The organism is Peribacillus phoenicis (assembly GCF_047238085.1).
Lineage (GTDB): Bacteria > Bacillota > Bacilli > Bacillales > DSM-1321 > Peribacillus.
In genome coordinates, this window is the sequence record NZ_JBDFMF010000001.1 from 876,673 (window position 1) to 992,015 (window position 115,343).

Consider the following 115,343-nt stretch of genomic DNA (forward strand, 5'->3'; position numbering starts at 1 on the left):
TGCTAATCGGCTGTAAAATTAATAATGGAAAGAGCCCACTCCTTTTGCCATGGAGTTGAATAGGATAGGGTAGCCGCTCAACAAAAAAGATTGAAGTGATTCTCAAGCTAAGAAAGGAATGGATTCCTTTTGGCGGATATAAGAGTGTGCATGAAGATACTATTACTTAAGAATGGAAAGGAGGAAGATCAATGTCTGGAGGAATAGGTGGAGGCTTTGCTCTAATTGTCGTTCTTTTCATCCTGTTAATTATCATTGGAGCTTCTTGGTTATAAACCCATAAACAAAAGGCGAAGCTGATTGCTTCGCCCTTTTTCTTTATGTGGATAATGCTCCGGGTATCACCAATGTATGTAACAAATGATGGCCATCATTTGTTGCTCATCTCTACGTATACAAAATTTCAATATAGGAGGATAATAACATAATAGTAATTAATACATTAATGGTCCTGAATACTTTAGGCTGCCGGTCTTCAGCAATTTCCTTTTGAATGCATAAAGAGTTTGTCATTCTATTAATATTATAAAGGATCAAAATAGCAAAAATAATAAACCAGAACGAGATCAAAACCTAAAATCCCTCCTTGCAAAACATCATGTATAAATACGATACCAAATTATAATGAAAAAAGATACCTAAAAATCTTATCGGGTATCTTTATGGATAAATAAGAAATCACTTTTGAATAAGTATATCGTATCCTTCGAGATGTTCCTCGATAAAAGAATGCCTTGGGGAACCAACCAGATTTTTTATATAAATAAAATCCGATACGCATAATCCGGTGTGCATGGATAATAAAATAGTGAAATAATGGATGTAATGCGGAAAACTAAGGGCACAACCAATCAATATGACAGACATAATGAAGAAAGGCAACACAAGGGTCAAGAGATAAAGATGCTTTCGAATCGGATCATGCACATTGACTCTGCATGTAAGCACAACGTTCCACTTCAAGGACCAAGAAGTTTTTACTTTTTTACATAATAATCGTAAAGGTAAATAGTGTAATAGTTTGTGAACAGGATATAATAAGAGCAATAGGCTAAAAAATACCATTGTTTGATCGCCATACAAAATAACATGGGTTGAAAAGACACTTAATAATGTATAGATCAGAACAAAAGACATCAATATAGTAAAAACTGAAAAAAAGAGCAGACGGCAATTCCCATATTGTTTTGCCACGTCAATTGTTTTCCACGAATTCATTTCGAAATCAGCCCTCCAAAGCTGTTGAATTTACTTACATACATTACGATGAATGGGTGGAAAAAGCAATGGAATTCTTGGATTAAATTTAAGATAAAATCACTTTAGTGTGTAAGTAGGGCTAAGGGCGATTAATGCCAGGTTTTGAACCAGGAATAAGAAGGATTACTGAGTGTGAAAAATCAAAAATTGGTTATAAGTCTTTTATGTTAAATTGAATGATCGATTGGGGATTAGTGATGTATGAAAAATATAAATGAAGAAATAGAAATTCTCCGTTTTCATCAACGGCTTTTATTAAACCTTATACGCAATCCGGAGGCCAAGTTGGACTATCTATTTGTGGAAAAAAATTTCACGAAGAAGGAAGCGGAAGAATTATTGGAAACATGTGATATCTTGAGCAAACGCTATGAAATAGAAAAAGCGGAAGGGTATATGAACTTTCGACCGCTTTTTAATCAATTTGAAAGAAAGGTTAATCCAAAAATAACCACAAAGGAATGCATTGATGCATGCCTCGCACAGGGGTTATATGTATCATTCATGAAGGAAATGGATAGAGTATGAGATTAAACTGGCTCAGTTTCTTTCTCTATCTTTTTTTTTGTGATTTTACCCTCCACATCAGTAAACTCCTGATCGATGTTATCGAAGGATCGTTCAAAGATTTGCATGAAGTCTTCACCGTAGATATTTCGGATGATGGCCATCATTTCAATCATATCCGGAAACTTGCCATAAAGCTCACGCAGTGGAAGTGCACCCGAGAAAGCAGAGTTCTTACTTGGGTCATATGTCTCCATTAAATCAAGTAGGATTTTTTCACCTTCAGCAGTGATCTCTATATAGGTATTCCTTTTGTCATTTTCTTTTTTTGAAAATGTTAAGTACCCGCGTTCCTCTAATTTTTTTGAAAAGTTAAATGCCGTAGAAACATGCATGACCCCAAATTTTGCAACATCTGAAATGGAAGAGCCATTAAGATGGTAGGCAATCCAAAGGATATGGTGCTCATTGATATTTAAATCATAGGGCTTGATCCATTGCTGCCAATCTTTTTCAATCGATTTCCATAATGCTTTGCTTAATTGTGCAATTCGTTGACTAAAAATCATTGCTTCTTTCATAGAATAATTTTTATTCTGCATATTATGGGCTCACCTACTTATAAGATTCTATATATTTATTATGACAATAAAATAAAAATTAATAAAGATAAATATTTGCAAAATTTTTAGAAAATTTTAGTTTTTTTAATGAATTCTCCATTCTTCTCCAATAAATCATGTAATTTATTGGGAAAAATGGAGAATCAAGCTTGTGTGACGATGCCAGCTATTAATTTTTAGAAGTAGGTGCGGCAGCTTCCAATTCCTTCAATGAATTTTCGATTTCCTGAACGTTCTTCAATAATTCATTCTTATTGGGTTCGATTTCCCGCTTCCAGTTCTCGATGACGACCTGAACATCCGAAATGAACGTTTTTACCGTTTCTTTGCTGATTTGTGAAGCTTCCATCGTGTCATCTTTAATATTCAGCATTTTTACCTTTAACTCATCAATTGTATTCTTAATTTCGTCGGTATTCGTTTTGATGCGGGTCCGTAGATCTTTACCTGAACTTGGTGTTGAAAGTAAGGTTGCCGCACCAGCTACTACTGTTCCGGTCAAAAAGCCAATTAGTAATGATTTTGCTTTCATTAGGATCACCTCATTTTATAATATGTTTTCGCTTTCCATGGTCTGAATCCCTGCTGCATCAATTGGAAATTATGATAAATAGGGAGAGAAATACTATTGATATCAAAATACCATAATTTTCATTCTTATGGAAGAGAATCGACCATTTTATCTTTATATCACAAAAATATTTTTTTAAACTTAGAGAGTAAATATATAATATTTAAAAATAACTTGAAGCTTTATTAATAATGCTACATATAAAGGGAAGAGCAGCATATAGATAATAAAAACAAGCTGTCGGAACATGGATGGCACTGGTGGGTTAATAATGAAAATCATTTTTTTATTAGGCCTGGTATGCCTGTGCGGAATGGGGTATTTTCTAAGGCAAGCAAAAACTCCTGGCATCTATCCGCCCAAGAGGGTGCTCCAGGCTAGAGCCTTCGCTATGGGTCTCCCTGGGGTTTTACTGCTTTTCATTTGGTTTATGTGGATATTGATTCATTGATCATTGGAGGATGATTGTGACTAGAATTCCAGATTCATAAGATTGGAAAAAAAGCACCGGACATTCCGGTGCTTTTTTAGGTATGATGATCCTGCTGCTTAAGCATTAATGGGTATATTTGATTTTCTTACGATGCCGTTCACAATTGGATAAATGATGACCATCGCAACTGTATTTAACAGTACGGCAGGAAGTACAACTGCGCCGAAAAGTGCAACGAAAGGCCCTGGAAGGGAAACGATATAATAAGCCGAACCAAGGAAGACAGCGCCGGAAATCATTGTTCCTACGGCAGTCAAGATACTAACGGTGACAACGGATGTTGAAAACTTCTTAAGACTGATGAATAAAAGGTAAAACAGAAAGGCTGTTGCCAATTTGTCTATGATATTTGGAATCTGTCCTCCAGGAAATGTAGTTGTCATGGCAGAGATGGCTCCAGCTGCCAGGGCGACAATGAATACATTCTTCTTCGCGGGAAACAGGGTAATCGCCAAAAACATCATCAACAGCATCATATCCGGTTTCATTCCAAGGAAGAATCCAGGTACGATAAAATGCAGGGCAGCCCCAATCCCGATTAATAGGGACAGTGACACAAGGGTTTTCGTTTTCATTTACTCATCTCTCCTATTCTCATCTCAACTAACATCTTTTCTTCAACAATGCACTATTGCCTGTTGCAAGAAGTTTAAAATAGTATATCATAAGACCTATTTTTTTAGAAGTTATATTTGTTTGAATTAAAGGGTTTGAGCTTCTTTCGCTTTATACGATTCCTGGAATTTCTTCATGAAATCAGCAAGGTCCTGGCAATGGGATAGAGGGACCGCATTATAGATGGAAGCTCTGCAGCCGCCAATGGAACGGTGACCGTTCAGTCCTACGAATCCGGCTTGCTTCACTTCTTTAAGGAATTGTACTTCAGCTTCTTCAGACGGAAGCGTGAACGTTACATTCATTAATGAACGGCTGTCCGGTAGGGCATGGCCTTTATAAAAACCATCACTGCCGTCGATGGCATCGTAAATGACTTTTGCTTTTTCTTCATTGATCTCAGCAATCTTTTCCACGCCGCCCTGTTCTTTTGCCCAATCCAACACAAGGGACAATAAGTAAATGGCCAATGTCGGAGGAGTGTTGTATAAAGATTTATTTTTTGAATGGATAGAATAGTTCATCATGGATGGGATTTTGTCATTATCCGTTATTAAATCTTTACGGATGATAACCACTGTGATTCCAGACGGACCTAGATTCTTTTGTGCACCTGCATAGATGATGCCGAATTTACTAATATCAATCTTTTTGCTGAGAATATCACTTGACATATCGGCTACTAAAGGAATGTTGCTTGTTTCCGGGAAATCCTTCCACTGTGTTCCGTAAATCGTATTATTGCTTGTGATATGAAGATATGCAGCATCATCATTCAATTTGATATCTTCAACTTTAGGGATGAACGTATATTTCTCATCTTTGGATGAAGCGACTACGGACGTTTCACCAACCTTTTTGGCTTCTTTTAATGCTTTTTCCGACCAAGAACCAGTGAGGACATAATCTGCCCTTTTTCCATCATTCAAAATGTTCATGGGAATCATGGAGAATTGCAGACTTGCTCCTCCTTGCAGCAGGAGAACTTCATAATTTTCAGGAATTTCCATAAGGTCTTTTAATGATTGGATGGCATGGTTATGAATTTTTTCGAATTCCGAACTTCTATGGCTTAATTCCATGACGGACATACCGGAATCCTCAATATTCAACCATTCGTTTTGGGCTCTTTGTAAAACTTCTAAGGGAAGGGCGGCTGGCCCAGCGTTAAAATTGCGTGCACGTTTCAATTTTTTTCCTCCTATGCGACTATGTGATAAAGTATTTGAGACTATTCATATATCCTACCAGAAAACTAAATTCAATAGGAGGAAAATTTAGAATTTTAAGTGACAATCCATTTTAATGATAGGCCAAAGTAAAAAAGGTCCTGCACTTTAAAGTGAGGACCAAATTAGGATCATTGTTTTTTCATGCAACAAGCGTGCTTAATCTCAATTCTTTTAAAAAGATATTAAGAAAGGAGAAAGAAACCAACATGTGCCAGCAGTTCATTTTAAATGCTGTGCAATGGAGTCAGCGATTTGTTTCAGGTCATCTGGTGTATAGTCGCTGGTATTCGTTTTCCAAACTGCCCCAAACCCGTCACCTTCTCCATGCCGTGGAATTAAATGCATGTGAAAATGGAAAACGGACTGTCCTGCAGCTTCCCCGTTATTATTTAAAAGGTTCAGGCCTACAGGTTGGAACTCCTGTTTCATGGCGCGAGCAATTTCCGGTACCACTTCAAAAAGATTCTTGGCAATCTCAGGTGTCAACTCATAAAGATTTTCCTTATGTACTTTAGGTATTACCAGCGTATGGCCTTTTGTTACTTGACTGATATCGAGAAAGGCCAATACATGTTCATTTTCGAAAACTTTGCTGCTTGGAATTTCCCCGTCGATTATTTTGCAAAAAATGCAATCACTCATTAAAAACGCTCCTTTAAAAGTTAATGTATTTGGTTAATCGTACCATAGCTTGAATCCTTGAGAAAAGGAAAAATCATAAAAACAGGATGCAACATTAAGTTGCACCCTGCCTGTCGAAAAAGGGGGTTTTGCTTCAAAATCGCATTAGCATAAATTCTCTGCGACAAACACCTCATCTACATTTTAGTAAAATACGGTCATTATCTGATTAGAGATTTTCCATTCAAAGCAACCATCTCCTATATCTTTAAAGTTTCATCAACTTTCAAAGCATAATTGATAATTATTGAATGATTTTTCTGCTTTTACGTGCAAGCGAACCATCTCCTTGCTCGAAACGATTTTTTTATGAAGCTTCTGGTTTAATTCAGTTATACGTCTTTAACTGACACCTCATTTACAATATGATGTGAATCATTTGTAATAAACTTATGGGTATTTCAGTGTAATACGTCTTTAACTGACACCTCATTTACAATATGATGTGAATCACACGTAATGACTAACCCCTTCTTCCTTAATTATGATGACCACCAAGGAGGGAAAATATAATTAGTTATTTATGGAAATTTAGTTCGGGGAACACTCGACTATATAAAAGCAGGAGAATTTGATAAAATGGAAATAAGAACCTCTATATAGAAAGGATCGTTTATATGTCCTTATTGGAAATAAAGCAATTAGTGGGCGGATACACGAAAACGCCCGTTTTAAAAGGAATAAGTTTTGACATTCAGCCAAATGAGCTAGTAGGGTTAATTGGGCTCAACGGGGCTGGGAAAAGTACGACAATTAAACATATCATCGGACTCATGGAGCCGAAAGGCGGAAGTGTCTCGATTCATGGTAAAACACTTGCCCAGGACCCGGATTCATATCGTAAACAATTCACTTATGTTCCAGAAACGCCAATCTTGTATGATGAGCTTACACTTGAGGAGCATTTAAAGCTTACGGCCATGGCACATGGTTTGGCGGAAGCCACATATAAAGAGAGGATGGACGTTCTGTTAAAGGAATTCCATATGGAGAAAAGGCTTAAATGGTTCCCGGCACATTTTTCAAAGGGAATGAAGCAAAAGGTCATGATCATGTGCGCCTTTTTAGTGCAGCCGTCTTTATATATCGTCGACGAACCATTCGTGGGTCTTGATCCATTAGGCATTCAGTCCCTGCTTGACTTGATGAGGAAGATGAAAGAGAGCGGTGCGGGAATTTTAATGTCTACACATATACTGGCGACAGCCGAGAGGTATTGTGATTCTTTCATCATATTGCATAATGGAGAGATTCGGGCAAAAGGCAATCTTGAGCAGCTTCGTGAACAATTTTCCATGCCAGGGGCAACCCTTGACGATTTATACATCCAATTGACGAAAGAAGAAATCGGTCATGAATAGTCAAAATCTCTGGAAGGAAAGATATTTAGGCTATATAAATGAAACGCAAAAATATCTTCGCTATATTTTTAATGGCCATCTTGTTTTTGTCATGGTATTGGTTCTTGGTGGTTTAGCTTATTATTACAGTGATTGGGTGAAGACGTTAAACAGTGATTTCCCTGCTGAATTGATCATGGCCTTAGTTTTATCGATCATTGTAACCAGAAGCCCGATAAATACTTTCTTGAAAGAACCCGATACGGTATTCCTGCTTCCGCTTGAAACGAAGTTGAGAAGCTATTTCAAGAATTCACTGATATTAAGTTGGGTCATGCAAGGCTTTATTCTTCTGGTTGTCCTGATTGCATCGATACCGATGTATTCGAAGGTTACGGGTGCAGGAGGTAAGGACCTTGGAATCATCCTGGTCGTTTTGCTTATTTTGAAGTTTTTGAATTTAACCATGCGCTGGCTGGTATTGAAATATCAGGATACATCAGTGAGCCATTGGGACTCTCTCATCCGCTTTTTACTTAATGGAGTGATTCTTTATTTCATCTGTTCAAGGGCAAATATACTGTTTGCACTTATAACCTTCTTATTGTTGTTAGGACTTTACATGTATTACCGGAGCGCAACTAAAGGTTTTGTGCTGAAGTGGGAACGGCTGGTGGAACTGGAAAACAAACGGATGAATTCTTTCTATCGAATAGCGAACATGTTTACTGATGTTCCTCATTTGAAAGGGAAGGTAGCGAGAAGGAAATGGATGGACTGGCTATTATCACTTATTCCGTATGGTGATAAATCAACTTATACCTATCTTTACGCCCGTACTCTTCTGCGATCCAATGATTATGTGGGCCTTTGTTTTCGTTTAACTATCATTGGATCCGTGATTTTAAGTGTATTCACTAACATATGGGCACATTTGATTGTAACGTTCATGTTCCTATTCATGACAGCCCTGCAACTGCTGCCGGTATGGAAGGCACATGAATGGAAAGTATGGGTCTCACTATATCCATTGCCAGCAAAAATGAGAGAATCTGCAGTCATAAAGCTAATTTCCTATTTCCTATTATTTGAGGACCTTGTCTTCAGTTTGGTCCTGCTAGTGAAAGGGGAATGGATGTCCGCTTTAGCCGCCTTGGCAATGGGGCTTGTTTTCATATTCGGTTTTAAAATTTATGCAGCAAAGAAAATAAAAAACTTTTAAGCAGAAGCTGATTTTCAAAAAATCAGCTTTTTCTTTATTAATGTTTCAGTTGATTTCAGAAATCCGCTCCCTTTCCGCCGACTGTCTGCCAAGCCGCATCAAAGCAAGCACCTGTGGGGTCTCGGCTAGCCAGTTATTCGGCAGGAGTCTCGCAAATTTCTTCAATCCAATAAGGATAACAGTAAAAAAACATCAAGGATAACCTAGTCTAAAACTTGGTTCGGAATAAACCAGCCTGCAGTTTTTATTTTAAAAAACGTTCCAGTTGATTGGAACGTAAGGTACGAGACTCCTGCGGGAAAAGCGTGGCCAAGGGAGACCCCACAGGGGCAAAGAGCGAGGAGGCTCCCGGACCGCCCGCGGAAAGCGAGTGCCTGGAGTGGAAAACAACGTTTCAGTTGATTTTATGAAAAATCAGCTTTTTCTTTTAAGAAATGAAAATAAAAAATAAAAGCCTCGTAGGGGGTATATACATATTTAACGGAGGTGTTAAATGATGGATGAATATGAACAAAAAGCATTTTCGGAACTAATATCATGGAAAAAGAAAGTAGCCAAAAAATCCGGCAGGCTTGAGTGGATGTCTAAAAAGGCGCAAATCAAATTGAATAGTTATATTCCAGACCGAGTGCACAAAATGATTACTGATAGTATTAAAGGGATGATTGAGGCCGTATTATCAGGTTCTAAATATATGTCTAAAGAAAAAAATGCAGTGCTACTATCCTTGCGGCAAAAAGAAGAGTGGGTTGCGGAAACCGTAACGGCATATCGGAAAACGGCCGTTATAGAAGGTGTGGGAACCGGGGCGGCAGGGCTTTTAATTGGATTGGCTGATTTCCCATTACTGCTTAGCATCAAGATGAAATTATTATTCGAACTATCCCGTATATACGGTTTCGATCCAAATAAATATGAGGAACGATTATTCATTCTCCATATCTTCCAGATGGCATTTTCAAGCGAGGAGAAGAAATTGGAAACATTACAGGTAATAGAGGAATGGGATTCAGGGAAATGGCCGGAAATAGACTGGCAAGAGTTTCAGCAGGAATATCGCGATCACATCGATGTCATCAAAATGTTCCAGCTCGTTCCAGGTATTGGGGCAGCTGTCGGTGGATATGCCAACCATCATTTGTTGGAACATCTTGGGGAAACGGCTGTCAATTGTTACCGAATCAGACTTCTTAAAGAGTAAGGGACGGGGATAGCCCGTCCCTTTACCATTACCGCAATAAAGATTCATTCACTATTTGGGATGATTGTTTCTTATTGTGATAGGTTACCGCTGCAGTGCCTAATATTTTGGCTGCAATGAGCATCGCATTTTCATCAATGTCAAACAAAGGATGATGATGCGGAAATGTATGTTCATTTTTTGGCCTGGCTCCCGTAAAGAAGAATGTACCTTTTACATTTTGTAAATAATAAGAAAAATCTTCACCTGTCATATCCGGGTCAATTTCCTCTGTAATCAAAACTTCCTTGACTGACTCAGTGCTTTCGATGAGGAATTTAGTTTCCTCAACATGTGGAATAACAGGTGGATAACCTTGAAAGTATTGATATTCATAGGTGCAGTCCGCAGCTAGGCAGGTTCCTTTAATAATCCGCTCCATTTCTTCGCTAATGAATGAACGGACATCTTCCTTGAATGTACGGACTGTCCCGATTATTTTAGCCTTATCTGCTATGACGTTAAAGGCATTATCTGCTACAAAGGAACCGACGGTAATGACTGCAGAATCTATTGGGTTTAGGCGGCGGCTCACTATTTGCTGCAGGGCCATGACGAGCTGAGAGCCGACTACGATTGCATCACGGGTTTTATGCGGCTGGGCTCCATGACCGCCCTGCCCTTGAATGGTGATTTCAAAACGGTCAGCAGCGGCCATAAGGGGTCCATAAGCGTATTGGACTGTTCCGGTTGGGGCCGTTGCCCATAAATGGGTGCCGAAAATTACATCCACTCCATCAAGGCAGCCAGCCTCAATCATCGGTTTGGCACCCCCTGGAGCATATTCTTCAGCATGCTGGTGGATAAATATATATTCACCTTCGAGCTCATCCTTCAGTTCATTCAGATTTTTTGCAAGGACAAGGAGTGTCGCTGTATGGCCATCGTGTCCACACGCATGCATTACCCCGGGTACGGAAGATTTATAGGGAACTTCTTTTTCATCTTGAATGGGTAAGGCGTCGAAATCGGCGCGCAATGCTACGGTTTTACCAGGCTTACTGCCTGTGACCTTGGCAATAACCCCATTACCGCCTACATTCGTCCGGTGTTCGATTCCAAGTTTTTCATAATATCCAGCGATGAAGGCCGCCGTTTGGGTTTCTCGAAAAGAAAGCTCGGGGTGTTGATGAAGATAACGCCGGATGGAAACCATTTCTTCATATGAACCATCTAGAAGATCGTGTAATTGCTGTATCATTTTGCACCTCCCAATGATTGGATTAATTGTAAATAGTATATCATATTCTGAATAATCCAAAGTGTATTAAATACCTCGAGGAGAGATATATAATGATTAAATATTTTTGGATTGCTTTGGTTTTGCTTTGCATGTTGCTATTCTTTTTTTTGATGCATGAAGTCCAAAGTGAGGAGGCTTTAGCGTTCGATACATATATTGCGGAACTTTTTTCTGTAGGTGAAAATACTTTTTCGTTCACTTTCTTCAAGACCATTACTTATCTTGGGAAATCCAAGTTCATTGGTTTTGGAAGCTTATTATGTGTTCTATATTTGTGGATAATAGAGAAGGATTATTGGACCATGGCCGTCTTCTCTATCGGAATTGCTGGGGGTGATGTGTTAAACGGGTGGATAAAAAATCATGTTAAAAGAGTTCGCCCTGAAAATCATTTGATGGAGACCGCTGGCTTCAGTTTTCCAAGTGGACACGCAATGGTGGGCCTTATTTTCTTCAGTATGGTTGCTTATTTAATCATGAAAGAAATTAAAGGAAACTCATTGAAATGGGCAGTGGGAGTCGGTTTCGTTTGTCTCATTCTGCTAATCGGTGTCAGCAGGATCGCTATGAAAGTTCATTTTCCAACTGATATCTTTGCAGGTTTTGCATTAGGAGCGGCATATAGTTTAACCTTGTTTAAATTGTATAAATTCCTGGGTCCTAGAGTACTTTGAAAAAAGGATTCAGATAAAATATATGTAAATATCCGTTGCATTTCCCCGGAAATAAAGAAGGAATTTGTCGGATTGTTATAGGGTTTTTATGATTTTTTAGCGTCCAAATAACGATTTGCATTACTATGAAGAGGCCCATCCTTAAGGGGATGGGCCTTTTATTGAACAAGAATGGATTATTCTTCGGAATCCTTCACCAATGTATATTGAGTGACATAAGCTTCACCGGAAAACATCTTCTGGCTGGAATTCGTAACGGGAGCTTTGGAGTCGCTGTTATGCGCCATCTTAAAGGAACCGGAATTCTTCCAGTTCAGGAAATCAGCTTGTTTCTCCCAAATCGTTAGAATTACATAAGTTTCAGAGTTGATTGGCCGCAGTACACGAAGTGCGACGAAACCTGGTTCATTTTCAATGAATCCGGCCCTGTTTTTAAAACGATGTTCGAATACCGGCCTTCCTTCTTCACTTACAGGGATATTGTTCATGACTACATACCCATGATCCTGAAGGTTTCCTTTCCCATCAACTACTTCATACTTACGTGGAGAGCTGAAGATCGTTTTATCTGTTGTTTCATGTAAAAGTACTGCAGTGTCAGGATTTTGCATAAGTAATATTTTTTCATTTGGGTGCTTATCTTTTTTGATTTTTAAAAAATCGTAAGTGCCTGATGTGATGAATACATTCATAAATTCCCCTCCAATTTCTATATAGTACCTGTATACCCATTTTACCCAATGAATAGTGCTTTTACCATTTCCAAACTAACCATTAGGCTTGTAAACCGGTAGGATACTTATAAAAACGTCGATTTTCTGACAAATATATAGGTTGGCTATACTTCTATTATAGAAAAAGCTATAGTTTAAGGAGATTCGATTTGAAATTCAACATCCTTCTGATATTCTATGTAGGTAATGAATAAAAATAGAAACGTGATTGCTTGAAAGGTGGATATTAATGTCTAAGGAAATTACGAATGATACATTCTTAAAAGCTGCGAGAGGAGAGAAAACGGATCATGTGCCTGTTTGGTATATGCGTCAGGCCGGCCGTTCACAGCCGGAATACCGTAAATTGAAAGAGAAGTACTCACTTTTTGAAATTACTCATCAGCCGGAATTATGTGCTTATGTAACTAGATTGCCAGTCGAGCAATATGATGTAGACGCTGCGATTTTATATAAAGATATAATGACACCGCTACCAGCCATTGGTGTCGATGTTGAGATTAAGTCCGGAATCGGTCCAGTCATATCCAATCCGATCCAATCGGTGTCAGATGTTGAAAAATTAGGTGAATTGAACCCAGAGAAAGACATCCCATATGTGTTGGACACAATTAAATTATTGACCACGGAGCAATTGTCCGTTCCTTTGATCGGTTTCTCCGGGGCACCGTTCACCATTGCTTCATACATGATTGAAGGCGGCCCCTCCAAAAACTACAATAAGACGAAAGCTTTCATGTATACAGAGCCAAAGGCCTGGTTTGCATTAATGGATAAGCTAGCGGATATGATCATCATCTATGTCAAGTCGCAAATCAAAGCCGGCGTCAAAGCCATCCAAATCTTTGATTCCTGGGTGGGTGCTTTGAATGTTGAAGATTACCGCGTATTCATCAAGCCGATCATGACTCGTATCTTTTCATCATTGCGTGAAGAAAATGTACCGCTAATCATGTTCGGGGTCGGCGCAAGTCACTTGGCACTTGAGTGGAATGATCTTCCTATTGATGTAGTAGGGCTCGATTGGAGACTGCCAATTACAGAAGCGAGACAAATGGGAATCCAGAAAACGGTACAAGGTAATCTTGATCCTGCCCTGCTATTATCATCATGGGATGTTATAGAAGAACGGACGAAAAGGATCCTGGATCAGGGCATGGAACAGGACGGCTACATCTTTAATCTTGGACATGGGGTTTTCCCTTCCGTAAACCCGGAAACACTGAAGAGACTGACCGCTTTCATTCATGAATATTCTTCAAAAATGAAATAAGTTGAGCGAACCATTTGCTAAAAATACTTAAATGGATGCACAATAAAAGAACGAAATCTTTAAAAGAGGTGTAACTTCATGGCAAGAAAAAAAATGGGCCTTTTAGTCATGGCTTATGGTACTCCGTACACTGAAGAGGATATTGAAAGATATTATACACATATTCGTCATGGGAGACGGCCAAGCGACGAATTGATTGCCGACCTAAAAGGCAGATATGAAGCGATTGGTGGATTATCCCCGCTTGCAAAAATAACCGCAGGGCAAGCCGAAGCGCTTGAAAAGAAATTGAATTCCGTTCAGGAGGAAGTTGAATTCAAGGCATATCTTGGATTGAAACATATTGAACCTTTTGTTGAAGACGCAGTGAAACAAATGCATGAAGATGGAATCAAAGAAGCGGTCAGTATAGTATTGGCACCGCATTTTTCAACATTCAGCGTGAAGTCTTATAATGGACGTGCCCAGGATGAAGCCGCTAAATTGGGGGACCTGACCATCACTTCCGTTGAAAGCTGGTATGATGAGCCCAAATTCATCCAATATTGGGTAGACCAAGTAAAAGAAGTAATCGGGAAAATGACCTCGGAAGAACGCGATAATTTCGCTTTGATTGTGTCGGCACATAGCCTCCCTGAAAAAATCCTGCAATCGGGAGATCCGTATCCAAATCAACTGAAAGAAACGGCAGACATGATTGCAAAAGGCGCAGGGGTCAGCAATTATGCAGTAGGCTGGCAAAGCGCTGGACAAACTCCTGAACCATGGTTGGGACCTGATGTACAGGATTTAACCAGAGATCTTCATCAAGCAAAAGGTTATAACGCTTTCATTTATATTCCTGTCGGCTTTGTTGCCGAGCACCTTGAAGTGCTTTATGATAACGATTATGAATGTAAGGTTGTGACGGAAGAGATTGGTGCAGGCTACTATAGGCCGGATATGCCCAATGTTAAACCTGAATTCATCGATGCTTTGGCCACAATCATTTTAAACAGATTACAGGAAAAGTGATCAGTCAATAGGAGAAAGTGGTTTAACCATGCTTGCAATGTGCTCTACATATTTTCATGTGAAGTTGAAAGATGTTGTAAACTGAGAAAAGCGATGCTTTCTTTTTACTTGACCTTGGTGATTTAAATGAATACTCGAAAAAGTGGCTGTCCAGTAATGAGGATGGCCATTGTTTCTATAAGAAAATGAAAATATAATTGAAAAGACTGAAAATTTTTGGTATGATATCGTTGAACATAATGACTGTTTTGTCCGTTTGGTCAGGATTGAGGTGGGAAATGTCTGTTGATCGTAAAAAATTAATTTTAGAAGCTGCGACCAAGTCGTTTTCACTTTTTGGATATAAGGCGACGACGATGGATCAAGTCGCTAAAATTGCCAATGTGGGAAAAGGGACCATTTATACCTTTTACAAAAATAAAGAAGAGCTGTTTAAAGAAATCGTTCAGCGGTTGATAGAGGAAATGAAATATGAGGCGGAACAATCTTTGGATGACCAACTCTCCTTTTTTGAAAACCTGCATCGAGCCGTTTATCGAATTCTGGAGTTCAGGCAGGAACATCAATTATCTTTGAAACTTCTTCAGGAAGAGCGCGAAATTGGTACGCCGGCCGTTCAGGATATGGTTAATGAAATGGAAGAAGCCATTGTATCCTACATTAAGGAAAAACTAAAAATAGCGATTGATAAGGGCTATATACAGCCTTGCGATCCAGAGATAACAGCTTTCCTGATGCTAAAGATGTACCTTGCCCTGATTTTTGATTGGGAAAGGAACCATGCCCCATTAGAGAAAGAGGAAATTGCTGAACTATTTAAAATATATTTATTTAAAGGATTATCCGTTACGTGATAATTCTATTTTTTTGCTCAAATGCAATGAATCCCAAATAAAAAGAAGAGATACCGTTCGGTACCTCTTCTTTTTATTTGGGGTTTTCAACTGCGAAACCGAACCATATATGAATTCATCCTGCTATTTGGGAAGCGGATGGTGAAACACAGGACAACTACTCTCCAGAAAGGCAATGATCACAGTGGTTTCCATAACATTCGTGCTGTTCTTCAATTTTTTTTCCGCATTCCGTGCATTGTTTCGGTGGCAGGTTTTTAAAGAACTCAATGCTACTTTGAATCATGAACATCATCTCCTGAATTTTTTTATTATTCGCTTTTCTATGGTTTTATTGTATTATAACAGTTTTATAATGTCAATGAATGTTTTATAACATAAGTAAAAAAGGTGAAATAAGGGCAAGAATAGTTTATATTAATGGGGAAGTCATTGAGAGAAAAAAAGGAGTGCCTAAGCATGAAAATCACCGTAATTGGCTGCTGGGGCGGTTATCCAGCTAAAAATGAGGCAAGTTCCGGTTATTTGCTTGAATACGAAGATTTTCGCATTCTGCTTGATTGTGGCAGCGGCGTTCTATCACAGCTGCAAAACCATATGAAGCCGGAGGATCTTGGTGCAGTTGTATTATCCCACTATCATCCAGATCATGTAGCGGATATTGGTGTCCTGCAGCACGCTGCGTTCATACAGCAGATATTGGGCAGCGAAAAAAGGACCATTCCTATATATGGTCATGATTTAGACGAAGTCGAATTTGGTAAGTTAACTTATAAAGACGTGACAAAGGGGATAGCCTTCTCTGCTGATCAATCCTTCACCATTGGACCGTGTAAATTTACGTTCATGAAAACAAAACATCCAGTCCCTTGTTTTGCAATGAGGATTGAAGCTGAAAATCATTCGATAGTTTACACAGGTGACAGTTCATATATGGATGAGCTTGCAGATTTCGCTAAAGACGCAAATGTTTTATTATGTGAAAGTAACTTTTACAGTGATATGGATGGTTCAAAGGCGGGGCATATGACGGCAAGGGAAGCGGGCATGCTGGCAGCAAAGGCTGACGTCCAGCTTTTGCTGTTAACTCACCTCCCGCATTATGGGAATCTTGATCAACTGAAAAAAGAAGCATCCGAGGTATTCAAAAGGGAAATAGCTGTAGCCAGAACCAATCTTGAATTCCAACTATAAATGAAACATCGGGGATATAAAGTCTACAAGGAGGAACAACTGTGCTTTTTATTGATAATAAGGGAATTACAGATCCAAGAATTAACCTGGCCATCGAAGAATATGCGCTTAAACATTTAAATATAGATGAAACCTATCTTCTATTTTACATTAATCGTCCTTCAATCATCATAGGAAGGAATCAAAATACGATTGAAGAAATCAATTCCGATTATGTAGATGGAAATGGCATTACAGTTGTTCGCCGCCTTTCCGGGGGTGGAGCGGTTTATCATGACCTAGGGAATCTCAATTTCAGTTTCATCACGAGAGATGATGGGGATAGTTTCCATAACTTCAAGAAATTCACCCAGCCTGTCGTGGAAACGCTCGAGAAACTAGGAATACATGCTGAATTGAGCGGTCGCAACGATATTCTGGCTGAAGGAAAGAAAATCTCGGGAAACGCGATGTTCTCAACGAAGGGCAGAATGTTCAGTCATGGGACATTGCTGTTTAAATCAGAAATGGATCACATTGTATCCGCTTTAAAAGTGAAAAAAGATAAAATCGAGTCCAAAGGGATTAAATCGATAAGAAGCCGTGTCGGTAATATTGCCGATTTCCTAAAAGAACCGATGTCTGTTGACGAATTCCGTTCATTCCTTCTGCAAAATATTTTCAAAGATAGCGGAAAGGTTACAGAGTATGTTTTAACCGAGACGGATTGGGAGAAAATTCACGAAATCTCGGAAGAGCGATATCAAAACTGGGAGTGGAATTACGGAAAATCACCTAAATTCAACTTGCAGAACTCACATAGATTCCCTGTGGGATCTGTTGATATCCGCCTTGAAGTAAACAGGGGAATCATAGAAAATTGTAAAATCTACGGCGATTTCTTCGGAGTCGGAGAGGTTGCGGATATTGAACAAAAGCTTACTGGAATACGCTATGAAAAGGAAGCAATCAGCAGGGTTCTAGATGAGATTGATGTTCGTCATTATTTTGGCAATGTAACGAAGGAAGAAATATTGGCTTTAATATATTAAGCTGAAAAGCCGTCCCGATTTAATAGGACGGCTTTTGTGCCTAATAATGACAGTAATTGCTTGAATATGGATAAAATTGTTGCTGTGATCGCATTCTTTTAATATAATAAAAATGTATTTAGTTCACCATAAAAATGAATGACTATTCATTCATGCTATTTGCAGGGGAGGGAGAAAGATGAATTTATCTGAACAGCTTCATCAAATGGCTTTAAAAAAGGCGGATAAGCCAGCATATTACTTTATGGATCAATCCACTTCATATGGGGAATTGGATAAAGCCGTTACGAAATTCGCAGACGAATTACATAGGCTTGGTGTTTCAAAAGGTGATAACATTGCGCTGTTATTAGGCAACTCTCCGCATTTCATCATTTCGTTGTATGGAGCTATGCGAGCAGGGGCGACCGTAATTCCCGTCAATCCAATTTACACACCTGACGAAATTGGTTATATCCTGAATAATGGCGATGTAAAGGTTGTTGTGGCATTAGATAAGCTTTTACCCTTACTAGAGAAAATGAACCCGATCCTCTCAAGCGTAGAACAATATGTGATTTGTGAAACGGAGCCTGATAATGGGGATATTAGCAAATTTAACATCTACCCAAAAATGAAATCGTTTACAAAAATGATCGAATCGGGGGATGACGGCTTTAAAGGTCCAGAACTGGATCCTGAAGATACGGCAATCATACTCTATACTTCGGGAACAACAGGGAAACCAAAGGGGGCCATGCTCACACATACCAATATCTACTCCAATGCACATGATATTGGTGAATATTTAAGAATCACGGAAAGTGACCGTGTCATTACGACATTGCCAATGTTCCATGTTTTCAGTTTAACGGTAGTTGTGAATGCCCCATTGATAAGCGGAGGTACGCTTTTAATTGTCCCGCAATTCAGTCCAAAGGAAATATTCAGGCAAATCAAAAAATATGATGCAACCGTTTTTGCTGGAGTGCCTACGATGTATAACTTTCTTTTCCAATATCCAGATGCGAAAGAAGATGCTTTAAAGTCGTTACGCATATGCATATCGGGCGGTTCCGCCATGCCAGTGTCCCTGCTTGAATCATTCGAGCGGAAATTTAATGTCAGGGTTTCAGAAGGATATGGCTTATCCGAAGCTTCTCCTGTTACTTGCTTCAATCCTTTGGATCGTCCAAGGAAGGCGGGATCCATCGGAACCTCCATCCTTAGGGTGGAAAACAAAGTGGTCAGTGAGCTTGGAGAAGAAGTGCCGATCAATGGGGTAGGAGAATTGATTGTCAGAGGTCCGAATGTAATGAAGGGGTATTATAAAATGCCTGAAGAATCAGCCGCTGTCTTGAAAGATGGCTGGTTATATACAGGCGATTTTGCCAGGATGGATGATGAAGGCTATTTTTTCATTGTAGATCGTAAAAAGGAGCTTATTATCGTCGGTGGCTATAATGTCTATCCACGTGAAGTGGAGGAGGTTCTGTATGCCCATCCTGAAGTAGTTGAGGCGGCAGCCATAGGCGTTCCCGATCCCAATCAGGGGGAAGTGGTTAAATGCTTTGTGGTAAAGAAAAACAATGCATTGACCGAGGAAGAACTGCTTTCCTATTGCATGGAACACTTGGCCAAATATAAGGTACCGGCAAAAATTGAGTTTTTGGATGAACTTCCAAAAAACGCGACAGGTAAAATTTTACGACGCTCCTTGAAAAACCATGTACTGCAAAACTGAATTTCATTGATCATAAGGGATCATTGCCTATAACCGGCAATGGTCTTTTTTTGTACAACCAAAGTGTATCAGGCTGCATAAAATATATCGGGGAATCTTAAAACCTTGATTCTTGTTTCGAAAAGAGTTATGATAGTCATTAAAAATTTCCACATAATTGTAAGGAGGGGTTAGATGAGAGATGTAAAGCTTTTGGATATTTTTGCACATCCCATTGCTCAAAAATACTTGAACCGTTCAGGTCTGGCACATGCGATTGCGGTAGCATACCATGCGTTTCACTTAGCAAACGAATATAATGTCGACCCTGATATTGCTGCTAAAGCCGGACTTTTGCATGATATGGGTCATTTCACCTGGTATCGCAATGGAAAATGGGATTATGATCTGTATAAACAAAATGATATTCACCCCATCAAAGGTGCAGAACGAGCACATAAACTGTTAATCCGCTTGGGAGAAAATCCGATAAAGGCAAAGACCATTTCCCTCGCCATTTTATTTCACACCGATTCGTTCTTACCTTCAAATGATATTATTCGTACACCGCTTCAGCAAGTCGTCAAATGGGCCGACGAAAAAGATGAAGAAGAAGGTGGAAAACACCATTATCGCAAAATTGATTTCCCCCGGGCAAAGGAGAGCATCATGAAACTTGATACGCTCATAGATGAGGAACAAAGAAAAAGGCTATCATCCTGAAGGCAAACGGGTTGATAGCCTTTTTACTGTCAGGAGGAACACATTTATTTAAAGTATTTTTACAGTTTAAATTTGTTATCAGGCGAATTAATGATGTAAAATACAGACCATTAGAACTATTCCGCGTCGGGAAATTATAAAAATATCGGATTAATAACAAATAATGAAAAAGAACAGGTGAAGTTATGAAGTCGATTAAGCTAATGATATATGGTGGTCAGGGAGGACTTGAGGGAATCATTGAAAAAGAAGCTGATATTAAGGTCATAGGGATCACTGGAAACGAAGTGGACCTTCTTGATTCTGATCATAGACCATCAGTCATGCCAGATGCCATTCTTATTGATGCCCGGTCATCAGGGAAGTATGGACAGGAAGTCATGCCAATTCTAAAAGAAAAACACCCATTTACTCCTTTCGTCATTTTTACTGCCTATTCAGAAGATCATTATCTTATCGAAGCGATATGCCATGGTGCAGCAGGTTATGTGTTACAGGGTGGGGGAATGAAACAAGTGCTGTCGGCAATCCGTCAATGTGCCAATGGTCAAATAGTCTATCCTGCCTCAATCAAATCAATATTAATGAAGAAGCTGCAGCAGGATGTTGAAAGATTACCAGTAACTTTGGATAAGGCAATCGAAAAATTAGGAGCCTTTTCCAAGCGTGAGTATGAACTGCTTATCCTGCTAACCCAAGGGGAAACGAATCAGCAAATTTCAAAAAAGCTTTTTCTATCCATCGGCACGGTAAAAAACTATATAAGCCGGATTTACAGAAAACTGAATGTTAATAATCGACCGGAGCTTATGGCGCTTTTGTATAGCTTTCAAAATAGCGGGATGAAGGGATAACTACTCATGCCCGTCCCCCCGTTAATCGCTTACACGGATTCTTTATCGGATTCACATTCCAAAGCAATTAGGTAGCGGCAGAGAGACAAAATCGTTTAACCCTCCCAACCCTCAAGCTTTTTAAAAATGCCTCTGCATATGCAACATTCCGCTTCCTCGTATGTCCATGATCCTTTCATCGGCGTAAAGGTGTGTTCTAAAAAAGAATAAAGAATCAAGAAAATGATGGAGATTGAAAGGAATAAATAATATAGAAGGGAAATGCGGTTCTAACCTGTCCATTTTGGATTAAACTATTAAGAGGGAGATTCGTTTAAGGAGGGGCATCATGGTCAGAAAATGGGCTGGCAGAGCGATTCTATTATATATCCTTTATGCAGCAGCGATGTATTGGTATATTTTTTATGGAGCTGATACCTCCATTCCCGAAGCTTTGCGTGGAACTGCAGCAGATCCTGCAACATTCCTGAATGCAAGGGAACTAAAGCTTAGCGAAGAATATTCAGGACTGCGGAATTTCATTTTTTTCGTATCCACGCCATATGAATGGCTGCTGTATTTCTTCATTTTACTATTTGGTTTATCAAAAGCATTTGAAAAGTCGTCAATGGCAGTCTCGAGGTGGAAAGCGATCAGAACGGGCATTTACTTATTCTGGCTTTCCGTTATTTCTTACCTGGCACTGTTTCCAATCAGTTTCATTGGATATCGGATGAGCAAAAGTTACCATATAAGTACACAAAGTTTCACCTCGTGGATGAAGGATGGAGTCATCGAATTCTGGGTGAATTTTGGGATGATGTTCATCATCGTTTCCGTTTTATATTGGTTAATGAAGAAAAGTGTGAAGAAGTGGTGGCTCTATGCCTGGATGTTGTCCATTCCATTTACCTTGTTCCTGATGTTTGTTCAGCCTGTAGTGATTGATCCGCTGTACAATGAATTCTATCCGCTCAAAAATAAAGAGCTGGAAACGGAAATATTGGCACTTGCCTCACAGGCTGAAATTCCAGCTGAACACGTGTATGAAGTAAATATGGCGGAAAAGACAAATGCCTTGAATGCATACGTGACCGGCATAGGTTCCAACTCAAGAATAGTTCTTTGGGATACGACCCTGAACAAACTGAAGGAAGATGAAATCCTTTTTATCATGGCACATGAAATGGCTCATTATGTGGAAAAGCACATTTATATAGGGATTGCCGGTTATTTAGGACTGACTTTAATCGGTTTGTGGCTGACATCGAAAATCATGAATTTTATCATTAGACGCTGGGGCCATCTGTTAAAGGTTCGTTCGGTTGACAGCATATCATCCCTTCCATTATTTCTCTTGATAACGTCTGTGCTGCTCTTTGCTTCGAGTCCGCTGTCCAATTATGTTTCCAGATATCAAGAAACAAGGGCTGACCGTTACGCCATTGAAATGACCGGGGATAAAGAATCAGCAATCACGACGTTCCAGGAACTCACGAGGTCGGGTTTGAGTCAGGTCAACCCGCCATTCCTGGTTAAATGGCTGCGGTATTCCCATCCGACCATGCTCGAACGGATTTCAACGGTTGAAAATGCAGATACAAAGGGTGATTGAAAGCCAGCTGAAAACCAGCTGGCTTTTTTTCTTCGGAAAGTAAGTTTGTAGTTGTTTTCAGAAAAAACTATTATTTTTAAAAATCTTAGGTTCTCTACTATAATAAATTAAATTCCCAGTTCGTTTTAAGGAGATCGGATATGTATAATGTACTTTTCATTACTATAGGCTCAGTGCTTGTGGCAGTGGCCTACAACTTATTTTTGATACCACATTTAATTTTAAGCAGCGGACTTAGTGGACTTGCGATCATGTTCGGAATCATCACCCCAGTCAACACAGGGATATTGAATTTTCTGATGAACCTGCCATTGCTGATTCTTGGATACCTGAAATTAGGGAGACGTTTTATCACATATACGATATTATCAGTTGTCGTGATTTCCGTCAGTTTATATCTCATTCCAGTTCACGGAATATCCACTGAACCGATTTTGTCTTCTTTATTTGGCGGAATCATATCGGGATTCGGCATAGGCATCATCTTTCGTGCTTCGGGGTCTTCGGGCGGCTTTGATATCATTGCCATGCTGTTGGCTAAGAAGAGCGACTTTCCACTTGGTACATTGCTTTCGGTGATGAATGGAGTTGTGGTGGTTATCTCAGGCTTCATCTTCGGTTGGGATGCCGCATTATATACGCTGATTTCCATTTATGCAGCAGGAAAGGTGATCGATACGATCCATTCCAATCACATTAAATTAACATTGATGATCGTGACCAAAAAGAGTGACGAAATGAAAACGAAGCTCCTGACCAACCTATATCGTGGTATTACAGTCATGGATGGTGAAGGTGCATATTCAGGAGAAAAGAGTAAAGTAATGATGACAGTCATTACACGTTATCAGTTAACCGATGTAAAAACGATGATAAAAGAAGTTGATCCGAATGCTTTTGTCAATATTACCGAAACATCCGAGGTCATGGGGATGTTTCATAAAGAGTGATGATAATCAGAAAAGCCTCCCAACATTATGGGAGGCTTTTTTGATCAATAGGCTGTTTATAAATCATGCATTTTAATTTCCAAACTGTTTTAGTAAAACGTTCATTTCAGAACTTAGTTTTAAGAATAAAGGTTTGTTTTTCTTATCCAAGGCTTCATCGATCTGTTTAGCAAGGATATTCTTTTTGGTAGTAAGGACGGCTTCCTGAATAATCATATCAATTAACATTTCCTGAACCACGGCATCGTTTTTCATTTCGCTCATTGATAAGGACTTCACTGACTCTGAATAAGATTTTTCATTTTTCAAAGTTACCACCCCTGACCCTTTTTATTATTATATGGATTTGAGTGGATAAAATCAACTGAAAATTTAAAAAATTTAAATATTAATGGAGAATGTGTCGTTTAGATGAAGAAAAAGCCACTATATAAAAGAATTTTTAATTTTTTGTGAACTTACTTTTTATGTTCAAGGGTTGTGCTATTATAGTCAGTAATTTAACATACATTTATTATCTCCATTCACTTTTCTTCGGCAATGGGGATTGGAAGGGTACAAGCAATTAAGGGTATAAGCTTTGGTAAAGTAAAAGCGGTGTTTAGCAATGAGGAAGAGGTGGATTAAAAATGAAGGAAAACAATCAGGGAATCATCGAGGAATATGAAATCACGCCACATACATTAATGGTTTCGCCAATCAATTACGGCAGTAAAATATATGCCCGTATCGTTGAAATGGAGGACGAGTTCATATCCCCGTTTAAACCTTTGGAAATAATAAAGAAAAGCTGTGAGTTCTTCGGGTCAAGTTATGAAGGACGCAAGCAAGGCACAAAACAGCTTATAAACATCACAAATAAAGCGCCTATTGCGATCGATCCGACCAGTTCGATTTTCTTCTTTCCCACTACTTCTCCGTTGCGTCCTCAATGCATCTGGTTATCACATGAGCATGTGGTATCCTATGACCGCCTGGATTCCAAACATACTACCATCACATTCAGGAATAGACAAACCATCGATATAGCAGTATCATGCAGTTCTTTCGAAAACCAGCTGCACCGGACTTCTTTTTTAAAAACGAAATTGATCCAGAGGATTGAGGAAACAAAGAGGAAATCATTCTATCTGTTCACCGAAGCAAATGGGGTCAAGGCTTCAGAGGTACTGTCAAAGTATATACCGCGTTAAACAGTCAAACCAAAGCAAGCCCTTCTTATTAAAGAAGGGCCCAGGAATTAATCTTCAAATAATTCATCCATTAGATCGTCAATTTCTTTTCTTAACTTCTCAGTGCCCTCTTTGGAAATGGTGATGGTATCACCATCGATAATCAGCATATCTCCTACTTTTGCTCCCTTTGGGAGAGCGCTTTTAGGAAAATCCTTCATGTCACCACCATCGATTTCAACGACAGCGATCTTTCCTTCGAAGCGGTCAATAATTCCTTGTACCATTTATTTCACCGTCTTTACAGTAATTTTCTGACCTGTAGAAGTAAAAATAATGTTACCTGATTTATCTGTGCGATAAGTTTTGGCCTTCACTGAATTCAACCGTTTTATAACAGTGGAAGTAGGATGCCCATAGCCATTTTTTCCTACACTGATTACAGCGTATTTCGGTTTTGTTTTGTTAATGAATGCTGAACTAGTTGATGTTTTTGCACCATGATGGCCGACTTTAAGTACATCCACACTTGGTACCAGTTTTTTAGCCAGCATATCTGTCTCTGATTTTTCTTCAGCATCACCTGTAAACAAGAATGTTTTTTTGTCGTGTTTAAGTAAAAGGACTGCACTCCAATTATTTAAGTCAGACTTGGCATATTCTTTAACAGGTGCAATGAATTTAAGGGAATTATCCTTAGCTTTAGTGTTGATTTCCACGCCAGTCTGAGCTTTTTTTATTGTAAGCTTCTTCTGCTTAACAGCAGTTAAAAAGTCTTTATATGCCTGGGTAGTATGAGAAACTTTAGGGGCATACACAGATTTTACATTAAGCGATTTAATCACATAAGCCAGACCGCCCACATGATCCGCATCTGGGTGAGTGGATACTAATGCATTAAGTGTTTTCACCTTTTGTTTTTTTAGGTAGGCTACAACTTCGTCGCCCTTTCCTTTACCGCCGCCATCAATTAAAACGTTTTCGTTACCGGTTTGAATAAGGATGGAATCTCCTTGTCCAACATTGATGAAATGTACCTTTACATTTGAGGCTGCCTCAGTTGTTTTAAGTCCAGTAAATAAAGACAAAACAAGAACAGCAACCAGTAGAATATTTATTTTTTTCATTTTTCCCCTCCAAATAATAATTTACCATGTGTAAATCGAAAAATGGGTATTTGGACATAATTTTCTTTGTGATAAAAAAATGAAGCGGGTGTCAGAATCGTGGTTAGGTAAAATGGTCCTGGGTATTTATGGGGAATTGTCGCTGGTGAAGAAGGGGAATGTACCTGAGTTTTCAATATGGAGAAGATGATATTCTACAGGCGGATGATGGAATGATTCTTTCATACGATCATTCATATCAATGTTTACTTTAGCAAAAGTCACAACCAAAAGCCCTTCTCATATGAGAAGGGCATCAGAATTAATCTTCAAATAACTCATCCATTAAATCTTAAGTTTCTTTTTTATGTTTCAGAGCCTTCTTTGAAAAACCATCGATATACAAACAGTTCCTCTTTTGCTTCCTTAGGATAGAGCATTTTTACAGTAATTTTCTAATTTGTAGAAGTTAGCTGCACACAGTTTAAGTGTAGGTATCATAAAGTTACTGGAATGTGTACAGTCTTCTTCTCTCAAATGGTTCAGAAATAGAGGGGGGGAGAATGCTGAATTCAAATCACTTCTAAAATGAAACTACCTATTAAAGTGATAAAAAAACATGCTCTCCCAATAAAAAGTGCCTTTTGGGGGACCTTTAATTGCTTCTCAAGGTAATATATATATCCAAAAATGAAAGACGTTCCTAATGTAAGAATAATGTAATCTACTTCAAAACCTAGAATTATATAGTTATATACCGGTATACTTCTAATATAACCAATAACGAATACTCCTAGTGCAATATATCCAAGTATAGAATTCATTATAAGGCTGCTCTTTTTCATAATTTCCCCCGTCTTTATTTGGACTGCACTTCACAGCACCCGTATATCATTATTTAAAGCGTATTGCCGTAAATCAATATAAGGGTACGAAGATTTATATGTATAATTTCTGTCTCTATGTAACCCTTATTATCTCTTTCAGCTAACTCTTCGGGAGGCCTGTACTTTCCGTCTTCTTTGTTATGTGTTTCTTCTGGATAAATCCCTTTAACAAAAGTTTTGAAAATGAAAATCGGTGCAATATACTGTGTTTAGACAAAATACTTTCTGCTATTCCAATTAGATCTAATAGATTGTACACCATATATTAGTGAAATGTTGCTATGATTGGATATAATTAAATATGTTTAGCAATTAATCAAGAAGCATTTACAGAGTGTAGTTCAATCAGAAAATCAAATTCACTCGATGGAATATCATTTGCTGATAAAGTTTTAAATAAAAAACATTATCAGCTTATTCTTAACCGAAACATTCCGTTACGATAATTCCTATATTGACTGATTAAGCGTAACTTTCTCATATAAGATATTGGATGATCTAAGGCTCCAAACATCCACATTCATGGACACAAACATTTACGGAGGTTGCCTGTACCCGCTAATTCCTTGAACGGTGGTTTTTTTCGAAAAAGTAATGACATAACAAGTCTTCTGTTTTGTTGCGAAGGCGGGGATTGAAATAATTATGATGTTCCTCGTATCCTTTATATAAAAAACAATACATCGTGAAGGATTCATCGCGTTTGATTTCACTAACCTTAATATTCTCCTTGCGCAAATAGCGCCGTACCTCGGCAAGTTCGTCTTGAACCACTTTTAAAATATGTTCGACTAGCTCCGAATAGGGCCTTTTTAATTTAAACGGACTAATTTCGATGACCTTGAGATCCCGGTTTAAGACTGTAATAACCATAGGGAGGTAGATGGCTTTTTCAATCATATTTCGGTCATCTTCTGGAATGCGGGTCATCATGACCGCCCCTTTCTAAAATAGCGCGTTTTTAATAATAGTATGTATATTCCGTAAAATAAGAACGTGTGTTCTATTTTTATCCTAATGTATTTTCAGTGTATTTGCAAGCAGTTTTGATAAATCAAGAAATATTCGTTAACAAGATTATGTTTTCCGGAGATAGGGAAAGTATGAAGATATATGGATAATAATTCTTGCAATTTCAGGGGAAAGTGATATATCTAAAATAAACAGTTTTTAATAAGTTTATGCTGCAATGATGGCAGCATGTCGAGGGAGATAATTATGGATTTGGATACTATACGTGAGTGGTTTACACTTGATCATATATCGGCACTTATTCAGCAATATCGCTCATTCGGTCCAATTCCTGGGATCTTGCTGCCGATGCTGGAAGCTTTTTTGCCTTTTTTGCCCTTAGTGGTGTTCGTGCTTGCTAATGCAACGGCTTTTGGTCTCTGGTGGGGATTTTTATTTTCTTGGATTGGTGCGGTAGCAGGGTCTTTTTTGATCTTTTGGATTATTAGAAGATATGGTCAAATGAGGTTTTTCCGATTTTTGCAAAAGCATAAACAGGTGCAGAGGCTGATGGTTTGGGTTGAGAGCCATGGATTCGGTCCTTTGTTCATATTACTCTGCTTCCCTTTTACACCTTCGGCTATCGTTAATATCGTGGCAGGACTTTCAAAAGTCAGTATGCTGCAATATGGACTTGCAGTAGTGGGTGGGAAAGCGGTGATGATTTTTACGATTAGCTTCGTAGGTTACGATTTAGTATCATTGATTCATAAACCTGTGCGAACGATCATTATCGGAATCGTCATCTTTATCCTATGGTATGTAGGTAAAAGACTGGAAGTCAGGTTAAATAAAAGCATGAAGAGAGAAGAAGGACAATAAATTAATATATAAATGCAGTAGGGGTTGAACTAGATGGAAAAAACAAACAAGAATTCTTTATCCGATTGGATAAAACCAGCGATGATAGCTTTTGTTATTTACATCTTAATCCGTACATTTCTCTTTTCAAGCTATGATGTTGAAGGGAAGTCGATGCAGCCGACCCTTGAAGATGGAAATAAACTTGTCGTGAATAAAATCAATTACCAGATTCATGATATCAACCGTTTTGACATTATTGTTTTTCATGCGAATTCACAAGAAGATTATGTTAAGCGAGTTATAGGGATTGCAGGTGACCGAATTCGTTATAAAGATGATTGGCTTTACGTAAATGGTGAGAAAGTGGATGAGCCTTATCTTGAGAAATTCAAGGAAGGTTTCCCAGAACAGGATTTTACGGGTGATTTTACATTAAAAGAATTGACGGACATGACCAAAGTTCCGGAGGGCAAGCTTTTTGTCATGGGTGATAACCGTCTTGAAAGTGCTGACAGCCGTCACTTTGGTTATATACCGGTTGAAAATGTTGTCGGTAAAGTGGATGTTCGATATTGGCCGGTCAATGATTTCAATTTTAAATTTACAGGTGAATGATTGTGGAAGCCCAAAAATTATGTGGGCTTTTTCTTTTGGGGGAAAAATGCGAACGTACGATTGGTGTTTTTTGAAGGGAAACGGTAAAATAATAGAAAGTAAATCTAATTGGAAACAGAAACCTAGTCATAGAGACGAAAGTATTTCTGGTATGATGGGTCTAGATATTATGTTGTAAGGGGGAAAAAGAGATGTCACTCCGTTTTTTACTGGGAAGATCGGGTGCAGGGAAAACTTCGAATATATTGGACGAAATCCGCTCCAAATTGGCAGAAGATCCCGAAGGAAATCCAATTATCTACCTCGTTCCTGATCAGATGACGTTTCTATCTGAATATAAACTAATTAAAACACCAGGCCTTGCCGGAATGATCCGGACACAGGTTTTCAGTTTTAGCAGGCTTGCATGGCGAGTCCTTCAGGAAACCGGGGGGATGAGCCGGCTGCATTTGGACAGTGTCGGCGTCAATATGTTGATACGGAAGATCATGGATGATAAAAAGGAAGAGTTAAAGATGTTTCGTCGATCTGCTGATAAGCAGGGGTTCATTGCACAGATGGAGCTAATGCTGGCTGAATTCAAGCAGTATTGCATCCAGCCTGATGACATTCAAAACTATTTGGCAGAAACCTCACAGGCCGGCAGCGGCATTCAGGATAAACTGCATGATCTTGAATTGGTCTATCAGGCTTTTGAGGATGAAATGGTCAACAAATATTTAGACTCCGAAGACTACTTCACTTTGCTGATCGAGAAAATGCCAGAGTCTTCATATATAAGGAATGCGGATATATACATCGATGGTTTTTATAGCTTAACTCCACAGGAATTATTGATTGTGGAAGAAATGATGAAGTTGTGCAGGAGTGTAACGATCTCACTGACGTTAGATCAGCCCTACAGGCAATATGCACCGGATGATTTGCAGCTGTTCAGGCAAACGGGAAATCTTTATCATCACCTTTATCAGGCTGGATTGAGGAATGGCATACCGATTTCAGAAGATCGAATCTTAAAAGGGACGGAAAGGTTTGGAAAGAGTCCAGGGCTGAATCATCTGGAAACTTATTTTGCCATTCGTCCTGCACAAACGTTTGAGCAGTCACCTGATGTAACGATCGCCCAGGCAGTTAACCGCAGAGCTGAGATTGAGGGAGTTGCCCGGGACATCTTGTCGCTGGTCAGACAGAAACAGCACCGCTTCCGTGATATTGCGATTTTAGTCCGTAATGGGGAAGCATACGCAGATATTTTACAAACCGTTTTTCGGGATTATCAAATACCCTTGTTCGTCGATTCCAAACGGACGATGCTGAATCATCCTCTGATTGAACTGATTCGTTCCACTTTGGAGATCATCAATGGCTATTGGCGTTATGAGCCGGTATTTCGTGCAATCAAGACGGAGCTTCTATTTCCGCTGCAAAAAAATCACGATAGGATGCGCGAACAGGTAGATAAGCTGGAGAACTATGTGCTGGCCCGCGGCATTAAAGGAAGCAGGTGGACGTCCAAAGATCGTTGGACCTACAGGCGATTCCGCGGCCTGGAACTCGAGGACCGGAACCAAACGGATAAGGAAATGAAGCTTGAGCAAGAGTTGAATGAGATGAAGCAATTATTTACCGAGCCCATCTTGAAGCTCTCAAAACGTGTTAAAAAAGCTGCTAATGGCAGGGAATTGTGTGAAGCCCTTTATCTATATCTTGAAGAATTGCATGTACCTGAAAAATTGGAAAAGCTGAAACTGGAGGCAGAAGAAGCAGGTGATTTGGTATCGGCAAGAGAGCATGAGCAAACTTGGAATGCGGTTGTCGACCTATTGGACCAATTCGTTGAACTGCTGAGCGGGGAAGAGCTTTCCATGAAACAGTTTGCGGTAATCATTGAAGCTGGTCTGGAATCTCTTGAATTTTCTTTGGTACCGCCGGCAATTGACCAAGTATTGGTCGCCAGCCTAGATTTATCCCGCCTGGATGATGTGAAGACAGCTTTTGTTATCGGCCTGAACGAAGGGGTTCTGCCAGGAAAAGCTGTATCTGACGGAATATTTTCAGATAGTGATCGTGATGTGCTGCTGGCTGGTGGACTTGATGTTGCCCCAAGTTCAAAAGTGCGCCTGCTGGATGAGGAGTTTACAGCGTACAAAGCATTCACTACGCCTGCTGAGGCCCTTTATCTATCATATCCGCTTGCCGATGAGGAAGGAAAGGCACTTTTACCCTCATCCTATTTAAAACGGGTAAGGGACGTATTGCCTAACGTTTCCGAAGTGTATTATATGAACGATCCGTCCGATCTGCCTGATGAGGAACAGGTGAAATATGCTGCGAATCATGATGTGGCCCTATCGTACCTGGCTGCCCAATTGCAGTTGAAAAAAAGGAACTATCCAATCCATTCACTATGGTGGGATGTATATAATGCCATTATTGATGATGAAAAGGCCGGTCCTTCAGCAACTAAGGTTTTATCGAGCCTTTTTTATCAAAATAGGACAAAGAAATTATCTGAGGAAACAAGTAAGCAATTATACGGTGAGAGCATTCTTACGAGTGTATCCAGGATGGAAATGTTCAATAGCTGCCCGTTTTCCCATTATGCCGCTCATGGCTTGAAATTGAGGGAACGGCAAATTTTCCGTTTGGATGCGCCGGATATAGGCGAGATGTTCCATGGAGCGTTGAAAATGATTTCCGATTACTTAAAGGAACATGATATTCCTTGGTCTACATTGACTTCGGAACAATGCTTGGAGCTGGCCAGAATTGCCGTGGAGAGACTTGCTCCTAAACTCCAAAATCAGATTTTGTTAAGTACGAATCGCCATCACTATTTACGCAGGAAACTGGAACACGTGATTGGACGGGCCTCGATCGTATTAAGTGAACATGCAAAGGTGAGCGGTTTTGCCCCAATCGGATTAGAACTCGGATTCGGAAAAAATGGCGAGCTGCCGCCACTTTCTTTCACATTGAAAAACGGTACGAAGATGGAATTGATCGGGCGGATCGACCGCGTGGATAAAGCGGAAGAAGATGAGGGTGTCTATTTGCGTGTGCTCGATTATAAGTCGAGTGAAAAGGAACTGAACATGAGTGAAGTATATTATGGACTCGCGCTGCAGATGTTGACATACCTTGATATCGTCGTCACCCATTCCAAGTCGCTTATTGGAAAAGAAGCGATCCCTGCCGGGGTTTTATATTTTCATGTGCATAATCCTGTTGTCAAATCAAAGGGAATGCTCAGCTTGGATAAAATTGAAGAAGAAATTTATAAAAGCTTTAAAATGAATGGACTTGTACTGGATCATTCAAATGTCATTCAAATGATGGATACCTCACTTGATATTGAAAATCCTGGTAAGTCGGATATCATTCCAGCTGGATTTAAAAAGGACGGATCGCTCCTTGCGGCTTCCAAAGTTGCAAGCAGGGAAGAGTTTTCGCTTCTGAATCATCATGTGCGCCGTATTTATCAGGAGGCTGGTGATCGAATGGTCGATGGTGATGTCGATATAACGCCATACAAACTAAAGGAAAAAACGCCGTGTACCTTCTGTTCCTTTAAATCTGTATGCCAATTCGACCAGTCACTGGAGGAGAACCAATTCAGGAATTTGGCACAGAAAAAACAAAATGATGTTCTTAAGCTATTAAGGGGGGAGGGTGAGAGCGATGAGTAAAACGAAAATTCCTGCTCTGCCAGGAGACGTGACTTGGACGGAAGATCAATGGAAGGCGATATGGGCTAAAGATCAGGACATTCTGGTTGCGGCCGCAGCAGGCTCAGGGAAAACAGCGGTGCTGGTCAACCGGATCATTCAAAAAGTCATTTCAGAAGAAGATCCAATCGATGTTGATGAACTGCTTGTCGTTACATTCACCAATGCCTCAGCTGCCGAGATGCGTCATCGGATAAGTGAGGCATTAGAAAAAGCGATCAATGATAATCCGCATTCACAGCATTTGCGTAAGCAGTTGAGCTTGATTAATCGTGCTTCGATTTCCACGCTTCATTCCTTTTGTTTAGAGGTAATCAGGAAGTATTATTATCTGACGGATATCGACCCGGGCTTCCGGATTGCAGATTCTACGGAGATCCAATTGCTTCGTGATGAAGTGATGGAAGAGCTTTTCGAGGAGCAGTATGGGCAAAGTGATAATGAAGAGTTCTTTAATTTGGTTGATGCTTTCACTAGCGATCGAAACGATGATGCACTTCAGAATATCGTTCGATCGCTGCATGATTTTTCACAATCGAATCCAGACCCGGACCGATGGCTTGATGGTGCCGCCAGCATGTATGAGCTGGCAGATGATGATGGGATTGATGATCTTTCGTTTATCGATTCATTGAAGTTCGATATCGGTTTACAATTGGACACCTCCAGGGATTTATTGGAACGCTCGCTTGCGTTGACAAAAATCCCTGGGGGGCCGGCACCAAGGGCTGAAAACTATATAGCCGATCTTGCCATGGTTGCTAAACTTTCAGAGTTGAAGGACCAATCCTGGAATGCTCTTTATGAAGAAATCCAAAACGTGAAATTTGGGACGGCAAAACGCCTTTCTGGTGCGGAGTTTATCAAAGAAATTACGGATGAGGCTACCAAGTACCGTGATAAGGCGAAGAAAATCATCAAATCGTTACAGGAAGAGTTATTTACCCGTAAACCGGAAAGCTACTTGAGGGATATAAGGGAGCTCAAGGGATATGTCGATACACTTGTAATGCTTGTTAAACGGTTTGACGAAAGATTCTTTGCTGCAAAAGCAGAAAAGAACTTGGTGGATTTCGCCGATTTGGAACATTATTGTCTTCAAATTTTGACAGGGGAAACGATGGATGGTGAACGAAAACCTTCAGCGGCAGCCATTGAATACAGGAACCAGTTCAAAGAGGTGCTAGTGGATGAGTACCAGGATACTAACCTGGTTCAGGAATCCATTTTAAAACTTGTGACGGCAGACGGCGAATATGATGGGAATCTTTTCATGGTAGGCGATGTCAAGCAGTCCATTTACCGGTTCAGGCTTGCGGAACCGAATCTCTTCCTTGGAAAATACACACGTTTTACCCATGATGGTGTTGATTCCGGACTGAAAATTGATTTAAACCGCAATTTCCGGAGCCGAAAAGAAGTTCTCGATGGGACCAATTTCTTGTTTCAACAGTTGATGGGCATTACTGTCGGTGAGATTGATTATGATGAAGATGCCCAATTGAAAAAAGGCGCCCCATATCCCGAAGACGATCCAAACCCAATCGAACTCCATTTAATTGACGGAACAGCCGATCCGGAAGCACATTCGGAAACGGAAGGATCGGATGGCGGGTTTGAGGCCGAGGAGCTTGAAAAAGCGCAGCTCGAAGCAAGGCAGATGGCAAAGCTCATTAAAAAGGCTATAAGCGAAAAGCATAGGATATATGATACGAAAACCAAAAAGTACCGATCTGCCACCTATCGGGACATGGTCATTCTTCTTCGTTCGATGCCATGGGCACCGCAAATCATGGAGGAATTTAAAAAACAAGGGATTCCAGTCTATGCCAATTTATCGACAGGGTATTTTGAAGCGACCGAAGTGGCCATCATGATTTCCCTATTGAAGGTGATTGATAATCCGCAACAGGATATCCCATTGGCATCCGTTCTCCGTTCACCCATCGTCGGACTGGATGAAGAAGAGATGTCACAGGTGCGTTTATTCCATACAGGGAGCTACTACGAAGCGCTAGCTGATTTTTACAGAAAGAGTGACCCGGAAGAACATCCGGGGCTTTATGAAAAGGCTACTGCTTTTTATAAAAAACTAGTGAAGTGGAGGAAGATTGCCAGGCAGGAGGCATTATCAGATTTGATCTGGCTGCTATACCGCGAAACGCAGTTTTATGATTTTGCAGGTGGGATGCCGGGCGGCAAACAGCGTCAGGCCAATTTAAGAGCGCTGTATGACAGGGCAAGGCAATATGAAGCAAGTTCATTCCGCGGTCTGTTCCGTTTCTTGCGTTTCATAGAAAGGATGCAAGAACGCGGAGATGATTTAGGGGCAGCTCGTGCTTTAGGGGAACAGGAAGATGTAGTCCGGCTGATGACGATTCACTCGTCAAAGGGGCTTGAGTTCCCGATCGTGTTCATTGCCGGTCTTTCCAAGCAATTCAATATGATGGATTTACGCAAGCCCTATTTACTGGATAAGGATTATGGCTTTGCGGCAAAGTATGTTAATTCCGAATTACGGATAACTTATCCATCCCTCCCTCAATTGGCTTTTAAGAAAAAAAAGCAGCTTGAATTAATTGCCGAGGAGATGCGTGTCCTCTACGTGGCTCTAACGAGGGCTAAGGAAAAGCTTTATTTGATTGCCAGTATCAATGATGCAGAAAAAACGCAGCAGAACTGGGAAAGTAATGCGGCACATGGAGATTGGCTATTGAAGGACTATGTACGGGCAGGTGCAAAAAGTTATCTTGATTGGATTGGTCCATCCCTTGTCCGCCATCGGGATTCTCTTGGGGCTGCAGGTCTTGGCTTGGAAATGGAATCACACCCATCGAATTGGTCCATTTCCGTCATTCCAAGTGAAGAGCTTGCTGTTCTGGATGAGGAAGAGGCACTGGTTCAAGAGCAAATGCTTGAACATGTCCAGAAATCGGAGAAGGTCGGTATCGTTTCCGAGTTTTATGATGATATCAAGGAACAGCTTGAGTGGGAGTACCCCGAGCATGAGGCGACGGTGTATCGTTCCAAGCAATCCGTTTCTGAACTAAAACGTCAATATGAACTAAAGGACGAGCAAAGCTCCACAGAGCTATTGCGTAAATTTAAGCGGCCTATCACGAAGCGGCCGACTTTCATGCAAGAAAAGTCACTGACTCCTGCTGAAAGGGGTACGATTACACATTTAGTCATGCAGCATATTGATTTATCTAAAGAGATTACCATTCAGTCAATTCAGGAACTGATGGTTGACTTGATTCAACGTGAGCTGTTGACGGAGGAACAGAAAGAAGCTGTGGACCCTGAGACGATCGTCGATTTCTTTGACAGTGAAATCGGACAAAGAATGCTAGAGGCCGTGAACCTTCGCCGTGAAGTGCCATTTACGATGTCGCTGCCTGCAAAGGAAGCTTACAGCGATTGGGCAGCTGGAGATGAAGAGATACTAATCCAAGGTGTTATTGATTGTATCTTTGAGGATGAACAAGGTCTTGTGCTTCTCGATTATAAAACGGATACAATCACCGGACGTTTTGCCAACGGGTATGAAGGGGCTAAAGAGATTCTTGCCGATCGATACCGGATGCAGCTTCAGCTTTATACGCGGGCTGTTGAAGGGATCATGAATAAGAAGGTAACCGGCCGTTACTTGTTTTTCTTTGACGGCTCGCATTTATTGGAAGTAAAAGAGTGAGGGAGTGTCCCATTGATGTGGGACGCTTCTTTTTGATTGAATAAACGGAATAGTTTGAAAAGATATAAATGCTTACTATATACTAGTGGAGAAAAATACCTTTTTAAAGGAGTAGAGAAGAGTATGACGAGTGAGATCAAGAGCAAGGGATATTTTGGTGAGTTCGGCGGAAGCTTTGTACCGGGTGAACTTCAGGAAGTTATGGATATTTTAGAAACGGAATTCCTGAAATATAAGGATGACCCGGAATTCATTGAGGAGTTTCAATATTATCTGAAAGAATATGTCGGACGCGAAAACCCGTTAACACTTGCAAAGAATTTAACGAAAAAGGTTGGCGGGGCAAAAATATACTTGAAGCGTGAAGACCTGAATCATACAGGTGCTCACAAAATTAATAATGCGATCGGACAAATCCTGCTCGCTAAACGGATGGGTGCTAAACGCATCATCGCAGAAACTGGCGCTGGACAGCATGGTGTGGCGACTGCGACTGCATGTGCGATGTTTGGCATGGAGTGTGTGATTTATATGGGTAAGCTGGATACGGAGAGGCAAGCATTGAATGTCTTTCGGATGGAATTGCTGGGGGCAAAAGTCGTAGCGGTCGAAAAGGGACAGGGTCGATTGAAGGATGCCGTTGATGAGGCATTGAATGATTTGGTGCAAAACTATGAAAATACTTTTTACTTGCTTGGTTCAGCAGTGGGACCACACCCATATCCAACGATCGTTAAACATTTCCAATCAATCATAAGTGAAGAATCGAAGCGCCAGATCCTTGAAAAGGAAGGAAAACTGCCAACTGCCATCATTGCTTGTGCAGGAGGGGGAAGTAATGCGATCGGTGCTTTTGCTCATTATATTGATGAAGACAATGTCCGTTTAATTGGCGTAGAGCCAATTGAAGCCCCAAGTATTTCGCAAGGTGTACCAGCAGTATTGCACGGATTCAAAAGTTTGACGTTAGTGGACGAACAAGGGGAACCAAAACCGACATTCTCCATAGCTGCCGGTTTGGATTACCCGAGCGTGGGACCCGAGCATAGTTTTTTGAAAGAAAGCGGACGAGCGGAGTATGTGACGGTAAAAGGGGAAGAAGCTCTTGAAGCTTTTCAGGTATTATCCAAAACAGAGGGCATCATTCCGGCTCTCGAAAGCTCACATGCTCTAGCTCACGCCATGAAGCTCGCAAAAGAGTTAACAAGAGATGATATACTGATCGTTAATTTATCAGGCAGGGGAGACAAAGATGTTGAGCAAGTATTTAACATGTTAGAGAAATAAGCCGAATTTAAAAGCCTCCTGGAAATGGGAGGCTTTTTCTATGACTAATTATTCCCTGTAATGGGTTGGTCGACCCCATTGACATCAAGGACGTTGCTTCCATTCAGGCCATTGGCCGTAAAAACGATTGCAGCCGTGTTCCCTGAGCCAGATCCGCTAACGGATTTGGAGGAAGACTTAGGGGAAATGACGGCGCAATCACCGAATAACAGATTTCCTTCCGCGACATTAAATATTTGAATTGGGCCGATAATGGCGGGCATATGAACCCCTCCTTTTAAAATTTAAGTGTTGTTGGTTGAATCATCGATTGGTGTCTCTTCGGGTTTTTTAGGAACCTCCCGAATATGCTTCACTCTTGATTCCATACGTGCATGGCCTACGTTCCCCACACCAACGACAGATGAGGCTGATATCCCGATTATATTGATATTGCCGACCCGTATGAAGGGATTAGGATTTGAAAAACTTGATATGACTGGTTCATTCAATCTCGGGATATAAAGTGGTTTCTTAAAAATGTCATAGTTCTCGAAATGAATATCCGCTGAATCGAAAGTTTCACTTTTCTTCTGAACGGCTATAGCCAGGGCATTTCCATCTATATATGAAGTATCCCCAATTTGCAGGGTGGAGCTGAATGATACCGTGTCGGATAATAAAGATTTTACTTTTGATATTCTAGAAAACATGTTATTTATCCTTCTGGAGAAAGAGGCACGAATGGCCCGATGATAAGGGATTCCGGCGGGGTATCGAATGCGGAAGATAATTGGACCGTTTGTACATCCCCTATGAGAAATAAAGCAGAGCTTGCTACACCGGTAATTTTTATATCACCTACACAAAGCTGGTGATTGGTTACATTAAACTCCATTTGGATTTCCTCCTGTCTCGGCTTGTGAATGGGTAATGAATTGGAATAATGCAGTTTGAATATCGGATTTCACCTTTTCCCTGATCTTTTCCTTGATATTATCCCGTTGCTGCGGTGTACGTTCGGCGTAAGAAAGATTATCGAAATACATATTGATTCGTTGATGAAGCTGGCGCTCGACGTCTTGCTTAATGAAGTCATGATAAGAGGGTTCCAATGATATTTTCAGCTGGGTTTCCGCATCGTTGATCATATTTTCCAAGTCTGAAAGTATATCGTTGTGAATTTCCTGGACGACGATTTCCCTGCCTGGAAATAGGTTAGGTGCTGGTTGGATGGGTTGGTTGTTGACGGCAAATTCATCAATGTTGTTAAGGTCAGTTGGATTTAAACCGATATTCAATGTTCCATCTAAAGATTCGACCTTTAACTGATCGAATTTATATTCAATTTTATCCACATGGATTGGTGGTTTATTTTTCAGCTCGGCAATTTCATCTGTCAGGCGTTTGAGTTCGTGTTCAAGTTTCATGATCCGTTTATCCTGGGCTTCAAGGAAACGCTGCATTTGTATGGAATATGAATAGAGATCCTGATTCACGATTCAACACCCCACCTTCACAATAAGTTAATCTCATATAAGACAGTATATGAAAAAGTTGGAGGTAGGTGAATGCCTATGAACTAGGAGGGTGTAAACGGGACGAAACTGGTTAATGGGATTACATCGGCTTCAATTGCGGGAGCAGGCTCAGTGAATCCACCGGTATTGGCCAATGTGGAATATGGTTTGATCACCCCGGCACTTCCTATTTGAAAAACGGATGAATTGGCGATGCTTTCAATTTTTATCATATTGATTTGTATGGTCTGGTGAATATTGAAGATCATGCTGACTCCTTTCTTAAAACATTAGAGATTTAAGAACCAGTGGCTGATCAACACCATCTGTATCATTTGTATTCGTGGTGCTATAGGCATTATAAAGGGATATGGATTCACCCGTATTAAACGAGCCAGCACCTGCAAACGTTTTTGAGGTGGAATAGGGACTAATTTTAAAGACGTCACCAATATGGACAATTCCACTGCTACCGACGTTGATGACTTGAACGACTCCTACGATGGCCGGCAAGAAAATCACCCTTTTTTTATTCTGGTTTTCCCCTGAATCTCAGGCCATGAGCCTATCACTGAAGGGAGTTTCAATGTATTGTATGTTGACTGATGATTGATGTGATTCATCTGCCTATCAATATATTGTTATATAACACTGATGGATATTATTGAAATGTTATAAACAGATATGGTAATATAATACTAATTCAGAATTTTCAAATAAAACTAGAGGTGAGGATATGAATGTTCCATTAGTATTATCGCATTTCTTAGATCGAGCAGCCTTACTATATGGCGATAAGAAAGCCATCATTGGAGATGACAAGGTATTAACCTACGCAGAATTGAACGGCCGTGTAAACCAGCTTTCAAATGGTTTAAGGGATCTTGGAGTCAAAAAGGGTGATAAGGTGGCATATTTGGCACCTAACTCAATTGAAATGCTTGAAGGCTTTTATGGGGTATTTCAGCTTGGGGCAGTAATCGTTCCCTTGAATATCCGCTTGAAGCCTGCCGACTATGTATTCATTTTGAACCATAGCGAGTCAAAGGTCCTTTTCGTAGATCAGGAATTGTATCACCTTATTTCCCCTGTCAAGGATGAATTGGAATCGGTGGAGCACATAATTGTTCATTATAAAGATGAAGAGATAAATGAAATCGATTACAACCATTGGCTGGAATGTTATGATGACAAGTGCTTTAACCGGGAGACCGTGGATGAAAATGATGTTTCGAGCCTCCTTTATACTAGCGGGACCACAGGGAATCCTAAAGGGGTGATGCTGACTCACCGCAACAACTACTTACATGCCCTGGGTGCGATGCATCATTTCAGGGTCAATGACCGCGATACATATTTGCATGTACTGCCGATGTTCCACGTGAATGGGTGGGGTGCCCCATTTTATTATACGGCAAATGGTGCCACTCAAGTTTGTTTGAGGAAAACCAGCCCTGAAACGATATTTGATGCATTACAAAAGCATAAGGTTTCCATCATGCATATGGCACCAACGGTTCTGAATTCTTTGTTTCAATATTATGAACGGAATGTTCCGAATCTCGAGCAGGATATTCGAATCGTTGTTGCGGGTTCCGCTCCGCCTCCTGCATTCGTTACAAGGGTGGAAAAAGAGTTAGGCTGGGAATTCATTCAAATTTACGGAATGACTGAATCGACACCGGTTAGTCTGATATCGCTGATTCGTTCTGAATTCGACGATCTTTCGGAAAAAGAAAAATACAGAATGAAGGCGAAAGCTGGGTATCCCATCATAGGCAGTGAGGTAAAGGTCATCCATGACAATGGTGAGGAAGTGGCCCATGATGGCATGGATATCGGGGAGCTCATCGTCCGCAGTCATGGAGTGATGTTAGGTTATTGGAAAAATGAAGAAGCGACCAGCCAGACATTGAGAGATGGATGGCTGCATACAGGGGATATGGCCACCATCGATGAAAATGGCAATGTGGATATCGTTGACCGCAAAAAGGATATCATCATTAGTGGCGGAGAAAATATCTCTTCCATAGAAGTGGAAGGAGTGCTCTACGAACATTCGGACATTCTTGAAGCGGCAGTCATTGCCGTTCCCCATGAAAAGTGGGGAGAGACGCCGCATGCCTTCATTGTGCCAAAAAGGGGCGTGGATTTAACGGAGGATGATATAAAGGCCTTCACACGGGAAAAACTAGCTCACTTCAAATCAGTTACCAGTGTGTCGTTCGTCGATGAGCTTCCGAAAACGGCATCGGGGAAAATACAAAAAATCCATCTCCGTAATGATTACTGGGAATCTAAGGGGAAAACAGGCAGATTCGTCAATTGAAGCTCGCTAACGCTGTTCAGAAATGATCAGCGTTTTTTTCTGTTTGCCCGTTCGATGGGATTCATATTAAGCTATGAAGATATCGGATAAATGAAGATTGCGGGGGCGATATTTTTGCATTCGTAAATAAGCCGCAGTAACTCATGCCATTGTTGGATAAGGATGGTCATTCAAGAGATTGGAATTTGTTTTGGTAAAAAGCATCCTGTTTAACGAGAAAGTGTTATTATTATAAAATATTTCAAATTATTATAATTTTCATTTTTCATCATTTATTGTAAGAGTCTTGGATTGTGGGGGAGAGCATTGAAACGTATTCATTATAGCTGGGTTATTTTAATCATAACATTCTTCTCGATTATTGTAGCCGGAATCGTTAGGTCATCATCGGGAGTATTCATCGTTCCATTTGAAAATGAGTTCGGGTGGGACCGGTCCGTCATTTCTTTAGCCTTCGCCATAAGTTTGTTTCTATATGGATTATCGGGTCCATTCATGGCCGCTCTAATTGAAGTGCTTGGATTGAAGAAAATGATGGTATTGGCCATGTCCACTTTATTGGCAGGGATTTTACTCACTTTTTTCATGGAGCATGAGTGGCAGCTCATTCTTATTTGGGGAATTATCATTGGATTGGGTTCTGGAGTGTTTTTAACGGTATTGAGCCCATATGTGGCAAATCGTTGGTTCGAGAAGAGGCGGGGACTGGCGGTCGGGATACTCACGGCAAGTACGGCCACAGGTCAGCTCATTTTACTTCCGGTTTTAGCCATCATCATTGAGAATTACTCGTGGAGATGGGCGATCGGATTAATTTTGGTCCTTAGCTTGATCATGCTGGCAATCATCCTTTTGTTCATGAAAAACAATCCGAAGGAAGTGGGCACCCTTCCATATGGATTAGAAGAGGAAAATCTGGAGGCTGTTACAGTCCAAAAGAAGAACCCCATCGCCATGGCCTTTCAGTCGTTGATTGAAGCAGTGAGAGTGAAGGAATTCTGGTTATTGGCAGGAAGCTTTTTTATATGCGGACTTTCAACAAGCGGGTTGATCGGCACACATTTCATTTCTTACTGCATTAGTTTTGGTTTACCGGTTGTGACGGCAGCATCACTGCTATCTTTCATGGGAATCTTTGATTTGATTGGTACGACTGTATCCGGGTGGTTATCAGATCGTTTTGATAACCGTTGGCTTTTGTTTTGGTATTACGCTCTAAGGGGTGCTTCCCTCGTATTACTTCCTTTTGCGCTAAATGAAGGCTCAATCGGCCTATTGATCATTTTTTCCGTTTTTTATGGGTTGGATTGGATTGCCACCGTTCCTCCGACCATAAGCATTTCAAGGCAAGTCTTTGGCATGGAGAAAAGCGGGATCGTATACGGGTGGATATTCGCGGCCCATCAGGTCGGTGCAGCAGTGGCGGCGTACGGTGGAGGGCTTATCTTCAAAATATTCAACTCCTATACATGGGCATTCTTCCTTGCAGGAATCTTTTGCTTATTGGGCAGCTTGTTTGTCATACTGATAAAAAAGCAAAAAGCGGTCACGAAAGTTAAAGATGGTGCAATGGAGTTATAGAAAAATCTGTATGGATGAAAGAGGGTGTACCTATGAAGGACACGATGGTACCATTGCAGGAAAGTAAACGGATCGTAAGCATCGATATTTTACGTGGATTAGCCATTTTAGGGATTTTTTTAGTGAATATGCCTTCATTCCACTCTCCGCTCTTGTACATAGACGGTGCCGAGCGGTGGTCCGGAGGATGGGACAGGATTTTGTACAGATTCAGTGATATCGTCGCACAGGCCAGCTTTTATCCGTTATTTGCCTTTCTGTTCGGTTTCGGGGCAATCATTTTGGCAGTAAGGAGTGAAGAAAAGGGTATTTCATTTCCGTTACTATATATGAAAAGGCTAAGTTTCCTGCTGATACTTGGATGCATTCATGCTTTCTTCATCTGGCATGGGGACATCCTCATTAATTATGCTGTATTTGGGTTTGCCTTATTGTTTTTTTATAAGATGAAGGGCAGGAATTTAATTCTGCTAGGCTCGGTTTGTTATGTCCTGCCATTTGCGATATTGGGTTCTCTATTTCTTATAATGGGCATTTTTGATAGTGAAGGGATGGCGGTTACGACTGATTCGGCGATGATGAAACAGTCTTTGGAAGTTTATCAATCTGGTACATTTACGGAACTGATGAGTCAAAGGGCGCTGGATTGGTATATGGTGAACAACCCTTTTAATACCATTATCCTTTTTTTATCGATTTTTCCGTTTTTTTTAATGGGAGCAGGTGTTGCAAAACAAGGCTTTCTCCAAAATTCAACCCAATATAAACGACAATTGAAAGCGATATCGATTGTAAGCTTGCTATTGGGCATGTCAATAAAGATTCTGCCATATGTGACGGTATACCATTTTGGTACGATATTCGTGCAGGATTATTTGGGAGGACCGTTACTTACGATTTTTTATATCACGGCAATCGCGCTTTTGGCGGAGCGGGCAGGGGCTTCCCGCCTGTTATACCCGCTTTCGTATATCGGAAGGATGTCGATGAGCAATTACTTGTTCCAATCGATGGTATGTACGGCCATTTTTTATTCATATGGGCTTGGTTTATATGGATCAGTCTCTTATACGACAGGTTTTGTTTTCCTAATAGCCCTGTTTTGCCTGCAAATTCTGCTTTCCTTATTGTGGATGGGTCTGTTTAATTACGGACCGGTTGAATATATATGGCGTTTTTTTACATATGGTAAAAAGCCGGTTATGCGCCGTTGAGGACCAGTTAAGAAGAAATGTAAATGATGTTCATTAAATTGTTGGTTTTACCCATTCAGGTGGATCCTTAGTTTTGTTTTTTTGTAAAAGCCTATGATATGATGAAATGGAAACTGAACGAGGGGGCAAAAAAATGACACATATGCATATTACAGCTTGGGTTATCGGAATCATTCTTTTCTTTGTCACATATTCGATGCTTAAAGGTGAAAACCCGAAAGCGAAAATGCTACATATGATAACACGATTGTTCTATCTATTGATTTTCCTTACTGGCGGCATGCTGATCACTGATTTTGGTGCTTACGCAGTGAAAATGATTGTTGGAATCATCGTGATTGCGGCGATGGAAATGGTGCTGGTCCGTACGAAAAAAGGAAAAAGCACAGGTGCCATGTGGATATTGTTCATCGTAGCGCTTGTATTCGTCCTTTATTTAGGGCTTTCCTTGCCACAAGGATTGTATATTTTTAAATAAATAAATGAAAAACGGGTAAATGAGGAAATCTCATTTACCCGTTTTCTTTTACCCGTTATTGTGAATTCACTTTCTCAATGACGATCCTTTTTCCGGTGTTCAGGGTGAATTCAAAACGATCATGATCCTTTTTCCCGTAAGAAAAGTGGTGCTGAACGAGACAAATTTGGCTCTCGTTATCAAAGGTGAAGAAATTCACGCCGGACTGGTTTGGGACGGCCCTTAAAAAAGTGAGCTGGTTATAGCTATATATACAATCATAAATAGAAAAATCAAGTGAATTCAATGTCGTTACAAATTGGAAAAAGGAATCGTCGTTCAATTCTTCCAATAAACGTTCAAAAGAGTAGAGCAGTTTTTTGCGTATCCGAATGGGCTCATTTTCCCTTAAGAAGGTGATTTCCCGGTGAAGCAGGATTTTCCCCTCTTCTTCAACTACTCCTTGCTGCCAGCGCCCACCCCTGTAGACTTCGATGATGCTGTCAACGTGGTCTTCAATGGAGCAGGCCTCATCTGTTTCATCATCGAAAAAAATCCATTGTTGATTGATATTTTCCACTGTTCCTTCGGTAAAAGCTCTTGTTTGCCTGTTCATTAACTTAGTTCGTTGTTGCTGACTCATACATATACCTCCAATAGTGGAATCCTCACCTACTTTTTAGTCAAAATCCAATGAAAATATAACTGTATATTTTAAAATATTATGGACAAATAACCATCTTTCCGTCTTTGCATAGGCTATGTTTAAACACGGGATGCTTTGCTCAACAATTCATTAACGACGCCGGGCGTTGTGGGCAGGGATCCTACGGAATGATACTAAAGCGATACTTAGGGGCTGTAAATCTTTTTAAGACAGGGAGCCAATATATTTTTGATAGTCCGGATAGAAAGGATGAAGTGTAAAATGTGTGGGATAACAGGCTGGGTGCATTTTCAAAAAGATTTACGGACAAAAACGAAAACGCTGGAAAACATGACAAAAACGTTGGCAAAGCGGGGACCAGACGAAGAAAATGTTTGGAGCGAAGCCCATGTTGCCTTTGGTCATAAACGGTTAACGGTTGTCGATGCGGAAGGCGGAAAACAGCCGATGACGAAAAATCACGAAAACGGCAGATATACGCTTTGTTATAATGGTGAGCTATATAACACCGAGGATATTCGTAAACAGCTATTATTAAAAGGATATTCCTTTAGCGGTCATTCTGATACAGAAGTTTTGCTAACTTCTTATATAGAATGGAAAGAAAAATGCATTGACTTGTTCAATGGGATTTTTGCGTTTGCGATTTGGGATGAAAAGGAACAGAAATTATTCGTTGGAAGAGATCGCATGGGGGTAAAACCATTCTTTTATGCGGAAAGGGACGGCGGGTTCATTTTCGGATCGGAGCTGAAGGCGATTCTGGCCCATCCGGATGTTAAAACGGAGATTGACCGCGAAGGGCTGTCTGAGGTTTTTGGTGTTGGTCCATCCCGAAAGCCAGGTTCAGGCGTATTTCATAATATCCAGGAATTAAGGCCTGCCCATGCGCTTACCTTATCAAGGAAAGGCCTCCGGATTTGGAGATATTGGAATGTGAAAAGCGAAGAACACCGGGATACGCTTGATGAGACGGCCGAGAAGGTTCGCTTCCTTGTCGAAGATGCAGTGACACGGCAACTTGTATCAGATGTTCCGCTTTGTACCTTCTTATCAGGAGGGCTTGACTCAAGCGCAATAACGGCCATTGCTGCAAACGCCTATCAAAAAGAAGGGAAAGGGCCGCTTCATACGTATTCCATTGATTATGAGGATAATGAGCGCTATTTTGAAGCAAATGATTTTCAGCCTAACTCTGATGGGTATTGGATTAAAAAGATGTCGGATAGTTTTAACACGGTTCACCATTCATCGATCATCTCTCAAGAGCAGTTGACAAATTATTTAACGGAAGCTGTCCTTGTAAGGGACCTCCCAGGCATGGCGGATGTCGATTCTTCCTTACTTTGGTTTTGTAAGGAAATCAAGCGGGATTTTGTTGTAGGCTTGTCCGGTGAATGTGCGGACGAAATTTTTGGCGGTTACCCATGGTTTCATCGTGAAGATGATTTGAATCGTGCTGGTTTTCCATGGATGAGATCTACGGATGAGCGGGTATCTTTATTGAAAAAGGGATGGCGCGAGAAATTGAGGCTTGAGGAATATGCGCAGGAAGCTTATTTGACCACCCTTGCCGAAACGCCTAAATTGGAAGGGGAAAGCGGTGTAGCGGCAAAGCGGAGAGAGCTTTTCTATGTGAATTTATTATGGTTCATGACGACTCTCCTTGACCGGAAGGACCGGATGAGTATGGGTGCAAGTTTAGAGGTGCGCGTGCCATTTGCGGATCATCGCCTTGTTGAATATGGATGGAACATTCCTTGGGAAATGAAAATGGAAGGCAACCGTGAAAAGGGTATTCTAAGGAAGGCTTTGGAGGGGCTGTTACCGGATGAAGTATTGTATCGTAAAAAAAGTCCATATCCAAAAACCCATAACCCTATATATACAGACCGTGTGCAGGCGTGGTTGAAAGACTTACTGATGGATAAAAATTCGGTCCTGCATGAGTTTTTCGATAAGCAAAAGCTAACCGATATAGTAGATTCCAAGGGTGCCGCTTTTAAAGTGCCGTGGTTCGGGCAATTGATGTCAGGTCCACAGCTGCTCGCTCACTTGGCACAAACCCATGTATGGTTCAAAAAATATGATATCCAAATAATCGAATGAAAAAAAACGGGGCGAATGATTTTCATTGCCCCGTTTTTTTCATTGCCTCAATGATTGATTGCGAGAATTTTATATTGATAACCGCTCAATTCAAATTTGCCAACTTGTGTGGTTTCTTTTGTTCTTAAATCCGTTAGTGTACGTCCTTCCAAATCCAAAGGGAGGGTAAATGTTTGCTGGACATCCGTCGGATTGATGAGGATCACGACAGAACGTTTTTCATTATACTTTTGGTAGGCCACGATATTTTCGTTTCCGGCTGTATCAAGGAATTTGAACTCCCCGTCATTGGCAAGTAATCTTTCTTCTTTTCGCAAGGAGATCAATGCCTTAATTTCATTGAGCAGCTCGGTGTTTTGTTTTTCCTCTTCCCAGACCATGCATTTTCGGCACCCTGGATCCATGCCACCGGTTAAGCCGATTTCATCGCCATAGTATATACAAGGGCTGCCATTGAATGTCAGCAGGATTGCGTGGATGAGCTTGGCTCGAGCTAGATCTTCCCCGCAATCCGTGAAAATCCGCGGTGTATCATGGCTTCCAAGAAGATTGAATGTCACATCAAAAACATTGGTCGGATAACTGTGATAGATGGCTGTCATTTCTTCTGTGAACTCGCGTGCATTGATGGTTTGTGAGGCGATCAGGCGAAAAACTTGGTTGGTGAAAGGGTAATTCATGACGGCATCGAACTGATCGCCGCGAAGCCATGGCATTGAGTCATGCCAAATTTCCCCAAGAACATAAAGGTCAGGCTTTATATTTTTCACCGTTGTTCGAAATTCACGCCAGAATGGCTGATCGACTTCATTTGCCACATCGAGCCGCCAGGCGTCTATATCGAACTCCTTGATCCAATAAGCCGAGACTTCGAGCAGATATTCTTTCACCTCCGGATTTGCCGTATTCAATTTTGGCATCGATTCAAAAAAACCGAATGTTTCATAATTGGGCCTTTCCCCTCCCTTAAGTGGGAAGCTATGTGGGTGGAACCAATCCTTATATTTCGATTTCTCTCCTTTTTCGAGCAGATCCTGAAAAGGGGGGAAATAGTAGCCGCTATGGTTAAAAACGGCATCCAGCATGACCCGGATATTCCGTTTGTGACATTCGGTTATGAGCGTTTTCAATGTTTCCTTCGTTCCGAATTGCGGATCGATACTCCGATAATCAATCGTATCGTATTTATGATTGGAGTAAGCATGGAAGATTGGCGTGAAATAGATTCCGTTGATGCCGAGATTCTCTAGGTAATCCAAATGTTCAATGATTCCTTCAAAGTCCCCGCCAAAAAAATTATCCACCGCCGGGTCTTCACTTCCCCAGGGTTTCACACCTTCCGGATCGTTGTCGGGGTTTCCGTTCGCAAAACGTTCAGGGAAAATTTGGTACCAAATTGTATCCTTGACCCATTCCGGTGCCCCGAAAACTTCATTTTGGTGCAGATAGGGAATCGCGAAATAGCATCCGGGATCTCGGGGGGCTTCTTTAAAGAAGCCTTTTTCCGTGTAAAAAGCACTTTCATCTTCTGAGGTTACCTTGAACCCATAACGAATTCTTCGGTAGGGAGGCATCACATAAATATGCCAATAATCATAACGGTTATCGCTGCCTGACAAACTCATGGGAAGCTCTTCGGACTGCCATTGACCATTATCTGATATGTATGGATCACCAAAAATCAATCCAACTGAGGAGATATCTTGTTTTTTCGTACGTAGTCGGATATGTAGGGTTTCAGTGTTGATGGGATAGCCGTAATTGTCATTAGGTCTATGGTGTATGGATGAAAATTCCATTTTAAACCACTCCAATTCTATAAGTATTTGAGGATGTGAAAAAGGAAACTTCCAGCTGTTTATGAGGGAGATCTCTATGAAGCTGCACTAGCCAGGTTAAGTGTTTTTTCAATATGGTTATATACCCTATTTCAATTAAAAGAAGCACTTATTAACTAAAAAATAACAAAAAGTGTTCATCACTACAAGGAAATAAATACGCCAAGGAAAATGTTGTAAAAACCAAAGCCGTTCATATAATGATAACAATAGCTTTGGCACCGCTTTCATTAAGTCGCTTTATTTGAAGTACTGAACTGAAAAAACAGTATTATTTGGTGCTTTTGGACATGATAGAATAAACATTTTAAAAAGGAGAATCAAAGTGAAGAAGCTGATTTTTCATTTGTTCATGTCCATGTTTTTGATTGTTAGTGTAAGTGCTTGTGGTTCCAGTTCAGATTTGGAAAATGAAGCAGTGAAAGAAAATAAGAAAAAAGAAGACGAAGCCAGTAATGAAGCGAAGCCGGAAAAATTGATCATTTGGGAGGAAAAAGGTAGAGCGGAGGCCCTAAAGCCGGTGATTGAAGCTTTTGAAAAAGAATATGGAATCAAGGTTGAGCATGAAGAGCTTGAAATGGCTACCGAGATGTATGAGCGGCTTCGTCGTGATGGGCCAATCGGAAACGGAAAGGCCCCGGATGTCGTAACTTTTTCTCATGAAAGAGTCGGGCAAATCGTGAAGGAAGGCTTAATTCAGGAAGTGAAGGTGAAAGATGAGGTATTGAATGCCTTCATTGAACCTTCAATTAGGGGGGAAATGTATCAAGATAAGGTATTTGGATTGCCGAAATCCGTAAACACATCCGTTTTCTTTTATAATAAAAAATTGATGACTAAGGCACCTGAGACGATGAATGACCTTTATAAAATGGCGAAGGAATTAAGAAAGGGTAACGTTCATGGTTACTACGCCAAATGGAATGATTTCCATGATTCGTATGGAGTGATCGCTGGAATGGGAGGTTATATATTTAAAGATAAGAATGGAAAACTAGACCCTTCCGACATTGGTTTGAATAATAAGGGTGCCATAAAAGGGGCTGCATACATCCAAAAATGGTATAGGGCGGGTTTGATTCCAAAAGGCGACAAGGCAGCGATCGAAAAGTTGTTCATACAAGGGAATTTGGCATCTATCATGAGTGACGGGAACTCATTTACCGAGCGGAAGGATATAGGAATTGCCCCCATGCCTGAATTACCCAATGGCCAGCCAATGAAAACGTTCATGGAAATCGAAGGCTGGCATGTAACAGCATTCACAAAACATCCTTATTGGTCTACGAAGTTAGTTGAATATTTGACTAATGATGATAATGCAATGCAGCGTTATGATTTAACAGGGGAAATCCCTCCGAATAAATCAATCAAACACAATGCCGCAATCAATGAAAATGAAAGGGCACAAGCCTTAAGCATACAATTACAATACGCTGAACCAGTACCGAATATTCCGGAAATGAATAAGGTATGGGGACCGATGAATTCAGCCATGGATGAAATGACCACTCAAAAAGCAAAACCAAAAAGGGCTTTGGATAAAGCGGTCAAGACGATAAAAAAAGAACGTTAATCATGTTCTGCTCTTTTCCGATTCAGAAACCATAACCAGTATCCCCAATTTGTCCCTTTAGTGTAAAGTTTTTTATAAATTGGATTTGACGTTAAGGGGTCAAAAGGCTAATCTTAAAGGCGTAAAGAGATAGCTAGGAGGAGAGCGGATATGAGAAAAAGAGTGTTATCACTCGCTTTAATTCCGTTGCTTCTTTTTTACGCCATTCCAGTAGGAGCAGCTGAAAAAGAACAACGAACTTGGAAGGATGAAATCGTATATTCATTATTGGTCGACAGATTTTTCGATGGAAATACTCAAAATAATGGAGATGCGAACGTGAATGACCCTTCCGCGTTTAATGGCGGGGATTTCGAAGGTGTCACGAAGAAACTTAATTATTTAAAAGATATGGGTTATACCGCTATCATCCTTTCACCGATTTTCGCAAATGATGAAAATGGCTATCATGGCGATTGGGTGGCCGATTTTTATAAAACGGATAAACACTATGGGACAATGAAAGAGTTTAAAAAACTCGTGTATGAGGCACATAAACGCGATATGAAGGTGATCATTGATTTTCAAGCAAATAATGTGGGTCCTGACTCCACTTGGCTGACCGATCCCCAAAAACAAGGTTGGTTCCATGAAGAAAAAAAGATTTCCAAGGACGGCAGCCAAACGGATTTGGAAACAGGCTGGGTCGATGGTCTTCCCGATTTGAATCAAGATAATGAGGAAACAAGAAAATATTTACTGGATGCTGCCAAATGGTGGATAACGGAAACCGATATTGATGGATACCGTATAAATAAAGTCCAATATGTAGCGAAGGATTTTTGGAAGGAATTTGTGGATGCAGTTAAATCTGAAAAATCAAATTTCTATACAATCGGCGATGTACAAGGTGATGCCGAATTGATTTCAAGCTACAAGGAGACGGGTATCGATGCTTTTATGGCTTATCCGCAAAATTCAGAGCTACGGGAAGCATTTGCTGCCCCCGATAAAGAATTGAAACCTGTTTTTGATGCGTTTGCGAAAAGCGAAGATGAATTAGGGGGCAATGCCCATCAGGCTTTGTTCATGGATACGGAGGGGATGCCCCGGTTTACAAAGGATGCAGCCGACCATAACGAAAATCCAGGTTCCAGATGGAGAATGGCGCTGTCGTATCTATATACGATGCCAGGGGTGCCAATCGTATTTTATGGATCGGAAATTGCCTTAAACGGCGATATTGCCCCGGATAATCATAAGTTGATGAATTTTAAGACAGAACAGGAATTGGTGGAATATATAACAAAGCTTTCTGACCTCAGAGACATGTACCCAGCATTGAAAAAAGGGGATATGGAGCTTTTATATGAAAAAGGAGGAGCTTCGGTATTCAAGCGTGTATATGGTGAAGAAACGATTGTCGTCGCCATGAACAATACGACTGAAACTCAAACGATAAACCTTACTGATAAGGAACTTGAAAGCAATAAAGAGTTGAGAGGTATGCTGAATGGGGATCTGGTCCGCAGTAAGGACAACAGTTACTCTATCGTAATCGACAGGGAGACGACAGAAGTCTACACGCTGTCACCTAAGTCGATTATTAATATTCCTTACCTGTTAGTTATAGGATTGGTTCTTCTTATTTTTGGTATATTCATTGCTTTGGTTATTAAGCGTTCAAAACGGAACCAACCAAAATAATCATATGCCTCTCGATTGTCGGTAGCCGCCAAACATTGTCCCTAAGGCTTTGTGGAAAACAGGATCGGGAGGTTACAGCATGAATAAGACCTGGTGGAAAGAATCGGTTTGCTATCAAATATACCCGCGCAGTTTCATGGATAGTAATGGTGATGGAATCGGGGATATAAAAGGATTGATATCTAAGCTTGACTACCTGCAGGATTTGGGGATAGATGTTATTTGGATTTGTCCATTTTATAAATCGCCCAATGCGGATAATGGCTATGATATTAGTGATTATCAAGCAGTTTCCGATGAATTCGGTTCAATCGAAGATATTGATCTGTTATTGAAAGATGTTCACGGACGTGGGATGAAGGTGATACTCGATCTTGTTTTGAATCATACAAGTGATGAGCACCCCTGGTTCGTCGAGTCACGTTCTTCCCGCGATAATCCGAAACGGGATTGGTATATATGGAGGGATGGGCAGGACGGCCGTGAGCCCAATAATTGGGAAAGCATCTTTTCCGGAAGTGCCTGGAAATTCGATGAAAGGACCAATCAATACTATTTACATTTATTTGCCGAAAAGCAGCCAGACTTAAACTGGAAAAATACTGATGTGCGAAAGGCATTATATGAAATGGTCAATTGGTGGCTCGATAAGGGAATCGATGGCTTCCGGATTGATGCGATCACGCATATTCATAAGCGTGAAGGCCTTCCGGATATGCCCAATCCTTATTGGCATCAATATGTACCTGCGTTTGAAATGCATACTAATCAGGACGGGATTCTGGATTACCTTCAGGAGTTGAAAGAAGAGACTTTCTCTAAGTATGATATCATGACGGTCGGTGAGGCCAATGGCGTCAGGATTGAGCAGGCGGAAGAATGGGTCGGGGAATCGAATGGGAAGTTCAATATGATCTTTCAGTTTGAACATCTTGGGCTTTGGAATAGGGGACAGAATCACGATGTTGATGTTCAAGGGTTAAAGCGAACGATGACCAAATGGCAAAAGGGGCTGAAAAACAAAGGATGGAATGCTTTGTTTTTTGAAAATCATGACCAGCCGAGAAGTGTATCCACCTGGGGAAATGATCATCAATATTGGTTGGAAAGCGCAAAAATGATTGGGGCCCTATACTTTTTCATGCAAGGGACACCTTTTATTTATCAAGGTCAGGAAATTGGCATGACGAATGTCCAATTTGATTCGATTGATGATTATGATGATGTCGGAATGAAAAACTTTTACCGGATAGAGACCTCGAAAGGTCGTCCTCATGATGAAATCATGAACATTATATGGCATAGCGGCCGTGATAATTCAAGAACACCGATGCAATGGAACGATATTGAAAATGGCGGATTCACCCATGGAACACCTTGGATGAGGGTTAATCCAAATTATCGCGCCATTAATGTAGAACAGCAGAAAAATGACCCGTCATCCATTTATCATTTTTATAAAAAGATGATTGAACTTCGAAAAAAACATCAGGTCCTCGTTTATGGGGAATATGAATTGTTATGGGAAGATCACCCTGAACTTTATATTTATACAAGAAACATGAATGATAATTCAGTCATGGTAGTATGTAACTTTAGTGTGAATCACCATCAAATCGACCTTTCTTATTGGGGGAAAATGGAACTTTTACTAGCTAATTATGACGATTGCCCTGAGGTGTCCCTTATTGATTTACGTCCATATGAAACGAGGATTTATCGTTATTGATTGCTATGAACTTGATTGGAATTAGCTTAAAACCTATGTAGTTAGTCGTCTGACTTCTTATTTTCCAATACACCTGTCGTTTTTCAGGAAGCTGATCATACATCAGCTTCTTTTTGGATTTTAAAACATAGATGAAAAAAACGGAAAAGTGAGTATTTTCTGAAAAATTGAACAAACATTAAAAAAAGTATGGATATAACTATTGAACTGAGTGTATTATGAATACATACAAAATGTATAAATATAAAACAAATATTAAAGAAGTGTTTATTGGTATTCACCTTTTTTAAAAATGAAGTCAATAAAGGCTAAGAGGGGAGAGGGGAAATGCATGGCCATCACAATAAAAGATGTGGCACAGCTAGCGAATGTTGCTCCTTCAACAGTTTCTCGAGTGATTGCAAACAATCCTCGGATAAGTGAAAAAACAAAGGTACGGGTACGTAAGGCGATGACTAAATTAGGATACCATCCAAACTTCATTGCACGTAGTCTTGCCAATCAATCGACCAGGATCATTGGTTTGGTAATGCCAAGTTCGTCAAATGATTATTATCAAAATCCCTTTTTTCCGACGATCCTCCAGGGTCTAAGTGAGGGAGCCCAGGAAAACCACTATTCCCTGTTGCTAAGCACGGGAAAAACCGAAGATGAAATCTACGAAGGAGTAGTGAATATGGTGCAGGGGGGGATGGTGGATGGAATAATCCTGATGTATTCAAGGATGAACGATCACATTCTGACCTATTTGAGAGAAAGGGCTTTTCCATTTGTAATCATTGGGAAGCCCTATGATTACATCGAGGAGATAACATATGTTGATAATGATAATGTCTTGGCAGCCGAACAGGCAACGGATTACCTCATACAGCTAGGACATGAAAGGATTGGATTCATCGGAGGTGATGTAACCCTTGTGATGACCCTTGATCGCTTATCAGGATATGAACGGGCATTGGAGAGGGCTGGAATCGATCGAAGGAGGGAATATACCCTGCATGAAGATTTTTTGCATGAAGGGGGACAAGCCGCTGCAAAAAGGTTACTATCCATCGATGAACCACCTACCGCTTTGGTGGTCAGTGATGATCTCATGGCACTTGGCATCGTGCATTCACTTCGCGAGATGGGCGTGCGCACTCCTGAAGAAATGTCAATCGTCAGCTTCAATAACGTTCTTTTCTCTGAACTGTCATTACCGGCCCTGACTTCCGTAGATATTAATATTTTTGATTTGGGATATCAGGCCGCTAAGGGCATCATTGACATGCTGCAGACTGGGGATGCTCCTGCCGGGACCATCATTCCACATCATTTCGTGGAAAGGCATTCCTGCAGATCGAGATCGATCAAGCAAGGTGCAATGGCCATGACTTATTGACGAAAAGGGCATTGCAAGAGCAATGCCTTTTTTTTGCTAGAAATGAACGCTGAAACTTTTGAATGCATGTACACCCGTTCCGTGCCTGACTAATTTATTTTCTTTAAGATATTGAATGGCTGCAAGGACTTCTTCGAGGATCTTTGGTTCGAGGCCGAGTTGGTTGTGTCCGCCATAGATTTTGGAGACTGCCTTGATCTTTGCGATTTTTTCTAACGAATTCACAAGGTCTTCAGGGCTTGTCGAGGGATAAAATGCATAAACGGGAGTATCTGAATAAAGCAGGTCGCCAGTGAATAAATAACCTGTTTCATTATCCAAAATTGAAATGTGGCCAGGTGAATGCCCTGGTGTATGATAAATGCCTAAACTGCGGTTGCCCAGATCAATCGTGTCACCATCCGATAAGAGCCTATCAGGGTAACCCTGATATGGCTTGTATGTAAAAGGGTCGAATGATTCGGGTATGGGTATAGTGATATCCCGTGCAATGTTCTTTCTTATTTGTTCCAAGGACAAACCTTCAATGCCGTTGATCAGCCAATTGGCATCATCACCATGAACATAAATGGTATCATAATCACCGTGACCGCCAATATGATCCGCATGAACGTGTGTGGTCAGGACGATAATCGGAAGATCGGTAAGCTGGTCTGTAATCCGCTTAATCGAATCGATGCCTAAACCTGTGTCGATTAACGCAGCCCGGGTCTCCCCAAGTAATAAAAAGGAATGAACTTTCTCCCAATGACCATATTCACTGATTGAAAACGTTTTTGAGTCCAATTCCTGAACGGTGAACCATGGATCTACAATATTTTTCAAAAATGACTCCACTCCTCTCATTCATATATTCCGCGTTAACCGGAAATATCCTGCTTGAAAGAGTAAAAGCAGCGGATTTGTGAAATCCACTGCTTTTGGAAAGGGAAGGCTTATCCGTTTACAACGGTCCCGCCGTTTACATGGATGACTTGTCCGCTGACATAGGATGAATCATCACTTGCCAAATATACATAGGCTGGTGCCAATTCCTCTGGCTGCCCTGCACGGCCCATTGGAGTATCCTGTCCGAATTTGGCAACATCCTCTTCACCGAATGAGGCAGGAATCAGCGGTGTCCAGATCGGGCCTGGAGCCACACCGTTCACTCTGATGCCATCTTTTGAAATGGAGTTCGACAGGGCTCTTGTAAATGCAAGTATTGCACCTTTTGTTGAAGAGTAATCGATTAGTTTTGGGTTGCCCTGATAGGCTGTGATAGAGGTTGTATTAATGATGCTGCTTCCTTTTTTAAGGTGCTTCAATGCAGCTTTAGTTAAGTGGAACATCGAAAAAATATTCGTGCGGAACGTTTTTTCCAATTGTTCAGCTGAAATGTCCAGGATACTTGTCTGCACATGCTGTTCTCCGGCGTTGTTGACTAGAATGTCTAAACCGCCAAATTCATCAACCGTTTTTTTGACGACTTCCTGGCAGAAGGCTTCATCACCGATATCACCGGAAATGAGTAAACATTTCTGGCCTTCTTTTTCAATCAATTCTTTTGTCGCTTTGGCATCCTCATGTTCATCCAAGTATGCAACTGTCACATTCGCTCCTTCTTTAGCGTAGTAAATGGCAACTGATTTACCGATTCCGCTGTCTCCTCCTGTTATGATTGCCGTTTTACCTTTTAATTTGCCGCTTCCTTTGTAGGCAGCTTTAACTGAATCAGGGTTCGGTTCCATTTTTGTTTCCAATCCAGGTTGATGCTGCTGATGTTGAGGTGGAAATCCTTGTTTGTTCTGATTTTGGTTTTGAGTAGTCAAGATATAAACGCCTCCCATTTAATTATCTACTCTTTTTCTATTCCTTCTTTTAGGAAAAAGAAAACATGGAAAAAATGCCCAAAGTAAGTCTTGTTTAATGTTTTAACTCCAAGGGAACATGACTAGTCTTTCCATGTTCCATGAAGGCGATTCATTTGAAGAAAAGGGGGGATGAAGTTGATGGAGGCAGTTGCAATAAATAAAAAAAGACCCACCCAAAGCAGGTGAAGCCTTCATACTTAGCGGTAATTTAGGAATTGTACATCAATGGACAGATCAGCGCCCCGGATTGCGGAGATGATTCCTTGTAAATCATCCCGGTTCTTACCGGTAACCCGGATTTGATCATCCTGGATTTGGCTTTTCACTTTAAGACCGCTATTTTTAATGATTGTATTGATTTTTTTTGCTTGCTCCTTATCGATGCCTTGAATTAACTTGGCCCGTTGGCGAACGGTTCCGCCAGAAGCTCCTTCTAATTTGCCATAATCCAGGTTCTTGACGGGTACGTCACGTTTAATGAGCTTACTGATGAGAACATCCTTCAGCTGTTCGAGCTTATATTCATCGTCGGATACTAGAACCAGGTCTTCTTTTTCAATGGTGATGCTGCTTATGCTCCCTTTAAAATCATAGCGAGTCTGTATTTCCTTCATAGCCATGGTAACTGCATTCGTTACCTCTGAAAAGTCTACTTTCGAAACAATATCAAATGAATTTTCCTTTGCCATCACTTACCTCCAGCAGGGTTTATTTCCTTTATTATAGAGAAAGTGTGATAGGAAGACAACTATATAAACGATATTAAAAAAGCGAGGGGACAAGCCCCGCGCTTCATTTATGGTCCGTTTTCTTCGAATAGGAGTGCTTACCTGCAGTAAGGTTTTCCTGATAAGCGATATTTTTTTCAGCATTTCTCGCTTGGTTATCTTTTGGCCTTTTATTGTCATCGGTTGTTTTGGACATAGTGAAAACTCCCTTCCATTATCTGATCAATATATATTGTTCACAATTATGGAAGGGAGTATGTATGTTTATGATTTCTCAGGGGTATCGTTTAAGAAGAAGAGGGCAATTGTGCCAGGACCGGCATGTGCACCGATGACGGAACCAATTGTATGGATCATGAAGTCGGTTGTCCCGAATTCATTTTGGATGGCTTCCTTCCATTCCAGGGCCGTTGCTTCATCATCACCATGACTGATGGCAATCGTTTGGGTTGTTAAGTTTTTGCCTCTATCGTGCATTAATTCGATTACACGTTTAATCAATTTCTTTTTGCCGCGTATCTTTTCAAGCGGAACAAGCTTTCCATCTTCAACATGCAATAACGGTTTAATGTTTAATAAACCGCCAACAAGGGCAGATGTCTTGGAGATGCGGCCGCCACGGGCCAGGTATTCTAGGTTATCTACAGTGAATAGATGCTCCATATGACGCGTTTGGAATTCGATGGCAGCCAGGATTTCTTCTTTAGTGGCACCGTTTGCTGCCAGATCGGCTGCTTTCTTTACAATTAAACCGACGCCCATCGAAGCACATTTCGTATTGACGATTTCAATGTCAAGGTCAGGGTACTCTTCCTTCACCTGATTAAGGATCATCACTGCCGTTTGATATGTTCCTGATAACTCAGAGGAAAAGGCAATATATATCCCTTGTTTTTTCTCCTTGGCAAACTGTGTGAAAAGTTCTATAAAGTATTCTGGGGAAGCTTGCGATGTTTTCGGGGCTTTTCCTTCCAGCATCGCCTGATAGACTTCGTGAGAATTAATAGTAAGTAAATCTTCATAATTTTCCCCGTCAAGATGGACTTGTAAAGGGATTAATGAAACATTGTTTTCCTTATAGAAAGACAACGGCAAATCACATGCACTATCTGCAAGAATTGTGATAGCCATAATACACCTGCTTTCTTTTTACAATTTTTAGAAAATGAGTGGTCACTCTACTTTTTAGTGTAGCACGTAACGGTAAAAATTCAATCTCTACGTAAATAGAATAAATAATTAAGGGTAAAAAGATAATAGAATAAGGGTGAAATGGAGGTTTTTAGGATGTACAGTGGTGAAATGAAGAAAATTATCATAGTTGTGGTCGGAGCATTGCTTAATGCCATCGCAATGAACTTTTTTCTAATACCGGCAAACGTATATGCAAGCGGCTTTACGGGAGTGGCCCAGCTTCTATCGAGGATGATTGGTTCTTTTGCTCCTTTTAATGTATCGACAGGTATTCTATTGCTTTTATTGAACATTCCAGTAACGATCATTGCTTGGCGAAAGGTTGGAAAGTCTTTCACTTTTTATAGTTTCCTCAGTGTTGCCTTGATGTCCTTCTTTATGGAAATCATTCCGATTACACGCTGGTCACCTGACATATTATTGAATGCGGTATTTGGCGGGGTCATTGCTGCAGTAGGTGTGGGGATCACATTGAAATACGGTGCATCGACTGGAGGAATGGATATTATCGCCATGCTTCTTTCACGGAAGAAAGATAAACCTGTAGGTACTTATTTATTTCTGCTGAATGGCGTGATCATTGTAACGGCAGGTGCTGTTTATGGGCCGGAAAAAGCTTTGTATACACTTGTTACCCTTTATACATCGACCCGTGTCGTGGACGCGATACATACGCGTCATGAAAAGCTTACGGCCATGATCATTACAAAGAAAAGCGAAGAACTTAAACAGGCAATCCATGCTAAGTTAGTTCGCGGAATTACAAGGGTTCCCGCAAAAGGGGCGTTCACCAACGAAACTAAGGAAATGTTGTTGATTGTCATTACAAGGTATGAACTGTATGACCTTGAACGGATCATCAAGGAAGTGGATCCACACGCTTTCACAAACATCATAGAAACGTCAGGCATTGTTGGAACTTTCCGCAGGGAATGATATTAACAAAAAATCAAGGCCATTACACTTCTATTACAAAAGGAAGTATTTGGGCGTTTTAAGTTTATTGCCTATACAAAACGGCTAATTCTTATAATGTAGCGCCAATTTAAAATCTTATGAAGGAGTGATGAAAATGGCTAACGACGAAAAAATGAGCAGACAGGAAGCGGGCCGTAAAGGCGGGGAAGCCACTTCTAAAAATCACGACAAGGATTTTTACCGGGAAATTGGGCAAAAGGGCGGAGAAGCCACATCGGATAATCATGATAAGGAATTCTATCAAGAAATTGGACAAAAGGGCGGAGAAGCCACTGCTGATTCCCATGGTAAAGACTTTTATAAAGAAATCGGTGAAAAAGGCGGTAAGGCACGAAATAACAATTGATGAAAACAAAGCGAAAGCCTCCAGGAAATCTGGAGGCTTTCACTTTATTTAGAGTGGTTTTCCAGCTCTTCCTGGAGTTCCCGCAGTTGTTCTTTTTCGGCCTCGGTCGTATTGGCAAAGGCTGATGAAAGAGCGTTTTTAGCGATTTCCTCTGTCTTTTGCTGGTCACCGTCATGCTCAGAGTGGAGAGCTTCTTCAACAAATTCCCTAGCCTTCTGGAATAATTTGTTTCCCATTAGAAGCCACCATAGCTTTGTTCAGACATAATTCTTAACCTGTCCTTTTCAGCCTCTTCAAACGTAGTGTGATAAGGGATTTTTTCGGCATGCCTGGCAACACTTTCTTTGCCCTGCTGTACAAATCGTTTAGATTTACTGCTTTTACCCATTCTTATCTCCTCCGATTCTGAGCGTTGTTGACAACGGAATTGATATGTTGTCCATATTAGTTTGGCTTGAAAGGTCGATATTATGAAGGTAAAAAATGACGTATTAGGCTTTTATATTGAATTTTTCTTCGAGGAAGACGGCTATACCATCTTCTTCATTTGTCAATGTAGTTGTATTTGCTACCGTTTTTACTGGTGAGATTGCATTTCCCATGGCCACCCCGGTTCCCGCGTATTCGAGCATTTCCAAATCATTATCTTCATCACCGAAAGCGATTATCCTGTTTTGAGGAATTTCCAGATAGTTGGATACACGTTTTAGCCCTACGGCTTTACTTAACCCGCTTTTTATTATTTCGATGATATGAAAAGGCTCTGCCCAGCGGCGATGATCGACCAATTCTGCATGAACATCGGATAGATGCTGGCGAATCTGTCCTACGAATTCACTATCTGTGTGAATTAGCATCGAAGTTGGGGAATCCTGAAGGTAATTGCGCAAGTCACCTGTCTTCATGATCGGATTTCCTACATTGAACATGTTCATCAATTTTTCATCATGATAATGGACATAAACTTCATCCCGGACTTCTGCGATGATGTTGTGATATTTAAACTGATCACACGCTTCGACAATATCTTTCGCAACATTTATATCCAGTGGAGAGTGGTATACCCCCCAATTTGTATGTAATGGGTGATGGACGAAAGCGCCATTGAAATTAACGATTGGTGTAGTCAACCCCAATTCCCGGTAATAAAGTTCACTTGAGCGAAAGGGACGCCCGGTGGCGATCATAATTTCGTGTCCATCTTCTTTTAGTTTCAGGAGTGTTTTCTTAGTCCTTGAAGAAATTGTTTTGTTATCTGTAAGTAAGGTACCATCAAGATCCAATACGATCAAATGTTTCTCAGCCATGTACACACCTTCTGTTCTTTTTGATTTCATTATATGCGAATATTGTTAAGCCTATTTTAAAGTAAATGTAAATCTTTTTCATTCTTTATGCATTCCTGTATGATATTACTATATCCAGGATTATGATAATTAAAGCGAAGCTCAGGTTTAAAGGAATGAAATGATGGATTCCATGCCATTTTGATAATGGTATTGGAAATGGTATTGGAAAGACCGGAACAAATTATTCGGAGGGGTTAACTTGATAATAATTGAAAAAGAACTAATTGGACATATTCCTGTATTGCACCTAGGTGAAGAAACCACTTTCAAACAGGAATTGCCGCTTATTATTTTTATACATGGTTTTCAAAGTGCAAAAGAACACAATCTGCACTATGCTTATTTATTGGCTGAAAAGGGGTTTCGTGTGCTTCTACCTGATGTGATTCATCATGGGGAAAGGGAAGCCGGTTTAAGTGATTCTCAAATGATTCCCCGTTTTTGGGAAATGGTTTTACAGACAATCCAGGATTTACCTTTGCTGAAGGATGATTTATTATCCCGAAAATTAATTGATCCCGACAGAATTGGCGTAGCAGGTACCTCCATGGGGGGAATAGTGACTAATGGGGCCCTGGCTGCTTATGAATGGATTTCCGCCGGAGTCAGTTTAATGGGTAACCCATCATATGTCGCGTATGCAGAGCTCCAAATGGCGGAGATTAAGAAAAGGAAAGGTAATTTCCCAGCTACTGATGAGGAAGTTGCCAAGGTGATTGAACAGCTCAAGCCATTTGATTTGAGTCTTAATCAGGATAAGCTTTCCAACCGTCCGCTTCTTTTTTGGCATGGTGCCAAAGATCCGGTTGTTCCTTATCAACATGCATACCGTTTTTATGAAGGGGTCAAAGCAGGGTATGATGAGGCAGATGAAAAAATTGATTTTATCCTTGACCCTAAGGCTGGACATAAGGTCAGTAGAGAAGGAGTGCTTAAGACAGCAGACTGGTTCGCGAAACATTTACTGTCAGCTGTGCAAAATGCTTAAGTACTTACACAAAATCTGTTATGATGCTTATACGGACATAATGATGAAACCGATAATCTAAAACGAAGAGATTATCCATAAAAGGAGTGATCGAAGTGGATCAAGATACAAAAGACATTATTTTTGGAGCTTTGGAGCAGGTCATTGACCCTGAGCTTGGTATAGATATCGTTAATTTAGGCTTGGTATATGATGTGGATATGGATGAGGAAGGTCTGACTACGGTGACGATGACATTGACAGCAATGGGCTGTCCGATGGCTGGGACGATCGTCGATCAAGTTAAATTGGTTCTGGAAGATATCCCTGAGGTCAAGGAAACGGATGTGAAGATTGTCTGGAGTCCGCCATGGACGAAAGACAAAATGTCCAGATATGCTAAAATTGCATTAGGAATCAAATAATAACTTTCTAATAGAAATGTAAAGCCAGTCAAAAAAAGTGAATCCATTCAAGGAGCCACTTTTTATGGTCTGGTTTTTTTCTAATACTTTCGGCTAGGAGTGGTTAATTGAACAGTCAAATTAAAGATTCATTGGTCAGGCCACTGAGGGATTTAAGGATTTCAGTCATAGATCGCTGTAACTTTCGCTGCCAGTATTGCATGCCTGCTGAAATTTTTCATGAGAATTTTCAGTTTCTGCCTAAAAGTGAGCTATTATCTTATGAGGAAATTGTAAGGCTTTCTAAAATATTCGCAGGCTTAGGGGTAAAAAAACTAAGGTTGACTGGCGGGGAACCATTACTCCGGAGGGATCTTACCACTCTGATTTCAAATCTCGTTAAAATTGAAGGTATTGAAGATATTGGATTGACCACGAATGGTGTCTTCTTGAAAAAGCATGCCGTGAATTTGAGGGAAGCTGGTTTGCAGAGGGTGAATATCAGCTTGGACAGCCTCGATGATGAACTTTTCAAGAAGATGAACGGCAGGGATATCGGCATAAAGCCAGTTATTGAAGGCATCGCTGCTGCCAAGGAAGCAGGGCTTGGCGTTAAAGTGAATATGGTTGTGAAAAACGAAACCAATGAATCCCAAATCCTGCCAATGGCCCGATTTTGTAAAGATGAGGGCATTCAATTACGCTATATAGAATTCATGGATGTCGGACATACAAATGGCTGGCAGTTGAAGAATGTCATTACGAAAAAAGAACTGCTTGCGATGCTCCAAACCGAATTCGATCTTGAACCGGTTGAAGAAGATTATTTTGGAGAGGTGGCAAAACGCTTCCGTTATAAGGGCACTAATGCAGAAGTGGGCTTCATAACCTCGGTTTCCGAGTCTTTTTGTTCAAGTTGTACACGTGCACGTCTTTCTGCTAATGGAAGTTTATATACATGCCTGTTTAATGGAAAGGGACATGACTTGAAGTCATTGCTCCGTTCCGACATGACAGATGAAGAATTGACCGGGTTCATCATATCACTTTGGAACCGTAGGGACGACCGCTATTCGGATGAGCGGGCAGCGGGAACGGTGAAGAAACAGGAAAAAATCGAAATGTCATTCATTGGCGGGTAATCCGTCCGAATGAGTGAAAATTAAGGGATGGCAGCTATGCCATCCCTTTTTTGTTTGTCAGGAACTGATGTCAGTCATGGACGAATTCGATTTTTATACTTTTTTTATGCATTTTTATATAGGACACAAGGCAATGAAAATAATTCAATGGTCCTAGGGATGGATTTAGCCTGAAATAAGCTCCAATCATTTTAAGATCAGGAAGGCATTATGTATTGCTGCTTTTTATGGGAGGGATTCAATCGATGGTACAGATTTCTATTGGACAGTTTTCACAGTCGATTTCCTGTTTCAAATAATCAAAGTCAAGAATCGTAATGCGTCCCTTTTTAATGGAGATGACATTGTTTTTCCTTAATTGAGCAAGCATTCGATTGACCACCTCGCGGGATGTGCCGCAAAAATTGGCGAGTTCTTGGTTTGTAAAGGGAAGATTGATAACTTTACCGACTTCTGCTTCAGTGCCATAGCTATTTGATAAACGGATGAGGGTGGAGTAAAATGCACCTTTCTTACCGTGCAGGAGCATATCGCGGAATTTAGCCTGATTTTTACGGTTTTGAGCGGATAACCATGTCATCATCTCGACTGCAAGATGGCTATCTGAGGCGATTTTTTCTTCTAATGCTTCTTTGGAGATAACCGCAACAGTTCCATCTTCCATCATTTTTGCATTCATCATATATTTAGGATTTTGAGAAAACAAGACGGTTTCCCCAACCAAATCATTCTCTGAACTAATGCGTATAGTTAATTCCCGACCGTCGGGAACAACCTTGCTCACTTCCACTTTCCCTTTAATAATGTAATACAAATCACTTGCTGGGGTGCTCTCCTGAAAAAGGTAGCGTCCTTTTTCCATATGTTTAACTTGTTGTTTATTATGTAAAATTGCATGCATCCGATTAGATAACGATAATTCATTCATGCATATGACCACCTTTCAGATAGCGTCATTACTCGATTACTACCTTTGATTTAAACGGAAAAAAACCTAGTAGTCAACAAGTTTGGATAATTCTAGGATTTTTGGTGGATAATTTTTCATGTAAAATTTATGTTTTAAATTTTATAAAAATACATTTGATTTTATTTTTATTCAGTCATATAATAATAGAATCAAAGAATGGCAGGGACCTGAAAATTATAGGAGATGGTTTTATGAACGTATCAATAGTAGGTGCAACGGGTTATGGAGGTATGGAACTAATAAGATTTTTGAATAATCATCCGCAATTTAAAATAAAATCATTGCATACTTCATCCCAATTTGGTCGAAGTTTATATGAAGATAATGCACATTTAATGCATATGAAAGATACATTAGAAAAAATTGATCCGGAAGCAATTGCAAAAAAATCCGATATTGTATTTCTTGCAACTCCTTCCGGTGTTTCCTCGCAATTGATTTCGGAATTTTCTGACCTTGACATTAAAGCGATCGACCTATCAGGAGACCTCAGGCTTCAAACTCCAGGTGAATACGAGCACTGGTATAAAAAGCCGGCTGCGCCTCAGCATATTATTGAAGAGGCCGTATACGGATTGGCTGAATGGAATGCCGAAGCAATAAAAACAGCGACGATTATTGCAAATCCTGGGTGCTACCCAACCGCTTCACTATTAGGTCTTGCCCCTTTATTCACTGAAGGATTGGCGGGAGCGGCTGCCGATGTGACCATCGATGCAAAATCCGGGGTTTCAGGGGCGGGTAAATCACTTTCGGCAGTTACCCATTATAGTGAAATGAATGAGAACTTTAAGATATATAAGGTAAATCAACATCAACACATACCGGAAATCGAACAACAGCTTGGGAGATGGTCATCAGGTTTACAGCCTATTACCTTTAATACACATCTTGTTCCAATGACGAGAGGGATTATGGCAACGATGTATATTAAGGTAAATCGGAAAACCTCAAATGTTGAATTAAAGGATTTATACGAAACCGTATACGAGAACCACCCATTTGTCCGGGTACAGCCCCTTGATCGCTTTCCATCCACGAAACAGGTATATGGATCGAACTTTTGCGACATTGGCGTCGATTATGATGAAAGGACAGGTAAGGTAACGGTGGTTTCAGTAATTGATAATTTAGTGAAGGGTGCTGCAGGGCAGGCCATTCAAAATGCAAATATATTAATGGGACTAGAAGAAACGGCAGGACTATGGAACAGTCCGCTATATCCGTAAACTTTGGAGGGAAACAATGAATACACTACAGCAAGTTGAAGAAATCAAACATATTCAAGAAGGAAACATTTTAATGCCCCAAGGGTTCAAAGCGTCAGGTGTCCATGCAGGATTACGCTATTCTAAAAAGGACGTTGGCATCATTTTTACCGATGTCCCAGCATCAGCCGCGGCCGTTTATACACAAAATATAGTTCAGGCAGCTCCAATCAATGTAACGAAAGACAGCATTGCCGTTACTGGGAAACTACACGGCATTGTAGTGAATAGTGCTTGTGCGAATGCTTGTACAGGTGAACAGGGTTTAAATGATGCAAAGGAAATGAGGAAGCTTGCTGCTCAAAAGTTCGGTTTGGAGGACCATTCATTTGCAGTGGCTTCAACGGGAGTCATAGGGGAATTCATGGAAATGGAAAAGGTAAGGAAAGGGATAGAGTCATTGCAGCCAGAAAATACACCTGAAGCTGCTGAAGCTTTTGGTACAGCCATTTTAACAACGGATATCGTAACGAAGAGCTGTGGTTATGAAACAATCATCGATGGTAAAACCGTGAAAATGGGCGGTGCTGCAAAGGGCTCGGGAATGATTCATCCAAACATGGCCACAATGCTAGGTTTCATTACGACGGATGCCGTCATTGAACCGGCTGATTTACAGCAAGCACTATCCTCGATTACAAATGATACATTCAATCAAATCACGGTTGATGGCGACTGCTCAACGAACGACATGGTGTTGGTACTCGCGAATGGAGAAGCGAACAATGAACCTTTGACACCTGACCATCCGGAATGGTCCATCTTCCTGGAATTATTAAAGCAAACTTCGGAAAATCTCGCCAAACAAATTGCGAAAGACGGAGAAGGTGCCACAAAACTGATAGAAGTGAATGTTCATGGCATGAATACGAAGCAAGATTCACAGATGATGGCGAAGACGATCGTTGGGTCAAATCTAGTGAAAACGGCAGCTTTTGGAGCGGATGCAAACTGGGGACGAATCATTGCTGCGATGGGAAGAAGCGGAGTGGTATTCAATCTGGATCAAACAACGATCGTTTTTGGTGACATTGTCGTACTTAAAGATGGTGAGCCAATCATGTTTTCTGAGGAAGATGCCAAAGCATACTTGGAAAATGAAAGTATCATCATTCATGTTTATTTGAAAGATGGTAATGAATCAGGCACGGCATGGGGCTGCGATTTAACCTATGATTATGTGAAAATAAACGGAAGCTATCGTTCGTAAGAGGTGAAAAGTATGGACATATTAGTCATTAAGTGCGGCGGCAGCATCATTAACGAGTTATCGGAGTCGTTTTTCAATAGTGTTAAAGAGTTACAAAACCGCGGCTACCATATCGTCTTTGTGCATGGAGGCGGCCCTGATATAAATTCAATGCTTGAAAAATTTGAAATTGAACCTGTATTTGAAGATGGGTTAAGAAAAACGACCACTGAAGTGTTGGAAATTGTGGAACTTATGCTGGCAGGCAAATCAAACCGCAGCCTCGTTCATAAATTGGAAGCTCATGGCATCAAGGCAGTCGGTTTAAATGGCTCTGATGGCGGAATTCTCACAGGTGATTATATCGATGAACAGAAACTTGGAGCTGTTGGTGAAATACAACAAGTCAATACGGAATTATTCGGCCTTTTATTCGAAAAAGGTTATTGTCCGGTATTGACGCCCATTTCAACTACCGAAGAAGGCACTAAATTAAATGTGAATGCCGATATGGCTGCAGGATCTGTAGCGAAGGCACTATCGGCCGATATGTGTTTATTTGTGACCGATGTTAAAGGGGTCTTGAAGAACGGGCAGATCATTGAGAAATTGAATGAAACGGAAACGAAGAATATGATCATGGATGGAAGTATCCATGGGGGAATGATCCCGAAGGTCAATACAGCGTTGTCGGTGCTGAATAAAGGGATTGAAGAAGTGATGATCGTTAGTGGGAAAGATCATTTTTATCAAGGCGGTCAATTCATCGGTACGAAATTTCTTCAGGAGGAAGGGGTATTACAATGAGTTCTTTATTTCCAACATATGCAAGATGGAACATTGAGCCGAGAAAAGCGTCAGGATTGAAGATTACGAGTGTAACAGGTAAAGAGTATTTGGATTTCACATCCGGAATCGGGGTACTGAATCTTGGACATTGTCATGAGAAGGTAAAAATGGCCGTCACGGAACAGCTTGATAAATATTGGCATGTATCGAATATGTTTCAAAGTTCCATACAGGAACGGACAGCAAAAATGCTGGCTGATGCCTCTGGTTTAAGTCAGGTGTTCTTTGCCAACAGCGGCGCCGAGGCGAATGAGGCAGCTATCAAACTAGCACGTAAAGCTACCGGGAAAAGCAAAATTGTCACATGTCAGCAGTCTTTCCATGGCCGTACGTTTGCAACGATGGCTGCAACCGGGCAGGAAAAAATCAAGACTGGTTTCGGACCGATGCTAGCTTCGTTCGAATATGTTCCATTTAATGATAATGATGCCATGACAGCAGCCATCGATGAAAATACGGCAGCTGTAATGATTGAAATCGTTCAAGGAGAAGGCGGCATCCATGTTGTACAGCAATCATATCTGGACGCGATTCAAACTAAATGCCAAGAACACGATGTTCTCATTATCATAGATGAAATTCAGACTGGGATAGGGCGTACAGGGAAACCATTCGCATTCCAGCATTTCAATATTCAACCGGACATCATCACTTCTGCAAAAGGACTGGGAAATGGCCTGCCAATCGGGGCGATGATTGGGAAGGAAGCGCTGGCTGAGTTCTTTAACCCTGGAAGTCATGGATCCACTTTTGGAGGTAATCCCGTCAGTGTCTCGGCAGCCGAAGCCGTGTTAAAGGAAATTTTCCATTCAGGGTTTTTAAAAGAAACCGTTAAAAAGTCTGAATATCTTAAAAGCGAGTTGGCAAAAGCATTGAAGGGCATGGAAGAAGTGAAAGAGATTCGCGGTCTGGGAATGATGGTCGGAATTGAGTGTAAACAAGATGTTCAGGTGTTTTTAATGGAACTGCAAGAAGAGGGCTTACTTGTATTGAGTGCAGGTCCTAAAGTACTTCGTTTACTCCCATCCCTGACAGTTACCGAAGCGGAGATCGATAGGGCGATAAATGAAATTAAAAAAGTATTGGCAATAAAACAAACTGTCTAAATTAATTGAATTTTTATAGAACAAAATGAATAATTATGCTATTGTATATATAAATATACAACATCTAAAGAGGTGAAGATCATGAAAAGCTATCTATATTTAGAGAATGGTTCCGTCTTTGAAGGGGAACTGCTGACTAAATCGACTGAAAAAACAATCACTGGAGAGATTGTCTTTTTCACAGGAATGACCGGATATCAAGAAGTGTTGACAGATCCTTCATATAAGGACCAGATTGTCATCTTCACATACCCGCTAATCGGAAATTACGGAATCAATGAACATGATTTTGAAAGCAAGAAGCCGCATGTTGCCGGTGTGATTGTATATGAAGGAAATATGAGCCATTCCCATTATCAGGCTGAATATTCACTTGGTGAATATTTAGACAAGTGGAACATCCCTCTTTTAAGCCATGTTGACACAAGAGCGGTCGTTAAGAATATAAGACAGGAAGGTTCCATGCAGGCAGTCATTACAGCAGAAGAAAAATACACTGTCGTACCCGGCCTGAATGGTTTATCAGCCCATGTAGCTGAGGTATCCACAAAGGTTGTCGAGAGCTTTGGGGAAGGCGACAAGCACGTTGTGATGATGGATTTCGGCTATAAAAAATCCATATTGGATTCATTGGTCGAGCAAGGCTGCCGAGTCTCTGTCGTACCATTCGATACGGAATTCGAGCAAATCAAGGACTTGAAGCCAGATGGTATTTTGCTTTCAAATGGGCCTGGGGATCCAAAACAGCTTGAATACCTCTTAGGAAACATTAAAAAGATCATTACGAATTTTCCAACGATGGGCATCTGCCTCGGTCATCAATTAACGGCCCTTGCCTTAGGCGGAAATACTAAAAAAATGCTGTTTGGACATCGCGGTGCGAATCAGCCCGTGGTCGATTTGAAAACGAAAAAGGTGTATATGAGTTCGCAGAATCATAGTTATGAGGTTGATGAACCGAGCTTGCAAGGAACATCACTGCAAGTGAGATTCAGAAACGTGAATGATAACACGGTTGAGGGGCTCATGCATGAAGACTTGCCAATCTTCACTACCCAGTACCACCCAGAGGCAAATCCAGGACCTGTCGAGAGTTCATTACTATTCAACGACTTTTTACAAATGATAAATGATTATAGCGGGAGAGAAAAAGCTTATGCCTAAGGACGATACGATACAGACCATTTTAGTGATTGGTTCGGGGCCGATTGTCATTGGGCAGGCCGCCGAATTCGATTATGCAGGTACACAGGCCTGCCTTGCTTTAAAAGAAGAAGGATATAAAGTCATACTGGTCAACAACAATCCAGCAACGATCATGACTGATGATATGAATGCGGATGCTGTCTATTTCGAACCTTTAACAGTTGATGTACTGGAAAAGATCATTTCCAAAGAAAAGCCGGATGGCCTGCTCGCTACATTAGGCGGTCAAACAGGATTGAATCTTGCTTATCAATTGGATGATGCTGGAGTACTTGAAAAATATAATGTCAAATTATTGGGAACTCCGATCGACTCCATCAAAAAAGGGGAGGATCGTGAACTGTTCCGTGAGTTGATGTTTGAAATAGGTGAACCCGTTCCCGACAGTACGATTGTCCATACCCTTGAAGAAGCGCTGGCTTTTGCCGACAAAATCGGTTTCCCCATCATCGTTCGTCCCGCTTATACACTCGGCGGAACTGGCGGTGGTATTGCCGATTCACTGGACACCTTTAAGGAACTTGTACGGGGAGGACTTCAAGAAAGCCCGATTACACAATGCTTGATTGAAAGAAGCATAGCTGGTTATAAGGAAGTCGAATATGAGGTTATGCGAGATGGCAACAATACGTGCATCACCATCTGTAATATGGAAAATATCGATCCGGTGGGGATCCATACAGGTGATTCGATCGTCGTGGCACCATCACAGACTTTATCGGACGATGAGTTTCAGATGCTGCGTGCCGCATCCATTAAAATCATTTCTGCTTTAGGTATCATAGGCGGATGTAACATTCAATTTGCCCTTGATCCGAATAGCAAGCAATATTATTTAATAGAAGTAAACCCGCGCGTCAGCCGTTCATCGGCACTGGCTTCCAAAGCGACAGGTTATCCAATAGCACGCATAGCCGCAAAGCTCGCTGTCGGCTACGATTTATCGGAGCTCATCAATCCAGTAACGAAAAGCACATATTCAAGCTTCGAACCTGCTCTTGACTACGTAGCGGTGAAGTTCCCGAGGTGGCCATTCGATAAATTCACGACCGCCAACCGAAAATTGGGAACACAGATGAAGGCGACTGGTGAAGTGATGGCTTTACACCGCAGCTTTGAAGGGGGAGTCCAAAAGGCCGTCGATTCTTTGGAATTGAAAACGATTGGGCTGCAGCTATTATCGCTGAAAAATAAAACGGTTCCTGAACTTTGGGGAAAGCTTGCCGAAAAATCTGATGAACGAATATTTGTCATTTTTGAAATGCTTAGAAAAGGCGTGACGATTGAAGAAATCCATGAAGCGACAGCCATAGATTATTTCTTCCTTAAATCCTTTGCGTCATTGATCCAGTACGAATTGGGGATTGAATCTAAGGCAATCGATCAGGTAACAAAGGAAGAACTGCAGACATACAAGGAAAAGGGCTTTTCCGACCGCTATCTTGCTTCCGTATGGAAAGTAAGTGAGATGGAAGTGAGAGCACACCGCAAATCACTGGGTCTTACGGCTGTCTACAAAACGGTTGATACATGTGCAGCCGAGTTCGAATCACATACGAACTATCACTATTCAACATATTTTGGTGAGAACGAACAGAAAAAAACTGATAAAAAGAAAGTCTTGATGATTGGCAGCGGTCCGATCCGCATAGGACAGGGAATAGAATTTGATTACTGTTCGGTTCACGGTGTTTATGCACTCCAGGCTGAAAATGTTGAAACGATCATGATCAATAATAATCCGGAAACGGTAAGCACGGATTTTGCGACGGCAGATCGCCTTTATTTCGAACCGTTGACTCTTGAATATGTTCTTAATGTAATAGAAGCGGAAGATATTAAAGATGTTATCGTCCAATTTGGTGGGCAGACTGCGATAAACCTGGCAAAAGGCCTGGAAGAATACGGTGTCAATTTGTTGGGGACTTCCTTCGATACACTTGATCAATTAGAAGATCGTGATCGTTTTTATCAGCTTCTTCAAAAACTGGATATCCCGCATGTACCGGGTTCAATGGCTAATGGTGAACAACAATTAATTGCAAGTGCAGAGGCAATCGGCTTTCCGGTGCTCTTACGCCCATCCTATGTAATTGGCGGCCAGGGAATGGAAATCATCCGCTCCAAGGAAAGCTTGTTGAATAGAATGGCAAATGGAACGGCACTTGTCTATCCAGTGTTGATCGATTCCTATATTCCAGGGAAGGAAACCGAAATCGATTTGATTGCGGATGGAAATGATGTATACATTCCCATCATTGCCGAACATATAGAGAAAGCAGGCGTCCATTCAGGGGATAGCATGGCATTATTGCCAGCTCAATCCTTAACGGATGATATCAAAGATAAAATGACCCTTTATGCTAAAAAACTAGTTAGTGAACTTGGTTATAAAGGACTTATGAACATCCAATTCGTGATTGAGGGAAATAGTGTATATGTATTGGAAGTGAATCCTCGTGCAAGCCGGACAATCCCAATCATCAGTAAAGTGACCGATGTATCCTTGGTGCAAATAGCGACAAAAATATTGCTTGGGAAATATTCATTGTCGAATGCGTTCGAAAAAACGGGCTTAATGGATGAAATTCCATATGCAGTCGTCAAATATCCAGTATTCTCTACATTTGCACTAAGCGGACTTGATTCGAAGGTAGGTCCGGAAATGAAATCAACAGGTGAAGGAATAGCTATCGGGGAAACGGTAAATGAAGCGTTGACAAAAGTATTCCATGCTCAAAAAGCTAAACATACTACTGGTGTTTATCAATCAGAATCTGTCCAATTAAGTGAAGATTTGTTAGCTCAAATCAAAGAAGCAGGTTTGATATTGGGGAATTCGGAGTTTGATAAATGGTTAAATGAAGGAAATGCAGCGGTCGTTTTGGCATATGGAACAACGGAGGAAGATAAGAAGCTAAGGTTACTTGCAGCGAAATACCGACTGCTTGCATTTACGGAAGAAGAGACGTTCAAGGCCTATCTACAATCGGTAGAAAATGCTGATCCAGGGGTGAATTCGCTTCAGGAATGGCTTGTACCATATTCGAAAGGAGTGTCACACGTATGAGTTCAATGACGGCACCGACACAAGCGAAGATTTTAAATGGAAAAGATTTTTTGACCATGAAGGAGTCTACACCAACGGCAATTGCAGATTTGTTAAAACTGGCGCAGACCATTAAAGGCAAATTGCAAGCTGGTGAAGAATATACGCCTTTAAAAGGGAAAACGCTGGGGATGATCTTTGAAAAATCGTCTACCCGTACCCGTGTTTCTTTTGAAGTGGGCATGATGCAGCTTGGCGGACACGCTTTGTTCCTAAGTGGCAATGACTTGCAAATTGGACGTGGTGAAACTATTTCCGATACTGCAAAAGTCCTTTCTGAATATATTGATGGCATCATGATTCGTACCTTCGAGCATGAAAAAATCCTGGAATTGTCAGAAAATGCTTCTATCCCAGTCATCAATGGGTTAACAGATCTTGCCCATCCTTGTCAGGTGCTTGCTGACTTCTTGACGATCATCGAGATAAAAGGGCAGCTAAAAGGCTTGAAGATGAGTTATATCGGTGATGGCAATAATGTTGCCAATTCATTGATGGTAGGCTGTGCAAAAATGGGAATGGATTTTTCCATTGGATGTCCTGACGCCTACAAACCTGATGAAAAGGTCGTCGCCTATGCTAAAAAAGTGGCAGAAGAGACTGGCAGTGAAATTTTGGTGACAACCTCAGCTTCGGAAGCCATAAAAGAGGCGGATATCGTCTATTCCGATGTTTGGACCTCCATGGGGCAGGAAATCGAGAATGGTATCCGCTTAGAAGCTTTTAAAGATTATCAAATCAATGGTGAGCTAGTAAAACTTGCTAAAGAAGATTATTTATTCATGCATTGCCTGCCTGCACATCGGGAGGAAGAGGTTACGGCTGAAGTCATCGATGGACCTAATTCAGTCGTTTTCCACCAAGCCGGAAATCGTCTGCATGCCCAAAAGGCGGTCCTAGTGGACTTAATGTCTTAATCAAAAAAGGCGTCTGCTCTATGAGCGGACGCTTTTTTGATTCAAGCCGCTTTCCTAATTTTTCTGACATGAAAGGAAGGAACCTGGTAATAATAACAGGGAAAGCATGTAAAGGGGTGAAATCTATGGGGCAAAATCGTCAATTTAAGCCAGGTCAAAAGGCACCGAATAATGGGACCTACGTAGAAATCGGTGAAACGGGCAGCACGGTAGTGAATCCGAAAATGGTAAAGCTTGATGCAGGGGATTCTTTTCCTGAAACATCCAATCATAACCGGATATGGACATATAAGCGGAAGCCATGAAACATCTAAAAGCAGGAAAAAGGAATGATCGCCATCCTTCTTCCTGCTTTTTTCTATTCAGCGGAATAACCGAATATATTCGAGATTTCCAAACAGCACTTCCTTAAATAATGGCTTAAAGGATCTTCATGATGATCAGGAATGCTCTCGGTGAACCCAACGGCAGTGATCGCTCCCAATAATTCCGAATTATAATTAAAAACCGGAATGGACATGGAGGAAACGGATGGTACAAGAGGCTCTTTGGCAAAAGCTATTTTGTATTTCCGAATTTCATCATATTCATTTGTTTCTTTAAGGAACGAACCTGTAACATTACGATCTTTTTCAATCCATTCCGCCGTCAATGAAGGATCCTGAAATACAGTGAATACCTTTCCGGAAGAGGATGATGGCGGAAGTCGCGTACCTAACTGTGCCCCGATGTTTAAGTTTTGGTTGGAATTCCATATTTTTGCAGTGATTGGTCCATCATATGTCCAAACGGAAAAAAGGACCGTGCAAGAAGTATGGTGACTGATTTCCTGTAAATAAGGAGTTATTCTGCTCGTTACATCCTCATTTCCTATCGCTGCCATTCCGTATTGAATCAATTTGCTCCCAAGGTGATACATACCGGTTGTCTTATCGCGATATAGTAGCTCCAGTTGAGTCAAAGTATTCAAATACTTATAGAGGTTACTTTTCGTTATTTCCGTTAATTCCTGTATATCAGAGAATCTTAAAGGAGTTCTTTGGGAAGCAAGTAAATCTATGATGCTCATCCCTATTTGTAATGATTGAATCGTCGAACCGGATTTTACGATTTCCATAAACCAATCTCCCTAATCTGTTTTAATTTAGGTCTAGTATATCAGAATCTGTAAAATATAAATGAAATTTAGCAGAAAAACCGCCGGCTGCTTGAAGCTATCAATATTCTTTCCTATTAAAAAAATAACTTTAGCGCAGTTTTTTTATTGATTCCGAAGTGCTGTTATTCGTGTAGATGATAACATTTGCACAAAAATTCTCAATACTTTCTTGACAATATTCCGAAAATTGAGTTATTATTTATATAAATAGTGAACAGTGTTATCTATAAATGGAATTGATAAGATGTACAGTCATTCAAATACTGGTATGCGAAGCGAATCCAGCAGAATCAGGATGGTGGCATCAAAAAGAGGTATTAAAAAAATCCAGATAAATAAAGGAGAATGAAAAATGAAATTAGTAACGTTCAGCAGTCAAGGATTTAAACGTATTGGTGCAATTTATCCGAATAATGTAGTAGTTGACTTGAACTATGCCTATCAAGCGCTTCTTGAAAGCGAAGGGAAACTTCGCAGTGAACAAATCGCTGACGCGTATGTACCTGCAACAATGGAGGAGTTTTTACAGGGAGGGAATGAAAGCCTTTCCATCGCGCAAAAGGCTGCGGACTACGCTATTAACAATCGTGATTCCTTCAGACATAAATTGGTACATGAAATTGAAAATATAAAGCTTGAGGCCCCTGTCCAAAAGCCAAGCAAAATTATTTGTGTCGGACATAACTACCGTGAGCATATTGCTGAAATGGGTCGTGAACTGCCGCCATTCCCTGTGGTATTCGCAAAGTTCGCCAATACAGTAATCGGTCCCCAGGATGATATACCGTTTTTCCCAATCTCTGAACAACTGGATTATGAAGCGGAATTCGCTTTTGTAGTCGGACAAAGGGCACGTAATGTTTCTAAAGAAGATGCTCTTGATTATGTAGCTGGTTATACAATTGCGAATGATGTCACTTACCGTGATATCCAACGGCGTACACTTGAGTGGCTCCAAGGGAAAACGGTTGAAGGAAGCGCTCCGATGGGGCCTTGGTTAGTCACTGCCGATGAACTTTCCGATCCATCTGGCTTAAATGTCCGATTAACGATAAATGGTGAAGAACGCCAAAAAACGAATACATCCAACTTCGTATTCGATGTGAAGTATCTAGTTGAATTCTTATCGAACTTAATGACTCTTGAACCAGGTGACATCGTCCTCACAGGAACACCGGGTGGGGTAGGGGTAGCCCGTGATCCACAAGTGTTCTTAAAAGATGGTGACGTTGTCAAAATCGAAATAGACAAAATAGGTTATCTTGAAAACCGTGTGCGACGTGTCGGGGAGGGAAAATAAAATGGCTTATCAGGAAATCGGGACATCAATCCAATCGGTTCAACAATCAATCGACCACATTCTTGAGACAGCGGCAAACCTACCGGAAGAAACGATCCGATTTAAACCAGCAGAGGATGAATGGTCAATCATGCAGATACTTTCCCATTTAGCTGAAGCCATTCCTTATTGGTTAGGTGAAGTGGAAACTGTAATAGCAATGCCTGGAGCCGAATGGGGGCGTGGATTGCAAGATCCAGCCCGATTGGCAGCAGTTACCGATACAGACAAACTTGCTGTTGAAGATGTCATGAAGCAAGTGGAGGAGCTTAAATATAAAGTGGAGAGCAGTCTCGGGAATTTAGATGAAGAAACACTATCCAAAGAATCGCCACACCGGAATTTCTCTAAATTCGGAAACAAACCAGTTTCTTATATAGTCGATCACTTCATCGATGAGCATGTTTCAGGACACTATGATCAAATAAAGCGAAATCTTTCTAAAATCCAGTGAGGCAAGATAAATAAGAAAGTAGGGATTAATATGGCTGAAAAATCGGAATACATGAATAGTACAATCGTAAAAGATTTTACAAAGGATATTCAGCGGTATAACCTTGGGCCGCTGTGGGAAGCCATTCCCGCTCTGATGGACCATGAACCTAAACCTCATGCGCATGCTTATTTATGGAAAGAAGAGCTTTTGACAAAAAAATTGATGGAAGCAGCTGAAATCTTCACACCTGACCGAGGCGGGGAGCGCAGGGCCATTTATTTTCAGAACCCTGGACTCACTTATCGTCAGCCTTGGGGATGGGCTTCGACAACGCAAACGCTATATGCAGCGGTCCAGCTATTGCTGCCAGGTGAAGTGGCCCCTTCCCACCGTCACTCCCAAAGTGCACTTCGTTTCATTACGAATGGTGAAGGTGCCTACTCCATCGTGCAGGGAGAAAGAATCTTCATGGAAGAAGGAGATTTCTTGATCACGCCTAAAAACCTATGGCATGGTCATGGACATGTTGGCGATAAACCGATGATTTGGATGGATGCCCTTGATATCCCAACCATCTATTCCATAGGCGGCACTTTCTTTGAACCATATCCTGATCGGATTGAAACGCCTAAACGGCCAGATAATTTTTCAGAGCTCCGTTATCAAGGCGGAATGGTTCGTCCAGTATCCGACCGTTATTCACAAGTGGCACCGCTTGCCAACTACAAGTGGAAAGGCACCAAAGCAGCGATAGAAGGATTAATGAATTTCGAACCGGACCCATATGATGGTTTCGCCGTGGAATATATCAATCCATCAAATGGCCAAACGGCCAATCCGACGATGGGGGCGTGGATGCAGAAACTTCCGAAAGGTTTCCATACGAAAGCACATCGCCATACCCATTCCACAATTTATCAAGTGCACCAAGGATCAGGCTATACTGTCATTAATGGAGTGCGTTTTGACTGGTCCAAGGGAGATTATTTCGTCGTTCCGAATTGGGCATGGCATGAGCACGTTGCAGAAGCGGATTCTTACTTATTCTCGGTAAACGACTTACCAATAATGGAAAGATTCGATTTGGAACAGCAACAAGCATTAGACACAAACAATGGGTACCAAAAGGTTGAAAGTGAATTCAAGCCTGTTTTGGTTTGAAATCTTCAGCTAAGATCTCTGTGAATATATGAATGCCAGTCGAATGAAAACGCTTACTGTGGTAGTGGTCCGCAACATTGGCTAAAAGCAACTAGTATAGGGGGAATTGATGATGAACACAGAAAAAAAACCATTCATCGTTATCGGTGGGGGAATTGGCGGTTTGGCAACTGCTTTAGGAATTGCAGAAACAAAACAGTATGTAAAAGTCCTTGAACAAGCTCCCGAGTTTGGCGAAATCGGTGCAGGGATTCAGCTTGCGGCAAATGCCACCAACGTCTTGCAGCGTTTAGGCGTCATGGATAAAATCAATGAAATTGCAGTATTTCCAAAAAGATTGGTGCTGATGGATGCCTTTTCCGGAAAAGAGCTTTCCGCTTTGGATTTAGGTGATGTTTACAAAGAAAGATATGGAGCTCCATATGTTGTTTTGCATCGTTCCGATTTGCATAAAGTACTGGCTGAAGCATGTGAAAAGAACCCGTATATCGAACTGGTTACGAATCAAACCATTATTGAGACAGTAGAAAATGAAGGTGAAGTGACGGTTACTTCTGCCAACGGGTCCCAACATTCAGGAACTGCTGTCATTGGAGCCGATGGATTATGGTCCAAGGCACGGAAACTTTTTGTGGAAGATCAGCCGGTCTGCTCTCAATATGTTGCATACAGGGGAGCGATCCCGATGGAAGAGGTTACGAGCCATGGAGATTTAGATGATGTTTATATGTGGGTTGGGCCAGACCTTCATCTTGTTCAATATCCGGTTAGAAGGGGAGAACTATACAACCAAGTAGTTGTCTTCAAAAGTTCTCAATATACGGAAGAAAACGAAAAAACAGATCAATGGGGAACCCCGGAAGAAATGGACCGTGTGTTTGCCGGAACTTGTGAGCTTGTTCAGAATGCGATTTCATTCATCCAAAGGCAACGCCGCTGGCCAATGTATGACCGACTACCAATCGATAATTGGACAAAAGGAAGAATTACGCTTATGGGAGATGCGGCACATCCGATGCTTCAATACTTGGCACAAGGAGCTTGCCAGGCTTTAGAAGATGCAGCTTATTTGTCGGATATGCTTCATAAGCATGGGAATGACATTGAACAGGCATTTTTGGAATATCAAGAGGAACGCATACCGCGCACGGCTAATGTTCAATCGAGCGCAAGAATGTGGGGGGAAATCATCCACAATACGACCGATGCAGGCATTCTGCTACGAGATACGATCCTTGCAGGTCGGACGGATAAGGATTTCCAATTCGTCGATGAATTTCATGGTTATAATAAAACGGCCGTGAAAGCATAATTCGTTTTGTTTCATCTATGCATCTAAAAGTTAAAACAAAGTTGATTGGAGCGGGTGTACGAGACTCCTGCTTAGAAAAGCGAGACCCCGCAGGCGTAAAGACGCCGAGGGCGGACCTCCCGCGGAAAGCGAGTGCCTGGAGAGGAAATCAACCAAATTGTACAAACGGCAAAAGCCTTTCTTCTATATGAAGAAAGGCTTTTGCCGTTTATCGTCCATACTTCCTGCATTTTATATAACTTTCCTTTACATGGGGAAAATTAGAAGTATAATGAAAATATAAAGGTCAAATTTGGTCAAACCGAGTGGGAATTCGTTCATGATAGAGATGAATGGGAGGTTTTAAGATGGATATTAATAAAATGACGGAGAGAACCCAACAGGCGTTCATCGGCGGCCAGGAACTAGCCAAAGATAGAGGGAATCCCGAGCTGACGGAGCTTCATTTATTAAAGGCCTTAATGGAACAGGATGAAAGTTTATTAATCAGGATTTTATCTGAATCTGGTAAACCGATGAATCTATTTGATATAGAGCTAAATAAGGAACTGGATCGATTACCGGAAGTGAGCGGGAGTGTTTCCCAGGTTTACATGTCATCCTCCCTGCAGCAAATGTTGACGGCTGCCGAAAAGGAAATGCAGATGTGGGAGGATGAATACTTATCTGTCGAACATATACTGCTTGCGTCGCTGCAAGTCAATAAAACGAATGTGAACAGGCTTTTTTCATCATATGGAATTGATTATGATAAAGCAAAACAGGTTATAAACGATATAAGGGGGAATCAGCGAGTGACTAGTCAAAATCCTGAAAGCACTTATGAAGTACTGAAAAAATACGGCAGAGATCTTGTTGCTGAGGTTAAATCGGGGAAGGTAGATCCCGTAATCGGCCGTGATACGGAAATCCGTAACGTAATACGGATCCTTTCACGTAAAACGAAAAATAATCCTGTATTGATAGGAGAACCCGGAGTAGGTAAAACAGCCATCGTCGAGGGGCTGGCACAAAGGATCGTCAGGAAGGATGTGCCTGAGGGATTAAAGGACAAGACCGTTTTTTCACTGGATATGAGTGCGCTTGTCGCTGGCGCCAAATTCCGCGGTGAATTTGAGGAACGCCTAAAAGCGGTCTTGAATGAGATCAAGAAGAGTGACGGTAAAATTCTATTATTCATTGATGAATTGCACACAATTGTCGGTGCAGGAAGAACGGATGGCGCACTTGATGCCGGAAATATGTTAAAGCCGATGCTTGCGCGCGGTGAGCTGCATTGTATCGGTGCAACGACCCTTGATGAATATCGGCAATATATTGAAAAGGATCCGGCTCTTGAACGCCGTTTCCAACAGGTTCTGGTTCCCGAACCGGATGTTGAAGATACTATTTCAATTTTGCGGGGATTAAAGGAAAGGTTTGAAATTCACCATGGCGTCAGGATACACGATCGGGCGATCGTTGCGGCCTCTGTCCTTTCGAACCGATATATAACGGAGCGGTTTTTACCGGATAAAGCGATAGATCTTGTGGATGAAGCATGTGCGATGATCCGAATGGAAATCGACTCAATGCCATCCGAGTTGGATGAAATCACGAGAAAAGTCATGCAACTTGAAATTGAAGAGGCGGCCTTGAAGAATGAGGAGGACCTTCAAAGCAGAGCAAGGCTGGAAGTGCTTCAAAAAGAACTATCAGAACTTCAGGATCAAGCTAATAGCATGAAATCGAAGTGGCAAATGGAGAAATCAGCGCTTCAAAAGGTGCAGGATCAACGTGAAGAGCTTGAGAAACTGCGACATGAACTGGAACAGGCAGAGAATGACTATGACCTTAACCGGGCAGCTGAACTTCGGCATGGAAGGATTCCGCAGCTTCAAAAAGAATTGGACGCAATGGAAGACGAATTGGAAAAGGAAAAACAGGAATCTCGATTGCTTCGCCAGGAAGTGACGGAGGAGGAAATTGCCTCGATTGTTGCAAGGTGGACGGGGATTCCGATTAGCAAGCTGGTGGAAAGTGAAAGGGAGAAGCTGCTTCGCCTATCTGATATCCTGCATGAACGCGTAATAGGTCAAGGAGAAGCGGTGGAACTCGTATCCGATGCTGTTTTAAGGGCAAGGGCTGGAATTAAAGATCCAAACAGACCAATCGGTTCATTCATTTTTCTTGGGCCAACGGGTGTAGGTAAAACCGAATTGGTAAAAGCTTTGGCAGAAACGTTATTCGATAGTGAGGAACATATGATTCGAATCGATATGTCGGAATATATGGAGAAACATTCCGTGTCCCGCCTTGTTGGTGCACCTCCTGGATATGTTGGATTTGAGGAAGGCGGCCAACTTACGGAGGCTGTTAGGAGAAACCCATATTCAGTCATATTATTGGATGAAATTGAAAAGGCGCATCCGGAAGTCTTCAATATTTTGCTGCAAATGCTGGATGATGGAAGGATAACAGACTCCCAAGGAAGAACAATCAACTGTAAAAATACGGTGATCATCATGACTTCCAATATCGGATCCCATTTCTTATTGCAGTCCAACCGGGTGGATGGCGGCATTGAAGAAGAAATAAAAGATCAGGTCTTTAAAGAGTTAAGAGGGCATTTCCGTCCGGAATTTTTGAATCGCGTTGATGACATTGTTTTATTCAAACCTCTGACGAAACAAGAAATCGTGGAAATCGTAGATAAAATGGTTCATCAATTACAAGTAAGGTTAACTGAACAAAATATAGTCCTGAATGTTACTGAAGCGGCTAAGGAATTCATTGCGGAACAAGGATATGATCCGGTATATGGGGCAAGACCGCTGAAGCGATTCATCCAAAAGCATCTGGAAACGAAAATCGCCCGTAAAATCATTGCCGGGACTGTTGAGATTAAAGAAGGAATAACGATTGATTATGATCATGATGAATTGGTTCTCATATAAAAACGTTGAAATGTAGTTTACCCGTAAGCAAAGTACGGTATAACAAAGAGGACATCCTATAAAGGATGTCCTCTTTTGCTTCTTAATGTTGATGAGAGTCTTTAGCTGGCCCAGCAGGCAAGATAGCCGGGATGATGCAAATCAGGATAGCAGCAGCTAATCCTAAAATCGTTCCCTGCGCAGCATCGTATGAAACTCCGATCATGGAAGAAACAACATATACAGTCATATGCACTAATAAGAATGTCCAAAAAATTGTCCAAGCATAACGCATCGAATTTCACCTCATTCCACTACATTCATTTTTATCTTACCATAATTAATATACAGTTAAAACGTGTTTTTAATAATAACCTTTAAATAATTCAATACATTAAATCATAAGAGAACTTTTTCAGGCAGACATGTTGGTTTCAAACTTCAAAAGGGAAATCATACGGAAAAAATAAAAGCAAAAACTCCGTGCTTGGTTAATTTAAGATAAGAAGTTAGGCGTTTCCACTGACCCTTTCTATTTTTCGTCATAAATTAATATAGTAGTAGTAATATTCCTTAAAGGAGTTTGAACGATGGAACAACGAACTTTTCAAATTGATGACCAATGGAATATCATCTATTATCCAGAGCGGCCCAGTGGTTTTTCCGTAATGGTAATTGGAGACCGTAGTCATTTTGTCGAAAAAGAAAGCAGCTTTTGGCTGCAGCATCCTGGCAGGCTGCAGATATTGGAATATTTAAAGGAATACGGATACACCCTATTTTCTTCCAATTTTTTTGGAGCCAACTGGGGCAGTCCTAAAGCACTCGAGCTTTCCCTTAACCTATATATTCTGTTCATGAAAAAAGAAATAGTCAATCAAAGGGTTCATATATTGGCAGAGGGGACAGGCGCACTCCTTGCCTTAAAGTTAATGAATGAACTTGGTAATAAAATACGGTCCGTCGTGTTGATAGATCCGGTTTTTTCCTTGAAAGCACAACTGGAGAAAGAAAAGGAAAATAAGTTCTTCTATAAAAAGTGGCTGTCCGAGGTCGCTGCTGCATATGAGCTCGATCCGGCAGAATGTGAACAGCATATACTGGACACTGAAGATTCAATGATCGCAGAGAATATCCCCATGAAAGTGATTCAGGTTTTTGGAAGCTTACGGAAAGAGCAAGCCTCCCTTTATCGGCAAATCCAGCTGGCTAGAAAAGCAGACTTGCAGCTGACGTATATATTGCCCGAAAAACGTTATAAAATCCCCTATCAAATACAGAAGTTTTTCAATGAGAATGAAGAGACTTTATGAGAAGAGATATATTTTTACAATAGTTTGCATACGATACAGCATCTAAAAAAACTAGACGTGCCGGGTGAAGTGGGCTTGATGGCATACGAGGAGGCTGTATTTATGCAAACAAACATTGTCATTGGCACTTATCGATTCGTGGGATTCTATGTGACTCAATTCTTTTTGAACCAAGGTGAAGAAGTAATCGGAATCGATTGGGATGATTCCGAAGCAAGTCAATATATTAAGGAAGAAAAGGAACTTGAAATAGGCAGGAATTCAAATTATATATATTTTCCGATAAATAAACTTAAATTATTGGATATTTCACAGCAGGACACGGTGTTCATATCTTGTTACGATATTCAAAGCGGAAAAATGGACAAAATCGATTTTGTAATAGGAGAAATCGTTTCCTTCATCGAGAAATGCAAAAAAAATGGCAAGAATGAAACGCCAAATTTCGTACTTTTCATGCCCATTGAAAAAGATGTCAGTACATTTCAGTCGATATTAAGCTCGATTCGTGGAATGGATTCTGCAAAAATCATATTTTTACCGACGATTTATGGACCTTGGCAATCGGAAGGCATGAGCTTTGAAGCTGGAATCAATCAGCTTGGACAGTCTGATATCAAAGCGGCAATTGCAGCCGAATATAACGGAGATGCTCTCTATATCACTGATTTTGTAAATGCTTTGGAAGCGGTGCTTACCACAAGTTCCGATAGGGACATTCAATTGTGCAGCAGTATTGATGATCATTGGGATAAATGTGCCAAGTTAATATTTGGTGAAAGTATGGATTCATTCACTTCCCAATCAACACCTAAAATCAATAAAGGAACAATATTTGAAGTGCAATGCAAAATGGAACCGGAAGAAGGCATTGCATTACAGAGAAAACATAATAAACGATTAAACTTACTTAAAAAGTGGAGAAAGCGTGATTAACATTTTCGTTATTTGGGAAGGACAAAACGGTATATTTGCCTCTAATCTATATGTCTTGTACTATAATGTTCAAGGATAGGAATTAACATCAAAAGATATTCATGATTTTATATGAACGCCCTTTACGAAAGGGTTCAGTGGAATTATGATAATATTGAGCTTATTTTGGCATCAAAATGATCAATTGATGAATATTCAAAAGATAGGGGGAAATGCGGATGAGTTCAGATAAAACTCTTGAATTTATGGGAATCGCCATGAAATACTTCCCAGAGGCTAAAGCGAAGCTTGAAGCAAGCGGGATTCCATTCTCGATGGAGATGGCAGAGCCATTCATGGAGCTCTTTAAAAGCGTTATGCAAGAAGCTTATGAGCTTGGTAAACAAGATGCTCAGCGTTAATTAAAGGCAGGCTGTCCGGTAAAAGGGCAGCCTTAAATTTTTTTATTCTTTTTTCAAGAACTTGGCGATCAATGGGCTCAGATTGATTTTATCAATGGTCGGTTTGTATTGACTGTATAAGCCCATCAATGTTTCAACGCTCGCCATCAATTGCATGTAATCAACCTGCGCTTCCTCTTGCTCCGGTTCATTTTTCCTGCCAAACATCAAATTCGAAAAATGATCATCCGGGTTTCTCTCCCTGTTGCGATTGAAGATGTCCAAAATGAGTTCCTCCTATTCTCCTTTTATTTATAATGTATGTCCTTAAATTTCCCTTGGCATAGGCGCTTGTCCGACTTCCGAAAGAGATTTCTTTAGCTTTTCAAACTGTTAACTCTTGCAAGGAAGTCTTTTTTTATATAAAATTAGTACCAGGTAATAATAGATGATTATAATAACTCATTAAAATATAAGGGGATGGCAAGATGAATGCTGGAATACTAGGGCTTGGCCGCTACTTACCCGACAAAATCGTTACAAATGCGGATTTAGAAAAAATTATGGACACTTCCGATGAGTGGATCCGGACTAGGACGGGTATTGAGGAAAGAAGAATTGCAAATGATGATATTGATACATCAGATATGGCTTATGAAGCCGCAAAAGCTGCATTGAAAAATGCGAAAATTTCGGCTGAAGAGATAGATTTAATTCTTGTAGCCACTGTTACACCTGATCAGTCGTTTCCTTCTGTCGCTTGCATGATTCAAGAGAAATTGGGGGCGATGAAGGCAGCTGCAATGGATGTAAGTGCTGCATGTGCCGGATTTATGTATGCAATGATCACGGCACAGCAATTTATTCAGTCAGGTGCATATAAGCATGTGCTGATTGTCGGTGTTGAAAAACTTTCGAAAGTAACCAATTGGGAAGACCGCAATACTGCTGTCCTTTTTGGTGACGGAGCGGGTGCAGCTGTACTTGGACCTGTATCTGAAGGCAAAGGAGTCCTTTCCTTTGAATTAGGCGCAGATGGAACTGGCGGGAAGCACTTACTACAGGAAGGAGATTTCATTCATATGAATGGACGTGAAGTATTTAAATTTGCTGTCCGTCAGATGGGGGAATCCAGCCTGGGTGTATTGGACAAAGCTGGTTTGACAAAGGAGGATGTAGATCTGCTTGTTCCACATCAAGCAAACATTCGCATTATGGAAGCCTCAAGGGAACGCTTGGGTCTCCCGCTTGAAAAAATGACAAAAACGGTTCATAAATATGGAAATACTTCATCAGCGTCCATTCCAATGGCCCTTGTGGAAGAAATGGAAGCAGGAAGAATCAAGGACAATGACTTAATCGTCATGGTCGGTTTTGGTGGTGGCCTTACTTGGGGAGCGATCGCTCTTAGGTGGGGTAAATAAATAAAAGAAGAAGCAAAACGTAAGAGCTTTAAAAATAGGAAGGAGCCATTTTTAAATGACTAATCGCCGTGTAGTTGTAACAGGTATTGGAGCAATCTCTCCAGTTGGTAATGATGCAGAAACTGGATGGAAAAATATAATCGAGGGGAAATCGGGGATAGGACCTTTAACTCGTTTGAATGCTGAAGAATTTCCGGTTAAAGTGGCTGCTGAAATCAAGGATTTTGATATAGAAACATATATAAATCGTAAAGAAGCACGGAAAATGGACCGTTTTACCCATTATGCGATTGCAGCTTCCGTTATGGCATATAATGATAGCAAGCTGGAAATAACCGATGAAAATGCTGCACGTGTCGGGGTTTGGATCGGTTCGGGTATCGGCGGGCTGGAGACACTTGAGACACAGCATGAAAACTTTTTAAACAGAGGATATAAACGTGTAAGCCCATTTTTCGTACCAATGATGATTCCGGACATGGCAGCTGGCCAGGTTTCTATCTTACTTGGTGCAAAAGGAATCAATTCATGTACGGTAACAGCCTGTGCAACAGGAACTAATTCAATTGGTGATGCGTTTAAAGCCATTCAACGGGGCGATGCCGATGTGATGATTACAGGCGGGGCCGAAGCGCCAATCACAAAAATGTCGGTTGCAGGCTTCTGTGCAAATACGGCTTTATCGACAAACCCTGATCCCCAAACGGCTAGCCGTCCTTTTGATCTTAACCGTGATGGTTTCGTAATAGGGGAAGGAGCTGGAATCATCGTTCTGGAAGATCTTGAACATGCATTGAATAGAGGAGCCAAGATTTATGCTGAAATAGCCGGTTATGGCTCAACTGGAGATGCCTTCCATATCACCGCTCCTGCACCTGGTGGAGAAGGCGGGGCAAGAGCGATGAAAATTGCAATCGAGGATGCAGGTTTGAATCCGGAAGACATCCAATATGTGAATGCCCACGGAACGAGTACGCCTTACAATGACAAATACGAAACGATGGCAGTCAAAGAAGTCTTTGGCGACCATGCTAATAAACTTGCAATAAGTTCCACTAAATCGATGACAGGCCATATGTTAGGGGCAGCAGGCGGTGTGGAAGCGATTTTCACGATTCAGGCAATCAGGGACAGCATTTTGCCTCCAACCATCAATATTGAAACACCAGACCCTGAGTGTGATTTGGACTATGTCCCGAATCAAGCAAGGAAGGGCGAAATCAATGCAGCCATCAGCAATTCACTTGGATTTGGTGGACATAACGCAACTATTCTTTTCAAAAAATATCAATAAGTTTGAAGGAAGAGCAGATCTTAGGGATCTGCTCTTTTTATGTTGAAGGGAAAATTGCAAATACAAGGGATTTAAAATGTGTCAACCGCCTTCTTTAAATCATACGATAGTCAATAGAAGCGGAGGTGTATGGGAAATGGGAGTCATTTCAACCAATGAATGGATGAAGAAGGATTTCAACCGCCCGGTCCAGATGATGGAAAGACTTAAAAGCACTTTCAACGACACCCTTGATGCGGACATGATTTATCGTCATTTATTGAAGCATGGCATGTATTCGCCGAATCAAAAAACAAAACAAACATGGGAAGACTTAAACGAAAATAATGTCTGGGAAAAAACACAAAACTTGTTTACAGCTTATAAGAAGCTATGGGGTGGGCCTGATGTTCCCATATATATTTTTCCGCTCATGTCTTCAGGGATATGGAATAAAAAAGTTGAAACGAAGTCAGGGTTGGCATTTAAAGATAAACTATTCCTTTTTTACGGAAAGGGGATAGCCGAAAAGGAAATGGAGGCGCTGTTGATTCATGAATATCATCATGTTTGCCGTCTGCATCATTTGAAAAAGGACCAAAAAGAATTCACACTCCTGGATACTATGATCATGGAAGGACTGGCTGAAAGAACGGTGGAGAAATATTTAGGAACAAGATTTTTAGCTAAATGGACTAAGTTATATCAGGAAGATAAACTAAGAGAATTTTGGAGTAAGCATTTAGAGGAAAAGCACACGATAAAACGTACAGATCCTCTTCATGATGCACTTCTGCTCGGGACGAAAGGATATCCATATATGCTTGGATACTGTAGTGGCTATTACCTGGTGAAAAATTCTGAGAAACTCTCCGTGAAAAAATCGTTCATTATACAATCTGAAGAATTCCTATCTAAAAAGCGTTAATATATACGTTCTTTTTTTCTTAATCTGTTTTCTAGAATAGGAATAAATTGTATGGTTCCTGCCTATACTGATTGACAAACAGAAATTTGTTTAAGTGAGGGATGAATGATGCTATATCTTCATGATGTATGGGTTAACTGGTTTGAAGGAGAAGAAAACGGCTATAATATTTGTCATTTTCATGAATGGAGGAAGGATGACGGGATCGAACTACTAGATCAAGTTCCTTTGTTGAAAGTGTCATCAACATTGTTCCACTACATAGAAAACGACTTGTCAGAATTACCTAAGCCACTGCTTAATGATGTATATCAAAAAGCATATGCAAGGAAAAATCATGAACGAATTCAGCTCGACTATTGTTTTATCGTGACTGACGGAAATGGAATCTTAGCTGTTGATACGATAGGGTATCATATTCCGATTAGGAAAAGCAGAATAATTCCCCGGCAGGAACAAATTGTTTATGACATGATAGAAAACCATGATGAGATGGATTACACCTTTACTGAAAAACCTACATCTGAGAAAGAATATCATATTTTGTCGCCGTCTCCCTTATTCATGAACGGTTTGACAAGAAAAGAAAGACAGCTTAAGCAATTGCTATTCATGGCCATGGACCAATTATTCACGGCGAAAAACACTGCTGAAATCCGCTATTGGTATACAGAATGGGCTCCTGAGAAATATGAAAGCATTCAAGAAATGGATTTTCAGATAGCTTGGCTTGAATTATATGAAGAAATGAAGGAAGGCTGGTCAGAGAAGCACCTTCAGCTTTGTGAAAACCTTGTGAAGGGGCAGCCTTTTTTTGAAAAGCTGTGGCAAGTTGAGGCAGGCGATAGCCCATCGATATTATGAAAAAAAAGACGATCCGTTGAGGATCGTCTTTTTTTATCTCTTTCTGCCAAGTCCCATGCCATTATACATTTTTCTGATCATTTTATTGGCTTCAATGTTCGCCTTTTCTGCACCGCGGTCCAGAATTTCATCCAATTCAGGCGAATCGATCAATTCATTATAGCGTTCCTGAATTGGCAGGATTTCTCCAAGAACCACCTCAGCCAAATCACTTTTAAAGTCACCATAACCTTTGCCCTCGTACATCTCTTCAATTTCTGTATAAGTTTTTCCACTGAAGATGGAGTATATGGACATAAGGTTGGAAACTCCCGCTTTGTTTTCCTTATCGTAACGGACAATGCCTTCCGAATCGGTAACTGCGCTCTTGATGTTCTTTTCGATTTGCTTCGGATCATCCAATAAGGCAATCGTTGCCTTTTTATTAGGATCGGATTTGCTCATTTTCTTGGTTGGTTCCTGAAGGGACATGATACGGGCCCCTTCTGTAGGGAGGCTGATTTCCGGGATTTTAAATATATCATTATGCTTTTTATTGAACCGTTCAGCCAAATCGCGTGTCAATTCAAGATGCTGTCTTTGATCTTCCCCGACAGGAACCACATCTGTACTATAAAGGAGAATATCGGCAGCCATCAACGGCGGGTAAGTAAGTAGTGATGCGGATACCCCTTCTTTGCCAGCGGATTTGTCTTTAAATTGCGTCATTCTCTCAAGTTCCCCAATATAGGATATACTCTGTAAAATCCAGCCTGCCTGGGCATGTGCTGGTACTTCTGATTGAATGAAGATGGTATTCTTTTCAGGATCCAGGCCAATGGCCAAATATAAAGCGGCCAATGTTTTAATGTTTTTTCTTAACTTAATGCGATCCTGTGGAACTGTAATTGCATGCTGGTCAACAATACAAAAGAAACATTCATATTCCTTTTGTAAGTTAACGAATTGTTTCATTGCTCCGATGTAATTTCCTAAAGTAACGGAACCGGATGGCTGAATGCCGGAGAAAATCCTTTTCAACTGCTAGTCACTCCTCTAAATGCGTTTATTGATAAATGGATATTCGCTCTTCATTATTGTAAGGATAAATAGAAAATGAATCCACTTTCTTTGAAAGAAATGTGCATATTCCTGTGATGGGGAAATGCTCATTTAAATCTTGTGGAGGGCCGTTTTGTCCTGTATCGATGCCATTTTGAGAATACGAAATGTCCACTATACTGTATTTTAGCATTTATTCATATTAAATGTATAATCGAAACGGCAAACAAGCCAATAGAACGGATTTTCCGCTTCTTTTTTTTGAATATGGAAGAAATGAAGGGTTCAAGGAAAATCAATCCGTTTAACATATTTCACAATGAGCGGACCATTTTAGGGAAGGATACTCACAAGGGAATACAGGGTTGTTGAACGTATTCTCATTTTGTAAGTCAGTTTTTTTTATTATTTATAATATATAGGAGTAAAGTTAATTGTTTGTGGTATTAAAGAAAGGGGTTTATTATATTTGTTGAATATTGATGACTGATGGCGAATGAGGTGGAGAAATGAAACCAATGTGTAAATGGTTGATGACAGGAATGTGCATATTCCTGATTCAACAGCCAGTTCATGCACAAGGCATGAACGAAACCAGGCAGGTGGCATTAGAAAATAAAGAATTGCCTGCGAGCGTACCGCGTTTTGTTTTTGATTCGGGGTTGAAATTCGACTATCCGGATGCTGTGCGCGGAATATATGTGACAGGGCCTGCAGCGGGCGGCAGTAAATTGAATGAACTTATTAAATATGTAGATGAAACCGACTTGAATGCGATGGTCATTGACATTAAGGATGACAAGGGGAACGTTACGTTTAAAACGGAAGATCCAGATTCTCCTTATGCTGGGATTGGTAAAGACTACATAAAAAATCCAGGGGCAATGCTGAAAAAATTGGAGGATAAACAGATTTATCCGATTGCAAGGGTAGTCGTCTTTAAAGACTCACTTTTGGCCAAAGAGAAGCCTGAATTATCTTTTGTAGATGGCGAAAAGGTATGGAAGAATGGTCGAGGGGAAGCCTTCGTTAACCCATTCTTAAAAGAGGTGTGGGATTATAATGTCGGTATCGCCATTGAAGCGGCAAAGATGGGTTTTAAAGAAATTCAATTTGACTATGTCCGTTTTCCCGAGGGATTCGAAAATAAAGAAGATGATTTGAAATATGATGTCGGTGAATATGATGAAGCGAAAGTGAGTCATACAGCCAAAAGGGTTCAGGCAGTGACAGATTTCGTAAGTTATGCGAGGAAACAGCTGGAGCCATATGATGTGGAAGTATCAGTGGATATTTTTGGTTATGCAGCTACATTGCCTGAAGCTCCCGGAATAGGGCAAAACTTCACAAAAATCTCTGAGAATGTCGATGTAATTTCCTCGATGATCTATCCGAGTCACTGGACATCTTATTTTGGTATCGATAAGCCTGATTTGGAGCCTTATAATCTCGTTAAGGAATATGCGAAATTGGAGAACGGGAAGCTGAAGGAATTAAAAACTCCACCTACTTCAAGACCTTGGCTACAAGATTTTACTGCCTCATATTTAGGTGAAGGGAATTACCAAAGGTATGGAAAGGAAGAAGTGGAAGCCCAAATAAAAGCGTTAAATGATAATGGTATTGATGAATACTTATTATGGAATGCAGCAAATCGATATACAAAGGGAGTAGACTATACCCCATGAAAAAAAGGATGACCTTGGAAGATTCTTCCGGTCATCCAATTTCTCTCTGAATTACCGCTTTTTATTCCCGCCAACTTTACTCCACCCTGACTGAATTCGTTTCGATTGATCGAAAATATGAGAGTGACGTTTCCCGCCAAACCATTTTTCGCCGATGCCATTCGTCACAACGCCATTCACAGCTGTAATGCCAATAACGCAAGCAGCGACTAAAAAAAAGTCCAAAAAGTAACTGATCATCAAAACCCTCCTAATATTTTCAAGCTATTCAAGTTCCATTGTAGTGGATAAGAAAAAATCTGGAAAGTATAATCTAGCAAATGAGGAGATTAAATTATGAATTGGTATGATAAGCTGAACCAGTATTTCCCTATTGAAGAAATGAAGTCCAAAGAACATATTGAAGTTCTTTTAGAAGATAAGCAGGAAATATATAAAAAGGATGAAGGTCCCGACCATGTTTTATTGTATGTGGAAGGAGAAGAGTTTATATTCGTTGATTACCTTTTTGTATCAAAGAATTCAAGGGGGCAGGGATTAGGAAGGAAATTAATTCAAAAATTGCAAAAAAAGCAGAAAACGATCTTGCTGGAAGTAGAACCAGTACAAGAAAATGATGACGATACATTGAAAAGGCTGAAATTTTATAAAAGGGAAGGATTCCAGCATGCCTCTTCAATTTCCTACAGCAGAAAATCCCTTGCCACCAAGGAGAATACGCCTATGGAAATCCTATATTGGCCAGCAAATCCATCAGTTGATGAAGAAGACGTATTTGATTTCATGAAAGAGATTTATTCTGAAATCCATACTTACAAAGATGATGACCTATATGGGAAATCTTATCAAGATGTTGAGGATGTACTAAGCTTGAATGCAAGTCAGGAAACGGATATTTTTAAAGAGATGGAAATTTAAGAAAAAAGGGGCCGGGCGTTTCACCGGCCCTTTTTAGTTTGTCGGAAAAAGTACGGTGGACAGGTCGAATAAATTCGTGAACGGTCGAGTAAAGTCCGGTGTATGTCGAATAAATTTGTGAACGGTCGAATAAAGTACGGTGCAGGTCGAATAAAGTACGGTGCAGGTCGAATAAATTCCGTGAATGGTCGAAAAAACTGCGTGAACGGCTGAAAAAACAGCTCAGTACGTCGAAAAAGTACAGTAAGGGCCGAAAAAAGTGTTCCAAAAGAAAACAGCTGGAACGTTTTTTAAAGAAAATGGCGAAAAACTGTCCTTTCTTAAAATTTTTGCATAAAGGAGGTTCGGAATGGTCTCACCCAAACCACGATTTTAAAATAAGACTTGTTTATCGTTTATGGCTTTTTACTGTTCTATGAAAACCCTCAATGGATTGAAGAAAATTGCGACACTCCTGCCGAAAAACTGGCTAGCGGAGACCCTGGAGGCACGTGCTTTGATGCGGATTGGCAGGCAGTCGGCGGAAAGGGAACGGATTTCTGAAAACAACTGTAATGTTTTTTTCGACTGCAGGCAAACTGTCTTTTCTTTTTGTGCATTTTTTGCGGGCAAATGAATATCTATAACTTCTTGGATGGTAGATTACTCACTTATCGCTGATTTTTTCGAATTACTTTTTTACTTTTGGAAATATATGTGCTAAAAGAATGGTTTTTCTTGTAAAAGGAGGAATTTGCTTTTTATTAAAGAAAATATATTAACATGTTCTTGTTTATTGACAAAGATAGGGGGTAAATAAAAGTAACGAGTTAATAAAAAAATCATGAGGGCCGAATTGAGAGTTAACTGAGAATGGTAGGTAGGTATTTTCAATTAGAAAAAGCGGTTTTAATGTATTACATAAAAAACAGAAAAAGCTATAGTACAGGCTAAACTAGAAGTTTAAAAGGATTTTTCCAAATATCAAAAAGGGTATTCATTTTAAAAAATTTAGTGTATAATAAAGAAAATGAAATACTTATTTAAAATTATTTCAAATTAGAGTGGTACTTATGAATACTAATAGTAGATTTCCCCTCATAGATCACCGATTCTATATTTAGGGAGTGTGAGTAAACATGGTAACATTATATACATCACCTAGTTGTACTTCATGCAGGAAAGCAAAAGCATGGTTAGAGGAACATGAGATTGGATATAAAGAAAGAAACATTTTTTCAGAACCGTTAACGATTGATGAGATTAAAGAAATTCTTCGAATGACTGAAGATGGAACCGATGAAATCATTTCAACACGGTCAAAAACTTTCCAAAAGTTAAACGTAAATTTAGAGAGCCTGCCTCTTCAAGAATTATATAAATTGATCAAGGAAAATCCAGGTCTGTTGAGACGTCCGATTATCCTTGACGAGAAACGGCTTCAAGTTGGTTATAACGAAGATGAGATAAGACGCTTTTTACCGCGTAAAGTTCGTACCTTCCAGTTACGGGAAGCACAACGCATGGTCAACTAATAAGGTCTTTCAAGCTCTGCCAGGAAATGTGCAGGGCTTTTTCTTTATACATAACCGATTTTCCGTTGATTTTTTTTACTTAATGACGGGTAACATAACAGGATTCAAAGGCGACAGCAGACGTTTCGGATTTGCAGCAGGTTTCTTGAACCGGTCATCATTTAAAGAAAAAATAAGAATGCACACCATCATGCCGTGTATATAATAAGGCATAAATGGCAGGAAGTTTAAAATTGAAGAAAGCATTAGGATAGTTGCATGCGGATGAATTTTTTTATAGAATGAATGGAATATTAGGCAAACAATTGTTTTTTAGATAAGTAATGTTTTTTATTTCCCTTCTTCAAGGTTTTGTCATAAAATGATGTAAAATAGTCTGTTTTAATGGCTATCATGATTTACAGTATTCACTTACGGGTAAAGAGCTTTTAAGAGCAATTTTCGCTTGGGGGTTATTATCCCTTCAAAATGAGAAAGGAAGGGAGAGGGGAATCATGGAAATCGAACGCATTAATGACGATACAGTTAAATTTTATATTTCCTATATAGATATTGAGGAAAGAGGCTTTGATCGTGAAGAAATTTGGTACAGCCGCGAGCGAAGTGAGGAACTTTTTTGGGAAATGATGGATGAAGTGCATCAAGAAGAAGAATTCATGATTGAAGGACCTTTATGGATTCAAGTTCAAGCCCTTGAAAAAGGCTTGGAAGTTTTGGTCACAAAAGCCCAGCTTGCCAAAGATGGTCAGAAACTCGAGCTGCCTCTTTCAGATGATAAGTTAAGGGATTTGAATGTATCAGACAAGATGGATACGCTTCTTGATCAACATTTTCATGGGAAAGATGAAGAAAGCGGTATGACATTCGAAGATGGTATGATTGAATTCATCACGACTTTCGAGGATTTTGAAGATGTCATTTCATTAAGCAAGCGTCATGGCTTGGATGACTGGACGACAAAACTTTATGTTTATCAGAATAAATATTATCTTTATATCGAATTTTCCGAGGCTGAGATTGATGAGGAAGAAATCGATAATGTTCTAAGTCTTTTATTGGAATATAGTCAGGAGTCACCTATAACGGTGCACATGCTTGAAGAGTACGGGAAGATAGTTATCGAAAATGATGTATTCACAACGGTCGATAAATATTTCGCATAGACTGTTGAGGCCGATTTCAGTAGAAATCGGCCTTTTCGTCCAAAAATGAATGTATTACCTTAGCAGGGAGGTTTTCATCATATGCCTGCGTTTGTTAATTGGAGGTAGTCTAGGTGAAGAATATAGTTGGCATCGGTCTGCTTATTCTCTTGTTGGTCGGCTCTTGGTATTTTCTAATAAATGGCGTCGATGGCAGGGTGATTTTTTATTCCAGCCTTATATTGACCCTTTTCTTGGTGATAATTGGATTCAACATTTTCCTGGAAAACAGAGATCCCATCGAGACCATAACGTGGCTGGTTATTTTTGGCGCTTTCCCATTCGTCGGTTTCATCTTTTACTTTTTGTTTGGCCGTAACTTTCGGAAAGAAAGGATATTTCGCAAGAAGTACTTTTTGGATAAACAGAGTTTCGTGAAAATAAGCGGCGAGGCGGAGTATAATGACCGAATTAAGGAAATGGGCGAGAACCCTCAGCAGTTAATCACTCTTGCAAATAGGCTGGGGAATAGCCCTGTTTCATTTACGACGGAAACCCGGGTGTTAAGGAATGGTGATGAGACATTTTCCAATATCATCGAAGAATTAAAAAAAGCCACACATCATATTCATTTAGAATATTATATTGTTAGGGATGACCGCATTGGCGGTCTGCTAAAGGACACCTTGATACAAAAAGTAAAAGAAGGGGTAGAGGTCCGATTTCTCTATGATGCGGTTGGTTCCTGGAAGTTAGCTCGTTCATATATCGATGAACTGAGGAGTGCGGGAGCTGAAATGGTTGCTTTTGGTCCGTTGCATCTCCCTTTATTAAATAATACATTCAACTTTCGCAACCATCGTAAAATAATTGTGATAGATGGCTCTGTCGGTTTCATCGGCGGTCTCAATATTGGGGATGAATATTTGGGACAAGATCAGAAATTCGGTTCTTGGCGGGATACGCATCTTATCATAAAGGGGGAAGCGGTCAGGACTTTACAGCTCATATTTCTGCAGGATTGGTATTATAGCACCAATAATAGTTTTTTAAGTGATGAATATCTCATGGCTGGCCTGCCGAACCACCATGGACATGGCGGAGTTCAATTGATTGGCGGCGGGCCGGATAGTGAGTGGACGATCATTAAAAGCATTTTTTTTAAAATGATCGCTTCGGCAGAAAAGTCCGTCTGGATTGCCTCTCCGTATTTCGTTCCTGATGACGATATCTTTCAAGCATTGAAGGTAGCTGCCTTAAGTGGTTTGGATGTCAGGCTGCTCGTACCGAAGAACCCCGATAAACGTATCGTATTTCATGCTTCGAGAACTTATTTTCCCGAATTGCTCGCTTCCGGAGTTCGTATATTCCAATATAATGAAGGCTTCATGCATAGTAAAATCATCATCGTTGATGACCAACTGGCGTCAATTGGGACAACCAATATGGATATGAGAAGCTTTCACCTGAATTTCGAAGTCAATGCTTTTCTCTACCGGACTGAAAGTACTCTGCAGCTGGTGAATGATTTTTTGGAAGATATAAAGGTATCCCAGGAAGTGGAGATTGATGCGTTTTCCAAACGGAATTTCGGTTTGAAAGTATTGGAGTCCACATGCCGATTGCTTTCACCCCTTCTTTAGATAGTAACTTTCCTTTATGCCGATCAGGCATTTTTTTTTGCGGATTAAAAGGAATCCTAAGCGAAGCAGGCGAATGTAGTGGATGAGGAGGAGATGTATGCTAACTGCGATAAAGAAAGATGGAACTTGGATTACCCTCCCTGAAAAGATACCGGCAAACGAGATTGATGAATGGAGAAAGTCAGCAGATTATTACTGTCCATGCTGCAAGATGGAAATGACCATCAAAGCGGGAAACGTGAGGATCCCTCATTTCGCACATAAAAATCGTTCTTCATGCCGTGCTTCTTCAGAACCGGAATCCGCCTATCATTTAATGGGAAAAAGAAAATTGTTTCAGTGGTTATTATCACATGGTTACCAAGTGGATCTAGAAGCCTACCTTCCTGAAATTAAGAAAAGGGCTGATATTTTAGCTGTGATAGGAGGCAATCGCTATGCAATAGAATTTCAATGCTCAGTTATCCCCGAGGTGGAATTCATGGAAAGGACAAGAGCCTACCAAAGCATAGGCATCAAGCCAATCTGGATCCTCGCTGCAAAACGCTTAAAAAGGAAAAGGTTGTATGAATTCAGTTTAACCCGCTTCCAATGGCTCTTCGTCACCGGCAGCTTCCATCATCCGTTTCTGTGGATGTATTGCCCGGAAACTGATCATTTATCAGTATTAAAGAACCTCACTCCGTTTACCCCTAGAACCGTCTTTGCCGAATTGACAACAGCTTCTTTAAAGCTCCTTCCCCCTAGTCGTGCATTGCCCCAAAATTGCTTTGGTTTCCCTTTTCTGCCTGCGTGGAGATATAAACGAAATGGCTGGTCCCTGCATCGAGTGAAAACAGCACGCCGATGCGATCCTTTTTTCGAAGAGCTTTATTCACACCATATTACACCTGCGACACTTCCCATTGAAGTGGGTGTTCCCGTCAGGGGGATGCTGTTGATCGAAACTGCCTCGATCGAATGGCAGGCATGGTTATACATGGATGTGTTTCAAGAGAAAAGAACAGGGGAAAAGATTTTTATGGCTGATATTATCTGCATTTTTAGAAGGCGCTCAAAAAAAGGGGAAATAAAGTTCAGACCGTTGCCATTACTTCATGAAAAACCAATCGAATATCCTGTAGGTCAATATATGATGCTTTTGGAGCAATTGGGTTATCTATCAAAGCTGGAAGAAGGGGTTTTTAAGGTTGAAAGGGAATTTACCCTTGCCTTCACCAGTGATCAAGCTCAAATTTCGGAAAAAAATTTCTATGATAAACATAAATTGATGATGGAAAAGGGGAATATCCAGTATAATCAGTGATAACATCTCTATTTATCCTGAATTCAGATGAAATGGCAGGATTATTTTTGTTAATGGAGAAATAGTAATAAGAACTGAGATTTAAAAGCTATAAAAAGAATGAACGCCGAGTGAACCATTGCGGCGTCTATCCGGTTTACGAGTTAGCCCAATGGCAAGTTTCTATAGAATGAGGAGGAATTTTTTATGGCACAGGAAACAAAAACGAATACATTACCTTCAAGAAGTGAAATAGCTCCTGAAGATACTTGGAGACTGGAAGATATCTTCGCAACCGAGGAAGATTGGGAAGCTGCCTTCAAAGCGGTAAAGGAAGACCTCAAGAAAGCGGAGGCACATAAAGGCACGTTGGGTGAAAGCGCAGAAAAATTATTCGCGGCGCTTCAACTCCAAGATGAAGTATTCGAGAAGTTAGGGAAAGTTTATTCTTATTCACATATGCGCAATGATCAAGATACAACCAATCCTTTTTATCAAGGGATGGAGGATCGGGCAAAAGCTTTATATGCCCAGGCAGCGGCTGCGTTTTCATATATGGTTCCTGAACTATTGAGTATTGACGAAAGCAAAGTGGAAGGGTTCTTGGAAGAAAAAGAAGAATTGAAATTATACAAGCATTCTTTAGAAGAAATCAATCTTCAGAGACCACATATCTTATCTGCAGAGCAGGAAGAATTATTGGCGCAGGCATCAGAAGTACTCGATGCATCGGGCAATACTTTCGGTATGCTTAACAATGCCGATTTGAAATTCCCGACCATCAAGGATGAAGAGGGAAATGAAGTGGAAATAACTCACGGAAGGTATATCAGTTTCCTTGAGAGTGAAGATCGCCGTGTACGTGAGGAGGCATTTAAAGGGGTATACAGCAAGTATGGGGAGTTCCGCAATACATTTGCTTCAACCCTGTCAGGTGAGGTGAAAAACCATAACTTCAATGCCACGGTTCGAAAATATGATTCAGCACGCCAAGCGGCGTTAAGTAATAACAACATTCCGGAGACTGTATACGATAATCTCGTTAAAACGGTCAATGACAACTTGCCATTACTTCACCGTTATCTTGATTTACGTAAAAAAGTACTGCAATTAGATGAACTTCATATGTATGATCTATTCACTCCACTTGTTAAAGAAGTGAAGATGGAAGTGACATATGACGAGGCCAAGGATTATGTCCTTAAAGGACTTGCTCCGCTTGGGGAGGATTATTTGAACGTTTTGAAAGAGGGATTTGAAAACCGGTGGGTCGATGTGCATGAAAACAAAGGGAAACGAAGCGGGGCCTATTCTTCTGGTACATACGGGACAAATCCTTATATTTTAATGAACTGGCAAAATAACGTCAATAACTTATTCACGCTCGTTCATGAGTTTGGACATTCGGTCCATAGCTACTATACACGTAAATATCAGCCATATCCATACGGGAATTATTCAATATTTGTAGCGGAAGTTGCATCGACTTGTAATGAAAATCTGTTGAATGATTATTTATTGAATTCAATTGAAGATGAAAAGAAACGCATTTATTTATTGAATCATTACCTGGAAGGTTTCCGCGGCACATTGTTCCGGCAAACGATGTTTGCAGAGTTTGAACATACCATACATTTAAAGGCTCAAAATGGGGAAGCGTTGACAGCGGATATGCTTACTAAGGAATATTATGAGCTGAACAAGAAATATTTTGGCGAGAACGTGACCATTGATGAAGAAATCGGTTTGGAATGGGCGCGTATTCCACACTTCTACTATAATTACTATGTTTATCAATATGCGACTGGAATCAGTGCAGCAACAGCATTGAGCAAGCAAATCCTTGAAGAAGGAGAGCCTGCTGTCAAAAGGTATCTGGAGTTCTTGAAGTCAGGAAGTTCCGATTATCCGATTGAAGTACTCAAAAAGGCTGGTGTCGATATGACAAAAGCCGAGCCTGTACAAGAAGCCATGGATGTATTCGAAGAAAAATTAAATGAGTTGGAAGAGCTTTTGAATAAATAGGTTGTGAAAAGGACCCAAGCACTGCCGGGTCCTTTTCATCATATATGGATGTCCGTCATAATCCTTTAAAACGATTTCTCTGATTTAAGCTATGAAGAATTATAAAGAAAACAAAAAATAAAATAGGGGAGGTAAAATACAGAGGAATGAGGTTCATGATACCGAGTAGCTGGACAAATAGCGACCCTATCAAGAGTATGAGTAGAATAAAGACTTTCAATTTGGTCACCTCCAACCTGGCAGCAGAAAAAGCTCATCTGCTCTTTATTAGATATTATGTTTTAGAATAAGCAGTATTCTAAGAATATGACAATAATGTGAAGTTGCGCACAAAGTTCTTGCAATTAAGGTGTGTAATCTGCTATAGTACAGATATAGAAGTTATCACATCCCAAACATATACCCCTTTGTTTGTTCGTCGTGAAATTTCTCCCATCCCCTTATTCGTATAAATAGATGAAAGCCCCAGCAAATTTAGCGGTTTGCCGGGGTTTTTCATTTGCATGAAAAGTAAAATGAATTAAATGCGGCATTAACAGAAGTTAAAAAAGGCCTAGGCATTAAAAATGATAATGTGATATATTTCACAAATAGATGTATTCCTAATCTAGATCAGATATTAAGCGGATATCAAAAACACTTATAGCTTTAAATAAAAAGGGCTCGTATTTAGCTACATATCGGAAGGGATAATAAAAAAATTAAAAATATATATTGTGAACAATTTGTGAAAAGTTACACATATAGTTGAAACACAAATAGGTTATCTGTTATATTATTTATTGTGAAGTGAATCACAAACAAACTTATACCCCTTTGTTTGATCGTGAAAAATTTCTCCCATCCCCTTATTTTCTTATAAAAAGCCATGCAATCTTTTGATTGCATGGCTTTTCCTTTAATAAAACAAAGAAGCAGTCAAATTCATGACTGCTTCTTTGTATATCTCCAAAACGTTCCGTATTTAGCAGGAATTTTCTCTGCCAACTGTTTTAAAACAAGCTTTTTCATTTCCAACTCGACGTTATTCTTATTCATATTATAAACGGTTTCAATTTCCTTCGTGGCCACTAGCTTGAAACAGCTTAAAAACTCTTCGAGAGAGGGGGGTTTTGCAGGGGCTGGAAGACCATTCAGCATATCTTCTAAAATTTGAACATATACCTCGTAAGAATAGACACCTGAAACTTTTATTCCCTCTTCTTCAATATTTTGATTGAAAAAGACAAGGGAGGGTATTTCAGTCACTTCCATTTCGCTCGTGATCTTCATGTCACATTGAAAGCCTTTGGCTGCACTGGAAGAATTGATATCATAAAGGAATTCTTCCACATCCAATCCAACCACCTTGGCACATTCGGTCAAGACTTCGATATTGGATATATCCTTTTTTCCTATGAATACATATTCTTGAAGCTGCCTTAAAAAGCGAATGGCCAATTTACGGCCCTGTAATTCCGCTGCTTTTATTGCGATGGAAGCTGTATATGGAGAAGAGATTGGGTTTTCAGACCAAAGGCTTCCGTCGCAGGACATTCCCGAGCGGCTGGCAGTCTTTTCCCAAACTTGAGCAATGTTTTCATAATTTTTATTTTTCCCCATATTAAGAGAATCGATTTTACCGCTTAAAACATGGCGTAAACTGAACAATTGGCCATATTCTATCTGTAATTTCCTAATAATTGGTTCTAAGCCCCAGCATTCGGGACAAAGCGGATCAACAAAAACATAAATTTCAATTGGCTTTTTTCCTATATCATAGCAATGCTGCGTCTTGATCCAATCGGAAATATTGAAAACTGGTTTTTGTGCGCTCAACTGCCTTCTCCTTTCCCGTCAGTTCCGGATGTATTGATCATATGCTGTGCCGTCAAATAGAGACGGTGATAGAAAAACTCCCTAATCTCACCGTCAAGGCCAACTTCGTTCATAGCTTGATACATGCATGAGAGCCATGCTTTCGCACGTTCTGGTGTAATTTCAAAAGGTATATGTCGAGCCCGCAACATAGGATGGCCATGCTCTTCTGTATATAAAGAGGGACCGCCTAAATATTGAGTCATAAATTGTTTTTGTTTACGGACCGTTTCTGTTAAATCGTCAGGGAATATTGGCTGCAGATCCGGGTGTTGACTAACGTTGGAGTAAAACACATCAATTAACTTGTGTAATTGCCCTTCTCCAATTAATTCATATGGTGTAGGGTTCCCTTGCATCATGTTGATTACTCCTTTTAAAGAAAGATGGTTGATATTTATTCATATTTTATCAATGACGTCCTGATATAACAAATATATAGCTTAAAGAAAATTTTACATCTGTAGTATGACACAGGGGAATGATCCGGAAATGACAGGTTTTGGGGTGCTTTACGATTTGTTAACAATTCGTGGAAAAAGAATAAATAGACATGAAAAAACTGACCCTTCACAAATAAACAGGGTCAGCTTGCTTTAGCTTGAAAATGTCCCATAAACTTTCTGAACATAGTTCTGAGTTTCTTTAAAGGGGGGGATGCCATTATATTTATCTACGTTTCCAGGCCCTGCATTATAAGCAGCAAGGGCAATCTGGATGTCCCCGTCATAACGTGCCATCATTTGACTTAAATATTTACTCCCGCCCATGATGTTTTGTTCCGGATCGGTTGCATCATCCACCCCAAGGCTTTTTGCAGTTGCTGGCATTAACTGCATAAGGCCAGTTGCACCCGCATAACTGGTGGCTTCAGGGTTAAAGTTCGATTCTTGTTTAATGACGGACTTAATCAGTTTTTCCGGGAGATTATATAAGCTGGCCGCCTGGCTGATGATACGATCATAATTTGTTGCGGTTTCACTGCTCTCATTGTCAGCAGGGGCAGTGGATACCGGGTTGATGTTCATGGATGTCAGGCCGCCGGGTTGAAGGAAGGACTTCGTTTCCGCTTCCACGCGTGATAAAAGGGAACCCAATGTCTGCGAAGCGCCTTCAAGAGCATCACCCGAAACCAGTTCCGAGAGCATGTCCTGGAAAATGGATCGAGATGAATTTGCATTTGTGTTGTTGCCATTTGTGAATTGCTGGATTGCCTGCAATTCCATGAACGTTTTGAAATCTTGGATTTTCAAACTCTCCACCTCCGAATGGTTCAAACAGGATTATTTTTGGAATTTGGCTCGATAAAACCTCTTTACTTTATTTTCGGTTTCCCTTACCGGAATTTGAAGGGTTTCAAGGAGGGTCAGGAAATTTTTTTTCCCGGAGTTTGCATCCGTCACTTCATATTCAAGCTCAAAGTCTTCCTGATTCAAATACGAACTATGATCTAAAACAAGTAAACCCTCTTTGTAAGGAAATTCAAAACGGTCCGTCTTTAATGTCCCAAAGCAGGTAAAGTCTTTTGGATCAATTCCGCATTCGAGGATAAGAAGTTGGATCTGGCCATCAGGGAATGTGTTATGATTCAGAAACGCATTAGCGGTTTCTTCAGAGATATCTTGATTCGTTTCCAATAATCCTTCTGTAGCGGGCTGTTTTAATGTCAGCTCGTAACGCCCGTTTTTCTCGCGGATCCTAAGGGCAGAGTCTTGATTTTTCAAAGTGAATCCGAGTGTATCGAAGTAATGATTTTTCTGTGTTTTAAAGTTCGATGCCCCGACATGAAAGTATTCGATCAGTTGCTGAAATTCTTTTTCGCTTAAGAGGTTTTTAAATTCAATTTCAATATGCTGGTTCATGTGTTCCATCCTTTCTGGCTGATTCTTAGGTTAATCATATAAGAACCATTCCAGCTGTCAAATTGGATTCAATAATTTTTTGCTATTGTACTTGAATATTTAGGAATCAATTGCAGGATATGATAAAATATAAACGTTGAGCATGAGAAATGGTATATCGTATATATAGAAATTTAATACATACTTTTTGCTAGAAAGATTTAATTGGATCCAGTGGTGAATTGGCATAAAGTCATGTGACTGCTGGATTTAGGAGAGCGTTCTGCCCATACCAGAGTTGAACAGGCGCTTTTTAGATAGATATAGGTGGTGTGGCAATGGAGAGTTGGGACGATTTCTTGGCGCCTTATACTCAGGCTGTCGAAGAATTAAAGGTTAAGCTAAAAGGATTAAGGAAACAGTTTGAGAGAGAGAATATTCACTCACCGATCGAATTTGTAACAGGCAGGGTAAAGCCGATTGTCAGCATTTTGGATAAGGCGAGCCTGAAGGATATTCCCATTGATAAATTGGGAACGGAAATACAGGATATTGCAGGGCTTCGGATGATGTGCCAGTTCGTGGATGATATCGAACAGGTAGTTGAACTATTACGAGGTCGCAATGACTTCGAGATAGTCGAGGAGAGAAATTATATTTCGCATAAAAAAGCAAGCGGCTACCGTTCTTATCATGTTGTAATCCGCTATCCGGTCCAGACGATCCATGGCGAAAAAAATATCCTTGCCGAAATTCAAATCAGGACCCTTGCGATGAATTTTTGGGCGACGATCGAACATTCTTTAAATTATAAATATAAAGGCATTTTCCCGGAAGATATTCAACTGCGACTCAAACGTGCAGCTGAAGCTGCCTTCCTGCTTGATGCAGAGATGTCGCAAATCCGTACGGAAATCCAGGAAGCACAGCGTCTTTTTTCCAGGAAGAAAGATTCTTGAACGCATAAATGGGTAAACGAGAAGAAATCTAAATTGAAGGTGGGATTACATGAAATTTGCGATTACGTCAAAAGGAGATGCGAAATCGAATACTTTAATGCAAAGGATGCGAACGTATCTTCAGGACTTTCATTTGGAATATGACGAAGATCAGCCGGATATTGTCATTTCTGTCGGTGGTGATGGCACTTTATTATATGCTTTTCACCGTTATAAGAATCGATTGGATAAAACCGCCTTTGTTGGTGTACATACAGGACATCTTGGTTTTTATGCAGATTGGACCCCTGATGAAATCGAAAAATTGGTGATTGCTTTAGCAAAAACACCATTTCAAATAGTGGAATATCCACTCCTCGAAACAATTGTCCGTTATCAGCATGGTGGACGGGAAGCCAGATTTTTGGCTTTGAATGAATCGACAGTCAAAAGTGTTGAAGGGACGCTCGTCATGGACGTTGAAATTCGCGGCCAGCATTTCGAGACGTTCCGTGGAGATGGTTTATGCATTGCAACGCCATCTGGAAGCACGGCGTATAATAAGGCGCTTGGCGGGGCCATCGTCCATCCATCAATCGATGCCATCCAGATTACCGAATTGGCATCCATTAATAACCGGGTGTTTAGGACGGTAGGATCGCCACTTCTGCTGCCGGCACATCATACTTGTATGTTCAGGCCGGTCAATGCGGTCAATTTTCAAATTACCGTCGACCATTTGTCCTTGCTTCAGGAAAATGTAAAGTCGATACAGTGCCGAGTGGCAGATGAGAAGATCCGATTCGCCAGATTCCGCCCTTTTCCTTTCTGGAAAAGAGTGCATGATTCATTTATTGCTAATTAAGGAGATAGACTCACCTCATGTCAAATCAAAACTTTTCTTTGACCTGGTCGGTTTTTGAAGAGGATTCTGGCTCTTTATTGCGAGAGTTTCTCAACAAATGCGATATTTCAAAACGAGCATTAACGGATATTAAGTTTAAAGGTGGATATATCCAGTTGAACGGCGAAGAAGTAACCGTAAGGGAACGGATAGAAACAGGCGACATCGTCACCGTCATATTTCCGCCGGAGCAGGCAAGCGAAGGCCTTTTGCCGGAACCCATCCCCCTGAATATCAGGTATGAAGATGAGTTTGTATTGGTGGTGGCCAAGCCCCCTTCCATGAATACCATTCCTTCACGCGAGCATCCCAACGGCAGTCTGGCGAATGGCTTGGCGGGTTATTATAGGAAGACGGGAATACAGGCAACGATCCATATAGTTACACGTCTTGATCGGGACACATCAGGTCTGGTTTTAATTGCCAAGCACCGGCATATCCATCACCTTTTAAGTGAACAGCAAAAATCAGGACAGGTTAAACGGAGATACCAAGCCATAGCTGAAGGAATCGTTGAAGGTCCTGTAGGAGAGATAGTGGCGCCAATCGGAAGAAAATCGACCAGCATCATTGAACGGGAAGTCAGGGAGGATGGCCGGTATGCCTGTACCCTATTTAAGGTATTGGCCCACACAGAGTCCCATACATTCCTTAATTTAGAACTCCAAACAGGGCGTACACATCAAATCCGGGTCCATATGGCGCATATTGGACACCCGCTGGCTGGTGATGATTTATATGGAGGGAACAGGAAAGGTATCCCTCGCCAAGCCCTTCATTGTTTTGAATTGAAATTTTTACATCCTTTCACCAAGAAGATGATGTTGTTTCAAGAAGAGTTACCAGAAGATATGACCCGTTTGCTCGAGGGAAGTTGACTTTATAACCGGTGCATTAAAACGATTCAAGCTTATGAAAAAATCCATAGACGCAAAAAAACTCACCAAGATGGCGAGTTTTTTTGGTTAATCAAAAGATGTCCTGAATTTTTCCGCAATATATGGCATGGTTGAAGGCACCTCTTGAAGCTCCATTTCGGGATAACGGACAGCGGTCAGTTTTCCACCAAAGACGCAGCCAGTATCAATATTGTATGTATGATTGACTCGTCTAGCTTCAGGAACTGGTGTATGTCCATATACGATCCATGTTTCCCCTTTGTATGTTTGGGCCCAGTCCTTCCTGACCGGTGACCCATCGGGATGTTTGGAGCCATTGATATCACCATAGAGGACAAAGGTTTTTACTTTACTGCTATATTGACCAATATAGTCACTGCGAATTCCTGCATGGGCAATGATCAATCTCCCTTCATCAATCAGTTGATAAAGTGGGGAACGTTCATACAGATCCATGAATTTTTTACGGATCTTCTTCTGCTCCCGGATGTTCAGTGATTCATATTCAGCTACAGTAGTCTCTAAACCGTGCGATATTTGAACTTTATTGCCTGAAAAATAACGATATAATTTATTGCAGTGGTTACCTGGGGCATACCTTGCTATATTTTGGTTAATGACTAATTCATGGACAATCTCGATTACTTGAAGGGAATTTGGACCGCGATCGGTTAAATCCCCTACAAAGCCGAGTATCCTTCCAGAGGGATGTACAGGAAACCCAGTCTCCCATGTATAGCCCATTTTTTCGGTCAGCTGCCTGAATTCAGCGAAACATCCATGAATGTCCCCTATGATATCGATGTTCATTTGACACATCCTTTGTTTGTTTTGTCTATGTTTATGGTATTAGTATAGTATTATTAAAAAAAATAAAATATAAACGAGGAAATGAAAAAATATGTTTTAGGAGGTGTAGAGTTATGGAGGAGATGAAGGACCGGGAGCGGGAGAGCAGTCAAATGAATAACGAGCTTTTGCTTGAAGCACTTAAAACGGAAAATCTGGATCAGTTTCGTACGGAGTTCCTTGAAATGCATCCATATGATCAGGCTCAATTTTATACAAGCTTGTCAGATGAATTCAGATCCGTCGTTTACACATATTTGTCACCGGAAGAAATGGCGGACCTTTTTGAAAATATAGAAATAGATGAAGAGGATTACGAAAGCCTGCTGGCTGAAATGACTCCTTCTTATGCAGCCGATATGCTTTCCAATATGTATGCGGATGATGCGGCTGACGTCCTGAATGAAATCAATGATGAGCAGGCCGTCAGCTATTTGACCATCATGGATGATGAAGCGGCAAGTGAAATCCAGGAGCTTCTGAACTATGAGGAATCTACGGCAGGAAGCATCATGACGACAGAGTTCATTGCCATTGAAGCAAACGAAACGGCTCGATCAGCCATGCAGATCTTAAAAAGGGAAGCTCCGGAAGCGGAAACGATATATTATGTGTTCGTTACCGATCAGGATAAGAAGCTGCTTGGTGTTTTATCGCTCAGGACATTGATCATAGCTGATGAAGATGCTTTAATCGGTGATTTAATGGATGACAGGGTAGTTTCCGTACCTGTATCCGAAGACCAGGAAGAGGTGGCACGAAAAATAAGGGACTATAACTTCCTTGCCGTGCCTGTCGTCGATTTCCAAAACCATTTGTTAGGGATCATTACGGTTGATGATATCATTGATGTCATGGATGAAGAGGCATCTGATGATTATTCCAAATTGGCGGGTGTATCAAATTTGGACAATGTTGATAAGAGTCCCTTTTCTGCTGCTAAGAAACGGCTGCCATGGTTGATCATCCTTTTGTTTTTAGGTTTATTGACCGCCAGCCTGATTGGCCGTTTTGAGGAGACACTTAGCCAAAAAGCGATTCTTGCTGTATTTATTCCATTGATAGGCGGAATGGCTGGCAACACAGGAACTCAAGCATTGGCTGTTGCAGTACGGGGAATTGCAACAGGGGACTTGGAGCAGGATAGCAAGTGGAAGCTAGTTTTGCGGGAGGCTGGGACAGGCCTCATCACCGGCCTGACATGTGGAATAGCCATCATTTTAATCGTATATATTTGGCAAGGGGATTTAATGCTCGGTTTATTGGTCGGCATATCTATTTTCATTACATTGATAGTCGCCACACTCGCGGGATCGCTTGTACCGCTCCTCATGCATAAAATGAAGATCGACCCGGCGGTAGCTTCCGGACCATTCATCACAACCATCAATGACATTATCAGTATCCTGATTTACTTCGGATTAGCTACATTATTCATGGGTTATTTACTATAAGCTAAAGAAGGCCCTCTTGGAGGGGGATTCCCAGAGGACTTTAGAAAACGGTGTTTTTATCAAAGGAAATTTGATATACTGTCATTAGTAGCAGGTACTAATAACTTGTATTAAAAAATAGGAGGTCACATACGATGACTTTTTCATTAAAAGGAAAAACATTTGTCTTAATGGGTGTTGCGAATAAAAGAAGTATTGCATGGGGAGTTGCCCGTTCCTTACATAAAGCAGGCGCAAAGCTGATCTTCACTTACGGAAAAGACCGTACGGAGAAAAGCGTTAGGGAACTATCTTCTACATTGGAAGGGGAGCCCTCCATCATTTTACAATGTGATGTAACGAAGGATGAAAGCATTGATAAATGTTTTGCGGCGATTAAGGAAGAAGCAGGTATCATTCATGGCGTGGTACACAGTGTAGCATTCGCTAACAAGGAAGAGCTGGACGGTGAGTTCGTTAACACGAGCCGTGAAGGGTTTTTGCTTGCCCATAATATCAGTTCATTTTCTTTAACGGCTGTAGCTAAAGCGGCGAAGGAAATCATGCCGGAAGGTGGCAGCATTGTCACAATGACGTATCTTGGCGGTGAACGGGTCATGCCTAATTATAATGTAATGGGAGTGGCCAAGGCCTCACTTGAAGCCAATGTCCGTTACCTGTCAAGTGATCTTGGCAAAGATAACATTCGAGTGAATGCAATTTCAGCCGGACCTATCCGTACCTTATCCGCTAAAGGTGTTCGTGACTTCAATACAATTTTAAAGAAGATTGAGGAAGAAGCACCGCTTCGTCGTACAACGACTCCTGAAGAAGTAGGGGATACGGCAGTATTTTTATTAAGTGACATGTCCCGCGGGATTACCGGGGAAAATATCCATGTGGATTCTGGTTATCATATAATCGGATAACAGTAAAGGAGGGGGCCGATATCGGTCCCTTTTTTGTTGATTTTCCATTCTGAAAGGTATCTTTAGTTGCTCATCCTCAATTGAAATCTTTCCGATTTTTTCATCTTCGAACGTTTTAGTTTTCTCCGCTAATCCCCAACACCCTTAAGCTTGGTTAGTGTCCTTTTTTTGGGGAGTGGCACATCTCAAGCATAAAGAAGGGTGAATTTCATATAAATGATACATAGAGTGGATATTCATTGTTTGCGAGAATCGGCATAAACCTGCTTTCGACCCTATTCGTGAAAAAGAAGGAGGGGCATCATGGACGTGAAGAAAGTTGGTCTGCCTTGTGCTGATGGAAAACAAACCATACAAAATACGCTGAAGAGACATATCAATTTGCATGAAAAAAATATCAGCACTTCATATACCGCCGAGGAATTGGTGGAGCTATTGTCCCGACTTCCAGCCTTTGCACCTAAGCCTGTTTGTAAGTTCATCATCAATGACCGTACACTATTCGGAAAATTGGAACAAAAAAAAGAATCCAGTTTGTTCATAAGGCATAAATTCGGGAAAAAAGTTGTCCAATACCAAATGGAACAGCTGCAGTCCGTGGATATTCTGAAATATTAAGGAGGGTTTTCATGTCAGAGAAAAATGGCGATAAGGAATCCAAACCACTTATATATGTCGATCAAGCAAAAATATCAGATCTGCGTGGAAATATGCAAAGTGATTTTCGGACGAAAAAGGCTAAACCTCAAGACAGCGTTGAGCCGGAACTTCAGGAAGCAGCCGAGAATAAAGAAGAAAAAATCGAACAAGTCAAACGCGAATTTGGTGTTTATGATGCCATGAAGGAAATTGAAAAGGAGATTACGGGATTAAGGAAAATCACCGAACAATATGTCCCTGAGCAAACTCCCGTTGAAGAAATGGAACATCCTGAACCAATAGAACAGGAAAACGAAAAGCCAGTTAAGAGAAAAAGGAAAAAGGTTGAGAAGAGAGATTCTTCCCGGGACATCATTTCCCGCTTATCCAATCATCAAGGTTTTCCAAAGCCACTATGTGAGGCTGTTATTAACGGGGAAACGCTTCAGTTTCATGTGTTGGGAATGAAGGGGGAATCAGTGAAGATTAAAAGAGGGAACCATATCCGTTTCGTGGGTCTGCCGGATATTATCGATGCCAAAATAATTGAAGAATCCAAGTGAAGGAGCAATATTAAATGTTTCCCCCACAAAATGAATTTACTTTATTTATCATATTAGGCTTGGCTTCCTTCAGGCTGACACGCTTGATCGTTTTCGATAAAATCATGGAGCCGCTACGCAGCCCATTTTTTAAAGAGATAGAGGAAAAAAATGAAGAAGGAATTGTGGAAATATTTTTAATGCCCAAGGAAAAGGGCCTGCTTGGCTGGATTGGTCAATTGCTAAGCTGTTTTTGGTGCGTGGGTGTCTGGGTCAGCCTTTTTCTGGTTTTCCTTTATATCCAACATTGGTTTATAGGCGACGTACTGATATTAATCCTTGCCGTCGCAGCAGTAGGAGCGATAATTGAGGTCATTATCAGCAAAATTATGGACATTTGATTGGAAACAACTTGTCTCTTCGTTCATATAGTATGGTATAGATGTTAAAGGAGGAGTCATAAATTGAATCAGAAACAGAATCCATGGGCTTATGCCAAACCGATGAAAAAAGATCAACCGGTCAAAATCAAGAAAGACTGTGGCTGTAATAATAACAATAAAAATAAAGGCTATTGAGTAAAAAAAACCTTTCCATTTCGGAAAGGTTTTTTTATTTCCTAATCCTACCATTCATAAAAAAACAGTTAAACAAGAAAATAACAATAGAACGATAAATTAGGATGTGATTCTATGTTCAGACAAGGAAGGTATTTTAAGGTCAGCTTTCTGGTTTTTATAGTTGTTTTGTGTGTGCTTACTGCATGCAGCAATAAGAATGATGGAAAAACGGAGAATTTAGCAATGATTAAACGAACGAATCCTGAACCGATGGATATCATTAATGGGATGGATGAGAAGGATGAAAAGGGACTGATCTCAAAGGTCAAGGAAACAGTTGCTAATGAAGACACGATTTATGACGTGATCGTCGTGAAAAACGACAAAAAGATTATCGTCGCTTATAAAGTTAAGCACTTACAACGTTTTCATATGAAGAAAATTGAAAAGACTGTGACTGAAAATCTGGAAGAGAAGTTTCCCAAAAATGATTTTATCGTATCTAGCGATTATAAAATCTTTTTGGAATCGGTAAGATTGAACGAGTTACTTAAGGAAAAAGATGTACCCGAGAAAAAGGCTAGGAAGAAGTTCAAGGAAATTGAAGAACTTCAAAAAGAATTAATTTAGAAGAGAGGTTCAGCAATATGAGCGGCAAGGATAAAACGACCCCAATACAGGATGCGTATCAAGAGCTTCAAGGGAAGCATGAAATTAAAAGACCAATAGTGAAGAATTGTTTGAAGGCCTTTTTAGTAGGTGGCATTTTCTGCATAGTGGGACAAGCCATTTCCTACTTCTATATTTATTTTTTCAACTTTACGGAGCAGACAGCAGGAGGTCCGACAACAGCTACCATGGTGTTTCTGGCCCTTTTGATGACCGGTTTCGGGTTTTACGACCGCATTGGCCAGTTTGGGGGGGCAGGGAGTGCCGTCCCTGTCACGGGATTCGGTAACGCAGTCATTTCTGCAGCAATCGAACATCGGACGGAAGGTTTTGTACTTGGAGTTGGATCCAATATGTTTAAATTGGCCGGATCGGTTATTTTATTTGGAGTATTTTCAGCCTTTGTCGTGGCGTTGATAAAAACGATTTACCTAATGATTGGGGGCTAAGCAGTGTTAAAGGGAAAACAAACATGGATGTTCACCAATAAACCGGTCATCTTGGAAACTGGGGTAACAGGCGGGCCATTTGAAGCTAATGGAGAAATCGCGGGTGATTTCGATATTTTATACGACGATTTGTGGATGGAGCAGGATTCATATGAGAAGGCTCATCGGCATTTGATGGAGAAAGCGGTAGAGCTTGCATTGGAGAAAGGTAAGATTAGCAAGGAACAGGTGCAATTTTTCTTGGCGGGTGATTTAATCAATCAGGTTACACCGACAAGCTTTGCAGCCAGAACCAATGGAATTCCATATTTCGGCTTGTTTGGAGCCTGTTCCACATCGATGGAAGGGCTTGCTCTAGCTGCCTTCATCACTAATTATGGGGGGGCTAACTATGTGTTGACAGGTGCATCGAGCCACAATGCAGCTGTTGAAAAACAATTTCGCTATCCAACTGAATATGGCGGGCAAAAACCACCTACAGCTCAATGGACGATAACAGGAGCGGGTGTTGCGCTGGTTGCTCCTGATGGAAGCATGCAAGGGGAATTTCCCCATATTGTCTCGGCCAC

At 40.7% G+C, this 115,343-nt stretch carries 117 protein-coding genes and 1 pseudogene (2 of these 118 only partly in view); 76 read left to right on the top strand and 42 right to left on the bottom strand.

The features are described from left to right. Both ABC374_RS04385 and ABC374_RS04390 read left to right on the top strand, forming a co-directional pair. Window positions 1-6: the final stretch of a YjcZ family sporulation protein gene (locus ABC374_RS04385; protein WP_034314701.1), read on the top strand. Its footprint begins 78 nt before the window's first position; 6 of the gene's 84 nt are visible here — the last part of the coding sequence; its start codon lies off the left edge, out of view; it ends in the stop codon at window positions 4-6. A gap of 185 nt (window positions 7-191) precedes the next feature. After that, entirely contained in the window at window positions 192-275 is an 84-nt protein-coding gene (locus tag ABC374_RS04390) for a YjcZ family sporulation protein (protein WP_061462016.1), read from the top strand. A gap of 112 nt (window positions 276-387) precedes the next feature. On the opposite strand, the gene ABC374_RS04395 is transcribed toward ABC374_RS04390, so the two are convergent. Further along, the gene (locus ABC374_RS04395; RefSeq protein ID WP_034314696.1) at window positions 388-570 is read right to left on the bottom strand and encodes a hypothetical protein; all 183 of its coding nucleotides are present in this window, start codon (window positions 568-570) and stop codon (window positions 388-390) included. 108 nt (window positions 571-678) lie between these two features. After that, on the bottom strand, window positions 679-1,218 hold the full coding sequence (locus ABC374_RS04400) for a DUF3267 domain-containing protein (RefSeq protein ID WP_350301683.1): 540 nt from the start codon (window positions 1,216-1,218) through the stop codon (window positions 679-681). A 243-nt stretch (window positions 1,219-1,461) separates the two neighbouring features. Here ABC374_RS04400 and ABC374_RS04405 point away from each other — a divergent pair, with 243 nt between their 5' ends. Next, window positions 1,462-1,788 (top strand): DUF1878 family protein, encoded by a 327-nt coding sequence (locus ABC374_RS04405; protein WP_101224182.1) that lies wholly within the window; start codon window positions 1,462-1,464, stop codon window positions 1,786-1,788. A 2-nt stretch (window positions 1,789-1,790) separates the two neighbouring features. Here ABC374_RS04405 and ABC374_RS04410 read toward each other — a convergent pair whose 3' ends face one another. After that, entirely contained in the window at window positions 1,791-2,369 is a 579-nt protein-coding gene (locus ABC374_RS04410) for an HTH-type transcriptional regulator Hpr (protein ID WP_034314691.1), read from the bottom strand. Window positions 2,370-2,559: 190 nt separating this feature from the next. Further along, entirely contained in the window at window positions 2,560-2,922 is a 363-nt protein-coding gene (locus tag ABC374_RS04415) for a YtxH domain-containing protein (protein ID WP_350301684.1), read from the bottom strand. Between the two features lie 310 nt (window positions 2,923-3,232). Between ABC374_RS04415 and yhzF the strand changes: the two genes are divergently transcribed. Continuing rightward, the gene (gene yhzF, locus ABC374_RS28800) at window positions 3,233-3,412 is read left to right on the top strand and encodes a membrane protein YhzF (RefSeq protein WP_483861530.1); all 180 of its coding nucleotides are present in this window, start codon (window positions 3,233-3,235) and stop codon (window positions 3,410-3,412) included. Window positions 3,413-3,510: 98 nt separating this feature from the next. On the opposite strand, the gene ABC374_RS04420 is transcribed toward yhzF, so the two are convergent. The 3 genes from ABC374_RS04420 to ABC374_RS04430 form a co-directional block, all read right to left on the bottom strand. Further along, on the bottom strand, window positions 3,511-4,029 hold the full coding sequence (locus ABC374_RS04420; protein ID WP_076367276.1) for a tryptophan transporter: 519 nt from the start codon (window positions 4,027-4,029) through the stop codon (window positions 3,511-3,513). A gap of 126 nt (window positions 4,030-4,155) precedes the next feature. Continuing rightward, entirely contained in the window at window positions 4,156-5,259 is a 1,104-nt protein-coding gene (gene serC, locus ABC374_RS04425; RefSeq protein ID WP_413016178.1) for a 3-phosphoserine/phosphohydroxythreonine transaminase, read from the bottom strand. 261 nt (window positions 5,260-5,520) lie between these two features. Further along, on the bottom strand, window positions 5,521-5,943 hold the full coding sequence (locus ABC374_RS04430; RefSeq protein ID WP_053534082.1) for an HIT family protein: 423 nt from the start codon (window positions 5,941-5,943) through the stop codon (window positions 5,521-5,523). A 656-nt stretch (window positions 5,944-6,599) separates the two neighbouring features. On the opposite strand from ABC374_RS04430, the gene ABC374_RS04435 reads away from it, so the two are divergent. From ABC374_RS04435 to ABC374_RS04445, 3 genes are all read left to right on the top strand, one after another. Beyond that, window positions 6,600-7,343, top strand: a complete 744-nt coding sequence (locus ABC374_RS04435; RefSeq protein ID WP_350301686.1) for an ABC transporter ATP-binding protein — start codon at window positions 6,600-6,602, stop codon at window positions 7,341-7,343. Next, entirely contained in the window at window positions 7,336-8,544 is a 1,209-nt protein-coding gene (locus tag ABC374_RS04440; protein ID WP_137017093.1) for an ABC transporter permease, read from the top strand. The genes ABC374_RS04435 and ABC374_RS04440 overlap by 8 nt, the downstream gene beginning before the upstream one ends. A gap of 493 nt (window positions 8,545-9,037) precedes the next feature. Continuing rightward, the gene (locus ABC374_RS04445; RefSeq protein ID WP_413016181.1) at window positions 9,038-9,745 is read left to right on the top strand and encodes an EcsC family protein; all 708 of its coding nucleotides are present in this window, start codon (window positions 9,038-9,040) and stop codon (window positions 9,743-9,745) included. 28 nt (window positions 9,746-9,773) lie between these two features. Here ABC374_RS04445 and ABC374_RS04450 read toward each other — a convergent pair whose 3' ends face one another. Continuing rightward, on the bottom strand, window positions 9,774-10,985 hold the full coding sequence (locus ABC374_RS04450; protein ID WP_413016183.1) for a M20 family metallopeptidase: 1,212 nt from the start codon (window positions 10,983-10,985) through the stop codon (window positions 9,774-9,776). 92 nt (window positions 10,986-11,077) lie between these two features. On the opposite strand from ABC374_RS04450, the gene ABC374_RS04455 reads away from it, so the two are divergent. Beyond that, complete coding sequence (locus tag ABC374_RS04455) at window positions 11,078-11,701, top strand: phosphatase PAP2 family protein (protein WP_413016185.1); 624 nt, start codon at window positions 11,078-11,080, stop codon at window positions 11,699-11,701. A gap of 176 nt (window positions 11,702-11,877) precedes the next feature. Here the strand turns inward: ABC374_RS04455 and ABC374_RS04460 are convergent, their stop codons facing one another. Beyond that, entirely contained in the window at window positions 11,878-12,393 is a 516-nt protein-coding gene (locus ABC374_RS04460) for an antibiotic biosynthesis monooxygenase family protein (protein WP_413016187.1), read from the bottom strand. Window positions 12,394-12,664: 271 nt separating this feature from the next. Between ABC374_RS04460 and hemE the strand changes: the two genes are divergently transcribed. The 3 genes from hemE (at window position 12,665) to ABC374_RS04475 (ending at window position 15,576) form a co-directional block, all read left to right on the top strand. After that, window positions 12,665-13,708 (top strand): uroporphyrinogen decarboxylase, encoded by a 1,044-nt coding sequence (hemE, locus tag ABC374_RS04465; RefSeq protein WP_350301690.1) that lies wholly within the window; start codon window positions 12,665-12,667, stop codon window positions 13,706-13,708. Between the two features lie 78 nt (window positions 13,709-13,786). After that, window positions 13,787-14,722: a ferrochelatase gene (gene hemH / locus ABC374_RS04470; protein WP_350301691.1), complete on the top strand. Its 936-nt coding sequence runs from the start codon at window positions 13,787-13,789 to the stop codon at window positions 14,720-14,722. Between the two features lie 278 nt (window positions 14,723-15,000). Next, window positions 15,001-15,576: a TetR/AcrR family transcriptional regulator gene (locus ABC374_RS04475; protein WP_133349319.1), complete on the top strand. Its 576-nt coding sequence runs from the start codon at window positions 15,001-15,003 to the stop codon at window positions 15,574-15,576. A gap of 157 nt (window positions 15,577-15,733) precedes the next feature. On the opposite strand, the gene yhfH is transcribed toward ABC374_RS04475, so the two are convergent. Further along, window positions 15,734-15,862 carry a protein YhfH gene (gene yhfH / locus ABC374_RS04480; RefSeq protein WP_133348820.1) on the bottom strand — a complete coding sequence of 43 codons (129 nt, stop codon included), beginning with the start codon at window positions 15,860-15,862 and terminating at the stop codon, window positions 15,734-15,736. 173 nt (window positions 15,863-16,035) lie between these two features. Here yhfH and ABC374_RS04485 point away from each other — a divergent pair, with 173 nt between their 5' ends. From ABC374_RS04485 to ABC374_RS04515, 7 genes are all read left to right on the top strand, one after another. Continuing rightward, window positions 16,036-16,770: an MBL fold metallo-hydrolase gene (locus ABC374_RS04485; protein WP_413016191.1), complete on the top strand. Its 735-nt coding sequence runs from the start codon at window positions 16,036-16,038 to the stop codon at window positions 16,768-16,770. Window positions 16,771-16,811: 41 nt separating this feature from the next. Next, window positions 16,812-17,801 (top strand): lipoate--protein ligase, encoded by a 990-nt coding sequence (gene lplA, locus ABC374_RS04490; RefSeq protein WP_350301693.1) that lies wholly within the window; start codon window positions 16,812-16,814, stop codon window positions 17,799-17,801. 178 nt (window positions 17,802-17,979) lie between these two features. After that, window positions 17,980-19,524, top strand: coding sequence for a fatty acid--CoA ligase family protein (locus ABC374_RS04495; RefSeq protein ID WP_413016193.1), 1,545 nt, complete (start codon window positions 17,980-17,982; stop codon window positions 19,522-19,524). A 174-nt stretch (window positions 19,525-19,698) separates the two neighbouring features. Further along, complete coding sequence (locus ABC374_RS04500) at window positions 19,699-20,226, top strand: HD domain-containing protein (protein WP_048677997.1); 528 nt, start codon at window positions 19,699-19,701, stop codon at window positions 20,224-20,226. A gap of 185 nt (window positions 20,227-20,411) precedes the next feature. Further along, window positions 20,412-21,080 (top strand): LuxR C-terminal-related transcriptional regulator, encoded by a 669-nt coding sequence (locus ABC374_RS04505; protein ID WP_350301695.1) that lies wholly within the window; start codon window positions 20,412-20,414, stop codon window positions 21,078-21,080. A gap of 328 nt (window positions 21,081-21,408) precedes the next feature. Continuing rightward, the gene (locus tag ABC374_RS04510; protein ID WP_350301696.1) at window positions 21,409-22,674 is read left to right on the top strand and encodes a M48 family metallopeptidase; all 1,266 of its coding nucleotides are present in this window, start codon (window positions 21,409-21,411) and stop codon (window positions 22,672-22,674) included. A 140-nt stretch (window positions 22,675-22,814) separates the two neighbouring features. After that, entirely contained in the window at window positions 22,815-23,624 is an 810-nt protein-coding gene (locus ABC374_RS04515) for a YitT family protein (RefSeq protein WP_350301697.1), read from the top strand. 72 nt (window positions 23,625-23,696) lie between these two features. Here ABC374_RS04515 and ABC374_RS04520 read toward each other — a convergent pair whose 3' ends face one another. After that, complete coding sequence (locus tag ABC374_RS04520) at window positions 23,697-23,933, bottom strand: IDEAL domain-containing protein (RefSeq protein WP_137017118.1); 237 nt, start codon at window positions 23,931-23,933, stop codon at window positions 23,697-23,699. 320 nt (window positions 23,934-24,253) lie between these two features. On the opposite strand from ABC374_RS04520, the gene ABC374_RS04525 reads away from it, so the two are divergent. Further along, window positions 24,254-24,817, top strand: a complete 564-nt coding sequence (locus ABC374_RS04525) for a competence protein ComK (protein WP_413016196.1) — start codon at window positions 24,254-24,256, stop codon at window positions 24,815-24,817. Between the two features lie 47 nt (window positions 24,818-24,864). Here the strand turns inward: ABC374_RS04525 and ABC374_RS04530 are convergent, their stop codons facing one another. The 3 genes from ABC374_RS04530 to ABC374_RS04540 form a co-directional block, all read right to left on the bottom strand. Further along, on the bottom strand, window positions 24,865-25,083 hold the full coding sequence (locus ABC374_RS04530; protein WP_057275817.1) for a DUF3006 domain-containing protein: 219 nt from the start codon (window positions 25,081-25,083) through the stop codon (window positions 24,865-24,867). Further along, window positions 25,084-25,923, bottom strand: coding sequence for a ComEC/Rec2 family competence protein (locus tag ABC374_RS04535; RefSeq protein ID WP_350301699.1), 840 nt, complete (start codon window positions 25,921-25,923; stop codon window positions 25,084-25,086). Between the two features lie 1,424 nt (window positions 25,924-27,347). Continuing rightward, a complete protein-coding gene (locus ABC374_RS04540) occupies window positions 27,348-27,719 on the bottom strand; it encodes a YhjD family protein (RefSeq protein ID WP_350302809.1) in 372 nt (123 codons plus the stop codon). A 288-nt stretch (window positions 27,720-28,007) separates the two neighbouring features. Here ABC374_RS04540 and ABC374_RS04545 point away from each other — a divergent pair, with 288 nt between their 5' ends. From ABC374_RS04545 to trpB, 5 genes are all read left to right on the top strand, one after another. Continuing rightward, window positions 28,008-28,622, top strand: coding sequence for a TVP38/TMEM64 family protein (locus ABC374_RS04545; protein ID WP_350301700.1), 615 nt, complete (start codon window positions 28,008-28,010; stop codon window positions 28,620-28,622). Window positions 28,623-28,655: 33 nt separating this feature from the next. Beyond that, window positions 28,656-29,219, top strand: coding sequence for a signal peptidase I (lepB, locus tag ABC374_RS04550; RefSeq protein WP_350301701.1), 564 nt, complete (start codon window positions 28,656-28,658; stop codon window positions 29,217-29,219). A gap of 191 nt (window positions 29,220-29,410) precedes the next feature. After that, the gene (addB, locus tag ABC374_RS04555) at window positions 29,411-32,908 is read left to right on the top strand and encodes a helicase-exonuclease AddAB subunit AddB (RefSeq protein ID WP_413016199.1); all 3,498 of its coding nucleotides are present in this window, start codon (window positions 29,411-29,413) and stop codon (window positions 32,906-32,908) included. Next, window positions 32,901-36,641: a helicase-exonuclease AddAB subunit AddA gene (gene addA, locus ABC374_RS04560; RefSeq protein WP_413016201.1), complete on the top strand. Its 3,741-nt coding sequence runs from the start codon at window positions 32,901-32,903 to the stop codon at window positions 36,639-36,641. The genes addB and addA overlap by 8 nt, the downstream gene beginning before the upstream one ends. A 123-nt stretch (window positions 36,642-36,764) precedes the next feature. Continuing rightward, the gene (trpB, locus tag ABC374_RS04565; protein WP_413016203.1) at window positions 36,765-37,928 is read left to right on the top strand and encodes a tryptophan synthase subunit beta; all 1,164 of its coding nucleotides are present in this window, start codon (window positions 36,765-36,767) and stop codon (window positions 37,926-37,928) included. Window positions 37,929-37,972: 44 nt separating this feature from the next. Here trpB and ABC374_RS04570 read toward each other — a convergent pair whose 3' ends face one another. The 6 genes from ABC374_RS04570 to ABC374_RS04595 all read right to left on the bottom strand — a co-directional run bounded on the left by ABC374_RS04570 (window position 37,973) and on the right by ABC374_RS04595 (window position 39,940). Then, window positions 37,973-38,191 (bottom strand): spore germination protein, encoded by a 219-nt coding sequence (locus ABC374_RS04570; RefSeq protein ID WP_413016205.1) that lies wholly within the window; start codon window positions 38,189-38,191, stop codon window positions 37,973-37,975. 21 nt (window positions 38,192-38,212) lie between these two features. Beyond that, window positions 38,213-38,620, bottom strand: coding sequence for a spore germination protein GerPE (locus ABC374_RS04575; protein ID WP_413016207.1), 408 nt, complete (start codon window positions 38,618-38,620; stop codon window positions 38,213-38,215). A 5-nt stretch (window positions 38,621-38,625) separates the two neighbouring features. Then, complete coding sequence (locus tag ABC374_RS04580; RefSeq protein ID WP_034314611.1) at window positions 38,626-38,805, bottom strand: hypothetical protein; 180 nt, start codon at window positions 38,803-38,805, stop codon at window positions 38,626-38,628. Next, complete coding sequence (gene gerPC, locus ABC374_RS04585) at window positions 38,795-39,406, bottom strand: spore germination protein GerPC (protein ID WP_413016209.1); 612 nt, start codon at window positions 39,404-39,406, stop codon at window positions 38,795-38,797. The genes ABC374_RS04580 and gerPC overlap by 11 nt, the downstream gene beginning before the upstream one ends. Window positions 39,407-39,489: 83 nt before the next feature. Next, the gene (locus tag ABC374_RS04590; protein WP_350301707.1) at window positions 39,490-39,696 is read right to left on the bottom strand and encodes a spore germination protein GerPB; all 207 of its coding nucleotides are present in this window, start codon (window positions 39,694-39,696) and stop codon (window positions 39,490-39,492) included. Window positions 39,697-39,709: 13 nt separating this feature from the next. Then, window positions 39,710-39,940, bottom strand: a complete 231-nt coding sequence (locus ABC374_RS04595) for a spore germination protein (protein WP_413016211.1) — start codon at window positions 39,938-39,940, stop codon at window positions 39,710-39,712. A 223-nt stretch (window positions 39,941-40,163) separates the two neighbouring features. Between ABC374_RS04595 and ABC374_RS04600 the strand changes: the two genes are divergently transcribed. The 4 genes from ABC374_RS04600 to ABC374_RS04615 all read left to right on the top strand — a co-directional run bounded on the left by ABC374_RS04600 (window position 40,164) and on the right by ABC374_RS04615 (window position 45,029). Further along, a complete protein-coding gene (locus tag ABC374_RS04600) occupies window positions 40,164-41,756 on the top strand; it encodes a long-chain-fatty-acid--CoA ligase (protein WP_413016213.1) in 1,593 nt (530 codons plus the stop codon). A gap of 306 nt (window positions 41,757-42,062) precedes the next feature. Continuing rightward, window positions 42,063-43,337, top strand: coding sequence for an MFS transporter (locus ABC374_RS04605; protein ID WP_413016215.1), 1,275 nt, complete (start codon window positions 42,063-42,065; stop codon window positions 43,335-43,337). Window positions 43,338-43,369: 32 nt separating this feature from the next. After that, on the top strand, window positions 43,370-44,551 hold the full coding sequence (locus ABC374_RS04610; RefSeq protein WP_413016217.1) for a DUF418 domain-containing protein: 1,182 nt from the start codon (window positions 43,370-43,372) through the stop codon (window positions 44,549-44,551). 133 nt (window positions 44,552-44,684) lie between these two features. Beyond that, window positions 44,685-45,029, top strand: a complete 345-nt coding sequence (locus tag ABC374_RS04615; RefSeq protein ID WP_350301710.1) for a YisL family protein — start codon at window positions 44,685-44,687, stop codon at window positions 45,027-45,029. 55 nt (window positions 45,030-45,084) lie between these two features. Here the strand turns inward: ABC374_RS04615 and ABC374_RS04620 are convergent, their stop codons facing one another. Further along, a complete protein-coding gene (locus tag ABC374_RS04620) occupies window positions 45,085-45,651 on the bottom strand; it encodes a DUF2777 domain-containing protein (protein ID WP_063232220.1) in 567 nt (188 codons plus the stop codon). A 285-nt stretch (window positions 45,652-45,936) separates the two neighbouring features. Between ABC374_RS04620 and asnB the strand changes: the two genes are divergently transcribed. Further along, entirely contained in the window at window positions 45,937-47,784 is a 1,848-nt protein-coding gene (asnB, locus tag ABC374_RS04625) for an asparagine synthase (glutamine-hydrolyzing) (RefSeq protein ID WP_413016220.1), read from the top strand. 47 nt (window positions 47,785-47,831) lie between these two features. Here asnB and ABC374_RS04630 read toward each other — a convergent pair whose 3' ends face one another. After that, window positions 47,832-49,583 (bottom strand): glycoside hydrolase family 13 protein, encoded by a 1,752-nt coding sequence (locus ABC374_RS04630; protein WP_413016222.1) that lies wholly within the window; start codon window positions 49,581-49,583, stop codon window positions 47,832-47,834. Between the two features lie 364 nt (window positions 49,584-49,947). Between ABC374_RS04630 and ABC374_RS04635 the strand changes: the two genes are divergently transcribed. From ABC374_RS04635 to ABC374_RS04650, 4 genes are all read left to right on the top strand, one after another. Beyond that, entirely contained in the window at window positions 49,948-51,198 is a 1,251-nt protein-coding gene (locus tag ABC374_RS04635; protein WP_413016224.1) for a sugar ABC transporter substrate-binding protein, read from the top strand. Between the two features lie 150 nt (window positions 51,199-51,348). Next, window positions 51,349-52,884, top strand: a complete 1,536-nt coding sequence (locus tag ABC374_RS04640) for an alpha-amylase family glycosyl hydrolase (protein ID WP_350301714.1) — start codon at window positions 51,349-51,351, stop codon at window positions 52,882-52,884. Window positions 52,885-52,963: 79 nt separating this feature from the next. After that, window positions 52,964-54,613: a glycoside hydrolase family 13 protein gene (locus ABC374_RS04645; RefSeq protein WP_413016227.1), complete on the top strand. Its 1,650-nt coding sequence runs from the start codon at window positions 52,964-52,966 to the stop codon at window positions 54,611-54,613. Between the two features lie 331 nt (window positions 54,614-54,944). Then, on the top strand, window positions 54,945-55,994 hold the full coding sequence (locus tag ABC374_RS04650) for a LacI family DNA-binding transcriptional regulator (protein ID WP_350301716.1): 1,050 nt from the start codon (window positions 54,945-54,947) through the stop codon (window positions 55,992-55,994). Window positions 55,995-56,030: 36 nt separating this feature from the next. Here ABC374_RS04650 and ABC374_RS04655 read toward each other — a convergent pair whose 3' ends face one another. From ABC374_RS04655 to ABC374_RS04675, 5 genes are all read right to left on the bottom strand, one after another. Then, the gene (locus ABC374_RS04655; protein WP_413020269.1) at window positions 56,031-56,810 is read right to left on the bottom strand and encodes an MBL fold metallo-hydrolase; all 780 of its coding nucleotides are present in this window, start codon (window positions 56,808-56,810) and stop codon (window positions 56,031-56,033) included. A gap of 119 nt (window positions 56,811-56,929) precedes the next feature. Continuing rightward, window positions 56,930-57,805, bottom strand: coding sequence for an SDR family oxidoreductase (locus ABC374_RS04660; RefSeq protein ID WP_048686877.1), 876 nt, complete (start codon window positions 57,803-57,805; stop codon window positions 56,930-56,932). 239 nt (window positions 57,806-58,044) lie between these two features. Then, complete coding sequence (locus ABC374_RS04665; protein WP_063232211.1) at window positions 58,045-58,536, bottom strand: YajQ family cyclic di-GMP-binding protein; 492 nt, start codon at window positions 58,534-58,536, stop codon at window positions 58,045-58,047. 103 nt (window positions 58,537-58,639) lie between these two features. Then, on the bottom strand, window positions 58,640-58,771 hold the full coding sequence (locus ABC374_RS04670; protein WP_082196697.1) for a DUF3941 domain-containing protein: 132 nt from the start codon (window positions 58,769-58,771) through the stop codon (window positions 58,640-58,642). A gap of 68 nt (window positions 58,772-58,839) precedes the next feature. Beyond that, window positions 58,840-59,706, bottom strand: coding sequence for a DegV family protein (locus ABC374_RS04675; protein WP_350301719.1), 867 nt, complete (start codon window positions 59,704-59,706; stop codon window positions 58,840-58,842). A gap of 156 nt (window positions 59,707-59,862) precedes the next feature. On the opposite strand from ABC374_RS04675, the gene ABC374_RS04680 reads away from it, so the two are divergent. Next, on the top strand, window positions 59,863-60,705 hold the full coding sequence (locus ABC374_RS04680; RefSeq protein WP_137017165.1) for a YitT family protein: 843 nt from the start codon (window positions 59,863-59,865) through the stop codon (window positions 60,703-60,705). 136 nt (window positions 60,706-60,841) lie between these two features. Then, window positions 60,842-61,090, top strand: a pseudogene (locus tag ABC374_RS04685) (KGG domain-containing protein); the annotation flags it as partial. Window positions 61,091-61,137: 47 nt separating this feature from the next. Here ABC374_RS04685 and ABC374_RS04690 read toward each other — a convergent pair. The 3 genes from ABC374_RS04690 to ABC374_RS04700 form a co-directional block, all read right to left on the bottom strand. Further along, window positions 61,138-61,329 (bottom strand): DUF3813 domain-containing protein, encoded by a 192-nt coding sequence (locus ABC374_RS04690; protein WP_137017169.1) that lies wholly within the window; start codon window positions 61,327-61,329, stop codon window positions 61,138-61,140. Further along, window positions 61,329-61,481 carry a hypothetical protein gene (locus ABC374_RS04695; protein WP_164468789.1) on the bottom strand — a complete coding sequence of 51 codons (153 nt, stop codon included), beginning with the start codon at window positions 61,479-61,481 and terminating at the stop codon, window positions 61,329-61,331. Before ABC374_RS04695 ends, ABC374_RS04690 begins: the two co-directional genes overlap by 1 nt. A 103-nt stretch (window positions 61,482-61,584) precedes the next feature. Then, window positions 61,585-62,400, bottom strand: a complete 816-nt coding sequence (locus ABC374_RS04700; RefSeq protein ID WP_241590635.1) for a Cof-type HAD-IIB family hydrolase — start codon at window positions 62,398-62,400, stop codon at window positions 61,585-61,587. A gap of 241 nt (window positions 62,401-62,641) precedes the next feature. Between ABC374_RS04700 and ABC374_RS04705 the strand changes: the two genes are divergently transcribed. The 3 genes from ABC374_RS04705 to moaA all read left to right on the top strand — a co-directional run bounded on the left by ABC374_RS04705 (window position 62,642) and on the right by moaA (window position 64,955). Then, window positions 62,642-63,430, top strand: coding sequence for an alpha/beta fold hydrolase (locus ABC374_RS04705; protein WP_413016231.1), 789 nt, complete (start codon window positions 62,642-62,644; stop codon window positions 63,428-63,430). A gap of 95 nt (window positions 63,431-63,525) precedes the next feature. Continuing rightward, on the top strand, window positions 63,526-63,834 hold the full coding sequence (locus ABC374_RS04710; protein ID WP_133348747.1) for a metal-sulfur cluster assembly factor: 309 nt from the start codon (window positions 63,526-63,528) through the stop codon (window positions 63,832-63,834). Between the two features lie 107 nt (window positions 63,835-63,941). Then, the gene (gene moaA / locus ABC374_RS04715) at window positions 63,942-64,955 is read left to right on the top strand and encodes a GTP 3',8-cyclase MoaA (protein WP_413016233.1); all 1,014 of its coding nucleotides are present in this window, start codon (window positions 63,942-63,944) and stop codon (window positions 64,953-64,955) included. A gap of 238 nt (window positions 64,956-65,193) precedes the next feature. Here moaA and ABC374_RS04720 read toward each other — a convergent pair whose 3' ends face one another. Continuing rightward, complete coding sequence (locus ABC374_RS04720) at window positions 65,194-65,883, bottom strand: Crp/Fnr family transcriptional regulator (RefSeq protein WP_413016235.1); 690 nt, start codon at window positions 65,881-65,883, stop codon at window positions 65,194-65,196. A 233-nt stretch (window positions 65,884-66,116) separates the two neighbouring features. On the opposite strand from ABC374_RS04720, the gene argC reads away from it, so the two are divergent. The 8 genes from argC to ABC374_RS04760 all read left to right on the top strand — a co-directional run bounded on the left by argC (window position 66,117) and on the right by ABC374_RS04760 (window position 75,874). Continuing rightward, window positions 66,117-67,154: an N-acetyl-gamma-glutamyl-phosphate reductase gene (gene argC / locus ABC374_RS04725; protein WP_413016237.1), complete on the top strand. Its 1,038-nt coding sequence runs from the start codon at window positions 66,117-66,119 to the stop codon at window positions 67,152-67,154. A gap of 16 nt (window positions 67,155-67,170) precedes the next feature. After that, complete coding sequence (gene argJ, locus ABC374_RS04730; RefSeq protein WP_413016239.1) at window positions 67,171-68,403, top strand: bifunctional ornithine acetyltransferase/N-acetylglutamate synthase; 1,233 nt, start codon at window positions 67,171-67,173, stop codon at window positions 68,401-68,403. 12 nt (window positions 68,404-68,415) lie between these two features. Next, window positions 68,416-69,189, top strand: coding sequence for an acetylglutamate kinase (gene argB, locus ABC374_RS04735; RefSeq protein WP_350301725.1), 774 nt, complete (start codon window positions 68,416-68,418; stop codon window positions 69,187-69,189). Then, the gene (argD, locus tag ABC374_RS04740; RefSeq protein WP_413016242.1) at window positions 69,186-70,337 is read left to right on the top strand and encodes an acetylornithine transaminase; all 1,152 of its coding nucleotides are present in this window, start codon (window positions 69,186-69,188) and stop codon (window positions 70,335-70,337) included. The genes argB and argD overlap by 4 nt, the downstream gene beginning before the upstream one ends. An 81-nt stretch (window positions 70,338-70,418) precedes the next feature. After that, window positions 70,419-71,501, top strand: a complete 1,083-nt coding sequence (locus ABC374_RS04745; protein WP_413016243.1) for a carbamoyl phosphate synthase small subunit — start codon at window positions 70,419-70,421, stop codon at window positions 71,499-71,501. Then, window positions 71,494-74,613, top strand: coding sequence for a carbamoyl-phosphate synthase (glutamine-hydrolyzing) large subunit (carB, locus tag ABC374_RS04750; protein ID WP_413016245.1), 3,120 nt, complete (start codon window positions 71,494-71,496; stop codon window positions 74,611-74,613). Before ABC374_RS04745 ends, carB begins: the two co-directional genes overlap by 8 nt. Then, on the top strand, window positions 74,610-75,569 hold the full coding sequence (gene argF / locus ABC374_RS04755) for an ornithine carbamoyltransferase (protein ID WP_413016247.1): 960 nt from the start codon (window positions 74,610-74,612) through the stop codon (window positions 75,567-75,569). The genes carB and argF overlap by 4 nt, the downstream gene beginning before the upstream one ends. Window positions 75,570-75,694: 125 nt before the next feature. Beyond that, on the top strand, window positions 75,695-75,874 hold the full coding sequence (locus ABC374_RS04760) for a YjzC family protein (protein ID WP_034314546.1): 180 nt from the start codon (window positions 75,695-75,697) through the stop codon (window positions 75,872-75,874). A 53-nt stretch (window positions 75,875-75,927) separates the two neighbouring features. Here ABC374_RS04760 and ABC374_RS04765 read toward each other — a convergent pair whose 3' ends face one another. Then, window positions 75,928-76,686, bottom strand: a complete 759-nt coding sequence (locus ABC374_RS04765) for an IclR family transcriptional regulator (RefSeq protein ID WP_350301729.1) — start codon at window positions 76,684-76,686, stop codon at window positions 75,928-75,930. Between the two features lie 394 nt (window positions 76,687-77,080). Here ABC374_RS04765 and ABC374_RS04770 point away from each other — a divergent pair, with 394 nt between their 5' ends. From ABC374_RS04770 to clpB, 5 genes are all read left to right on the top strand, one after another. Continuing rightward, window positions 77,081-78,028 (top strand): fumarylacetoacetate hydrolase family protein, encoded by a 948-nt coding sequence (locus ABC374_RS04770; protein WP_413016250.1) that lies wholly within the window; start codon window positions 77,081-77,083, stop codon window positions 78,026-78,028. Between the two features lies 1 nt (window position 78,029). Further along, the gene (locus ABC374_RS04775; protein ID WP_413016252.1) at window positions 78,030-78,521 is read left to right on the top strand and encodes a DinB family protein; all 492 of its coding nucleotides are present in this window, start codon (window positions 78,030-78,032) and stop codon (window positions 78,519-78,521) included. 30 nt (window positions 78,522-78,551) lie between these two features. Next, window positions 78,552-79,664, top strand: coding sequence for a cupin domain-containing protein (locus ABC374_RS04780; RefSeq protein ID WP_413016254.1), 1,113 nt, complete (start codon window positions 78,552-78,554; stop codon window positions 79,662-79,664). Between the two features lie 109 nt (window positions 79,665-79,773). Beyond that, complete coding sequence (locus ABC374_RS04785; protein WP_413016256.1) at window positions 79,774-80,976, top strand: FAD-dependent monooxygenase; 1,203 nt, start codon at window positions 79,774-79,776, stop codon at window positions 80,974-80,976. Window positions 80,977-81,323: 347 nt separating this feature from the next. Next, the gene (clpB, locus tag ABC374_RS04790) at window positions 81,324-83,912 is read left to right on the top strand and encodes an ATP-dependent chaperone ClpB (protein WP_413016257.1); all 2,589 of its coding nucleotides are present in this window, start codon (window positions 81,324-81,326) and stop codon (window positions 83,910-83,912) included. Window positions 83,913-83,994: 82 nt separating this feature from the next. On the opposite strand, the gene ABC374_RS04795 is transcribed toward clpB, so the two are convergent. Next, on the bottom strand, window positions 83,995-84,186 hold the full coding sequence (locus tag ABC374_RS04795) for a YjzD family protein (protein WP_350301735.1): 192 nt from the start codon (window positions 84,184-84,186) through the stop codon (window positions 83,995-83,997). Window positions 84,187-84,481: 295 nt separating this feature from the next. On the opposite strand from ABC374_RS04795, the gene ABC374_RS04800 reads away from it, so the two are divergent. The 3 genes from ABC374_RS04800 to ABC374_RS04810 all read left to right on the top strand — a co-directional run bounded on the left by ABC374_RS04800 (window position 84,482) and on the right by ABC374_RS04810 (window position 86,541). Then, complete coding sequence (locus ABC374_RS04800) at window positions 84,482-85,204, top strand: hydrolase (RefSeq protein WP_350301736.1); 723 nt, start codon at window positions 84,482-84,484, stop codon at window positions 85,202-85,204. A 102-nt stretch (window positions 85,205-85,306) separates the two neighbouring features. Continuing rightward, window positions 85,307-86,140: a Rossmann-fold NAD(P)-binding domain-containing protein gene (locus ABC374_RS04805; RefSeq protein ID WP_350301737.1), complete on the top strand. Its 834-nt coding sequence runs from the start codon at window positions 85,307-85,309 to the stop codon at window positions 86,138-86,140. Window positions 86,141-86,358: 218 nt separating this feature from the next. After that, window positions 86,359-86,541, top strand: a complete 183-nt coding sequence (locus ABC374_RS04810; RefSeq protein WP_034314525.1) for a ComZ family protein — start codon at window positions 86,359-86,361, stop codon at window positions 86,539-86,541. A 42-nt stretch (window positions 86,542-86,583) separates the two neighbouring features. Here the strand turns inward: ABC374_RS04810 and ABC374_RS04815 are convergent, their stop codons facing one another. Continuing rightward, on the bottom strand, window positions 86,584-86,805 hold the full coding sequence (locus ABC374_RS04815; RefSeq protein WP_350301738.1) for a hypothetical protein: 222 nt from the start codon (window positions 86,803-86,805) through the stop codon (window positions 86,584-86,586). A 203-nt stretch (window positions 86,806-87,008) separates the two neighbouring features. Here ABC374_RS04815 and ABC374_RS04820 point away from each other — a divergent pair, with 203 nt between their 5' ends. The 4 genes from ABC374_RS04820 (at window position 87,009) to ABC374_RS04835 (ending at window position 91,009) form a co-directional block, all read left to right on the top strand. Beyond that, the gene (locus tag ABC374_RS04820; protein WP_350301739.1) at window positions 87,009-87,944 is read left to right on the top strand and encodes a beta-ketoacyl-ACP synthase III; all 936 of its coding nucleotides are present in this window, start codon (window positions 87,009-87,011) and stop codon (window positions 87,942-87,944) included. A 55-nt stretch (window positions 87,945-87,999) separates the two neighbouring features. Continuing rightward, window positions 88,000-89,238 (top strand): beta-ketoacyl-ACP synthase II, encoded by a 1,239-nt coding sequence (fabF, locus tag ABC374_RS04825; protein WP_063232185.1) that lies wholly within the window; start codon window positions 88,000-88,002, stop codon window positions 89,236-89,238. Window positions 89,239-89,374: 136 nt separating this feature from the next. Further along, entirely contained in the window at window positions 89,375-90,145 is a 771-nt protein-coding gene (locus tag ABC374_RS04830) for a DUF2268 domain-containing putative Zn-dependent protease (RefSeq protein ID WP_413016261.1), read from the top strand. Between the two features lie 108 nt (window positions 90,146-90,253). Next, a complete protein-coding gene (locus ABC374_RS04835) occupies window positions 90,254-91,009 on the top strand; it encodes a YjbA family protein (protein WP_034314514.1) in 756 nt (251 codons plus the stop codon). A gap of 33 nt (window positions 91,010-91,042) precedes the next feature. On the opposite strand, the gene trpS is transcribed toward ABC374_RS04835, so the two are convergent. After that, complete coding sequence (gene trpS, locus ABC374_RS04840) at window positions 91,043-92,029, bottom strand: tryptophan--tRNA ligase (protein ID WP_350301742.1); 987 nt, start codon at window positions 92,027-92,029, stop codon at window positions 91,043-91,045. Between the two features lie 563 nt (window positions 92,030-92,592). Here trpS and ABC374_RS04845 point away from each other — a divergent pair. Further along, entirely contained in the window at window positions 92,593-93,738 is a 1,146-nt protein-coding gene (locus ABC374_RS04845) for a putative glycoside hydrolase (RefSeq protein WP_413020271.1), read from the top strand. Between the two features lie 51 nt (window positions 93,739-93,789). Here ABC374_RS04845 and ABC374_RS04850 read toward each other — a convergent pair whose 3' ends face one another. Next, the gene (locus ABC374_RS04850) at window positions 93,790-93,978 is read right to left on the bottom strand and encodes a hypothetical protein (RefSeq protein WP_101224111.1); all 189 of its coding nucleotides are present in this window, start codon (window positions 93,976-93,978) and stop codon (window positions 93,790-93,792) included. A 96-nt stretch (window positions 93,979-94,074) separates the two neighbouring features. On the opposite strand from ABC374_RS04850, the gene ABC374_RS04855 reads away from it, so the two are divergent. From ABC374_RS04855 to pepF, 6 genes are all read left to right on the top strand, one after another. Then, window positions 94,075-94,656 (top strand): GNAT family N-acetyltransferase, encoded by a 582-nt coding sequence (locus ABC374_RS04855; RefSeq protein ID WP_137017214.1) that lies wholly within the window; start codon window positions 94,075-94,077, stop codon window positions 94,654-94,656. Between the two features lie 1,118 nt (window positions 94,657-95,774). Next, on the top strand, window positions 95,775-96,170 hold the full coding sequence (spxA, locus tag ABC374_RS04860) for a transcriptional regulator SpxA (RefSeq protein ID WP_034314502.1): 396 nt from the start codon (window positions 95,775-95,777) through the stop codon (window positions 96,168-96,170). 494 nt (window positions 96,171-96,664) lie between these two features. Next, window positions 96,665-97,333, top strand: a complete 669-nt coding sequence (mecA, locus tag ABC374_RS04865) for an adaptor protein MecA (protein WP_034314498.1) — start codon at window positions 96,665-96,667, stop codon at window positions 97,331-97,333. Window positions 97,334-97,446: 113 nt separating this feature from the next. Further along, window positions 97,447-98,955 (top strand): cardiolipin synthase, encoded by a 1,509-nt coding sequence (gene cls, locus ABC374_RS04870; protein WP_413016264.1) that lies wholly within the window; start codon window positions 97,447-97,449, stop codon window positions 98,953-98,955. 97 nt (window positions 98,956-99,052) lie between these two features. Next, window positions 99,053-100,261, top strand: coding sequence for a competence protein CoiA (locus ABC374_RS04875; protein WP_413016266.1), 1,209 nt, complete (start codon window positions 99,053-99,055; stop codon window positions 100,259-100,261). Between the two features lie 186 nt (window positions 100,262-100,447). Beyond that, a complete protein-coding gene (pepF, locus tag ABC374_RS04880) occupies window positions 100,448-102,265 on the top strand; it encodes an oligoendopeptidase F (protein ID WP_413016268.1) in 1,818 nt (605 codons plus the stop codon). 55 nt (window positions 102,266-102,320) lie between these two features. On the opposite strand, the gene ABC374_RS28805 is transcribed toward pepF, so the two are convergent. From ABC374_RS28805 to ABC374_RS04900, 5 genes are all read right to left on the bottom strand, one after another. Further along, window positions 102,321-102,494 carry a hypothetical protein gene (locus ABC374_RS28805; RefSeq protein ID WP_488199283.1) on the bottom strand — a complete coding sequence of 58 codons (174 nt, stop codon included), beginning with the start codon at window positions 102,492-102,494 and terminating at the stop codon, window positions 102,321-102,323. 695 nt (window positions 102,495-103,189) lie between these two features. Beyond that, the gene (locus ABC374_RS04885; protein ID WP_413016270.1) at window positions 103,190-104,083 is read right to left on the bottom strand and encodes a ClpXP adapter SpxH family protein; all 894 of its coding nucleotides are present in this window, start codon (window positions 104,081-104,083) and stop codon (window positions 103,190-103,192) included. Further along, the gene (locus ABC374_RS04890) at window positions 104,080-104,484 is read right to left on the bottom strand and encodes a globin domain-containing protein (protein WP_413016272.1); all 405 of its coding nucleotides are present in this window, start codon (window positions 104,482-104,484) and stop codon (window positions 104,080-104,082) included. Before ABC374_RS04890 ends, ABC374_RS04885 begins: the two co-directional genes overlap by 4 nt. A 234-nt stretch (window positions 104,485-104,718) precedes the next feature. Then, window positions 104,719-105,384, bottom strand: a complete 666-nt coding sequence (locus ABC374_RS04895; RefSeq protein ID WP_413020272.1) for a lytic transglycosylase domain-containing protein — start codon at window positions 105,382-105,384, stop codon at window positions 104,719-104,721. Between the two features lie 21 nt (window positions 105,385-105,405). After that, window positions 105,406-105,984, bottom strand: coding sequence for a CYTH domain-containing protein (locus ABC374_RS04900; RefSeq protein WP_413016274.1), 579 nt, complete (start codon window positions 105,982-105,984; stop codon window positions 105,406-105,408). A 317-nt stretch (window positions 105,985-106,301) separates the two neighbouring features. On the opposite strand from ABC374_RS04900, the gene yjbM reads away from it, so the two are divergent. The 3 genes from yjbM to ABC374_RS04915 are packed head-to-tail and all read left to right on the top strand — an operon-like array spanning window position 106,302 to window position 108,683. Further along, window positions 106,302-106,922 carry a GTP diphosphokinase gene (gene yjbM, locus ABC374_RS04905; RefSeq protein ID WP_034314484.1) on the top strand — a complete coding sequence of 207 codons (621 nt, stop codon included), beginning with the start codon at window positions 106,302-106,304 and terminating at the stop codon, window positions 106,920-106,922. Window positions 106,923-106,971: 49 nt separating this feature from the next. Beyond that, window positions 106,972-107,766, top strand: a complete 795-nt coding sequence (locus ABC374_RS04910; RefSeq protein ID WP_053534153.1) for an NAD kinase — start codon at window positions 106,972-106,974, stop codon at window positions 107,764-107,766. 17 nt (window positions 107,767-107,783) lie between these two features. Further along, window positions 107,784-108,683, top strand: a complete 900-nt coding sequence (locus ABC374_RS04915; RefSeq protein ID WP_350301749.1) for an RluA family pseudouridine synthase — start codon at window positions 107,784-107,786, stop codon at window positions 108,681-108,683. 87 nt (window positions 108,684-108,770) lie between these two features. Here the strand turns inward: ABC374_RS04915 and prpE are convergent, their stop codons facing one another. Continuing rightward, window positions 108,771-109,514 carry a bis(5'-nucleosyl)-tetraphosphatase PrpE gene (gene prpE, locus ABC374_RS04920; protein WP_413016276.1) on the bottom strand — a complete coding sequence of 248 codons (744 nt, stop codon included), beginning with the start codon at window positions 109,512-109,514 and terminating at the stop codon, window positions 108,771-108,773. Window positions 109,515-109,636: 122 nt separating this feature from the next. Between prpE and mgtE the strand changes: the two genes are divergently transcribed. The 8 genes from mgtE to spoVAD form a co-directional block, all read left to right on the top strand. Further along, the gene (gene mgtE, locus ABC374_RS04925) at window positions 109,637-111,007 is read left to right on the top strand and encodes a magnesium transporter (RefSeq protein ID WP_350302812.1); all 1,371 of its coding nucleotides are present in this window, start codon (window positions 109,637-109,639) and stop codon (window positions 111,005-111,007) included. 134 nt (window positions 111,008-111,141) lie between these two features. Further along, complete coding sequence (fabI, locus tag ABC374_RS04930) at window positions 111,142-111,915, top strand: enoyl-ACP reductase FabI (RefSeq protein WP_413016278.1); 774 nt, start codon at window positions 111,142-111,144, stop codon at window positions 111,913-111,915. Between the two features lie 303 nt (window positions 111,916-112,218). Continuing rightward, window positions 112,219-112,533: a hypothetical protein gene (locus ABC374_RS04935; RefSeq protein WP_350301752.1), complete on the top strand. Its 315-nt coding sequence runs from the start codon at window positions 112,219-112,221 to the stop codon at window positions 112,531-112,533. Window positions 112,534-112,544: 11 nt separating this feature from the next. Then, window positions 112,545-113,117, top strand: a complete 573-nt coding sequence (locus ABC374_RS04940; RefSeq protein WP_413016280.1) for a hypothetical protein — start codon at window positions 112,545-112,547, stop codon at window positions 113,115-113,117. Between the two features lie 14 nt (window positions 113,118-113,131). Further along, complete coding sequence (locus ABC374_RS04945) at window positions 113,132-113,497, top strand: DUF1360 domain-containing protein (RefSeq protein ID WP_133348680.1); 366 nt, start codon at window positions 113,132-113,134, stop codon at window positions 113,495-113,497. A 291-nt stretch (window positions 113,498-113,788) separates the two neighbouring features. Beyond that, window positions 113,789-114,286, top strand: a complete 498-nt coding sequence (locus ABC374_RS04950; protein ID WP_350301754.1) for a YhcN/YlaJ family sporulation lipoprotein — start codon at window positions 113,789-113,791, stop codon at window positions 114,284-114,286. A 17-nt stretch (window positions 114,287-114,303) separates the two neighbouring features. Beyond that, complete coding sequence (gene spoVAC, locus ABC374_RS04955) at window positions 114,304-114,774, top strand: stage V sporulation protein AC (RefSeq protein WP_034314464.1); 471 nt, start codon at window positions 114,304-114,306, stop codon at window positions 114,772-114,774. 3 nt (window positions 114,775-114,777) lie between these two features. Next, window positions 114,778-115,343, top strand: partial view of a stage V sporulation protein AD gene (spoVAD, locus tag ABC374_RS04960; protein ID WP_413016283.1) — the 5' portion only. It continues 460 nt past the right edge of the window; 566 of the gene's 1,026 nt are visible here — the first part of the coding sequence; the start codon lies at window positions 114,778-114,780; its stop codon lies beyond the right edge, outside the window.

What these genes read in the sequence shown, in the direction of transcription:
- ABC374_RS04390 (WP_061462016.1), top strand. Translation starts at nt 192, where the DNA reads ATGTCTGGAGGAATAGGTGGAGGCTTTGCTCTAATTGTCGTTCTTTTC.
- ABC374_RS04400 (WP_350301683.1), bottom strand. Translation starts at nt 1,218, where the DNA reads ATGAATTCGTGGAAAACAATTGACGTGGCAAAACAATATGGGAATTGC.
- ABC374_RS04405 (WP_101224182.1), top strand. Translation starts at nt 1,462, where the DNA reads ATGAAAAATATAAATGAAGAAATAGAAATTCTCCGTTTTCATCAACGG.
- ABC374_RS04410 (WP_034314691.1), bottom strand. Translation starts at nt 2,369, where the DNA reads ATGCAGAATAAAAATTATTCTATGAAAGAAGCAATGATTTTTAGTCAA.
- ABC374_RS04415 (WP_350301684.1), bottom strand. Translation starts at nt 2,922, where the DNA reads ATGAAAGCAAAATCATTACTAATTGGCTTTTTGACCGGAACAGTAGTA.
- yhzF (WP_483861530.1), top strand. Translation starts at nt 3,233, where the DNA reads ATGAAAATCATTTTTTTATTAGGCCTGGTATGCCTGTGCGGAATGGGG.
- ABC374_RS04420 (WP_076367276.1), bottom strand. Translation starts at nt 4,029, where the DNA reads ATGAAAACGAAAACCCTTGTGTCACTGTCCCTATTAATCGGGATTGGG.
- ABC374_RS04430 (WP_053534082.1), bottom strand. Translation starts at nt 5,943, where the DNA reads ATGAGTGATTGCATTTTTTGCAAAATAATCGACGGGGAAATTCCAAGC.
- ABC374_RS04435 (WP_350301686.1), top strand. Translation starts at nt 6,600, where the DNA reads ATGTCCTTATTGGAAATAAAGCAATTAGTGGGCGGATACACGAAAACG.
- ABC374_RS04440 (WP_137017093.1), top strand. Translation starts at nt 7,336, where the DNA reads ATGAATAGTCAAAATCTCTGGAAGGAAAGATATTTAGGCTATATAAAT.
- ABC374_RS04445 (WP_413016181.1), top strand. Translation starts at nt 9,038, where the DNA reads ATGATGGATGAATATGAACAAAAAGCATTTTCGGAACTAATATCATGG.
- ABC374_RS04450 (WP_413016183.1), bottom strand. Translation starts at nt 10,985, where the DNA reads ATGATACAGCAATTACACGATCTTCTAGATGGTTCATATGAAGAAATG.
- ABC374_RS04455 (WP_413016185.1), top strand. Translation starts at nt 11,078, where the DNA reads ATGATTAAATATTTTTGGATTGCTTTGGTTTTGCTTTGCATGTTGCTA.
- ABC374_RS04460 (WP_413016187.1), bottom strand. Translation starts at nt 12,393, where the DNA reads ATGAATGTATTCATCACATCAGGCACTTACGATTTTTTAAAAATCAAA.
- hemE (WP_350301690.1), top strand. Translation starts at nt 12,665, where the DNA reads ATGTCTAAGGAAATTACGAATGATACATTCTTAAAAGCTGCGAGAGGA.
- hemH (WP_350301691.1), top strand. Translation starts at nt 13,787, where the DNA reads ATGGCAAGAAAAAAAATGGGCCTTTTAGTCATGGCTTATGGTACTCCG.
- ABC374_RS04475 (WP_133349319.1), top strand. Translation starts at nt 15,001, where the DNA reads ATGTCTGTTGATCGTAAAAAATTAATTTTAGAAGCTGCGACCAAGTCG.
- yhfH (WP_133348820.1), bottom strand. Translation starts at nt 15,862, where the DNA reads ATGATTCAAAGTAGCATTGAGTTCTTTAAAAACCTGCCACCGAAACAA.
- ABC374_RS04485 (WP_413016191.1), top strand. Translation starts at nt 16,036, where the DNA reads ATGAAAATCACCGTAATTGGCTGCTGGGGCGGTTATCCAGCTAAAAAT.
- ABC374_RS04495 (WP_413016193.1), top strand. Translation starts at nt 17,980, where the DNA reads ATGAATTTATCTGAACAGCTTCATCAAATGGCTTTAAAAAAGGCGGAT.
- ABC374_RS04500 (WP_048677997.1), top strand. Translation starts at nt 19,699, where the DNA reads ATGAGAGATGTAAAGCTTTTGGATATTTTTGCACATCCCATTGCTCAA.
- ABC374_RS04505 (WP_350301695.1), top strand. Translation starts at nt 20,412, where the DNA reads ATGAAGTCGATTAAGCTAATGATATATGGTGGTCAGGGAGGACTTGAG.
- ABC374_RS04510 (WP_350301696.1), top strand. Translation starts at nt 21,409, where the DNA reads ATGGTCAGAAAATGGGCTGGCAGAGCGATTCTATTATATATCCTTTAT.
- ABC374_RS04515 (WP_350301697.1), top strand. Translation starts at nt 22,815, where the DNA reads ATGTATAATGTACTTTTCATTACTATAGGCTCAGTGCTTGTGGCAGTG.
- ABC374_RS04525 (WP_413016196.1), top strand. Translation starts at nt 24,254, where the DNA reads ATGAAGGAAAACAATCAGGGAATCATCGAGGAATATGAAATCACGCCA.
- ABC374_RS04530 (WP_057275817.1), bottom strand. Translation starts at nt 25,083, where the DNA reads ATGGTACAAGGAATTATTGACCGCTTCGAAGGAAAGATCGCTGTCGTT.
- ABC374_RS04535 (WP_350301699.1), bottom strand. Translation starts at nt 25,923, where the DNA reads ATGAAAAAAATAAATATTCTACTGGTTGCTGTTCTTGTTTTGTCTTTA.
- ABC374_RS04540 (WP_350302809.1), bottom strand. Translation starts at nt 27,719, where the DNA reads ATGACCCGCATTCCAGAAGATGACCGAAATATGATTGAAAAAGCCATC.
- ABC374_RS04545 (WP_350301700.1), top strand. Translation starts at nt 28,008, where the DNA reads ATGGATTTGGATACTATACGTGAGTGGTTTACACTTGATCATATATCG.
- lepB (WP_350301701.1), top strand. Translation starts at nt 28,656, where the DNA reads ATGGAAAAAACAAACAAGAATTCTTTATCCGATTGGATAAAACCAGCG.
- addB (WP_413016199.1), top strand. Translation starts at nt 29,411, where the DNA reads ATGTCACTCCGTTTTTTACTGGGAAGATCGGGTGCAGGGAAAACTTCG.
- addA (WP_413016201.1), top strand. Translation starts at nt 32,901, where the DNA reads ATGAGTAAAACGAAAATTCCTGCTCTGCCAGGAGACGTGACTTGGACG.
- trpB (WP_413016203.1), top strand. Translation starts at nt 36,765, where the DNA reads ATGACGAGTGAGATCAAGAGCAAGGGATATTTTGGTGAGTTCGGCGGA.
- ABC374_RS04570 (WP_413016205.1), bottom strand. Translation starts at nt 38,191, where the DNA reads ATGCCCGCCATTATCGGCCCAATTCAAATATTTAATGTCGCGGAAGGA.
- ABC374_RS04575 (WP_413016207.1), bottom strand. Translation starts at nt 38,620, where the DNA reads ATGTTTTCTAGAATATCAAAAGTAAAATCTTTATTATCCGACACGGTA.
- ABC374_RS04580 (WP_034314611.1), bottom strand. Translation starts at nt 38,805, where the DNA reads ATGGAGTTTAATGTAACCAATCACCAGCTTTGTGTAGGTGATATAAAA.
- ABC374_RS04590 (WP_350301707.1), bottom strand. Translation starts at nt 39,696, where the DNA reads ATGATCTTCAATATTCACCAGACCATACAAATCAATATGATAAAAATT.
- ABC374_RS04600 (WP_413016213.1), top strand. Translation starts at nt 40,164, where the DNA reads ATGAATGTTCCATTAGTATTATCGCATTTCTTAGATCGAGCAGCCTTA.
- ABC374_RS04610 (WP_413016217.1), top strand. Translation starts at nt 43,370, where the DNA reads ATGAAGGACACGATGGTACCATTGCAGGAAAGTAAACGGATCGTAAGC.
- ABC374_RS04615 (WP_350301710.1), top strand. Translation starts at nt 44,685, where the DNA reads ATGACACATATGCATATTACAGCTTGGGTTATCGGAATCATTCTTTTC.
- ABC374_RS04620 (WP_063232220.1), bottom strand. Translation starts at nt 45,651, where the DNA reads ATGAGTCAGCAACAACGAACTAAGTTAATGAACAGGCAAACAAGAGCT.
- asnB (WP_413016220.1), top strand. Translation starts at nt 45,937, where the DNA reads ATGTGTGGGATAACAGGCTGGGTGCATTTTCAAAAAGATTTACGGACA.
- ABC374_RS04630 (WP_413016222.1), bottom strand. Translation starts at nt 49,583, where the DNA reads ATGGAATTTTCATCCATACACCATAGACCTAATGACAATTACGGCTAT.
- ABC374_RS04640 (WP_350301714.1), top strand. Translation starts at nt 51,349, where the DNA reads ATGAGAAAAAGAGTGTTATCACTCGCTTTAATTCCGTTGCTTCTTTTT.
- ABC374_RS04645 (WP_413016227.1), top strand. Translation starts at nt 52,964, where the DNA reads ATGAATAAGACCTGGTGGAAAGAATCGGTTTGCTATCAAATATACCCG.
- ABC374_RS04650 (WP_350301716.1), top strand. Translation starts at nt 54,945, where the DNA reads ATGGCCATCACAATAAAAGATGTGGCACAGCTAGCGAATGTTGCTCCT.
- ABC374_RS04665 (WP_063232211.1), bottom strand. Translation starts at nt 58,536, where the DNA reads ATGGCAAAGGAAAATTCATTTGATATTGTTTCGAAAGTAGACTTTTCA.
- ABC374_RS04670 (WP_082196697.1), bottom strand. Translation starts at nt 58,771, where the DNA reads ATGTCCAAAACAACCGATGACAATAAAAGGCCAAAAGATAACCAAGCG.
- ABC374_RS04675 (WP_350301719.1), bottom strand. Translation starts at nt 59,706, where the DNA reads ATGGCTATCACAATTCTTGCAGATAGTGCATGTGATTTGCCGTTGTCT.
- ABC374_RS04680 (WP_137017165.1), top strand. Translation starts at nt 59,863, where the DNA reads ATGTACAGTGGTGAAATGAAGAAAATTATCATAGTTGTGGTCGGAGCA.
- ABC374_RS04690 (WP_137017169.1), bottom strand. Translation starts at nt 61,329, where the DNA reads ATGGGAAACAAATTATTCCAGAAGGCTAGGGAATTTGTTGAAGAAGCT.
- ABC374_RS04695 (WP_164468789.1), bottom strand. Translation starts at nt 61,481, where the DNA reads ATGGGTAAAAGCAGTAAATCTAAACGATTTGTACAGCAGGGCAAAGAA.
- ABC374_RS04700 (WP_241590635.1), bottom strand. Translation starts at nt 62,400, where the DNA reads ATGGCTGAGAAACATTTGATCGTATTGGATCTTGATGGTACCTTACTT.
- ABC374_RS04720 (WP_413016235.1), bottom strand. Translation starts at nt 65,883, where the DNA reads ATGAATGAATTATCGTTATCTAATCGGATGCATGCAATTTTACATAAT.
- argC (WP_413016237.1), top strand. Translation starts at nt 66,117, where the DNA reads ATGAACGTATCAATAGTAGGTGCAACGGGTTATGGAGGTATGGAACTA.
- argJ (WP_413016239.1), top strand. Translation starts at nt 67,171, where the DNA reads ATGAATACACTACAGCAAGTTGAAGAAATCAAACATATTCAAGAAGGA.
- argB (WP_350301725.1), top strand. Translation starts at nt 68,416, where the DNA reads ATGGACATATTAGTCATTAAGTGCGGCGGCAGCATCATTAACGAGTTA.
- argD (WP_413016242.1), top strand. Translation starts at nt 69,186, where the DNA reads ATGAGTTCTTTATTTCCAACATATGCAAGATGGAACATTGAGCCGAGA.
- ABC374_RS04745 (WP_413016243.1), top strand. Translation starts at nt 70,419, where the DNA reads ATGAAAAGCTATCTATATTTAGAGAATGGTTCCGTCTTTGAAGGGGAA.
- carB (WP_413016245.1), top strand. Translation starts at nt 71,494, where the DNA reads ATGCCTAAGGACGATACGATACAGACCATTTTAGTGATTGGTTCGGGG.
- argF (WP_413016247.1), top strand. Translation starts at nt 74,610, where the DNA reads ATGAGTTCAATGACGGCACCGACACAAGCGAAGATTTTAAATGGAAAA.
- ABC374_RS04760 (WP_034314546.1), top strand. Translation starts at nt 75,695, where the DNA reads ATGGGGCAAAATCGTCAATTTAAGCCAGGTCAAAAGGCACCGAATAAT.
- ABC374_RS04765 (WP_350301729.1), bottom strand. Translation starts at nt 76,686, where the DNA reads ATGGAAATCGTAAAATCCGGTTCGACGATTCAATCATTACAAATAGGG.
- ABC374_RS04770 (WP_413016250.1), top strand. Translation starts at nt 77,081, where the DNA reads ATGAAATTAGTAACGTTCAGCAGTCAAGGATTTAAACGTATTGGTGCA.
- ABC374_RS04775 (WP_413016252.1), top strand. Translation starts at nt 78,030, where the DNA reads ATGGCTTATCAGGAAATCGGGACATCAATCCAATCGGTTCAACAATCA.
- ABC374_RS04780 (WP_413016254.1), top strand. Translation starts at nt 78,552, where the DNA reads ATGGCTGAAAAATCGGAATACATGAATAGTACAATCGTAAAAGATTTT.
- ABC374_RS04785 (WP_413016256.1), top strand. Translation starts at nt 79,774, where the DNA reads ATGATGAACACAGAAAAAAAACCATTCATCGTTATCGGTGGGGGAATT.
- clpB (WP_413016257.1), top strand. Translation starts at nt 81,324, where the DNA reads ATGGATATTAATAAAATGACGGAGAGAACCCAACAGGCGTTCATCGGC.
- ABC374_RS04795 (WP_350301735.1), bottom strand. Translation starts at nt 84,186, where the DNA reads ATGCGTTATGCTTGGACAATTTTTTGGACATTCTTATTAGTGCATATG.
- ABC374_RS04800 (WP_350301736.1), top strand. Translation starts at nt 84,482, where the DNA reads ATGGAACAACGAACTTTTCAAATTGATGACCAATGGAATATCATCTAT.
- ABC374_RS04805 (WP_350301737.1), top strand. Translation starts at nt 85,307, where the DNA reads ATGCAAACAAACATTGTCATTGGCACTTATCGATTCGTGGGATTCTAT.
- ABC374_RS04810 (WP_034314525.1), top strand. Translation starts at nt 86,359, where the DNA reads ATGAGTTCAGATAAAACTCTTGAATTTATGGGAATCGCCATGAAATAC.
- ABC374_RS04820 (WP_350301739.1), top strand. Translation starts at nt 87,009, where the DNA reads ATGAATGCTGGAATACTAGGGCTTGGCCGCTACTTACCCGACAAAATC.
- fabF (WP_063232185.1), top strand. Translation starts at nt 88,000, where the DNA reads ATGACTAATCGCCGTGTAGTTGTAACAGGTATTGGAGCAATCTCTCCA.
- ABC374_RS04830 (WP_413016261.1), top strand. Translation starts at nt 89,375, where the DNA reads ATGGGAGTCATTTCAACCAATGAATGGATGAAGAAGGATTTCAACCGC.
- ABC374_RS04835 (WP_034314514.1), top strand. Translation starts at nt 90,254, where the DNA reads ATGCTATATCTTCATGATGTATGGGTTAACTGGTTTGAAGGAGAAGAA.
- ABC374_RS04845 (WP_413020271.1), top strand. Translation starts at nt 92,593, where the DNA reads ATGTGCATATTCCTGATTCAACAGCCAGTTCATGCACAAGGCATGAAC.
- ABC374_RS04850 (WP_101224111.1), bottom strand. Translation starts at nt 93,978, where the DNA reads ATGATCAGTTACTTTTTGGACTTTTTTTTAGTCGCTGCTTGCGTTATT.
- ABC374_RS04855 (WP_137017214.1), top strand. Translation starts at nt 94,075, where the DNA reads ATGAATTGGTATGATAAGCTGAACCAGTATTTCCCTATTGAAGAAATG.
- spxA (WP_034314502.1), top strand. Translation starts at nt 95,775, where the DNA reads ATGGTAACATTATATACATCACCTAGTTGTACTTCATGCAGGAAAGCA.
- mecA (WP_034314498.1), top strand. Translation starts at nt 96,665, where the DNA reads ATGGAAATCGAACGCATTAATGACGATACAGTTAAATTTTATATTTCC.
- ABC374_RS04875 (WP_413016266.1), top strand. Translation starts at nt 99,053, where the DNA reads ATGCTAACTGCGATAAAGAAAGATGGAACTTGGATTACCCTCCCTGAA.
- pepF (WP_413016268.1), top strand. Translation starts at nt 100,448, where the DNA reads ATGGCACAGGAAACAAAAACGAATACATTACCTTCAAGAAGTGAAATA.
- ABC374_RS04890 (WP_413016272.1), bottom strand. Translation starts at nt 104,484, where the DNA reads ATGATGCAAGGGAACCCTACACCATATGAATTAATTGGAGAAGGGCAA.
- ABC374_RS04900 (WP_413016274.1), bottom strand. Translation starts at nt 105,984, where the DNA reads ATGAACCAGCATATTGAAATTGAATTTAAAAACCTCTTAAGCGAAAAA.
- yjbM (WP_034314484.1), top strand. Translation starts at nt 106,302, where the DNA reads ATGGAGAGTTGGGACGATTTCTTGGCGCCTTATACTCAGGCTGTCGAA.
- ABC374_RS04910 (WP_053534153.1), top strand. Translation starts at nt 106,972, where the DNA reads ATGAAATTTGCGATTACGTCAAAAGGAGATGCGAAATCGAATACTTTA.
- ABC374_RS04915 (WP_350301749.1), top strand. Translation starts at nt 107,784, where the DNA reads ATGTCAAATCAAAACTTTTCTTTGACCTGGTCGGTTTTTGAAGAGGAT.
- prpE (WP_413016276.1), bottom strand. Translation starts at nt 109,514, where the DNA reads ATGAACATCGATATCATAGGGGACATTCATGGATGTTTCGCTGAATTC.
- mgtE (WP_350302812.1), top strand. Translation starts at nt 109,637, where the DNA reads ATGAAGGACCGGGAGCGGGAGAGCAGTCAAATGAATAACGAGCTTTTG.
- fabI (WP_413016278.1), top strand. Translation starts at nt 111,142, where the DNA reads ATGACTTTTTCATTAAAAGGAAAAACATTTGTCTTAATGGGTGTTGCG.
- ABC374_RS04935 (WP_350301752.1), top strand. Translation starts at nt 112,219, where the DNA reads ATGGACGTGAAGAAAGTTGGTCTGCCTTGTGCTGATGGAAAACAAACC.
- ABC374_RS04940 (WP_413016280.1), top strand. Translation starts at nt 112,545, where the DNA reads ATGTCAGAGAAAAATGGCGATAAGGAATCCAAACCACTTATATATGTC.
- ABC374_RS04945 (WP_133348680.1), top strand. Translation starts at nt 113,132, where the DNA reads ATGTTTCCCCCACAAAATGAATTTACTTTATTTATCATATTAGGCTTG.
- ABC374_RS04950 (WP_350301754.1), top strand. Translation starts at nt 113,789, where the DNA reads ATGTTCAGACAAGGAAGGTATTTTAAGGTCAGCTTTCTGGTTTTTATA.
- spoVAC (WP_034314464.1), top strand. Translation starts at nt 114,304, where the DNA reads ATGAGCGGCAAGGATAAAACGACCCCAATACAGGATGCGTATCAAGAG.